This window comes from Enterobacter sp. 50588862, from assembly GCF_001462935.1.
GTDB classification, from domain to species: Bacteria; Pseudomonadota; Gammaproteobacteria; order Enterobacterales; family Enterobacteriaceae; genus Enterobacter; species Enterobacter bugandensis.
In genome coordinates this window covers 922,747-1,007,323 of record NZ_LNHM01000007.1, presented here as the reverse complement: position 1 = coordinate 1,007,323, position 84,577 = coordinate 922,747, and the positions used below count along the sequence as shown (strand labels likewise).

Below are 84,577 nucleotides of genomic sequence, written 5' to 3'. Positions count from 1 at the left end.
CGCCACCTGAATACGATGAAGGGGTGAAGGTCAGGAAAGTGGATGTCAGCGGAAAGCTGAGCATACAGGGTGTCAGTCTGAGCGCAGGCAAGGCGTTCAGGGGAGAACGGGTCGGGCTGAGGGAGACACAGGATGACGGCTGCTATGAAGTGTGGTGGTACAGCACGAAAGTGGGGGTGATCGACCTGAAGAAAAAGTCGATCACCATGGGTAAAGGATGTTAAAAAGTGTTCACCATGTCCCCGAACACCTGTCTACCATGTCCCCGGACTGTACAATTGGGGAGAGGGTTAGGGTGCGGGGAAAATCACAGCGCCGCAAACTTATCCAGCGTCCGCACCAGCTGCGTCACAAACCCATACTCGTTGTCATACCAGGCAACGGCTTTCACCAGCTGCAGGTCTCCCGCTTCTGACACCTCCGTCTGCGTGGCGTCAAACACCGAACCATAGTGCGAGCCAATCACATCTGAAGAAACAATCTCGTCATCGGTATACCCGAACGATTTATTCCCCTGGGTCGCCTTTTTCAACGCGGCGTTGATCTCCTCGACCGTCACCTTTTTACCCAGAATCGCTACCAGCTCGGTTACCGATCCGGTTTTCACCGGCACGCGCTGGGCGTGACCCTTTAGTTTGCCGCTGAGCGCGGGGATCACCAGGCCGATGGCTTTCGCCGCCCCGGTGGTATGAGGAATAATATTTTCTGCCGCCGCCCGCGAGGCGCGCAGATCTTTCCCGCGCGGGCCATCCACCAGCGCCTGGGTGCCGGTATAGGCATGAATGGTGGTCATGGTGCCCACTTTAATTTCAAACGCGTCGTTCAGGGCTTTTGCCAGCGGGGCGAGGCAGTTGGTGGTGCAGGACGCGACGGAAATAATGGTATCACTGGCGTCAATGGTATCGTCATTCACGCTATAGACGATGGTCTTCATCTCACCCGCGGGCGCCGAAATCAGCACTTTCTTCGCACCGGCGTCCAGGTGCGCCCGCGATTTTTCTTCTGAGGTATAAAAGCCGGTGCACTCCACGACGATATCCACGCCCGCGGCTTTCCACGGAATGTGCTTTGCCTCTTTTTCGGCGTACACCGCGATGGTTTTACCGTCGACAATCAGCGCATCCTCGGTGAAGTCCACGCTCCAGGGGAAGCCACCGTAGTTGGAATCATGCCTGAGCAGGTAGGCCAGGACTTTCGGGGAGGTGAGGTCGTTGATGGCGACGACGGTATTGCTGTCCTGGGTTTCAAGAAGGCGGCGCAGCACAAGGCGTCCAATGCGTCCAAATCCGTTAATGCCAATTTTACTCATGGTGTTCTCCTGTGAACGTGTCAATACGACAGTTTGAACTCATCCAGGCTTAGACCATCACGGGCAGGGCAGCAATTGAAGATGCTTCATGCGAGGGGAAGTATTTGAAAAACCATACAGAAAAGTTAATGAATTTTTAAGGAAAGGAGATTATGTTGGCGCGGTGACTGTTTATTTCAGGAAATCCCATGCGCACTAAATATACAAGCCTGCAAATCACGATTCACTGGCTGGTGTTTTTGTTAATCGTCGTCGCCTACTGCGCGATGGAATTCAGGGGCTTTTTCCCGCGTTCCGACCGACCGCTTATTAACATGATCCACGTCTCCTGCGGCATCTCGGTTCTGGTGCTGATGGTGGCGAGATTGCTGATCCGCCTGAAGTTTCCCGCACCGCCCATTCAACCTAAACCCAAAGCGATGATTACCGGGATGTCCCACCTTGGGCATCTGATCGTCTATCTGCTGTTTATTGCGCTGCCGCTGATTGGCATTGTAATGATGTATAACCGTGGAAACGACTGGTTCGCCTTTGGTCTGGCGATGCCTCACGCGGCGGAGGGGAATTTTGACCTGGTGGATGTGCTGAAGGAGTGGCACGTTACGCTGGCAAACCTGGGCTATTTCGTGATTGGTCTGCACGCCTTTGCGGCGCTGATGCACCACTATTTCTGGAAAGATAATACTCTTTTGCGCATGATGCCGAATAAGCGTCAGTAGTCTTTAACTCGTGCCGGGCGGCGCAGCGCCACCCGGCTTGTTTTTTAACCCAGAAGAGCACGCTCTTCATCAGTTAACGCCAGCGTCTGCGTTGACCCCGTCTCTGACGATTTCACCGCCGCTTCCAGAACAGCCATAACCGCTAACGCCTCGACAGGATGAACGGGATTGGCGATCTTCCCGAGCATCGCATCCCGCACGTTGATGTAGTACTGCCGCTGATCGCCCTTTGGCGTGGCAATCGTTTGGGGTTCACCATCAGCTCCGAAGAACACCATGCTGTCGTCGTCTTCGCCCCAGGCGTCGCTGCCGGGGATTACGCCAGCCAGCAGCTGCGCTTCCTGCTGATCGATTCTGGCTTTCACCACGCTGCCTTTGTCCCCGTGAACGGTAAAGCGCGCCGTACCGCCAGCCACCAGCATGCTGGCGTGCAGAACCACCTTATGATCCGGGTAATTGAGGACCACGTGAGCCCAGTCGTTAACCTCTGCGCCGTCGCGCAGCGTGGCGATATTTCCCTGAACAGACTCTGGCAGGCCAAACAGCTGAAGCGTCTGGTCGATCAGGTGAGGGCCCAGGTCAAACCACAGACCGCTGCCGGGGACGTTCTGCTCGCGCCAGCGCACGCGCACTTCCGGGCGGAAGCGGTCAATATGCGACTCCAGATGTTTAACCTTGCCAACCGTGCCTTGCTCAATAATCTGCTTAATGCCGAGGAAATCACTGTCCCAGCGGCGGTTGTGGAAAACGGAGAGCAGAAGCTGCTTTTCATCCGCCAGGGCTATCAGGTCCCGGGCTTCCTGCATATCCAGGGTGAAAGGCTTATCCACGACCACGTGTTTTCCCGAGTTCAGGGCCAGCGTCGCCAGCGGCGCGTGGGTGGCGTTAGGGGAGGCAATGACCACCAGGTCGACATCAGGATGTTGAATGGCTTCTTCGGGCGTGGCTACCACCAGCACATCCGGAAGATCGCGCTTCACTTTCTCTTCATCACGGGAAGAGACCACCGCCAGCTTGAGCCCGTCCACGGACTGGATCAGCGGGGCATGGAAGGTTTTACCGACAAAACCATACCCGATCAGCGCAATGTTGATTGTTTGAACTTTACTCATGACCTTCTCCACGTTATTGCGCGCACACCGTGACCCGTAATGCGCCAGGGTCCCCAAGCTCAGGCCAGGGACGATCTAAAAAGAGTTGATGAATATCGGTGAGCCCGGAGACCAGATACGGCTCGCAGCGGTTAACTTTCAGGTGATCGGCAACAATCCAGTGTGCATGGCTTGCGGCGAGCATCGCGCGTTTCACCTCGGCATCCGCTTCTTTACCGGCACTCAAACCGAGTTCGGCATGAAGGGCGCACGCACCGAGAATGGCGATATCGGCCCGATAGCGTGACAGCAGGGACAACGTGGCGCTGCCGGCAAACAGGCGCTGCTTCGGGTCCCATTTTCCACCGAGCAGAATAAGCTCAATGTCTTCCCGGTCGCTAAAATGCTGGGCGATATCCAGCGAGGTAGTGATCACGGTGTGAGGGCCCTGCAGATAAGTGGCGACGGCCATCACCGTACTGCCGGCATCCAGAAACAGGGTGGAACCCGGCGGAACCGCCTGCGCAACCTGTTTCCCCAGACGCTGCTTGGTTTCCGGCAGCAGGGTATTGCGGCCCTGACGATTCATGGCCGAAAGATTCAGAGCAATAGCCCCGCCGTGATTCTTCTGGGCAAGCCCCTGATTTTCCAGATCGGTCAGATCCCGACGAACGGTGTCCGCCGAAACCTGCAGCTTTTCTGCCAGCTCGGTGATGCTGGCCTGACCTTGTTCACTGAGAATATCAAGGACATAGCGTTGACGTGCGGTTTTGTGCATGGGCAGCAATCCTGCAAAATGTCGCAATAAATTGCATAATACAGCATTTTGACGCAGAAGGAAGGAGTATCGTAAACCAGGTTGATGTTTAATTATTGGAATTATATTAAGCGGATATCATTAAGCCGTTCTGAATGTTAACCACAGTGTTAATGTTATGTTTTAATCAACGATTTGGGTTATGTAACCAATGTATTGTGATTAACTGGTGGAATATTCTGATATTTAATCAAAATAAAGCATTTAATGTCTGATTTATGTTTTTTATTAGAATTATTTTTCAACAAATTGATGGCTCTTACTTAAGTTGACACTTCTTTGAAAATCTTTGTGTCTGACCCGCTCAGAAATTAACGCAAAAATGTGCGCAGAGGAGATTAAGAATTTTCCTTAAATTACAGTGTGTTTTGATGTTTCATCTGAAAGGCTACTTTCGGAGTTTTGTCCAGAAACCCCATGTTTTTTCTTATATGTAACACCGCATTAACATTGTGGGTGTAGTGGCCTATACCACATTTTGTTATGCTGCAAATCAACTTATGAAATAAGTAATTTCTTAAATTTAATAAGACAAAGGCGGATCTCATCTCCATCGGAAATGGGTATGGGGAGCTTTACCTGAAATTTAGCGAGGAAGTTAAATAAGATATTTGTCTAATTATCTGTACCTCTTTTTGGGTAATTGCTTGAGTATCACTCAGAGTCAGGGAGATAAAATGACGATATTACGCAAGCCTGTTTCACGCCAATTTATAGCTACGCTGGCGTTAATTTCATTAGCCCTAAATACGGCTTATGCCAATAGTGGCGCGGTAGGTATTGCCCCGATGGCAACGACGACCTTAAAGGAAAGTATTCTTTTCGCTATCGATCGCGATCCGTCAATTAGCCAGCAGGCCGCGCAGTTAGGTATTGGTCAGGCGCAAATAGACGAGGCGCGCAGCGGCTGGATGCCGCAAATAGCGTTGAACGGGAGTACGGGGCATAGCCAGACCACCGATTCCAGCGGTTCGCTGAAGAACTCTGCGGCCTGGGGAGTGAGCCTGACCCAGCTGATATACGATTTTGGCAAGACTAACAATAGCATCAGCCAGTCTTCCGCCCAGCGCGATAGCTACCGCTACCAGCTGATGAGCACGCTTTCTGACGTGGCGGAAAAAACGGCGCTCGGCTACGTGGAGGTCAAACGTTATTCCGACCTATTACAGGCGGCAAAAGAGAACGTTCAGGCACTGAAAAACGTGGAGCAGCTGGCCAAGCTGCGCGCCGATGCGGGCGTGAGTTCCACCTCCGATGAACTCCAGACCCGCACGCGTATTGCCGGCATGCAGGCGACGGTGGCGCAGTATAACGCCGCGTTGAACAGCGCCCGCGCAAGGCTCGCGGTATTAACCGGAATGCAGGCAGATCATTATTCGCCGGTACCCGCAAACCTCGCCGTTGAGCCGGATTCGCTTAACCGCATTGATTATTCGTTAATACCGGCGGTAATGGCCGCGCAGAATATGGAACGTTCGGCCCAGTATGGCGTTGAAACAGCGAAGTCCCAGCACTGGCCAACCCTGAGCCTGAAAGGGGGACGCACGCGTTACGAGTCGGACAACCGCTCATACTGGGACGACCAGATCCAGCTCAATATTGACGCACCGCTTTATCAGGGCGGCGCGGTATCTGCACGCGTGCGTCAGGCTGAGGGCGCCCGGGCGATGGCGTCCTCTCAGGTCGATCAGGCGCGTTTCGACGTGCTGCAAAAGGCCTCCGTCGCGCAAGCTGACTGGACCGGCGCACGGGGAAGAATGGAGGCCGGGAAGCGGCAGCTGGAAAATGCGCTGCGGGCCCGCGAGGTTTATAAAAATGAATACACCCTGAGCAAGCGGAGCATTAATGATTTGCTCAGCGTTGAGCAGGATGTCTGGCAGGCCACGTCGGCGAAAATAATCGCCGAGTATGATGGCTGGAGTTCGGCAATTAATTATGCTTCCGCGGTTGATAATTTAATGCCGCTTATTGGAATAGAGAAAAACGCTGCCGCAAAATTACCCGATTTGAGTTAACAAAAGCCACGCATAGCTGCACGAAATAAGTCTGAAAATAATGGGTGTTTTTTCCCAGGGATAGCTACATCCGTCTGGTGGATATATCCACAGGGATCCGTACACCTGCAAGGAGAGGAATATGAGTAACGTAAAGGTTGTTGATGTCATCATTCGCAAAACGGCGGAGAAAACGAAATTAACCGGCGAAGGAAATCTGTCGGTCTCTATTTCATCGCCGAGCGTGATTGAAATTCAGGGCTCTGCTCAGGACGTGGTGCGTTATGTCCGCCAGGGTAAAGACCTTCTCATTTATATGAAGGACGGCAGTGTTATTCGCTGCAATAACTATTTTGTTGAAGATCCTGAAACCCAACATCAGTCAGAGCTGGTGTTCAACGACGGGCAGGAACTGACTCATCTCTCTTTTGCCGATGCCGGGGAAGCGTCAGGCGTTGCCGCTACTGAATTAACCGCGCAGGCCACACCCATTAGCAGCATTGAACCCTTCCTGGAGCAGGGAAGCGCCCTGAGCGATGCCCCGTGGGGCTGGATTGCAGGGGCGGCGTTAGGCGGCGGTGCTATCGGCGCACTGCTGGCCCACGGCGGTGATGGCGAAACCAAAACGAAAGTCATTGATAACACCAAAGAAGTGGAAAGCGCCACGCCGACCTTCCTGCTGTCGGACAAGGTGGGCGACAAGCAGGGAGTGCTGAGCGCAAACGCCCTCACGGACGATAACGCGCCGACCTTCAGCGGTACCGGTCAGCCGGGCGCGACCATCCAGATTAAAGACGGCAGCGGTAGCACCATCGCCAGCGCGATGGTCGGTAAAGACGGCACCTGGACGGTAAAACTCCCGACCCAGGCCGACGGAGAGCATACCTGGTCGGTGGTGCAGATCGACGGCAGTAAAACCACGTCAGCGGGCAACATCACCGTGACCGTTTCTACGTCCGAGGCCACGCTTACGCTGGCGACAACGGCGGGTGACAACGTGATTAACGCCAGCGAACAGTCCGCAGGCTTTACGCTGTCCGGCAGCAGTCAGCATCTGGCGCAGGGAACCGACGTTTCCGTAACGCTGAACGGCAAAACCTACACCGCTCAGGTGGGAGCAGACGGCGCGTGGAGCGTTAACGTGCCTGCGGCAGACGCGCAGGCGCTCAGCGACGGTACCTGGACCGTCAGCGTCAGCGGCAAAGACGCGGCGGGTAACACCGTGAGCGGAAGCCAGACGATTGGCGTGGATACCGCTGCGCCAACGCTCTCCGTCGATACGCTCGCGCAGGACAACATCATTAATGCCGCTGAGCACAACCAGCCGCTAACGCTGAGTGGTAAAACCAACGCGGAAGCCGGGCAGATTGTGACCGTGACGCTGAACGGCAAAAATTATAACGCCACGGTGGGCAGCGACGGCACCTGGTCCGTCACGCTGGCGGCCAGCGAGGTGCAGGCCCTTAATGAGGGTCACCACACCCTGACGGTGAACGTCAGCGACAAAGCAGGCAACGGCTCGTCCGTGACCGCGGATTTCACGGTAGATACCAACGCGCCGGTCGTCACCATCAACACCGTCGCGGGCGACGATATCCTCAACACCAGCGAGCAGGGCCAGGCGCAGATTATTTCCGGACAGGCGAGCGGCGCGGCGGCAGGCGATGTCGTCACCGTGACCGTTGGCGGCCAGACCTTCACCGGCGTCGTACAGGCAGACGGCAGCTGGAGCGTGGGCGTTCCTGCCTCCGTCGTCGGCGCGCTGGGTGAGGGCAACCACACCCTTGCCGTCTCCGTCACCGACGCAGCGGGGAACACTGGTAGCGCCACGCACGGCATTGTGCTGAGCGGCAACCCACCGGAATTTACGATTGACGCCATCAGCCAGGACAACGTGTTGAATGCTCAGGAGGCAATGCAACCGCTGAGCCTGACCGGCACCAGCAACCTGCCTGACGGCAGCGCCATCACCGTGACGCTGAACAACGTCAGCTATCAGGCCACTGTTGAAAACGGCATCTGGGCGGTCCAGGTGCCGGTGTCCGACGTCCTGAATCTGGCGAACACGCTTTACACCGTCAGCGTCAGCGGCACCGACAGCGTGGGTAACAGCGGCTCCGCAGAGGCGAATCTGCTGGTCGATACCGTGCTGCCGAAGGTGATCATTAACACCTTTGCGGGGGATAACCTGGTTAATAACGCCGAAGCGGGCGTGGACCAAACCCTCAGTGGCCGCGTTACCGGCGCGGCGGCGGGCGATACGGTGTCTGTTACCGTTGGCGGTAAGAGTTACAGCGCCACGGTGGGCAGCGATCTGACCTGGAACGTCACGATCCCTTCAGCGGATCTTCAGGCGTTCGGCGACGGGGATTTGACCTTTACCGCCTCCGTGACCAACGGGCACGGTAATACTGGCACCGGCGAGCGCGATATCAATATCAACGCGGAACTGCCGGGTCTGCGCGTAAACACCATTTCCGGCGATGATGTGATCAACGCCATCGAGCAGCAGCAGGATCTGACCGTCACCGGCGCCAGCACCCATCTGGCCGCAGGTACGCCGATTGTCGTCACCATCAACAATGTCGACTATCACGCCGTGGTGACCGCCAGCGGCGGCTGGAGCATTGGCGTTCCTGCTGCGGATCTGCAGGCCTGGACGGCCGGAGGTATGACGGTCAGCGTCAGCGCGGAAGATGCCTGGGGCAACACCGTTGCGGCTGAACACCCGATTGAACTCGATCTCAACGCCGTGGCGGTCACCATTGATACCGTCTCCGGCGATGACCTGCTTAACGCGGCAGAAAAAGGGAGCGACTTAACCCTTTCCGGCCAGACGCAGGGCGTGGAGGCGGGGCAAACCGTGGTGGTGAAATTTGCCGACCAGACTTTTACCGCGCAGGTGCAGCAGGATGGCTCCTGGAGCCTGACCGTCCCGGCGAACGCCATGGAAACGCTGATTGACGGGCGGGCGCAGGTAAGCGTCAGCGTGACTAACGTCAGCGGCAACAGCGCGGACGCCTCACGCGTGGTGACTGTCGATACGCAGCCGCCGACCATAACGCTCGATAATCTGACCGACGACAACATCATCAATGCGGCAGAAGCGCAGCAGGATCTGGTCCTCAGCGGCAGCACAACCGCTGAAGCGGGCCAGACGGTCACCGTGACGCTGAACGGCAAAAACTATCAAACTACCGTACAAGCTGACGGCACCTGGACGCTGAACGTGCCTGCCGCCGACGTTGGCGCGCTGGCAGACGGCACTGTCACCGTGACGGCCTCCGTCAGCGACGTGGCAGGTAACAGCAGCAGTGCGGACCGCGTTGGGCTGGTGGATGCCACCGTGCCGCAGGTGACCATTAATGACTTTGTCACCGACACCAACACCGTTAACCAGCTGGCCCATTCTCAGGCGCAGATCCTGAGCGGCTCCGTCACTGGTGCTGCGGCGGGCGATTTGGTCACCATCACTATTAATAACGTGGACTACACCACCGCGGTGGACGCGGCGGGCAACTGGAGCCTCGGCCTGCCTGCATCCGTCGTTCAGGGGCTGACGGACGGCACCTGGACCATTAACGTCTCCGTGACCGATCGCTCCGGCAACACCGGCAGCAGTTCTCTGGATGTGGTGGTGAATACCGTGACGCCTGTTATCGGTATTAACACGCTGGCCGTAGATGACGTGATCAATGCGGCAGAGAAGGGTGAAGATCTGCTGCTTTCCGGTACCAGCAACCAGCCGGAAGGGACCATCATCACCGTAAACCTGAACGGTATCAACTACACCACCACCACTAACGCCAGCGGCAGCTGGAGCGTCACCGTGCCCGCCTCTGCGGTGAGCGCGCTGGGCGAAGCCAATTACACCGTGACGGCGAGCGTTACCGATAATGTGGGCAACAGCGCCTCAACTTCGCACGATGTGCTGGTGGACAGCGCGTTGCCGGTCGTCACTATCAACACTTTCGCGACCGACAATATCGTCAACGCGGCGGAAGTCACCGCAGGGCAAACCCTGACCGGGAAGGTCTCTAACGCGGCATCGGGCGATACCGTCACGATTATCCTCGGCGGGCAGACATACACCGCTACCGTGCTGGACGATCTCTCATGGAGCCTGCCGTTAACCGAGAGCCAGTTAACCGCGCTCGGCAACGGCGAACTGACCGTATCGGCCAGCGTCACCAACGCGCACGGCAACACCGGTTCGTCTTCGCTGGACTTTACCATCGACGCCCAACTGCCGGGCCTGCGTATTGATACCGTGGCGGGTGATGATGTCATTAACGTCATCGAGCACGCTCAGAACCTGATTGTTTCCGGTTCAAGCACCGATCTGGCAGCGGGCAGCACCGTCACGGTGACCATTAACGGCAAGATTTATTCCGCAACCGTACTGGCGGACGGTACCTGGCAGGCGGCGGTTCCGGCAGTGGACGTGTCCCAGTGGGCGGACGGTTCGCTGGATATCAAGGCAAGCGCGCAGGATCCTTCCGGCAACCCGGTGACTATCGGCACCATCGTGGACGTCGATCTCGCGCCGGTCGCCGTCAGCATCAACAGCGTGACCGCGGACAACGTGCTCAACGCGGCAGAAAAAGGTCAGGATCTGGTGCTTTCCGGCTCCTCCACGAACGTAGAAGCGGGCCAGACCGTCACCATCACCTTTGCGGGTAAAACCTACACCACGACGGTGAACGCCAACGGCGACTGGACGTACACCGTACCGGCAGCCGATTTGAGCGGACTGAAGGACGGTGACGCCAGCGTGCAGGTCAGCGTGAGCAACGTGAACGGCAACGCGGCGTCGTCTGCGCAGGAGTTCAGCGTCGATACCGCCGCGCCAACGGTGACCATCAATACCATCAGCGGCGACAACATGCTGAATGCGGCTGAGGCAGCGCAGGATCTGACCCTGAGCGGGACGTCCACTGCCGAAGCAGGCCAGACGGTCAGCGTAACCTTCAACGGCAACCAGTACACCGCGCAGGTGCAGGCTGACGGTAGCTGGACGCTGGTCGTGCCGGCAGCCGATCTGGCGGGCATCACCGACGGTAACGCCACGGTCACGGCGACCGTGTCCGACAAAGCCGGCAACCCGGCCAGCGCGGATGCCTCCGTGCTCGTGGATACCACCGTGCCGCAGATTAGTTTTAACATCGTCGCGGGCGACGACATCGTGAATATTGCCGAGCACGGCCAGGCGCTGATCGTCTCCGGCAAGGTCACGGGCGCGCAGGCGGGTGACGTCATTACCGTCACCCTGAACGGCAAAGACTACACCGCGATGCTGGACGGTGCCGGAAGCTGGAGCGTGGGCGTTCCGGCGGCAGACGTGGGCGCGCTGGCTAACGGCGAGCAGACGATTTCCGCGACCCTCACCGACAAAGCGGGTAACAGCACCACCGCCACGCATGAATTTGACGTCTCCCTGGCCGCGCCGGAGATTGCCATCAATACCCTGGCGCTTGACGACGTGATTAACGCGGTCGAGAAAGGCCAGGATCTGCAGATTTCGGGCACCAGCAACCAGCCGGAAGGTACAGCCATTACGGTGACCCTGAACGGCATCAGCTACGCCGCGACCACCAACGCCAGCGGCGGCTGGAGCGTGACCGTTCCGGCGGCGAACGTCTCTGCGCTGGGCGAAGCGAGCTATACCGTCACGGCAAGCGTGACCGATAGCGCAGGCAACGGCGCGAACGCCAGCCACAGCGTGCTGGTCGACAGCGCGCTGCCGCAGGTTACCATTAACGCAATCGCCATCGATGACGTGATTAACGCGGCGGAAGTCGCTTCCGGACAAACCCTGAGCGGGAAGGTGAGCGGCGCGGCGAGCGGTGACACTGTCACCCTTTCAATCGGCGGCAATACGTATACCGCGACGGTTCAGGACGATCTGAGCTGGTCGGTCAACGTGCCGTCCGCGGTCTTAACCGCTATCGGTAACGGCGATCTGACGGTGTCAGCCAGCTTCACTAACGGCCACGGCAACACCGGCTTCGGCGAGCGCGAGATCACCATCGACGCCAATCTGCCTGGCCTGCGCGTCGATACCGTGGCGGGCGACGACGTGATTAACAGCATTGAGCATGCGCAGAACCTGATTATTACCGGCTCCAGCGACGGCCTGGCAGCGGGCGCGGCGCTGAGCGTGATCGTCAACGGCAAAACCTACGCGGCCACGGTGCTGGCAGACGGTACCTGGACGGCGGCCATTCCGGCGGCAGACGTCAGCGCGCTCGGCGCAGGCACGGTCACCGTGAAGGTCGAGGGAAATAGCGCGGCAGGCAACCCGGTCTCCATCAGCCACGACGTGAAGGTCGATCTGGCGACGGTTGCTATCAGCATTGACGCGATTGCTACCGACGACGTGATTAATGCGGCAGAAAAAGGCGCAGATCTGGTGCTTTCAGGTTCCACCAGCAACGTGGAAGAGAACCAGACGGTTTACATCACGTTCGGCGGCAAGTCCTACACGGCGAAAGTGGATGCCAGCGGCAACTGGACGGCGACCGTGCCGTCGGCAGATCTGGCTGGCCTGAAGGATGGCGATGCCAGCGTGCAGGTGAGCGTCACCAACGTGAACGGCAACAGCGCCTCTGCGGGACGCGAGTACGGCGTGGACGCCACCGCGCCGACGGTCTCCATCGAAATCGTCAGCGACAACAACATCATCAATGCCGCCGAAGCGCAGCAGGATCTGGTCGTCAACGGCGTCTCTAACGCCGAAGCGGGCCAGACCGTGACCGTCACGCTGAACGGCGTGGATTACACCACCACCGTGCAGGCAAACGGCAGCTGGAGCGTGACTGTGCCTTCTGCGGAACTGGGCGCGATTACCGACGGGAACTATACCGTCAGCGCCGCCGTGTCGGACAAAGCGGGCAACCCGGCCTCCGCGGCTCGCGATGTGCTGGTCGATACCACCGTGCCACAGCTGACCATTAACACCGTTTCCGATGACGACGTGATCAACAGCGCCGAGCACGGGCAGGCTCTGATCGTTACCGGCTCAGTGACCGGCGCGGCGGCGGGCGACGTGGTGACCGTCACCATCAATAACAAAGATTACACGGCGACGCTGGATGCTTCCGGTAACTGGAGCGTGGGCGTGCCTGCGGCGGACGTCGGTGCCCTGACCCCCGGGGATTACACCATCACCGCGGCGCTGACCGACAAAGCCGGAAACAGCAACAGCGCGACGCGCGAGGTGGAAGTTAACCTGAGCGCGCCGGTGCTGACCATCGACACCGTCTCCGGTGACGATGTGATCAACAGCAGCGAGAAAACGCAGGATCTGACCATCACCGGTACGGCTTCCGGACTGGCGGCGGGCGCGGTGGTGACCGTGTTGCTCAACGGCAAAGCCTACAGCGCCACGGTTGAGGCCAATGGCCAATGGTCCACGACGGTTCCGGCGAGCGAAGTGGGGCAGCTGGGTGAAGCGCTTTACACCGTCACTGCCTCGGCAACGGACAGCGTCGGCAACGGCACCAGCACCTCGCACACCGTGAACGTGGAGTCCGTTCTGCCGGGCGTCACGATCAACACCGTGGCAGGCGATGACGTCATCAACGCGGCAGAAGTGGCCGCAGGCCAGACTATTAGCGGCACCGTGGTGAATGCCGAGGCGGGCAACACCGTAACCGTAACGATTGGCGGCAACAGCTACACCGCAACGGTGCAGAGCGATCTGACCTGGTCCGTCGATTTACCGGAATCGGTCCTGACGGCGCTGGGCAACGGCGATCTGACTGTAACCGCCAGCGTGACGAACGGCGTGGGCAACAGCGGCAGCGGCGAGCGTGAGATCGCGATAGACGCCAGCCTGCCGGGCCTGCGCGTGGACACCGTGGCGGGCGACGACGTGATCAACAGCATCGAACACGGACAGAACCTGATTATCACCGGCTCCAGCGACGGGCTGGCGGCGGGTGCGGCGCTGACCGTTACCGTCAACGGCAAAACCTATCCCGCGACGGTACTGGAGGACGGTACATGGAGCGCGGCTCTCCCTTCTGCGGACGTAAGTGCCCTGGCAGCGGGCACGGTCACCGTGACCGTTGAAGGCCAGAGCAGCGCGGGCAATCCGGTTTCCATCAGCCACGATGTGACGGTGGATCTGGCGAACGTCGCTATCAGCATCGACGCCATTGCCACCGACGACGTGATTAACGCGGCGGAGAAAGGGGCGGATCTGGTGCTCTCCGGCACCACCTCAAACGTGGAGGAAAATCAAACCGTCACCATCACCTTCGGCGGCAAGAACTACACCGCCACGGTGGACGCGGCGGGTAAGTGGACCGCCACGGTGCCGGCTGCGGATCTGGCGGGCCTGAAGGACGGTGACGCCAGCGTGCAGGTGAGCGTTACCAACGTCAACGGCAACAGCGCCTCGGCGGGCCGCGAGTACAGCGTGGATGCCACCGCGCCATCCGTAACCATTAATACGATGGCGACCGACGACATTCTGAACGCCACGGAAGCGCAGTCTGACCTGGCGATTTCCGGCAGCAGCACCGCCGAAGCGGGCCAGACCGTGACCGTGTCGCTGAACGGCAAGGACTACACCACAACCGTCGGCGCGGACGGCAGCTGGACGCTGAACGTTCCGTCGGCGGATCTGGCCGCGCTTAATGACGGCAGCGTCACCGTTACCGCGAGCGTGAGCGACAAGGCGGGCAACCCGGCATCCGTAAACCATAACCTGACGGTGGACGTGACCGTACCAGCGGTCACCATCAACACCGTGGCGGGCGACGACGTGATTAACGTCGCCGAACACGGTCAGGCGCAGATCGTCAGCGGCACCGCCACCGGCGCGGCAGCGGGCGATAAGGTCACCGTCACCCTCGGCGGCCAGACTTACACCACCGTGCTGGACGCGGCGGGGAACTGGAGCGTGGGCGTCCCGGCCAGCGTGATTTCTGGCCTCAGCGACGGCACCGTGACCGTCACTGCGTCTGTTACCGACGCGGCGGGCAACACCGGCAGCGGCACCCATAACGTGACCGTCGATACCGGTCTGCCATCGGTCAACTTCAACGTCATCAGCGGCGATAACGTCCTGAATGCGGTGGAAAAAGGTCAGGATCTGAGCGTCAGCGGCACCAGCGCCAACCTGGCGGAAGGCACCGTGGTGACCGTGACCCTGAACGGTAAAAACTACACCGCGACGACGGCGGCGGACGGCACCTGGAGCCTGACGGTTCCGGCTGCGGATCTGGCCGGTCTCGGTCAGGCCAGTTACACCCTCAATGCTACCGCCACCAACGGGGTGGGCAACAGCGTGAGCAGCGCTGCGAACCTGCTGGTCGACACCGCGCTGCCGACCGTCACCATCAACACCGTGGCGGGCGATAACGTTATCAACGCGGCGGAAGTGGCGGCAGGCCAGACCCTGAGCGGTACCGTGGCGAATGCCGAAGCGGGCAACACCGTAACCGTGACCATTGGCGGCAACAGCTATACCGCAACGGTGCAGAACGATCTGAGCTGGTCCGTGAACGTGCCGTCTGATGTGCTGACCGCACTCGGCAACGGCAGCCTGAGCGTGACGGCAACCGTCACCAACGGCCACGGCAACACCGGCACCGGGGAGCGTGAGATTGCGATAGACGCTAACCTGCCGGGCCTGCGCGTGAACACCGTGGCGGGCGACGACGTGGTCAACAGCATTGAGCATGCGCAGAACCTGATCGTCACCGGCTCCAGCGACGGGCTGGCGGCGGGCACGGCGCTGACCGTTACCGTGAACGGCAAAGACTATGCGGCGACGGTGCTGGCGGACGGCACCTGGAGCGCGGCGGTTCCGTCTGCGGACGTGAGCGCGTGGCCGGAAGGCACCGTGAAAATCAGCGTCACTGGCGACAGTGCGGCGGGTAACCCGATTACCATCAGCCACGACGTGACCGTGGATCTGACTACCGTTGCCATCAGCATCAACGCCATTGCCACCGACGACGTGATCAACGCGGCGGAGAAAGGGGCGGATCTGGTGCTGTCCGGCGCGACCACCAACGTAGAAGCCGGGCAGACCGTCACCCTGAGCCTGAACGGTAAAATCTACACCACTACCGTAGAAGCAGACGGCAACTGGACCTATACCGTGCCGGCTGCGGATCTGGCGAGCCTCAAGGACGGCGACGCCAGCGTGCAGGTGAGCGTCACCAACGTGAACGGCAACAGCGCTTCGGCGGGCCGCGAGTACAGCGTGGATGCCACCGCGCCGTCCGTCACCATCAATACGATGGCGACTGACGACATCCTGAACGCCACGGAAGCGCAGTCTGACCTGACGGTTGCCGGCACCAGCACCGCCGAAGCGGGCCAGACCGTGACCGTGTCGCTGAACGGCAAGGACTACACCACAACCGTCAGCGCGAACGGCAGCTGGACGCTGGACGTTCCGGCAGCGGATCTGGCGTCGCTCAGCGACGGCAGCGTCACCGTGACCGCGAGCGTAAGCGACAAGGCGGGCAACCCGGCATCCGTAAACCATAACCTGACGGTGGACGTGACCGTGCCTGCGGTGACCATCAACACCGTGGCGGGCGATGACGTGATTAACCTCGCTGAGCACGCGCAGGCGCAAATCATCAGCGGCACCGCGACCGGCGCAGCAGCGGGCGATAAGGTCACCGTGACCATCGGCGGCCAGACTTACACCACCGTGCTAGACGCGGCGGGGAACTGGAGCGTGGGCGTTCCGGCCAGCGTGATTTCCGGTCTCAGCGACGGCACCGTGACCGTCACTGCGTCTGTTACCGACGCGGCGGGCAACACCGGCAGCGGCAGCCATAACGTCACCGTGGACACCGGGCTGCCGTCCGTGGGCTTTAACGCCATCAGCGGCGATAACGTCCTGAACGCGTTGGAAAAAGGTCAGGAATTAAGCGTCAGCGGCACCAGCGCCAACCTCGCGGAAGGCACCCTGGTGACCGTGACCCTCAACGGAAAAAACTACACTGCAACGACCGCCGCAGACGGCACCTGGAGCCTGACGGTTCCGGCTGCGGATCTGGCGGGTCTGGGCGAAGCGAATTACACCCTGAGCGCAGCCGCGACCAACGGCGTGGGCAATAGCGTCAGCAATACGGCGAACCTGCTGGTCGACACCGCGCTGCCGACCGTCACCATCAACACCGTGGCGGGTGATAACGTCATCAACGCGGCAGAAGTGGCGGCAGGCCAGACCATCACCGGTAAGGTGGCGAACGCGGAAGCCGGTAACACGGTGACGGTGAACATCGGCGGCAACAGCTACACCGCGACGGTGCAGAGCGATCTGACCTGGTCCGTGAGCGTGCCGGAATCCGTCCTGACGGCCTTGGGCAACGGCGATTTGACCGTGTCGGCGACCGTCACCAACGGCCACGGCAATACCGGCTCGGGCGAGCGAGAAATCGTTATAGACGCCAGCCTGCCGGGTCTGCGTATTAACACCGTGGCGGGCGATGATGTGATCAACAGCATCGAGCACGGACAGAACCTGATCGTCACTGGTTCCAGCGACGGGCTGGCGGCGGGCACCACGCTCACCGTGACCGTTAACGGCAAAACCTATGCGGCCTCCGTGCTGGCGAACGGTACCTGGAGCGCGGCGATCCCGGCCGCAGACGTGGGTGCCCTGGCAGCAGGCGCGGTGACCGTCACCGTGGCAGGCCAGAGCAGCGCGGGCAACCCGGTCTCCATCAGTCACGACGTCACCGTCGATCTGGCGGCCGTGGCGATCAGCATCGATGCGATCGCCACCGACGACGTGATTAACGCGGCGGAGAAAGGCGCGGATCTGGTGCTCTCGGGCAGCACCTCGAACGTGGAGGAAAACCAGACCGTCACAATCGCCTTCGGCGGCAAAACCTACACCGCGAAAGTGGATGCCGACGGCAACTGGACGGCCACCGTGCCTTCCGCGGATCTCACGGGCCTGAAGGACGGCGACGCCAGCGTGCAGGTGAGCGTCACCAACGTGCACGGCAACAGCGCGACGGCAGGCCGCGAGTACAGCGTGGATGCGACCGCGCCGACCGTGACGATTGATACGGTGGCAGGTGATAACGTGATTAACGGCAGCGAAGCGGCTGCGGGCGTGGCCATCTCCGGCACCACCACGGCGGAAGCCGGGCAGACGGTCACCGTGACGCTGGGCGGCAAGAGCTATACCGCTCAGGTGCAGCAGGGCGGTATCTGGAGCGTCAACGTGCCGGGCACCGACCTCTCCGCACTGGCCGATAACGGCTACACCGTGCAGGTCAGCGTGAGCGACGCCGCGGGTAACCCGGGCAGCGCGGGCAAAGCGATTACGCTTGATACCACACCGCCGTCCGTCAGCTTTAACGTCGTGGCGGGCGATGACGTCATCAACAGCGTGGAGCACGGGCAGGCGCAGATCGTGAGCGGCACGGCAACCGGCGCGAGCGTCGGCGATAAGCTGGTCATCACCATCGGTTCAAACCAGTACACCACCACCGTTGACGCCAGCGGCAACTGGAGCGTGGGCGTTCCGGCCAGCGTGATTTCTGCCCTGACCGACGGCACCGTGACCATTAGCGCGACCATTACCGACAGCGCGGGCAACAGCAGCACCCAGACTCACGATGTGGTAGTGAACACGGCTTCCGTGGCGCTGACGGTGAACACCCTCAGCGGTGACGACGTCATCAACGCGACAGAAGCGGGTAGTTCGCTGGTGATTAACGGCTCCAGCGCCCAGTTCGCCAGCGGGACGCAGGTCACCGTGACGCTGAACGGCAAGACCTATACGGCCACCATCCAGAACGACGGCAGCTGGACGACCACCGTTCCGGCCGCAGACGTGGGTGCCCTGGCCGATGGCGCGAGCTATCAGGTATCCGTGTCGGCGCAGGACAGCGCGGGCAATAGCGCCTCGGCGACGCACGGCATCAGCGTGGATACCACCGCGCCTGTCGTGAGCATTGCGACGCTGTCGGGTGACGACATGCTGAATGCGCTGGAAGCGCAGCAGCCGCTGACGGTACACGGGTCGACCAGCGCGGAGGCGGGCCAGACCGTCACCGTGACGCTGGGCGGCAAAACCTACACTGCGCTTGTGGGCAGCGACGGCACCTGGACGCTCGATGTGCCGGCGGCAGATCTGGCTATCCTGAGCCAGGGGGCGCTGACGGTCACCGCGTCGGTCAACGACAAAGCCGGTAACGGCGGCCAGACCACGCACACCTTAACGGTGGATACCGCTGCGCCGACCGTGACTATCACTACCGTGGCGGATGACGATATCGTCAACAACGCGGAGCAGCTGGCGGGTCAGACCATCCGCGGCACCACCACGGCAGAACAGGGCCAGACGGTGACCGTTTCCTTCAGCGGGCACAGCTATCAGGCGACCGTCGGGGCGGACGGATCGTGGTCGGTCTTCGTGCCGGGCCGTGATTTCCTCGGCCTGAGTGACGGGGAGTACACCATTACCGCGTCGGTAAGCGACAGGGCGGGCAACCCGGGTAGCGCAACGCATGACGTGACGCTGAACGGCGATGTCCCAACCATCACCATTAACACATTTGCGCAGGACGATATCGTCAACGCGGCCGAACACGGCACGCCGCTGGTCGTCAGCGGCACCACCGACGCGCCTGCGGGCCAGACGGTGACCATCACCCTGAACGGCAAAACCTACGCGGCGACCGTGCAGAATGACGGCACCTGGAGCTACACGGTGGGCAGCGCAGACGTCACCGCGCTGGCAGACGGCGGTTCGTACGTGATTAAGGCGCAGGTCAGCAACGCCATCGGCAACAGCGCCAGCGATAACCACACCGTCACCGTCGATCTCACCGCGCCGTCGATGGGCATCAGCATTGATTCGCTGCAAAACGACACCGGCCTGAGCGCGACGGATTTCATCACCAACGATAAGCAGGTAGTGGTCAACGGCTCCCTGACCGCGCAGCTCGGCAATAACGAGAAGGCGCAGATCAGCCTCGACGGCGGCACCACCTGGATTGACCTGACGGTGACCGGCACCACGTGGCGCTACACCGATGGCCGCACCCTGACGGACGGTACGTATCAGTACCAGGTGCGGGTGATCGATAGCGCGGGCAACGTGGGGGCAACGGACAGCCAGGACGTGGTGATTGACCTGACGAAGCCTGCGGCAACGACCATTACCGTGGATTCCGTCACCCAGGATACCGGCCTGTCCGGCAGCGACTTTATCACCAGCGACAACCAGATCAGCCTGAAAGGGACGCTCGGCGCGGCGCTGGGCAGCGGCGACCACGCGCAGATCAGCCTCGACGGCGGCGTCACCTGGACCGACGTCAGCGTGAGCGGCCTGACCTGGACCTACGTGGACGGTCGTACGCTGGCCGACGGGGATTACAACTACCAGCTGCGCGTGATTGACGACGCGGGCAACATCAGCGCCACCGCCAGCCAGGTCGTGACGATTGATACGGTTGCGCCGGACGCCAGTAAAACGATCGCTATCGACAGCATCAGCGACGATACCGGCCTGAGCAGCAGCGACTTTATCACCAACGATACGTCCCTGACGCTGCACGGCTCGCTCGGCGCGACGCTGGCCGACGGCGAGTATGCCCAGATCAGCATCGACGGCGGCGTCACCTGGCAGAACGTGATTGTCACCGGCAACAGCTGGTACTACGTGGACGGACGTACGCTGGGTAACCAGACCTATGACTACTACGTGCGCGTGGTGGATGCGGCGGGCAACGTGGGCGCCAGCGCCCATCAGCAGGTGACCGTCGATACGGTCGCCCCGGATGCGGCGATTACGGTGACGGTGGATAACATCACCGTGGATACTGGCTTCGACAATAACGACTTCCTGACCAGTTCGACCTCGTACACCCTGCATGGCACGCTTGGTGCAGAGTTAGGGGCGGGTGAGTACGTGCAGGTGAGCATGGACGGCGGCAGCACCTGGGTGTATGCCACGGTAAGCGGTACCCAGTGGCGCTATAACGACACGCGCACCCTGGCCGACGGGGATTACAGCTATCAGGTGCGGGTAGTCGATCAGGCGGGCAACGTCGGTGCCACTACCACCCAGACCGTGACGGTGGATACCCAGGCGCCGCAGTACGGCATCACCATCGACAGCATCAGCGAAGATACCGGGCAGTCCGGGAGTGATTTCATCACTATGGACACCACCCTGACCATCAACGGCTCGCTGGGCAGCGCGCTGGCGAGCGACGAACGGGTGCAGATCAGCCTCGACGGCGGAAACACCTGGGTTGATGCCACGGTCACCAACCAGCGCTGGAGCTACACCGATACCCGCGTTCTGCCTGACGGAGACTACACCTGGCAGGTGCGGATTATCGACCAGGCGGGCAACGTCGGCTCCACCGCCTCTCAGGTGGTGACGGTAGACACCACGCCGCCGACCACGGTTGGCACGGTAGTGAGCTATACCGACGGTGAAGGCGAGCGTCAGGGCACCTTTGGCAGCACGGTGGCCACGGACGATAACGCGCCGCTGATCAACGGTACGCTCAACCGCGCCCCTGAAGACGGCGAGATCGTCCAGCTATACCGCGACGGCGTTCTGCTCGGTCAGGTGACCATGAACGGCAGCGCAAGCTGGTCCTTCCAGGATAACGGCCTGAGCGATGGCAACCACACGTACATCGTGCGCGTGACCGACAAAGCCGGTAACTACACGGAATCGGACGGCTTCGTGCTGAACGTTGATACCAGTATCCCGACCACCACGGCGGCGATTACCGCGCAAACCACGTCGGATACCACGCCGATCGTCACCGGTACCGTCTCCGCTGACCTGGTGAACGGCGAATACCTGGTGGTGACGGTAAACGGCAAAACCTACACCTCCCAGACGGGTGGTGCCGTGGTAGTCGACCCGGATCACAATACCTGGTACCTGCAGATCCCGGACGGCGATGCCCTGAGCGTGGCGGGCTACAGCGTGACGGCGCAGGTGAAGAGCAGCGCGGGTAACGGCAATACCACCGGTACGGCGACCGGCAGCCTGGTGATTGATACCACCTCGGTGAATACCGACTGGGCAACCACGGCGGGGAACAGCAACAACTCCACCATGACCCTCGGCATGAACAGTAGCGGTCTGTGGAATATCATTGCGAACACTCAGGCTTACTCCAGCAGCGATAGCTCGACCTATGCCGGCAATACGCTGACCAACACCCGCGGCTACTACGTGGTGAGCCAGACCGCCGCCGACTTTGACCGTAACGGCACGCAGGATATCTTCGCGACGGAAAATACCTACGCCGGGTCAACGCAGGTGATGTGGACCTACGATGGCAGCACCTATAACGCCAGCCAGCTGGCGATGGGGACCACCATCTGGTACGGCGGCGTGATTGCGTACGATAAAACCGGCGATGGTTATCTGGATCTGGCGTACGGCGATGCCGGTATGGACTCACTGACCTACCTGGTGAACAACAATGGCGTTCTGTCGCCGGACGGCACCGGCGGGGAGGGCGGTTTCTACGGCCAGTTCGACTCCGGGCGTGAAATCTCCGGCGTCGACCTGAACAACGACGGTACGGTGGATATCGTTCAGCACACCAACCGCAGCGGCGCGTACTCGCTCACCGTGATCAACAACAACGGCAACGGCACGCTCTCCATCGGCCAGAACCTGACCAACGTGTTTGTGGTAAACGCCGCGAATACCACCACGGCGGCGTCCATGACGTGGGCGGATTTCAACGGCGATGGTTACATGGATCTGTACCTGGGCAGCAGCTACAACAACAACGGCGGGGTGATCTACTACAACGACGGTACCGGGAAGCTCTCAACCACCAAGAGCGCAGTGGAAGCCTCTAACGCCACTGCGGGGTATCTCTCGGTGGCGGTGGACTGGAACGGTGACGGGCAGATGGACATCATCAAGCTCAGCACCTACGGCGGTTCACAGACGGCGACGCTGTTCACCAACAACGGCTACGGTTCCAGCTGGACCGCCAGCCAGCTTAAAACTGGCCTGGCCTACGCCACCGGCGTGGCGGCAGTGGACTACAACTGGGACGGCGCGAAGGATCTGCTGGTGTCGCAGCAGAACGGCAAGGTGATGCTGTTGCAAAACAGCGCCAAAATTGCTGACGGTACCGCGATGCACCTGCACATTGTCGACAGCGAGGGCATCAACGCCTACTACGGCAACACGGTCAATCTGTACAACGCCGCGGGCGTGTTGGTGGCGTCGCAGATCATCAACGCCCAGTCTGGTATTGGTTCGAACGATACCTCTGCGCTGGTGAGCTTCTACGGGCTGGATCCGAATGAAACCTATTCGGCCGAGATCCTGAAGATTACCAACGGCGTGTCGGATAACGTCACCTGGAGCGGTCTGGAGGCGGGCAACGGCAAAGAGGGCTACGTCCTGACGGCTGAAGCAGCTACAGGCGGCCACAGCGGGACCCTCACCGGGACCGGGTATAACGACACCTTTATCGCAGAGGATGGCACCTATACCTACAACGGCTCCGGCGGCTGGAATACCCATTCCGACTACGACACCTGGAGCAACACCGGCGGGATGGACGTGGTGGATTACCGCAATGCGACCTCCGGCGTAACCGTTGATTTGCGTCTCTCTACCGCGCAGGACACCGGGTTCGGTACGTCACGACTGCTCAACATTGAGGGCATCAACGGCTCGAACTTCGACGACGTCATTACCGGCAACAGCGGTGATAACCAGTTCGAAGGCCGCGGCGGGAACGACACCTTCAACATCGGCAGCGGCGGTCACGATACGTTGCTCTACAAGCTGATCAACGCGTCGGACGCGACGGGCGGTAACGGTCACGACGTGGTGAACGGCTTCACCGTCGGCACCTGGGAAGGGACCGCGGACACGGATCGTATTGACCTGCGCGATCTGCTCTCTGGCAGCGGCTATACCGGCACGGGCTCGGCGAGCTATGTGGACGGCGTGGCCACGCTGGACAGCAGCGCGGGCAACATCACCGATTTCGTCCGCGTGGTGCAGAACGGCAGCAATACCGAAATCCAGGTGGATCTGGACGGTACCGGCGGCCAGTTCTCGCCAACCACCCTGGTGACGCTGAACGGCGTGCAGACGGACCTGGCGACGCTGCTGGCGAATCATCAGCTGTTAATTGCGTAAACCAACGCCGCGGGGAGCAATCCTCGCGGCCTTTTGGCGTTTCTTTACACGAATGGCGTTAACCCGGAGATTATGAAGACACATCCACAGTACGAACCCTGGCTGCAGGGCATGCTCATCATCGCGAAGCACTACCGGCTGGACTTTTCGGTGGAGCACGTTCGGGTCACGATTAACCATGAAAGTCAGTCTCCGCGCCAGCTGGTGCTGGAGGAGATGGCGCGCCAGCTAGGGCTGGGAATGCGCGTGGCGACGGATGCAACATCTCTCGATCCGTGGCGCCTGCCGCTGCTGGCGGAATTCACTGGCGGTCAAATCGCGGTCATTAACCGCATGGACAACGAAGGCAACGTCAGCCTGCAGTTCAGCGGCGACGGCGGGCTGGAGACGACGCTAACGCGGGACGCGCTCGGCTCACGGTTGAAAACGCTGCTGGTGCTGCGCCCGCTAGAGTCTACGCCTGATGCCCGCGTGGACGACTACATCAAACCGTATGAGAAAAACTGGTTCTGGCAGCTGGCGCTGAAGGACTGGCGCCGCTACAGCGACATCATGCTGGTGGCGCTGGTCGCTAACGTGCTGGCACTCTCCGGCATGGTCTTTTCCATGCAGGTGTATGACAGGGTGGTGCCGTCGCAGTCGGAGGCCACTCTGTGGGTGCTGTTTGGCGGCGTCATGCTCGCCATCGTGTTTGAATTCATCATGCGCATGCTGCGCGTGCATATTTCGGACGTGGTGGGGAAACGCGCCGACCTGCGCATTTCAGAACGCGTCTTTGCCCACGCGCTGCGGATTAAAAACGGGGCGCGCTCCAAATCAACCGGATCGTTTATCGCCCAGATCCGCGAGCTGGAGTCGGTGCGTGAGCTCATCACCTCGACCACCATTGCGGCGATCTCCGATCTGCCGTTCTTCCTGCTGTTCGTCTTTATTCTGTGGATGATTGGCGGCCCACTGGTGCTGGTGGTCCTGCTCGCCGTGCCGCTGCTGCTCATTCCGGGCCTGCTGGTGCAGCGCCCGCTGGGGAAACTCTCCAGCGAAGGGATGCGCGAATCCGCCATTCGTAACGCGACGCTGGTGGAGGCGGTGCAGGGTATTGAAGACATCAAGCTGATGCGCGCCGAGCAGCGTTTCCAGAACCAGTGGAACAACACCAACGACGTGGCCGCCAGCGTCGGCATGAAGCAGCGCTGGCTGACGGGGCTGCTGTTGACCTGGACCCAGGAGGTGCAGTCCATCGTCTATGCGGTAGTCCTGCTGGTGGGCTGTTACCTGGTCATCAGCGGCGACATGACCACCGGTGCGCTGGTGGGAACCTCGATTCTGGCGTCGCGGACCATAGCGCCGCTGTCGCAGATCTCTGGCGTGCTCTCGCGCTGGCAGTCGGCAAAAGTGGCCCGCAAGGGGCTGGACGACCTGATGCAGCGCCCGATTGACGATCCGCAGCACGGGAAGAAGGTGCATAAAGCCCACCTGCGCGGGGATTACCGGCTGGAAGACGTCGGCTTCTACTATGACGAAGAAGAGAAACTCACCGTGCTGAACATCGGCAAACTGCACATTCGCGCCGGTGAGCGCGTGGCGGTGCTCGGGCGTAACGGCTCCGGTAAAAGCACGCTGCTGCAGCTTCTGGCGGGCATGCAGGAGCCGCAGCAGGGGAGCATTCTGCTGGACGATATTGCTCTCAATCACCTTGACCCGGCTGACGTGCGCCGCGACATGCAACTGCTCAGCCAGCAGGCGCGGCTGTTCTTCGGCTCCTTGCGTGACAATATCCTGATGGGCAATCCGCTGGCGACAGACGAGGAAATCCATCAGGCGCTGGTCAACAGCGGCGCGCTGGAGTTTGTGCGCAAACAGAAAATGGGGCTGAACTATATCATCAACGAAGGGGGAGCTGGGCTTTCAGGCGGACAGCGTCAGGCGCTGCTGCTGGCCCGCGCGCTGATCACCTCGCCGAACATTCTGCTGCTGGATGAACCTACCGCCTGGCTGGACGAGATGAGCGAGAAGCAGTTTATTCAGCATCTTCACAAATGGCTGGGCAAGCGCCGGACGCTGGTGGTGGCAACCCATCGCCTGCCGATTCTGGATTTGGTCGACCGCATTATTGTGCTAGAAAACGGCAAGGTGGTGATGGACGGCCCGCGCGACGCGATCCTGCATCAGCACGGGCTGGCGCCGCAAAAGGCGGCACAGCGCACCGTGACCATGAAGCCGGCGGCTGTTGCAGAGGAGGGTGCGGCATGAACGATTTCTCCCGTTATAACAGCCGTCTGAAAGAGCCGCGCCTGCCGCGATCCTCGCTGGTGGCATGGTCGCTGTTCGCCCTGCTGGCGGTGTTTATCGCCTGGGCGAGCCTGTTCCAGCTGGACGAAGTCACGACCGGCAGCGGCAAGGTGATCCCGTCTTCCCATGAGCAGGTGATTCAGTCCCTGGAAGGGGGGATTATCCACAGCCTGCTGGTGCGCGAAGGCGATATCGTTGAGCGTGGTCAGCAGCTGGCACAGCTTGACCGGACTAAAACCGAGTCCAGCGTGCTGGAGAGCGAGTCTCGTCTGAACGCGGCGCTGGCAACGGCTGCGCGACTGAAGGCCGAAGTTAACGACACGGAACTCGCGTTTCCCGAGGAACTGGACGATGACGTTGAGCTGGTCAAACAGGAAACGGCGCTCTATCAGTCCCGTCGCGAGAGCCTTGAAAAAGGGCTGGCCGGCTTACGTCAGGGCGCCGAGCTGGTGCAGCGCGAGCTGTCGTTGACCCGTCCGCTGGTGACCCAGGGGGCGGCCAGCAAGGTTGAGGTGTTACGTCTTGAGCGTCAAAAAAATGAGCTTGAGAATAAAATCACCGAGATGAAAAATCAGTATTACGTCCGCGCCCGTGAAGAGCTGGCGAAAGCCAACGCGGAGATTGAAGCCCAGCGTTCGGTGATGAAAGGGCGTGAGGACTCCCTGACCCGGCTGACCTTCAACGCGCCGGTGCGTGGGATTGTGAAGGATATTGACGTGACGACCGTGGGCGGCGTTATTCCCCCGAACGGCAAGCTGATGAGTCTGGTCCCGCTGGACGACCAGATGGTGGTTGAGGCGAAAATCTCGCCGCGCGATGTCGCGTTTATCCACCCCGGCCAGAAAGCGCTGGTGAAAATTACGGCCTATGACTACTCCATCTATGGCGGGCTGGAGGGCGAGGTGACCATGATTTCGCCGGACACCCTGCAGGACGAGGTGAAAAGAGATGTCTACTACTACCGCGTCTATATCCGCACCGACAGTAACCACCTTACCAATAAGCAGGGCAAAGACTTTCCGGTCTTTCCAGGGATGATTGCAACGGTAGATATTAAAACCGGCAGCAAAACCATCCTGGATTATCTGTTGAAACCGCTGAACAAGGCAAAAGAGGCGCTGCGCGAGAGATAAAGATTGGCGTTCGGGATACCGAACGCCATTTGTATTATACCGTTGACGTTACGTTGTTTGGGTGGCGTCGCTCCTTCGGCACCACGTTAATGTAATGAGTAACATAGGCGAAATATAATCCGGCATAGTTTTCGACCAGTTCGAAAAACGCCGGATACACCGACAGGCGACCGTCACCGCGATCTTTAAGATAACCTGCCTCATGCGCCGATTTGATAATCCGGTTGACGTGGATCCGGGAGACAAAGAATTCTTTAGCGAGCGTACTGGCGGAATATTGAATAACCGCGCCGTGGGCGGATTTGTTTTTTATGGCCTGCAGGTAAAGATACAGCATAATCATGCGGCCTCCATCCTTATCAATAAATAATCCCACTTCCGGTAAAACTTTCCTGAACGTTAATCCCCGGAAAAGATATTCTGCCGCGCGGCGGAAGAAATTATTTCTCAATGTGTCATTATCCAGCAGATTTACATCAATATTAAACGTCGGGTAAAGAATGCTGACGGGTAAAAATGCACCGGACATATAGCGTTTGAGTTCATTCAATCCTTTTTCGGTTGGGGCAATTCTCGTTTTTCGCCGGTCTTCCGTACAGCGCCAGGTCCTGATGCGTCCCGTGGTTCTGAGTAACGTAATGATCGCAATAACGCTGTTGGGGCTGGCTATTTTATAGCGGGAACATAACTCTTTTATCTCTGAGACGGATTCGGCCTGATTGCCAAATATAAAACAACACATGGAAAGAATAATGTTAAACCGTGATTCCTGAAGCATTGTCTTGTAGAACAAGGGTTGTTTTTTGTAGATGGCGTCATTGATTGTGTAGTGCTCTAATATTGCCTCACTAAACCGCGGGTTGCTTTTTATAACATCCCTTCGATGTAGCAAGGCCCTGGATGAGATGTGATTATCCATAGCATTTTTCTCGTATTTGATGAGCCGATAGATGAAGTATCCAGCCTTCTTTTTCGGAATTTTCATTATACCTGAGAATAAGTGGCTTGCGGTCGGTATTTTAAAAGAAATATAGAGTTATATTTATGCGTGGAAAAGGGTGATTAACGCAAAGATGTTACAGTGCATGGCGTTGATAACAGTATCTTAACCTGATGGTGTATTGTAAAATTATTATACACACCGCTGTTGGTTTACATACTCATAATAATAATGGCGCTTTCGTGCCCAGGAGCAGGTTATGACCCACCAAATTTCTCTCAGGAATGTTGCGTGCAACGAGCAAAGATTTGTCATTTCAACCTGCGGCTTTACGTTTCAGGGATATCACCTGCTGCTCAAAAAGTACGGCATAGAGACTGCGCATATTCACTTTGATGGAGATGAATTATCTGATCCTGACAAGGAAAATATCCTTATTCATCAAAACGCTCACATCGTAGTGTTCCTGGGAAAAGGTACGGTAGCTCTCCTGGAGAGCCTGACGCGACTGGCATCCGTACTCAATGCACTTCCTGTTATTCGTCGTGTTACCCTGTATGGTGATATACCGGACAGCTGGCTGTATCGAACCCTGGGTAGTCTTCTAAATAACAGTCATCAATTATCATTGATTCGCATAGCCAGCGTATCTGATGTAATAACCTGTTTCCACACCCACAATAATGGCTTTAAAGACCGCTCGCGCTTATTACGCGATTACTATCTGGACTGTTCTTCGTCAGAAAAGCTCAAATGGCTGACAAGAAGAGAGGTTGATGTTTTATTGAACTTCTATCGCGGCATGTCTATAAAAGACCAGTGCGACAAACTGAGGCTTTCTAATAAAACGGTTTACACCCATCGTAAAGAAGGTCTGCAGAAATTACATTGTATCAAGCGATGGTTGAATGAACCGCGCAATGTAAAAGTGGAAAGGCGGATTAAAAGCCAAAATCAAAGAGTGGACTTCACGGATAAAGAAGCGGAAGTTTTTAATGCGCTGGTGAAAAGGGAGATATTTCCCGCCTACCAGATCATTACCGATCGTGACAAGAAAGGGGTGGGGTTTGAGATACTTATTCGCTGGAATAAGAACGGTAAAATAGTCAAGCCAGCCCGTTTTCTGAATGATATCGCTAATTATGAAGTATGGCTAAAGATTACGGCTATGGTGATCCACGCCGCCGTGTCCGGGATTAATAAATATAACGGTAAATTCTATTTTTCCGTTAATATTCCGCCTCGCCTGGCGTCCGGGAACGCGCTGCCAGAGATGGCCAGGAAAGCCATCGGCATGCTGCTTAACCCCCAGTGGGCAGAAAAGCTGGTCTTTGAATTCGCGGAAGATATTGATGTAACGAAAGATAAAAGCATCCCAGAAACCATGCGGCACCTGCGTAATACGGGGTGCAGACTGTTTCTTGACGATTGCTTCTCAAGCCATCATGCCATGTTCCCCGTGAGGCAGGTGCATTTTGATGGGCTGAAACTGGATCGGGACATCGTCGATCATTTTGTGGCGAACGACAACGATTATAATCTGATTAAAGCGATACAGATTTACAGCGACATGACCGGAACAGCTTGTATTGCAGAGGGCGTTGACAGTGAGGAGAAGTTTGAAAAATTAGTCGAGCTGGGTGTGAAAAACTTTCAGGGATATTATCTCTCGCGCGCCGTGAAAGAGGAGGAATTAGACCGCATGGTGAGATTGTTCAGCTAAAAAATAAAGCCCCGAAGGGCCTTGTTTATTTGCGTCCCAGCAACAGGCCAAGCACAATACCGACCGCACCCGCGGCGATAAGACCGGTGAGCGGGTTATTTCTGACCGCTTCAGTCACGTCAGAGACAGCATCGCTGGCCTGTGCGGCATATTTTTTCGCAGCGCCTTTTACCTGATGCTTCGGTGAATCAACGAATTCACCGAACTGCTGCTGGGCTGAACCTGAAAGTTCATCAAATTTATTTTTTGCTTTGTCTTCAGCAAACTGGGTGTTTTTATCAGTACCGAAATCAGACATTTTTGCCTCCTTTTGTTGATAGTTAAAGGATAGCCTCTCTTTGAAAAGATGAGAGGCGGAACGCTAAATTTCGGAGGGAATTGGCCGGTTTTCGGATATATCTACACCAGAAGAGGGCGTTATTTTTCGTTCTCATCCTGGCCGTAATACAGCTTGCCAATGCGGATAAGCGGGCGGCCCTGCGACTTGCGGTGCAGGTTGCTGTCCCGAAGGGAATACACGCAGCCGCAATATTCCTGCTGGTAAAACTGTTCACGCTTGCTGATCTCAATCATTCGTGATGAGCCGCCCTGTTTGCGCCAGTTGTAGTCCCAGTAGACCATTCCCGGATAGCGCGCTGCCGCACGCTGGCCGCAGTCATTGATCTGCTGCATATTCTTCCAGCGAGAGATCCCCAGTGAGCTGCTGATAACGCTGAAACCATTTTCCGCCGCGTAGAGCGCCGTACGCTCGAAGCGCATATCGAAGCACATGGTGCAGCGGACGCCGCGCTCGGGCTCCCACTCCATGCCTTTGGCACGCTCGAACCAGTTATCGGTATCGTAATCGGCATCAACAAACGGCACGCCGTGTTTTTCTGCAAAACGAATGTTTTCTTCCTTACGGATGAGGTATTCCTTTTGCGGATGGATGTTGGGGTTATAGAAGAAAATGGTGTAGTCAATGCCCGAGGCCTGAATAGCTTCCATGACTTCACCGGAGCAGGGGGCGCAGCAGGAGTGCAGCAGAAGTTTATCGGCGCCGTTTGGCAGGGTGAGCTGCGGGCGGATGAAGGGGGTTGTACTCATGTTGTTCTACAATATGTTAATGAAATTTATGGAATTGTAGCACAAGTTATTAATGTCTTCAGACGGTACTGGCGGGAACGGGGGTTAGCGCGCGGGCTTGACTTCGTACTGAGTGGCGCCGTTAATCAGTAAGTTGCTGTGCAGTAATAGCCCGATGGAACTGAGTGAATTCCACCGGGACGTTGCTGAGAAGCTAAGACTGTAAAACCTGTTTAATATCAGTATGCCGGTATATTCATTGCCACTTTAAACATCATTTTTCATCGCCTTCGAATAGTGCCATCGAATATACCCATGATGGCATCGCATTGATTTTTTCTTCATACGAATGACTTGTGTCAAAACATCGATTTTTAACGTTATATCTGAAGCTTGTTAGTCCGGAATTAATTAAATATTTATCAATAAGAGATGAAACGCAAAAATAGGGTTGATTATTCGCTTCCTGAGCAAGTTTTTCTAAGTTTTTATCATTGCCCGCAGCGACAAACACCGGGACATCGCCGTAATCTGTCGGTTTGATATCCCATTTAAATACAAAATCATTGTCATTTTCACCTGTTTTGCTGAAAAGATTGGATGGCAGAACATTCTTGTTCATGAAAAATTTATTCAGTGCAGGCTTATGATCGCCATAAACAACAACAACGGCATTCGGATCTATTTCTTTTACTTCCTTGTAGAAGTCAACAAAGCGGTCAACTGCTTGTTTCAATTCGAAGGTATAGATGTACTCGCCTGAGTCGTTCTCATGAGGGTACGGGCCATGTGTTGACATGGTAATTAAATTCATGAAAATGTTCTTTCCGTCAGCTTTTTTTAAATGTTCAATGGCTGACTTGTAAAGCAGGTAATCATCGGGTTGCCATTGCCATTTTTTTCTACCTGCCACAATTTGGTCAGGCAGGCTTATAGTCGACATTTCATAAAGGCCATCGAAGCGTTCAAAGCCAAATTTTTTATAAACAGTATCCCTGTGCCAAAACTCTTTCAAATAATTGTGTGCGGCATAGGTGATAAAGCCTTTATCGCCCAGAGCGCTGGCAATGGAATCGGTATGCGATTTGAACTGTGTCGCATATTCTTGATAAATTATGCCAGATAATACCCTTGAATTACTGGCGAAGCCGGTGAGCATTTCAAATTCAACATTCGCAGTACCTCCGCCATAAACGGGTGAAGTTGCTCGAAACGTAACAAAACCTTCATTTAATATTGGGGTGATAATTTCTTTGAAGTTGGCATTGTCATACCAGCATGATTCGCACAGGACGTAAATAACTGTTTTATGTTTTGGTAATTCCTTACTCCCTGCGCGCTTTTCAAGATTGTACGTATCTTTATTGTTTTTACTGGCTAAAGGTGCAGATTTTCGAGAACTGGTCATCACGACATGCATTGCCATTCCATTATCCTGCAGGTTTTCAGGCCAATTCCAGGATTTATAAGTGACATTCATTTCCTTAGCTAATAATATCATTTTACGGGAGAAAATGCTGTCTTCGCCAAAGAGAGAACTGAAGTGAGTATAAAAGGAAAATGGTAATATGGTGATAAAACTGATGGCAAGTACAATGGTGTTTTTCTTTGTTGTGTAAAATGTCCTACTGATAAAACATAAAATAACACACAATGAAATTGCGAGGAAAAGCAAGAGTACTGGCCAGGCTGTCAGGTAATGTTTTGCAATGGTTATGTTGGATTGAGAAAACAAATCATTCCAGGACAACACTTCACCCGTGAGTGATAGCTTGATGCCACTGATGTATTCAAGCAGTTTTAAGAGTAAAAAAACAACATAGGCTGAAACGAATGATGGAAGTTTTACCAATCGGAGAAAGATATAGGCTAAAGGCAGTGGACTGGCAAGCCATAGATAATGTAATAAAGAATATAAATAATTTGGTAATGGTGCGGGGTTTTTAATTTCAGCGATAGCTAATGTGAAAAAAACAATAATGAAAAAGAAATCGAGTAATGATGACGTGAATTTTTTGCGATAGTTATTTGAGATGAGAGACGTAGTTTTAAAGAGCACGTTCATGCTGGGGCCTTAAAATGAATAATTCTGATTATATCATGCAATTCTTGGATGTGTCATTACCTGGCGGGGGGGACCGTATGGGGAGTTAACGTCGCTTTATGTCCAACACAGCCTGTTGAACATGTTTATCACCCTTGTAAACATAATGTTTACAGATTAAGAATAAAAAAGTTACTATACCCCCCTACAGTATCAGGAGGGCATATGCCGCACTCACCCGAAGATAAAAAACGTATTCTTACCCGCGTCCGCCGCATTCGGGGTCAGGTTGATGCCCTTGAACGCGCGTTGGAGTCGGGCGACCCCTGTCTGGCCATCCTGCAGCAAATTGCCGCCGTGCGCGGCGCTTCCAATGGCCTGATGGGCGAAATGGTTGAAATACATCTCAAAGACGAGCTGGTGACGGGAGACACAACGCCGGATCAGCGAGCCGTACGCATGGCGGAAGTCGGCCATTTGCTGCGCTCTTATCTAAAATAAATCCACACACCTGACAAAAAGGGAAGACATGATGAAATCTCGCGCAGCTGTTGCATTTGGCCCCGGCCAGCCGCTGAAAATCGTCGACATCGACGTCGCACCGCCGAAAAAAGGCGAAGTGCTGATCAAAATCACCCATACCGGCGTGTGCCATACCGATGCATTTACCCTCTCCGGTGACGATCCGGAAGGCGTCTTCCCGGCGGTGCTGGGTCATGAAGGCGGCGGGATTGTGGTGGAAGTGGGCGAGGGCGTGACCAGCCTGAAGCCAGGCGATCACGTTATCCCGCTGTACACGGCGGAATGCGGCGAGTGTAAGTTCTGTAAATCCGGCAAAACTAACCTCTGCCAGGCCGTGCGCGCTACTCAGGGGAAAGGGCTGATGCCGGACGGCACCACCCGTTTCTCCTACAACGGTGAGCCAATTTATCACTACATGGGCACCAGCACCTTCAGCGAATACACCGTTTGCGCGGAGATCTCGCTGGCGAAGGTCAATCCGCAGGCGCCGCTGGATAAAGTCTGCCTGCTGGGCTGCGGCGTAACCACCGGCATTGGCGCGGTGCATAACACGGCAAAAGTCAAAGAGGGCGACACCGTGGCGGTGTTTGGTCTCGGCGGCATTGGTCTGGCAGTGATTCAGGGCGCGGTGCAGGCGAAGGCCGGGCGTATCATCGCGGTCGATACCAACCCGGAAAAATTCAAGCTGGCGGGGGAAATGGGCGCGACCGATTTCGTGAACCCGAAGGATCACGAGAAACCGATTCAGGATGTCATCGTTGAGATGACCGACGGCGGCGTGGACTTCAGCTTCGAGTGTATCGGCAACGTCAACGTAATGCGTTCTGCGCTGGAATGCTGCCACAAGGGCTGGGGTGAGAGCATCATCATCGGCGTGGCCGGGGCAGGCCAGGAGATCAAAACCCGTCCATTCCAGCTGGTGACCGGACGCGTCTGGCGCGGCTCCGCGTTTGGCGGCGTGAAGGGGCGTACCCAGCTTCCCGGCATGGTGGAAGACGCGATGGTCGGTAAAATACAGCTCGACCCGTTCATCACCCACCGTTTGCCGCTGGAGCAGATCAACGAGGCGTTCGATCTGATGCACGAAGGAAAATCCATCCGCACCGTCATTCATTTCGGCGACAAGTAACTCTTCTGCCAGCGGTTTTTAGCCGCTGGCAGTTCTTTAATAATCTTCTCTAAAGTGTGACCAGTGCGGCGTTTTTAGCCGTAATCTAAATCTCTGCCGTGCCGATGACTATCTAACAGGCGTGTTTTTGCGCATCTTACCTATAAGAGAGTCGACGGTCATGGACAACACTTCTTCGATGCAGGCGCAGCGCAAGCTGAGCTTCCTGCATCACATCAGGCTGGTTCCGCTGTTTTCCTCCATTCTCGGTGGCATTATTCTGCTGTTTGCCTTGAGTTCGGGTCTGGCGGGGTATTTCCTGCTACAGGCCGACAACGATCAGCAGGACGTTACGTCCGAAATTCAGGTGCGTATGGGGCTGTCGAACAGCTCAAACCATCTGCGCACCGCGCGTATCAATATGATCCACGCCGGCGCGGCAAGCCGTATCGCGGAGATGGAGGCCATGAAGCAGAACATCCGCGAGGCGGAAACGCGCATTAAGCAATCCCAGGATAGCTTTACCGCCTATATGCATCGTTCCGTCCGTAGCGCTGCGGACGAAGCGCTGGATGCAGACCTGAAGGCACGCTACGACGCCTATATTGCGGGCCTCCAGCCGATGGTCAAATTTGCCAAAAACGGCATGTTCGAGGCGATCATCAACCACGAAAATGAGACCGCGCGCCCGCTGGACGACGCTTACAACGCCGTTCTGCTGAAGGCGATTAAGATCCGCACCGACCGCGCCAATGCGCTGACGGCGCAGGCGCACAGCCGCACGCAGCTGGGTCTGATGTTTATGGTGGGCGCGTTTGCGCTGGCGCTGGTGCTGACCGCGATGACCTTCGTTGTGCTGCGCCGCACGGTCATTAATCCGCTGCAGCGTGCAGCGAAACGTATCGAGAATATCGCCAAAGGCGACCTGACGATGCCGGACGACGTGGCCGGACGCAGCGAAATTGGCCGCCTGACGCGCGATCTGCAAACCATGCAGCACTCCCTTGAAACAACGGTCGGCACCGTCCGTCAGGGAGCGGAGGAGATCTACCGGGGTACCAGCGAGATCTCTGCCGGTAACACCGATCTCTCATCACGCACCGAGCAGCAGGCCGCGGCGATTGAGCAGACTGCCGCCAGCATGGAGCAGCTGACCGCGACGGTGAAGCAGAACGCCGATAACGCCCATCATGCCAGCAAGCTGGCGGAAGATGCCTCCGGGAAAGCCAGCCGCGGCGGCCAGATGGTCTCCGGTGTGGTCAAAACTATGGGCAATATCTCAAGCAGTTCGAAGAAAATCTCTGAGATTACCGCGGTGATCAACAGCATCGCCTTCCAGACCAACATCCTGGCGCTTAACGCGGCGGTAGAAGCGGCGCGGGCGGGCGAGCAGGGACGCGGGTTCGCCGTGGTGGCCAGCGAAGTCCGTACCCTGGCAAGCCGCAGCGCCAACGCCGCAAAAGAGATCGAAAGCCTGATCAACGAATCGGTCTCGCTGATAGATCAGGGTTCCGGTGAGGTCGTTGCCGCAGGCAATACCATGAATGAGATCGTCGAGGCGGTGAAGCGCGTCACCGACATCATGCTGGAGATTGCCGCCGCGTCTGACGAGCAGAGCCGCGGTATCGTGCAGGTCAGTCAGGCTATTTCGGAGATGGATAAAGTGACCCAGCAGAACGCCTCGCTGGTGGAAGAGGCCTCCGCGGCGGCGGCGTCGCTGGAAGAACAGGGCGCGCGTCTGACCGAGGCGGTCGGGGCGTTTCGTCTGAGCGGCAAGGTTCAGGGGCGTACTCAACAGCAGAACTCTGCGGCAGTAAAACCTGCTGCATTACGTCCGGCGGTAGCGCATAACGGTGATAACTGGGAAACGTTCTGAGTCGCCGGCCGTGTCGGGTGGCGCTTCGCTTACCCGGCCGACAAAAAAGGGACCTTTCGGTCCCTTTTTTCATCTGTTACTGCTTATCGGGTAACGCGTACGCGATAACGTAATCACCGCGATCCGGCGACTGGCGAGCGCCACCGGCGTTAATGACGATGTACTGCTTACCGGTTTTCGGCGAGACGTAGGTCATCGGGCCGGACTGGCTGCCGACCGGCAGGCGGTCCTTCCAGATCTCTTTCCCGGTGGCGGTATCAAACGCGCGCAGGTAGAAATCCTGGGTGCCGGCGAAGAACAGCAGGCCGGACTGGGTTGACAGCGACGCGCCCAGCGTTGGCATCCCGATTGGGATTGGCATGTGCATGCGAATGCCCAGCGGGCCGGTATCTTCTACGGTACCAACCGGTACCTGCCACACCAGCTTGCCGGTTTTCAGGTCAACAGCCGACATGGTTCCGAACGGCGGCTTCTGGCACGGAATGCCCAGCGGCGACAGGAAGCGTTCGCGCATTGCGCCGAACGGCGTGCCGTCCATCGGGACAATCCCCATCTCAATGCCGCTGGCGTTTTTCGCCACGTTCGCGCGCGGCACCATGTAGTTTGCCAGCCCCAGACGCATATCGTTGACGAACATCAGGCTGTTGTTCGGGTCAATGGAGACGCTGCCCCAGTTCATCCCGCCGAGCGAGCCGGGGAACTGCAGGGAACGGTCGAGACCCGGCGGGGTGAAGACGCCCTGATGACGCATCTCTTTAAACTGAATGCGGCACAGAAGCAGGTCGACAGGCGTCGCCCCCCACATGTCGGACTCGGTCAACGTCTGGTTGCCAATCATCGGCATGCCCACGGAGTACGGCTGGGTCGGAGAGTAGCGTTCACCTTCAACGTTACCCGCCGGAACTGGACGTTCCTCCACCTTCGCCACCGGCTTGCCGGTTTCGCGGTTGAGCATAAAAATCATGCCCTGCTTGCTGGTCTGCACCAGTACAGGCGTGGTGCCGCCTTTGCCGTCCGGCAGGTCGTACAGCAGCGGCTGGGAAGGCAGGTCGAAGTCCCACAGGTCGTGGTGGGTGGTCTGGAAATGCCAGCGTACCTGTCCGGTGGCGGCGTCGACGGCGACGATGGAGGAGCTGTATTTATCGTCCAGTGGGGTGCGCTCGCCCGCCCAGAAGTCCGGGGTGGCGTTGCCGGTTGGCAGGTAGATCAGGTTCAGCTTAGCGTCGTAAGACATCGCAGACCAGACGTTCGGCGTGCCGCGCGTGTAGGTTTGACCTTCCGGCGGCAGGCCGGTCAGGTTCGGATTACCCGGATCCCACGCCCAGGCCAGTTTACCGGTGTGAACGTCGTAGGCGCGCACCACGCCCGGCGGTTCGCCGGTGGAGAAGTTATCCGCGACGCGACCGCCGACGACAACAACGTTTCCGGCCACCAGCGGCGTGGAGGTCTGCTGATAATAGCCCGGCTTGATCTCACCCATGCCGATGCTCAGGTCAACGGTGCCATGGTCGCCAAAGTCATCGCAAACCTTGCCGGTATCCGCGTTGATGGCAATCAGACGGGCGTCGGTGGTCGGCAGGAACAGGCGGCGAGGGCATGCCGCTGGCGATGTCCCGGTCTGTGACGCTGTCACGTTTGCATGATCTTCAAAGTAGCCCAGGCCACGACAACGCTGCCAGTTCGGGGCGGTGGCTTTCGAATCATAACGCCATTTTTCTTTACCTGAATCCACGTCCAGCGCCAGCACTTTACTGTACGGGGTACAGACATAGAGCGTGTCGCCAATCTGCAGCGGCGTGTTCTGATCTTCCGCACCGGAGCCGTTGCTCTGCGGAATATCCCCGGTGTGCGCCACCCAGGCGACTTTCAGATCACTGATGTTTTGCTTGTTAATCTGGTCCAGCGCGGCGAAGCGGTCGCCGTGGGTGGTGTTGCCCCAGTGTTCCCAGTTTTTCTGCTGTTCGCCGGGAGCAACGGGTTTCACCGGAACGGGCTCGTTCGCCGCCACGAGGGATTGCGGCTTAAACATCCAGCCGAGGCTGACCAGCATCGCCAGTGCGAGAACCGCCGCAACGCTATAAGCCGGGGCTTTATTCGCTGCGTCGCGGTTGGCCGCGCGCAGGAAAGGCCAGACGATGGCGCAGAGGAAGGCCAGTACGGAAAAGGTGAACAGGCGCGAGAAGAGCGGCCAGAAATCCCAGCCCGCATCGCTTACCGCCCAGAACAGCGAGGCAATAAACGCGATGCCGTAAAGCACGATCCCGCTGCTGCGATTGAGGAAAATCAGGAGCGCGGCAATGACCATCACCACGCCCATTATCACGAAGTAAAAACTTCCGCCTACGGCGGCGAGCTTGAAGCCCAACCCGCCGACCGCCAGACCGATGAGCAACATCAGTCCGGCAAGGAGCCACTGCAAAATACGAGGTATCCCGCGCGGCGCGCTGCCAAATGCCATTTCTGTCTCCTTTGAATCTCTCCGCATTGCTGGGTGTGTACCATCTGGATAATAAATGCGGGGAGAGTAGTGATTAAAACGAGTGAATTCTTGTTTATATAACGATTCGCGAACCAAATGGTGAATCCGCCGTTATGATAAAACTGTTAATTTGTTTTACGCAATTGTTAATGAATCATTCCGCATTATTTGATTAACGCACAGCCCAGTTCCCTCTCCCTGTGGGAGAGGGAACTGGGTGAGGGGTGAAGGGAATCAGACAGGCATTGATTTACGGATAGCGCTCAGCAGCGTTTGTGCGCCCGTGGAAAGGGGAGTATCCACCCGGGTCAAAATACCGATGGGTTCACCCGCACCCGGGGAGGCGATCGGCAGGGCGGTCAGCGTGCCCTGACGCAAATCATCTTTTACCGCACCGGAGGGGACGAACCAGACGTAGTCATAATCCAGGGTAAGCTGGCGCGAAAGAGAAGCCGAAAGCGTTTCGATGCACCCTGAGGGGAGCGTACACCCCTGCATCTGCAGCAAGGTTTCGGCGGCCTGGCGCGGGACGGTCCCTTTCGGGCAAACCACCACCGGCCACTCCATCACCCGGCTTAACGTCACCGTGTCCTGCAGCAGGGGATGATCGGGTCGAACCACCAGCTTCAGGGATTCCAGGAACAGCAGTTCATAATTGAGACCGCCCATCAGCTCGGGGTCGGACATTCGACCAATACCGAGATCAAGCTCACCCGATTTCAGCCCCGCGAGCAGCATGGTGTTATTCATGGTGGCAACCTGAATAGTGGTATTTCGCTGCTGCTTGTGGAACTGACCAATAACGGGCGGCAGGATCCCCAGCGCCGCGGTTGGCAGGGCGCCGACGCGCACCACCTCGCTGGTGTGCTCTTCTTTTCGGTGCAGGGACTGGCCTGCGGTGTTGAGCGCATCAAGAACTTTCACGGCGTGCGTCAGGAACTGTTCGCCCACCAGAGTCAGCTGTGCCCCCAGCCGACCGCGGTCAAATAGACGGGCGCCGGTCAGCTGTTCCAGCTCGTTAAGGGTTTTTGAGAGCGCGGGCTGGCTCAGGTTAAGAGTTTCAGCCGCGCGCCCCAGCGTTCCCTGTTGAGCGACGGCCACAAATGTATGCAAATGGCGCAAGCGTATGCGCTGACTGAACAGACCATTTTTTTCCATAGGCGATGTTAAAAACAGAGCGATGCGGGTGACAAGTTAAGTTGTTTAATTTTGATAACTTGATAGCAAAATATTTTTAACATTTGATCTGTTTGAGTTACAACATGTTTTTCAGGCGAGGTGGGTGATGAACGTCCTTGTTCATTTATTGCTCACTGCGGAGGGATATGCTGCAAAGCGGTTTAGATCACGCCGTCGCCGCCGTCAGAGCACCATACCTGACCGGAGGTAAAGGAACACTCATCCGAGGCCAGCGTGACGTACAGCGGGGCAATCTCGACGGGCTGTCCCGGACGACCCAGCGGGGTATCACCCCCGAACTCCTTCACTTTCTCCATCGGCTGGCCGCCGCTGGACTGGAGTACCGTCCAGTACGGGCCGGGGGCGACCGCGTTGACGCGAATGCCTTTCGGACCCAGCTGTTTGGCTAAGGATTTAGTAAACACCGCCAGACAGGCCTTCGTCTGGGCATAGTCCAGCAGTACGGGGCTGGGCTTCACCGCCTGAACGGAGGAAGTGTTAATGATCACGGACGACGCTTTCAGATGGCGCAGGGCGGCCTTGGTGATCCAGAAGGGGGCGTAAACGTTGGTTTTAAACGTCGCGTCAAAATCTTCGGTGGTAAGCTCTTCAAGGGATTCCCGGAATTGCTGACGGCCTGCGTTGTTGACCAGAATATCCAGCCCGCCCAGCTTCGAAACGGCTTCTTCGACCAGATTCTGGCAAAAGGTTTCGTCCCGGACGTCTCCTGGCAGCGCGATGGCCTTGCGGCCTTCCGCTTTGATCAGGTCGATGACCTCGGCGGCATCTTTCTCTTCTTCAGGCAGATAGTTGATGGCGACGTCTGCCCCTTCGCGGGCGTAGGCGATAGCCACTGCGCGTCCAATCCCGGAGTCACCACCGGTGATCAGCGCTTTTTTGCCGGCAAGGCGGCCATGCCCTTTATAGCTTGTTTCACCGTGGTCGGGTACAGGCTGCATTTCAGACGCCAGTCCCGGCGGCGTTTGCGGCTGTTCCGGGAACGGAGGTTTCGGGTAAGCGTTCGTACGTTGTGTAGTATCACTCATAGCTGACTCCTTAAGCCAAGGGGTGAGATTTGATGGATAGTTGCAGCGTTAACGCTTCGCTGAATTATTTCTGCAAACGATCAACACGAACGACGGCAGGCGATGATTTTTTATCAAGCGAACCGTTGATACTGATCATCTGATCGGGTTTTACCGTTCTGCCGTCGAAGACTGCCTGGGGAATAATAACGTCGATTTTTCCGGTTTTATCCTGGAATACAAACTTATCGCCGCTACCGTCAATAAGATTACCGCGCAATGAAATTGTCGCGCCATCGTGCAATTGTTTTGCCTGATCGATGGTCATAATACGCGCGTCGTCGGTTCCACGATATCCGCTGTCCAGCGCGTGGGGCGGTGGCGGTGCTTCACCTTTTTGTAACCCGCCGTTATTATCTGCCCATGCAACTGGAACCAGAAATATCAAAAAAGCGGAAATAAGTGATAATTTCATCTGATATCCTTCATTTTTGAGTGTCTTGACTTATTAAGTATTGTTGCTATTCCTTTATGTGGCAAATGTGATAAGTCTTAAAAACATTCTCCTTGGAAATCAAACCTATCATGAAATAAGCGAAACGGTGACAACGACCATGAAGCATGAAAATGAAAAGTTACCCGGGATAGATGAGAGTTATCGCTTGTTGAGGTTTGAATATTCATTTCGCCAGGTGGGTTTTGTGGTCCTTCTGGCTATTATCATCGCAGCGGTTGCTGGTCTGTTTTCCAGCGGGATGGTGAGCGATACGGCCAAAACCAATTCCGCTAACTCATTGAGCATAAACTATGAACGCTTCGGCCGGCGGGAGACGGAGTCAAGAATGCAGGTCACCTTCCCGGTGAAGACGGAGGGCAGCTATACCCTCAGCCTGACCACCGACAGCAGCGACGTATACGAGCCCGGCAGCGTCTGGCCGCAGCCAGACAAAATGTATAGCCACGGCAAAACCCTCTATTTGGTCTACGATGACCTGCAAAAATCAGACAACTTCTCTGTTTTATACTTCACGACACCTTCCAGAGCCGGTAAATGGAACACCGTCATCCGCGTCAACAACGAGCCGGAGATTAACCTCTGGCAATTTATTTACCCCTAGGAGGCTGATATGGATATGGTCTTTCGCGCGCTGGCGATTTATCTGTTTCTCGTGGTGGTATTTAAAGTGGCAGGGCGACGGGCGCTGCTGCAGATGACCAGCTTTGATCTCATCCTCCTCTTAATTATTAGTGAGGCGACGCAACAGGCGCTTTTGGGGCAGGATTTCTCCGTTACCGGCGCAATGATTACCATTACCACGCTGGTGGTCGTTGACATTATATTTGGCCTGATGAAGAAATATTTTTCTCCGGTGGAGAATATTCTTGATGGGACCCCTGTGATTCTGGTTGAGAATGGCGTTCCATTAGCGGATAAGCTAAAAAAAGTCGACGTATCTTGTGATGATATTCTGGTGTCAGCGCGTCAAAATAATGGCATTACAGAACTTAGCGAAATTAAATATGCCATACTTGAGCGCAATGGACATATTTCAATCATTCCTGTTGAAAAATAAGAGGCGGCAAGATGAGCAATCTTTTACACGACAGTCATTATACCGTGAGTGAACTCACCAAAAAGCTGGCGAGTAAATTAACCGATGCCGGGCTGCGCTTAACCACCGCGGAATCCTGCACGGGAGGAAAGCTCTCGGTGGCGCTGTGTGCAGAGGAAAACACGGCCGATTTTTATGACGTCGGGCTGGTTGTGTTCAGCGATGAGGCCAAATCGCGGATCCTCGGCGTGCGTCAGGAGACGCTGGCGCGCTATACCGCCGTCAGTGAACAGACGGTGACCGAGATGGCCGCCAGCATCCGCGACTTTGCCCAGGCGGATATCAGCATCGCCATCAGCGGCTACGCGGGTCCGGAAGGGGGCGATGACGGCACGGCGGCGGGAACGGTCTGCTTTGCCTGGAATATTTGCGGTGAGACGAAAACCCGCACCGTCCTTTTCTCCGGCGACTGCCAGGATGTGGTGGAAAAAGCGGTGCAATTTTCGCTCGCTGAACTGGTGACAACATTGTCGGACGGCAATAACGGCTAAATTCACGCGGAGGTTCTATGGCGGTCATAGTGATTACCGGCGGGACGGCGGGCGTAGGAAAAGCCACGGCGCTGAAATTTGCAAAGGCAGGTTACGATGTGGGGCTTATCGCCCGCGATGAAGCCAGCCTGCACTCTACCCAGGAAGAGCTGCGCCGCTTCGGCGTTAATGCCCACGCGGTGCAGGCGGACGTCGCCGACAGCCAGGCGGTGGTGGATGCGGCTAACGAGATCGAGTATCGCCTCGGGGCGATTGATGTCTGGGTCAACAATGCGATGGGGGCCGTACTGGCGCCGTTTCGTACCCTGACGCCGGATGAGTTTCGTCGCGTGACTGATGTTACCTATCTCGGATTTGTTAACGGCACCCGCGCCGCGCTGGAGTTGATGGTGCCCCGCGACAGGGGGGTAATTATTCAGGTGGGGTCCGCGCTGGCCTACCGTTCCATCCCTTTGCAGTCGGCTTACTGCGGGGCCAAAGCGGCGATCCGCGGATTCACCGATGCGGTGCGCACGGAGCTGATGCATGAGAACAGCCGGGTTCAGCTTTCCATGGTGCAGATGCCGGGGCTCAATACGCCGCAGTTCGAATGGGCAAGGAATAAGTTCGCCTGGGCGATGCGACCGGTGCCGCCGGTCTTTGAGCCTGAAGTGGCCGCCAGCGCCATCTTTAAGGTTGCGCAGAAACCGGTGCGCGAGCTGTGGGTGGGCAGCAGCACTATCCAGTCCATCGTCGGGCAATTCTTCTTTCCGGGCTACCTTGACCGTCTGATGGTAAAAAAAGCCTGGGAAGGCCAGATGACCGACGATCTAAACGCAGCGGATCGTCGGGACTATCTCGACCAGCCGATTGACGACCTGCACAAAATCCATGGTCGTTTTACCGACGAAGCGAAGAACCGCGCTACGTCCGTCACCTCCGGTATGCCTGGCAAGGTGGCGCTGGGGGCCCTCGCGGTGGCGGGGATTATGCTGACGCGTCTGATAACCCGCCGGAAACGCTAATCAGCGCAGCGCGCTGCGGTGCGTCCAGAACCAGCGGTAGCCGTAGGCGCCAATACTGAGTTCGACGGTTTTGCCGCAAACCAGCGCGTCGTCGTAGCGTTTGTCCGCGAGGCAGGCGGTCCAGGTGGCGTTGCGGATCCCTCTGGCGGTGAACTGCACCTGCTGGTCGCTGAAGTTTACGAAGGTCAGAATGCTGCGCTCGTCGGTCTCGTAATAGATCCCCAGCACCGCGTCATGATTGAGGGTGATGAGGCGAAAGGGCGCCACGGCAATTTCGGGGAACTCCGAGCGGGTATTGGCAATATCAATAATCCGGTGCAGGAGCGAGTTGCGGTGGAGCAGCGAATCGGCGACGTTGATTTTTTGATAGCGGTAGGGCCCGTGGTCGATTATCGGCGCAATAAATTTTTCAGGATCGGCTGCCGAAAACCCGCCGCCCTGTGAACCCGCCCACTGCATTGGGGTGCGGACGGCGTAGCGCTCTTCCAGTTCAAGGTCGTCACCCATGCCGATCTCATCCCCGTAGCGCATCACCGGGACGCCCGGCAGGGAAAAGAGCACCGCGTGGCAAAACGCCAGCCGCTTTGGATCGCCATTCAGCATCGGAGCCAGACGTCGGCGGATCCCACGCTGGTAGACGTTCATCTCCTCGTCAGGGGCGAAGGTGTCGAGCACGAACTGTTTATCTTTCTGGCTAATTCCTTCCAGATCCAGCTCGTCATGGTTGCGCAGCCAGTTGGCAAAACAGCATGAATCTGGCGGGACGATCATCTTCTTCACCGCGTTGCGCAGCGGGCGGGCGCTTTTTCTGGCCAGGCTGACGTAGAAATACTTGTTGAGCCAGAAGTTGAGCACCAGATGCAGGCGGTCGTTATTGCCGAAATAGTCTTTATAAACCTCAACGTCTACGTCCACTTCGCCGAGCAGGATCGCGTCCGGATTACGCTGTTCGATAAGACGGCGCATATGCTCGAGGATCCACAGGCCCTTTTTCTCGTCACCGCTGCCCGCCTGCTTCGTGAGGTGTGATGCGGCATCCAGCCGAAATCCCGACACCCCCAGCTTGAGCCAGAAGAGGATAATATTCTCAATCTCCTTAAGCACGGCGGGCGAGGTCAGGTTCAGGTCCGGCTCGTGGCGGTAGAACATGTGCCGGTAATACTGTCCCGCCTCGTCGTCCCAGCTCCAGACGCTCTTTTCCACGCCGGGGAACATGGGTGGCGTGTCGTCGTCGTCGTTATCCGACCAGATATAGTAATCACGATAGGGCGAGGCGGGGCTGCGGCGGGCCTGCTGGAACCAGGGATGGGCGTCCGAGGTGTGCTGGATCAGCAGCTCAATAATGACCTGCATGCCCAGCTCCCGGGCCTGTTCGATAAAGGCGATGATATCGGCCAGTTTTCCGAAGCGGGGGTCCACCTGCAGATGGTCGCTGACGTCGTAGCCCTCATCGAGAAAGGGCGTGAGGTAAAACGGGGTGATCCAGATAACCGTCGCCCCCATGCGGCGAATATAGCGCAGCTTGGCCGCGATCCCGGCGATGTCCCCGCAGCCATCGCCGTTCATATCGTAAAAAAGCGCGGTATCAATCTGGTAGATAATGGCCCGTGTATGCCAGTCCGTCATAGCGTTCCTCAGTGATAGCCTTCAGTATCCGAAACTTTGCCCCGGAAGACGTAGTAGCTCCAGGCGGTGTACACCAGAATCACAGGAATTATCAGCAGGGTCCCGACCAGCATAAACAGCTGGCTGGCGGGGGGCGCCGCGGCTTCCCACAGGGTGATGCGCGGCGGAATAATGTTTGGCCACAGGCTGATACCCAGGCCGCTAAATCCGAGGAAGATCAGCCCCAGCGTCAGCAGGAAGGGGCGCGAGTGGCTGGCCGGGTTGCGGGTCAGCCGCCAGATCAGCACGCTAAACAGGCCTACCAGCAGGGGAACCGGCAGGAACCAGAAGAAGTTGGGCAGGGTAAACCAACGGTCGGCCACGTACTGCCAGCCGAGCGGCGTCCAGACGCTGACAACCGCGATCACCACCATCAGGGCCAGCAGCACGCGGCGGGTCAGCTCGCGCATGCGATGTTGCAGGGCGCCTTCACTTTTCATGATAAGCCAGGTGGTGCCCAGCAGCGTGTAGGCGACCACCAGGCCGATACCGCAGAAAAGGTTAAAGGGCGTCAGCCAGTCAAGCGGCGAGCCCACAAAGCGTCTGCCCTCTACCTCAAAGCCGTTGATCACCGCCCCCACGACGATCCCCTGGCTGAAGGTGGCGAGCAAAGAGCCACCGGCGAAGGAGTAGTCCCAGAACTTGCGGTGCGAAGGCGTCGCTTTAAAACGAAACTCAAAGGCGACGCCGCGAAAGATGAGGCCGATCAGCATCGCGGTGAGGGGGATAGTAAGCGCATCAATGATCACCGCGTAAGCCAGCGGGAACGCGCCGAACAGCCCCGCGCCGCCAAGCACCAGCCAGGTCTCGTTGCCGTCCCATACGGGCGCTACGCTGTTGACCATCACATCGCGCTCTTTCGCATCGCCCACGAAGTTAAACAGCAGGCCGATGCCCAAATCAAAGCCATCCATAATGATGTACATCAGCGTGGCAAAGACGATGATGGCAAACCAGATAACAGAGATATCGACGCCCATCAGTTTCTCTCCTGTTCCGGAACAGACTCCGCGGCAGACAGTGGACGGGCGGGGGTGCCCGACGTGTTTGACGTCAGTGTATCGACGGGCTGCGGGCCTTTCTTAATCAGCCGGATGAGGTACACATAGCCCACGCCAAACACCGACGAGTAGACAACGAAGAACGCCAGCAGGCTGATGCTCATCTGCAGGGTGCTGTGCAGGGAGACCGCGTCAATCGTGCGCAGATAACCGTAAACCACCCACGGCTGGCGGCCCACTTCGGTGGTCACCCAGCCGGCGAGCAGCGCCACCAGACCCGCGGGCCCCATGCAAAGGGCAAACCACTGGAACGGACGCGAGTGGTAGAGCCGGTGGCGATAGCGTAGCCAGAGGCTGACCAGACCGAGGGTAATCATCAGCAGGCCCATTCCGACCATGATGCGAAACGACCAGAAGACGATGGTCGAGTTTGGGCGATCCTCTTTCGGGAAGTCCTTCAGCGCCGGGACCTGCTTATCGAGGCTGTGCGTCAGGATAAGGCTGCCGAGCGCGGGGATTTCAAGACCGTATTTGGTGCGCTCCTCGTCCATATCGGGCAGGCCAAACAGCAGCAGCGGCGTGGCCTCGCCGGGCGGATTTTCCCAGTGCCCCTCTATGGCGGCAATTTTGGCTGGCTGATGCTCAAGCGTGTTCAGGCCGTGCATATCGCCCACGACGGCCTGAATGGGGGCAACCAGCAGCGCCATCCACATCGCCATGGAGAACATGGTGCGTATGGCAGGGGTATCGTTACCGCGCAGCAGGTGCCATGCGCCCGACGCGCCGACAAACAGCGCGCTGCTCAGAAATGCGGCGATGGCCATATGAATCAGGCGGTAAGGGAAGGAGGGGTTAAAGATAATCGCCAGCCAGTCCTGCGGAATGACCTGCCCGTTCTCGATAGTAAAACCCTGCGGGGTGTGCATCCAGCTGTTTGAGGCGAGGATCCAGAAGGTCGACATCAGCGTGCCGAGCGCCACCATGCAGGTTGAAAAGAAGTGCAGCCCAGGGCCGACCTTGTTCCAGCCGAACATCATTACGCCAAGAAAGCCGGCTTCCAGGAAGAAGGCGGTTAACACCTCGTAGGTCAGCAGGGGACCGGTAATACTGCCTGCGAACTGGGAGAACCCGCTCCAGTTGGTGCCGAACTGATACGCCATGACCAGCCCGGAAACGACACCCATCCCGAAGTTAACGGCAAATATCTTGAGCCAGAAGTGGTACAGCGAGCGCCAGACGTCGTTTTTGGTGCGCAGCCACATGCCTTCTAGCACGACCAGATAGCTGGCAAGACCGATGGTGATCGCCGGGAAAAGAATGTGAAACGAGACGGTAAAAGCGAACTGAATTCTGGCGAGATGAAATGCATCGAGTTCGAACATGGTCCGTACCTCTGAAGCGATGGGGCACGAGAATTGCCGGGCAGGTCAGGATGCCCGGCAAAACCGATTACGGTTTACTCTTTCCGGCACCCAGCTCGGCACCGGTCAGCGGGTCGGAATGGGGATCGGACTTGGTGCGGGCAGACATCGCCTTAACCAGGGTTGCCTGTTCAGCTGTGAGCGTCACGCTGGCGCTACCGTCTCCGCCATCAACCGCAGGCTGTGGGGACTCAACGTAATCAAAGTGCTTATCGCTGTTCCAGCTTCCGCGAACCTCTCCACCTTCAGACATATTGTAGTACTTGTTGGTGAATTCCTCGATTGGCGGCAGTTTTCCCGGCGGGAAATTATTACGAATGGACTGCAGCGCCTTCTCAAAGGAGAGCTGATGCGCCGCCTCACGCGTCATCAGAAACGCCAGCGCATCCTTCACTCCGGGATCGTCAGTGACGTTAATCAGCCGTTCATAAATGATTTTCGCCCTGGCCTCTGCCGCCACGTTCGAGCGCAGATCCGCCGTCGGCTCGCCGATGGTATCGACGTAGGCTGCCGTCCAGGGCACGCCCGCCGAGTTAGTGAGCGGGGTACCGCCGCCGTAGAGGAGGGAGGTGATGTGACTGTCGTTACCGTTTTCGGTCATGGACCGATACAGTTCAGCCTCATTTTCCACCCCTTCCGCCAGCGCGCCTTTGGCACCTTTGTTCAGCATACCAACCAGCGTACCGATGATTTCGAGGTGGCTTAGCTCCTCGGTGGCGATATCCATCAGCATATCCTTGCGGCCCGGATCGTCATCGCTCAGGCCCTGAGTGAAGTAACGGCAGGCGGCAGCCAGTTCGCCCTGCGGCCCACCAAACTGTTCCAGTAAAAGGTTAGCGAGACCGGGGTTGGGTTCGGCGACGCGAACCGTATATTGCAGCTGTTTGACGTGTCGAAACATAGGCACTCTCCTGTGGATTATTTTTTCGCTTCGACACCGTCTGCGTCTGAACGCAGCAGGAACTGTTCCGTCGTTTGCGGGATATGGCGAATCAGCCAGTCGGCCATTTCGCGCTCTTCTGCGAGGATCGTCTCAATGGCAGGCACAGAGGCGGTATCGCCCGCTTTTTTCGCCGCAGCGAGCAGGGAGGTGTAGCAGGCGATTTCAAACTGTTCGAAGACATAGCCGCTGATCGAGCCCTTAACGATCTCATCGGACGGGAACATACCGCCGATGGATTGACCCAGGGCCGCCATTTTGCTCATCGAGTCTTTTAAGACCGAACGAGAAATATCATTACGGTCGAGAATTTCCTCCAGCAATGTAATTTGCCGTTTTGTCTCATGAATATGTTGCTCAATTCTGGCGCGAACATCAGGATAATTATCAATACGGCTGGCCATGGATTCCAGCATTGATTCGGCTTGCTTTTCCATCGCATGGGCATCGCGTAGCCAGTCATGGTAGTGTTCTACGTGATTCATCATTGTATCCTCATTAAGGGTTCGCTTATTTGGTCTCACTTTCAGCTGCCTGATCGGCACGTGCGGCACTATAGCCAGATAAGTGGCCGACAATATTGGCGTAAATGCTGATGATAATGACCCATAGTACGCTATTCTTCCACCATATTACGGAAGGGATAGCGAGAATGAACCATATTATTGCTGCCGCTAAATGGCACCGTTTAATTGTCCTGGGACTGATGCTCATTTTATTTAACCTGTCTTATCGCGTCATTTCTGCGCTTTTTGGTTAATATTGCCAACGGCCAGGTCGGTGAGTTTAAGGTCGGTCTCTTTCTCTTCTTCCAGCGTTTCGGCAAGAAGTTTAACGGCTTTTTTGTAGCCCAGTTGTTCTGCGAGGGTCGCAAGAGTACCGTAGCTGGCTATTTCGTAATGCTCCACTTTTTGCGCAGCGGCAATTAATGCAGCATCACGCACTTCATTTTTTTCCGTACTTTCGATAACTTCGTTGGCTTCTTCAATTAAGCCCTCCATTGCCACGCACTTCATGCGCTTGAGCTTAATACCGTCTTCCTGTTCGACGATCTGGTCAATACGTTCAATCTGGCCCTGCGTCTCCTCCAGGTGCGCGGTGAAGGCGGCGCTCAGCTTCTCGCTGGAGGCGGCGCGAGCGAGTTTGCTTAACGCTCGGGTAAGTTGTTTTTCAGCGCTGTAGGTATCGGACAGAAGATGAATAAATACATCCTCAACACTTTTCATATTCATATTAATTACGCTCCGGTAAAATAAGGAAAGGGTACTGCGAGCTTTTCAGCCCGCAGCATGCTCTCAGGTTTTATTAAAAGAGTACTAAATAAGATCAGGAATTATCAGATTTACGGCCTCCGCCGTGACTGTTCTGTCCCCCTTTCTTACCCGCTTCAGATGCGCGTTGCGGATCGTTTTTGAAATTACCACCGCTGTGCTGGCCGCCTTTACGTCCAGCTTCTGATGCTTTTTCACGGTCTTCAGCGAAATTACCGGAACCACCACGATGCTCTGCCATATTAAACCTCATAGTCATATATTGGTTATGTCAGTACGATACGAAAATATTCCGTATCACTCGTCGTTCGAGTAATAACTCTAGTCGCTGTGAGGCATACGTCAAATTCGTTTCGCCATTAGCGGTTGCGTTATATTTAATTATTGCTGCGTTTGCGCTTCGCTTGGTTTGGAAATATGGAAGTGTGGGAAGGACTTGTAAACAAATGTTCAGATTAGTCCTAAGTTTCATTTAAAAATCGGAAGGTTGAGGCCAATAATAATGGCGTAGCAAAAACGAATAATTTGCAAGCGGTGATTTGGGGAAAATTACCCCTTTGGGGCTAGAAAAAATAGCCGCTACGAATCATAAGGAAAATCCTGGAAAAAGATGACGAGGCGCCTGACAGGGGGCGGTAGCACACGGTTTAACCACTGGCGTCTTAAGATCACAAATCGGAAATTCTTCTCCCCGGAAGGAACGGCCTTCTCTACACTCCAGGTAATATTCACTGGAGGCATGACATCATGGCGAACACCATCACGGCTGATGATATTCGGGAACATTTTTCGCAGGCTATGTCGGCGATGTACCAGCAGGAAGTTCCGCAGTACGGCACCTTGCTTGAGCTGGTCGCGGACGTAAACCTGGCGGTTCTGGAAAATAATCCACTATTACATGAACAACTGGCGAACGCCGACGAGCTGGCGCGCCTGAACGTGGAGCGTCACGGGGCGATCCGCGTCGGTACGGCACAAGAGCTTTCCACCCTGCGTCGTATGTTTGCCATCATGGGCATGTTCCCGGTCAGCTATTACGATCTTTCTCAGGCGGGGGTACCGGTCCACTCAACGGCGTTTCGTCCGGTTGACGATGCGGCGCTGTGCCGCAATCCGTTTCGTATCTTTACCTCACTGCTGCGCCTTGAGCTGATTGAAAACGTGGCGTTACGCGAGCGGGCGGCAGAAATTCTCTCTCAGCGGAACATCTTTACGCCGCGCTGTCTGGAACTTATTGACCTCCATGAGTCGGAAGGGCACTTTACCGAAGCGCAGGCGCACGAGTTTGTGCAGGAAGCGTTAGAAACCTTCCGCTGGCACCGTCATGCAACGGTCGACCAGGAGACCTACCTGGCGTTGAGTAACGAGCACCGCCTGATAGCTGACGTGGTCTGCTTCCCGGGGTGCCATATCAACCACCTCACGCCGCGCACGCTGGACATTGACCGGGTGCAGGAGCTAATGCCGAAGTACGGGATTGAGCCCAAAATTCTGATCGAAGGGCCGCCGCGTCGTGAAGTGCCGATCCTGCTGCGTCAGACCAGCTTTAAAGCCCTCGAAGAGCCGGTGCTTTTCGCCGGGGAACATAAAGGCACCCACACCGCGCGCTTCGGTGAAATTGAACAGCGCGGCGTGGCTCTGACCCCGAAAGGCCGTGAACTGTACGATAGCCTGCTGGCCCAGGCCGGAACCGGAAAAGATAACCTCACGCACCAGCTGCATTTGCGGGAGATTTTCAGCGCCTTCCCGGACAGCGAAATGTTCCTGCGCCGTCAGGAGCTGGCGTATTTTCGCTATCGCCTGACCCCGGCGGGAGAGGCCCATCGTCACGCGTTTCGTCCGGGGGATGACCCGCAGCCGCTGATTGAGCGCGGGTGGGTGGTGGCCCAGCCGATAATTTACGAAGATTTCCTTCCGGTCAGCGCGGCGGGGATTTTCCAGTCCAATCTCGGGAATGAAACCCAGGCGCGCAGCCACGGCAATGCCAGCCGCAATGCGTTTGAAGCCGCGCTCGGCTGCCCGGTGTATGACGAATTTACGCTCTACGAGGAGGCGGAAACGCGCAGCAAACAGCGTTGCGGTTTGCTCTGAAATCGTTACTCTTCAGGGGTGTGATGGAAAAAATAAGGTCGTTATGCAAAATCCTTCCGCCCCTGTGGTTGAAACGCGCCAGGGCGCACTGTCTGGTTTAACCGATGAAAACGTTCACCTCTGGCGCGGTATTCCTTATGCCGCACCGCCCGTTGGCGACTGGCGCTGGCGCTCACCCCGGCCGCCGGAACGCTGGGATGGCGTGCGTGCAGCTACCGACTTTTCGCCCTCAAGCTGGCAAAGCAGTGAATATTGTCAGGAGCTGGGCGGGGGCGATCCCGGCCAGTTTTCTGAAGACTGCCTCTATCTGAACGTCTGGTCCCCTATCGACCGTACCGGGCCGCTGCCGGTCATGGTCTGGCTGCACGGAGGCGGGTTTACGATCGGCGCCGGAAGCCTGCCGCCGTATAACGGCAAAGCCCTGGCATCCCGCGGGGTGGTTGTCGTCACGATTAACTACCGTCTCGGCCATCTCGGCTTCTTCGCCCATCCCGCTCTGGAAGGTGAAGAGGAGCGGGTGGTGCATAATTTTGCCCTGCTGGACCAGATCGCCGCGCTCGAATGGGTGCGGGATAATATTGCCGCGTTTGGTGGCGACCCGAGTAACGTGACCCTGTTTGGTGAATCCGCCGGCGCGCGCAGCGTGCTGTCTCTGCTGGCCTCGCCGCTGGCGAAAGGACTATTCCATAAGGCGATAGTGCAAAGCGGGTACACTTTGCCGGATACGCCACGCGCGCAGGCCCTGCACAAAGGGGAAGCGCTGGCCGCCCACTTAGGGCTGAAAAATGCGACGGCAGAGCAGCTGCGCGCGATCCCGCCCGAGGCGTTCTGGCCGCTGACCGCGCCGCTGAACGTCGCCCCGGCCCCTATCGTTGGGGATTGCGTTCTGCCGGAGGCGATGCTGGACGTCTTTTTAGCCGCCCGCCAGCATCCCGTGCCGGTGATGATTGGCTCCAACAGCGATGAAGCCAGCGTGATGGCGGTGTTTGGTGTCGATCTCGCCGGGCAGATCCAGAAGCTTCGCCGGGAGCGCCGCTTCGGGCTGGGGCTCATCAAGCTGCTTTATCCGGGCGTGAAGGGCGACGAGGAGCTCGGCAGGCAGGTGTGCCGCGACATGGCCTTCACCACCATGGGCTACGTGGTGATGCAGGCCCAGCAGCGCGTCGGCGGGCTTTGCTGGCGCTACTGGTTTGACTATGTGGCCGAAGCGGAACACGCCACCTATATCAACGGTGCCTGGCACGGCAATGAGGTGCCGTATGCGTTCGATACCCTCGGGCAGGTGGAGCCTTCGCGCCAGTACGTTAACGAACGGGATCTGGCGTTTGCCGCCCAGGTGGCTGATTACTGGGTGAGCTTTGCGCGCGATGCCGGAACGCATGACAGCCTTCACGGGCCGACGCGCTGGCCCGCCTGCCGCAAAGGGCGGGACGTGCTGTTACGTATTGGTGTGAATAAACATGCAGGTTTCAGGCTTGAAAACCGCTTTATGCGCGCCCGCATGAGCCTCTTCAAGCGCGTAATGAAGCACCACGTCAGCCTCGATTAAGCAAACAGGCGCGAAACGCCGCCAGACCATTCTCCTGACAAGGCGTTTCGCGCAGCACCAGCCGGTAGCTCGCGCCGGTTTTAATGCTGGTCTCATAGGGCCGCATTAGCCTTCCGGCGCGGACATCTTCTGCCACCAGCGTTTCGTCGGCAATGGCTACGCCCAGCCCCTGAATGGCGGCGGTGATGGCGAGATCCATCGTATCGAAGTGTTGATTTTTGTGCATAGCAAAGCCCGGACCTTCCTGATTCGCCAGCCACAGTGACCAGTCTGTCTTATCCCTTGTCGGATGAAGAAACGTCAGCGAAGCCAGCGCGGCACCCGCTCGCACGGGACTAAACACCGGCGTCAGCGCCTCTTCGAACAGCAGATCGCCTGCGCTCATGTGCGTGCCGAAGACGATGGCGGCATCGTAAGATTCGGTTTTGAAATTGACGTTATGATCGGTCGTGGTGGTGAGCGCGATCTGCAGATCCGGCTGCTCGCGCTCCACTTCCAGCAGGCGCGGCACCAGCCAGCGCATCGCGCAGGTGGGGGCCTTGAGGCGGATCACCGTGTGCTGGCTGCGGGCCTGGTCGGCCACGCTCAGCAGCTGTTCGAAGGAGGACTGCAGTTCGGGAAGCAGGGCGCTGCCCTGCGGGGAGAGGCGCAACCCGCGCGCGTGGCGCTCAAACAGCGGAAAGCCAAACCAGGCTTCAAGGGAGGCAATCTTACGGCTCACGGCCCCCTGCGTCAGGCAGAGTTCCGCGGCGGCGTGGGTAAGATTCAGGTGCCGCGCGGTGACTAAAAATGCGTCGATGGCATTGAGCGGGAGCGAACGGCGTGACATTGAAACACCTCAGCTATGCATTTTTCTCATGGCTATTATGACAACAATTCGATTGTCCCGGCAACGAAGTTGTTGTTTGAATAGTTATGCAATATCCATGAGAAGGGAAAGAGGATGACTTTACGAACGCCGGTGCAAACGCGCTCCAAGCTGCCAGACGTGGGGACCACCATTTTTACCGTTATCGGCCAGCTTTCGGCCCAGCATAACGCCATCAACCTTTCTCAGGGGGCACCGAATTTTTCCTGCGACCCGAAGCTGATCGCCGGCGTTACCCGCGCGATGGAGGCAGGGCATAACCAGTATGCATCGATGACCGGCCTGCAGCCGCTCAAAGAACGCATCGCCGATAAGATTGCCGCGCTCTACGGCACGCAGTATCACCCTGCCAGCGAGGTGCTGGTCACCGCCAGCGCCAGCGAAGGGCTCTATTCGGCGATAAGCGGGCTTGTGCACCCTGGCGATGAGGTGATCTACTTTGAGCCGTCGTTTGACAGCTACGCGCCGATTGTTCGTCTGCAGGGGGCAACGCCTGTCGCCATCAAGCTCACGGTGCCGGATTTTGCCGTCAACTGGGATGAGGTCCGTGCGGCAATCACCCCGCGCACGCGCATGATCATCATCAATACGCCGCACAACCCGAGCGGCCAGGTCTTCTCTGCTAATGACCTGCAGCAGCTGGCGGCGCTAACGCGCAATACCGACATCATTATTTTGTCTGACGAAGTGTACGAACACGTCGTGTTTGATGGGGAACCGCACCACGGGATGGCCACGCACCCGCAGCTGGCGGAGCGTAGCGTGATTATTTCTTCTTTCGGAAAAACCTATCACGTCACCGGCTGGCGCGTGGGTTATTGTGTGGCACCCGCAGAGGTGATGGACGAGATATGTAAAGTCCATCAATTTTTGATGTTCTCTGCCGATACGCCAATGCAATACGCGTTTGCAGAACACATGACCGATCCGCAAACCTGGCTGTCGCTGTCGGCGTTTTACCAGCGTAAGCGCGATCTGCTGCACGGCCTGCTGGCCGATTCGCCGTTTACCCTGCTGCCGAGCGCCGGGTCGTTCTTTATGCTGGCGGACTACAGCCAGTTCAGCGACGAGCGCGACAGCGAGCTGGTGAAGCGGCTGATTGTTGAGTACGGTGTTGCCACCATTCCGCTGTCGGCGTTTTATGCCGACGGCACGGATAATAAATTGATTCGCCTCTCTTTTGCGAAAGATGAGGCGACGTTACGGGCAGGTGCTCAAGCCCTGTGTCAGGTTAAACCACGCTGAGCCTATCCCATTAGGCTATTTTATTCGCCATTTTGGCACCGGGCAGTGCTCGAAATCCTCACGTACTACATGTACGTTCCGGTTTCTGTGCGCTGTCCGGTACCAAACTGTCTTCAACAATTACGCCTACTGGGATAGGCTCTGAGGAGTATGAGATGAAATTACGCGCGTTAGTTGTCGGCATGGGATTGCTGTGTACCTTTTCCTCCTTCGCGGCCACCGAGCTGCGCTACGGTCTGGAAGCGGAATACCCGCCGTTTGAGAGCCGCAACGCGGCAGGCGAACTGGAAGGGTTTGACGTTGAGCTGGGAAATGCCATCTGCAAAGCGGCAGCGCTGAAGTGCAGCTGGGTGGAAACCTCGTTTGACGCGCTGATCCCGGGGCTGGTGGCGAAGAAGTTTGACGCCATCAATTCGGCGATGAACATTACCGAGCAGCGCCGCAAGAGCATCGATTTTACCCAGCCGATCTACCGCATTCCGTCTCAGCTGGTCGGCAAGGCCGGTACGGCGGTCGAAGCAACGCCTGAAGGGCTGAAGGGGAAAACCATCGGCGTGCTGCAGGGGTCGATTCAGGAAACCTATGCCAAAGAGCACTGGGAAAAGCAGGGTGTCACCGTGGTGTCGTATAAAGATCAGAATATGGCCTGGGGCGACCTGCTGAATGGCCGCATTGATGCCTCGCTGGTCATGTCCGCGGCCGGGCAGGCGGGTTTCCTCAGCAAGCCGCAGGGAAAAGGGTTTGGCTTCATCGGCAAACCGGTGTCTGACGACACTATCCTCGGCAGTGGGATCGGCTTTGGGTTGCGCAAAGGTGACGAGGCCACCAAAAAGCAGCTTGATGCCGCCATTGATAAAGTACGTGCCGACGGCACGATCGCCAAACTCGCTGATAAGTACTTCCCGGGTATCGATGTCAGCGTAAAATAACCGCCTCATTGGCCCCGTCAGCTGATGTCCTGACGGGGCATTTTTCTACACATTTTCCAGGCTTTCTTTACACCACTTTCGGGCCGTTCTGGTCGACAGAAAATATTTCTCACTTTGTTCAGATAATCACCGGCCAACAATTGGATTCTTAACCATTTTTGTTTAGGCTGTGCGTTCTTTCTTGCCGTCATTTCGCCGAGCGCGAAACACATTCACACGACCATAAGGACGTTTTTCCAGGCATGAATCGCAGACGTTTTCTAAAAGGCTCGCTGGCTGTGGCAGCCCTGAGCGGCACCTCCGGCCTTGCTTCCCTGTTTTCCAAAGCGGCATATGCGGCTGACTCTGACATCGCTGACGGTCAGAGCCGTCGGTTTGACTTCTCCGTACTGCAATCCATGGCGCATGACCTGGCGAAAACCCCGTGGGGTGGCGCGCCGCGTCCGCTGCCGGAGACGCTGGCGACCATGACGCCGCAGGCGTATAACGCCATCCGTTACGATGAAAAACAGTCTCTGTGGAACAATATTGAAGGGCGTCAGCTGGACGTGCAGTTCTTCCATATGGGAATGGGGTTCCGCCGCCGTGTGCGGATGTTCTCGCTGGACCAGTCTACCTCTATGGCGCGCGAGATCCACTTCCGTCCTGAGCTGTTCAGCTACGGTGAAACGGGCGTGGATACCAAACAGCTGGAAGGGCAAAGCGATCTCGGCTTTGCGGGCTTCCGCGCGTTTAAGGCGCCGGAGCTGGCGCGTCGCGATATCGTCTCTTTCCTCGGGGCCAGCTATTTCCGCGCGGTGGACGACACCTACCAGTACGGCCTTTCCGCCCGCGGTCTGGCGGTAGACACCTTTACCGACACGCCGGAAGAGTTCCCGGACTTTACCGCCTTCTGGTTTGAAACCGTCAAGCCTGGTGATACCACCTTTACCGTCTATACGCTGCTGGACAGCCCGAGCGTCACCGGTGCCTATAAATTCGTGATCCACTGCGAGAAGAGCCAGGTGATCATGGAGGTGGAAAACCATCTCTACGCGCGTAAGGACATTAAGCAGCTGGGCATCGCGCCGATGACCAGCATGTTCAGCTGCGGCAACAACGAACGCCGCATGTGCGACACCATTCACCCGCAAATCCACGACTCCGACCGCCTGGCAATGTGGCGCGGCAACGGGGAGTGGATCTGCCGTCCGCTCAATAACCCGCAGAAGCTGCAGTTTAATGCCTATCTGGACAAAAACCCGAAAGGGTTCGGCCTGCTGCAGCTCGATCGCGATTTCTCCCACTATCAGGACGTGATGGGCTGGTATAACAAGCGCCCGAGCCTGTGGGTTGAGCCGCGCAACGACTGGGGGAAAGGATCTATCGCGCTGATGGAGATCCCAACCACCGGTGAAACGCTGGATAACGTGGTCTGCTTCTGGCAGCCGGAAAAACCGGTGAAAGCGGGCGACGAGCTGGACTTTAAATATCGTCTCTACTGGAGCGCGCAGCCGCCGGTGCGTTCCCCGCTGGCCAACGTTTACGCGACCCGTACCGGCATGGGCGGCTTCCCGGAGGGCTGGGCGCCGGGCGAACACTATCCGAAAGTGTGGGCCCGTCGCTTTGCTATCGACTTCGTCGGCGGCGACCTGAAGGCCGCTGCGCCAAAAGGCATTGAGCCGGTGATTACGCTCTCCAGCGGTGAAGCGAAGCAGGTTGAGATCCTTTACGTTGAGCCGTTTGACGGGTATCGCATTCTGTTTGACTGGTACCCAACGTCGGATTCGACGGAGCCGGTGGATATGCGCCTGTTCCTGCGCTGCCAGGGCGATGCCATCAGCGAAACCTGGCTGTATCAGTATTTCCCGCCAGCGCCGGATAAACGTCATTACGTTGATGACCGGGTAATGCGTTAACGATCGATTCCCTCTCCCACAGGGAGAGGGTTAGGGTGAGGGGCAATGACCGCAACACAATCCGAAACTATTCCCGTATCTGACGCGCTCGAGCTTCGCGCCGTCGAAGAGCGTTACACCGCCGAACTGCATAACCTCGTCGTCAAAAACAGAGCCTATCTGCAAACCGCCTTTGACTGGGCGCAGCACGTGGGAACTGAAGATGACACCCGACGCAACGTGCAGAGTAACCAGATGCTGCACCAGCGCGGCTACGCCAAAATGTTTTTGATCTTCAGGGAGGATGCGCTGGTCGGCGTACTGTCGTTTAATGCGATTGAGCCTTCCAACAAAGCCGCGTACATCGGCTACTGGCTGGATGAAGCACATCAGGGGCAGGGGATCCTCTCGCAGTCGCTGCAGGCGTTTATGCGCTACTACGCTGAGCGCGGTGAGATCCGCCGATTTGTGATCAAGTGTCGGGTGGCGAATCAGCACAGCAACAGCGTGGCCCTGCGCAACGGTTTTACGCTGGAAGGGTGCCTGCGGGAAGCGGAATACCTCAATGGCGCCTATGACGATGTGAACATCTACGGCAAAATTTATACCCTATAGCGCCCCCAGGAGCGGCGTGCGGGTGATGCGCTGGTCGCCGTTGATCACCTTTTCACCGCGCAGGTGAATGCTCTCCCCAGCAAAGGCCTCTATCACCGCATCGTCGGTGATTTCTACCCGATGCTCAATCAGCACGTCGCCGCTGATCCGCGCGCGTCCCTGAATCACCACTTTATCATCCAGCATGATCGGCCCGCCGCGCAGCCATGCCTGACCGCCGATCAGGACGTGGTGCTTGATGATGCAGTTTCCTTCCACCACGGCGTTCTCGGCAATCTGAGAGCTGTAGCGCACGGTAGGGATGGCGTCATCGTCGAAACCGGCTATCACGCGGGCGTTGCCGTACACTTTGGCACAGTCGCACACCCAGACGTTGTTGAGTTCGTTACCTTCAAGGATCGCGCAGTCGAACACTTCGGCGCGGTGCTCAACAAACGCGTTATTCACCATCGCCTCGCCGTATATTTGTGCCTGATGCACAATGCGCGATCGGCTTACCGTCGCCTTGCCGTAGATTTGCAGGATCTGGTCGTGGTCCGGCGTGAGGCCTTTAGCGGCAATGATGACGCTGTTGTGCAGGACGCGCGCGTCGCCGTAAAGATGGCACTCACCCCGCACGCAGGAGTGCTGAATTGTGACGTTGTCACTTATTCGCGCCCCGTGGCTGACCTCTGCGGCGTCAAGCCAGCAGTTATCGCCGATATGCGCGTCATGGCTGACGGTGCACGGCAGGGTCAGGCGCGCGTTGCCGGACACGGTTGCGCCAGCGAATACCACGCTGTTTTCATCGTAGATCCAGCAGTCTCCGTCCTGCGCAAGGGCGCGCTCATCGTCAATCCAGCCGCCTTTCGTGCCGGCCTTCACATCGTTAAAGTCCACCGTAGCGATAATCTGCCGCAGCGTCGTTGAGTGGGATGTTTCGCCATTTTTCCATTGCCAGAGCCGGGTTTCATCGCTGAGCCGATACTTATTCATCGTGGGGTCCCTGATATGCGTCTTCACTAAACGTAGCAAACTTTCGGCTTTCCGTTGTGCTGGCATCCGTTGCTGAAACCCCTTAAAATGGCATTTAAAATACATTTTAAAAATTCAAATTAATGGATAAATTAAACAAACCTGAACAGGCGCTTAACCTTCCCGCAGGCTATTTTGGCATGGTGCTGGGCATCATCGGCATGGGTTTCGCCTGGCGATACGCCAGCACCCTGTGGCCGGTGACGCGCTGGCCGGGTGAGATTCTGGTCGCTCTCGCAGTTGCCTGCTGGTTTTTACTGACGACGGCGTTTATTACCCGTGCGATCCGTTTCCCGCACAGCGTGCTGGCAGAGATGCGCCACCCGGTGATGAGCAGCTTCGTCAGCCTTTTTCCGGCCACCACCATGCTGGTCGCCATCGGTTTTGTGCCCTGGTTCCGCCCGGTATCGCTGGCGCTGTTCGGCGTGGGCGTGATGTTACAGCTTGCTTATTCCGCCTGGCAAAGCGCCGGGCTCTGGCGAGGCAGGCACCCGCAGGAGGCCACCACGCCCGGATTGTATCTGCCGACGGTGGCGAATAATTTCATCAGCGCGATGGCGTGCGGTGCTCTGGGGTTCAACGATGCAGGGCTCGTTTTTCTCGGCGCGGGCGTCTTTTCCTGGCTCAGCCTGGAGCCGGTGATCCTCCAGCGTCTTCGCAGCGCCGGGGAGCTTCCCACCGCGCAGCGCACCGCTTTAGGCATTCAGCTGGCGCCCGCGCTGGTGGCGTGCAGCGCCTGGTTTAGCGTCAACGGTGGGGAAGCCGACACCTTCGCCAAAATGCTGTTCGGCTACGGCCTGTTGCAGTTGCTCTTTATGCTGCGCCTGCTGCCGTGGTATGTGTCTCAGCCGTTTAACGCCTCCTTCTGGAGTTTCTCGTTTGGCGTGTCGGCTCTGGCTACCACCGGGCTGCATCTGGGTCACGGCAGTTCGTCTGGATTCTTCCACGCCATTGCCGTGCCGCTGTTTATCTTTACCAATCTCATCATTGGGATGCTGTTGGTCCGTACGTTTATTCTGCTGATTCAGGGCAAACTTCTGGTGCGCACTGATAAGGCACTGCTTATGCAATCTGAGGAAAAATAATGGCTGTCGATGAAAATTACTTCACAGAGAAATATGGCTTAACCCGTACGCATTCAGAGGTGCTGTACAGCGCGGGGATCGTAAAGCCCGGCAAGACATTGGATCTGGGCTGCGGAAATGGCCGCAACAGCCTTTACCTGGCGGCCAACGGCCACGAGGTGACCGCCTGGGATAAAAACCCGATGAGCGTTGATAACATTGAGCGCATCAAGGCGGCAGAAGGGATTGAGAATCTGCACACTGCCGTCAAAGATCTTAACAGCCTGAGCTTTGACGGCGAGTACGACTTTATTCTCTCCACCGTGGTGCTGATGTTCCTGGAGGCGAAAACCATTCCGGGCCTTATCGCCAACATGCAGCGCTGCACCAAACCCGGCGGCTACAACCTGATCGTTGCCGCGATGGACACGGCGGATTACCCGTGCACCGTCGGCTTCCCGTTTGCGTTCAAAAGCGGTGAGCTGAGCAGCTACTACGAAGGCTGGGAGCTGCTGAAATACAACGAAGAGGTTGGCGAACTGCACCGCACCGATGAAAACGGCAACCGCATCAAGCTGCGCTTTGCCACTATGCTGGCGCGCAAGCCCGCTTAACGGGCGGCCAGCAGGCAGATCTGCAGGGCAGTCTTGTAAGACGCCTCGAACGACGACAGCGGCAGGAACTCAAACTTCGAGTGGAAATTATGCGCGCCGGTGAAGAAGTTCGGGGTGAGTAGCCCTTTTGCCGACAGCGCCGCACCGTCCGTGCCGCCGCGCATAGGGATCGGCTTTGGGGTGATGCCGAGCGATTCCATCGCCTCAAACATCAGGTCGATGGCGCGCCGGTCTTCACCAATCGCATTGCTGATGTTGCTGTAGGTATCTTCAATGCGATAGTCGACCTTCGCCGTCGGGTGTTGGGCGGCAATCAGCGCGGCGACGTCCGCAATCTGCTGCTTGCGGGCGTCAAAGCTGGCTTTATCAAAATCGCGAATATTAGCCTTTAGCACGGCGTCGTTCTGTCCGGCCTGAATGCCGTTAAACCAGATATAGCCCTCGCGGCCCTCGGTGCACTCCGGGGTTTGCTGGCGGTCGAAATGGCTGATGAAGTCGGTCGCCATCAATAACGGGTTCACCAGTACCCCTTTGGCGGACATCGGGTGCGCCGTCACGCCGGTGAAGTGGATCTCTGCCGCTGCCGCGTTAAAATTCTCGTAAACAATTTCTCCCAGCTCACAGCAGTCGATGGTCCAGGCAAAGTCCACGTCGAAGCGTTTCAGATCCAACGCCTTGGCGCCGTTCAGGCCAATCTCTTCGTCGGGCACAAACGCGACCACAATGTCGCCATGCTGATGCTCAGCGGTGAGGTTTTCCAGTACGGTCATTACCACCGTCACCGCCGCTTTATTGTCTGCGCCCAATACGCTGGTACCGTCGCTGAAAATAATCTCCTCATTCGGATAAGCCAGAATTTCCGGGTGCTCGTTCACGCGCAGCCAGATGTCTTTTTCCTTATTCAGACAGAGATCTTCACCATTAAACGTTAATATTTGCGGATGAATATTCGGTGATAAACCGACGTCAACGGTATCAATGTGGGTAATAAAGCCGATGCGCGGCGCGCCGGGCACGTTGCCTTTTTTCACTGCCGTCACGGTCGCGAATTCGTCAATCACGATGTCGTCTAACCCCAGCTGCGCCAGCTCCTGCGCCAGCTCTCGCGCCATGTCGTGCTGGCCCGGCGTCGAGGGCAGAGTTTTCACTTTCGGATCGCTCTGGCTGGTAATCGCAAGATAGCGGAAAAAACGGTGCGTTAATTGTCTGGAAAGCGGCGAGCCCATAGTGTTTTCTTCCTTATTTATTTTTCGGGTGTTTGCCACTTCACTTTAATGTTATTTATGAAATGGCAAAAGAATTAATTAGCCGTCGAATTAAAAAGACAGGAATAAATGATGACAAGCAAACGCACAACGTTAACGCTGGCACTCGCTGCGCTCACGGTCAGTTCCACCGTAGCCGCGAAAACGCTGGTGTATTGCTCCGAAGGGTCACCGGAAAACTTTAATCCCCAGTTATACACCTCGGGCACCAGCGTGGATGCCAGCGCAGTGCCGGTCTACAACCGGCTGGTCGATTTCAAACCCGGCACCACGGAGCTGGTGCCGAGCCTGGCAGAGCGCTGGGAGGTGAGCGACGACGGTAAGGTTTATACCTTCCATCTGCGTAAAGGGGTGAAGTTTCAGAGCAATAAATTCTTCACGCCGACCCGCGATTTTAACGCCGATGACGTGATCTTCTCGTTTATGCGCCAGAAGGACGTTAACCATCCCTATCACAACGTCTCAAACGGCAGCTATTCCAACTTCGAAAGCCTGGAGTTTGGCAGCCTGATTACCGCTATTGATAAAGTCGATGACCACACGGTGCGCTTTACCCTGGCGCACCCTGAAGCGCCGTTTGTTGCGGATCTGGCATGGTATTTTGCCTCGATCCTCTCCGCGGAGTATGCCGATGCAATGTTGAAAGCGGGCACGCCGGAGAAGGTGGATATGCAGCCCATTGGCACCGGGCCGTTTAAGCTGGCGCAGTATCAGAAGGATTCCCGCATTCTGTTTACGGCGTTTGCCGACTACTGGCAGGGGAAATCAAAGCTGGACAGGCTGGTCTTTACCATCACCCCGGATCCTTCCGTGCGTTTTGCCAAAATTGAGAAAAACGAATGCCAGGTGATGCCGTTCCCGAACCCGGCGGATCTGCCGCGCATGAAGGCCAATAAAGATATTACGCTGATGAGCAAGGCCGGGCTGAACACGGGTTTCCTGGCGTTTAATACCCAAAAGCCGCCGCTGGATAACGTGAAGGTTCGCCAGGCGCTGGCGATGGCGATCAATAAGCCGGCCATTATCGACGCGGTGTTCCACGGCACCGGCACCGCGGCGAAAAACCTGCTGCCGCCGGGCGTCTGGAGCGCTGACAGCGAGCTGAAGGATTACGATTACGATCCTGAAAAAGCCAAAGCGTTGCTGAAAGAGGCCGGTTTAGCCGGCGGCATGAGTATTGACCTGTGGGCGATGCCCGTCCAGCGGCCCTATAACCCGAACGCCAGACGGATGGCGGAGATGATTCAGGCTGACTGGGCGAAGGTGGGGGTGCAGACCAAAATTGTCACCTACGAATGGGGCGAATATCTCAAGCGCGTGAAGGACGGTGAACATCAGGCTGCCCTGATGGGCTGGACGACCGCAACGGGCGACCCGGATAACTTCTTTGGCCCGCTGTTTACCTGCACCTCGGCCAACGGCGGTTCGAATTCGGCGAAGTGGTGCTATAAGCCGTTTGATAAAATTATCGCGGAAGCAAAATCAACTACCGATCGCGACAAGCGCGTAGCGCTGTATAAAGAGGCGCAGCAGATCATGCATGACCAGATGCCGGCGGTCATGATTGCGCATTCAACGATCTTCGAACCGGTGCGCAAAGAGGTGACAGGTTACGAAATCGATCCGTTTGGCAAACATTTGTTCTGGCAGGTGGATATTAATCAGTAATTTTCTATGCCCGGTACGCTGCCGGGCACTCTTTTCGCAATTTGTGCTCCCCACGTCATTTTTTGTCACAACAAACCCGCCGAACTTTTGCTATAACTTCAAATGCATACTTGCAGATTACATGGAAAACTATCATGCGTACTCAAACTTTTTTTAAAGTTGCAGTGCTTACGGGTTTATTGGCAGTGGCGGGCTGTTCTTCAAAAGTCGCGGCTCCAGAACAATATTCAGGCTTTTTAAAAGATTATTCCGGCTTGCAGCAGACGACGTCTGCAACGGGTAAACCAACGCTGCGTTGGGTTGACCCTTCTTATAACGAAGCCAACTATGACAGCATTATCTGGACGCCGATTACCTATTATCCAGCGCCAAAACCAACCACTCAGATTGGTAAAAGAACGCTTGATGAGCTGCTGGATTACACCAATAACAAAATGAAAACGGCTATTGGTACCCGTAAGCCGATTGTGACCACACCGGGTAAACACAGCCTGATTTTCCGCGGTGCTATTACCGGGGTGAGTTCGCAGAAAGAAGGCCTGCAGTTCTATGAAGTGGTGCCGGTCGCGCTGGTGGTAGCAGGTACGCAGATGGCTACCGGCCATCGCACCATGGATACCCATCTCTACTTTGAAGGTGAGCTGATCGACGCGGCCACCAATAAACCGGTGATGAAGGTGGTTCGTAAAGGTGAAGGTAAAGAGCTGAATAACGAAAGTACGCCGATGACCTTTGCGACGCTGAAGCAGGTTGTTGACGACATGGCGACGGACGCCACCATGTTTGACGTGCATAAAACAGCGAAATAACGTTAAGCGGCCTGCATTGCGCAGGCCGTTTTTTTTACGCCGTACGCAGGCGCCTGAACCAGGTCTCTGGTTTCGTGAACATCACCATATTCCCGCCCAGAATCAGCAGCAAACCGACGATACCGTTGATGTGCCAGACGTAGCCTTCATACACCGTTGAGATAGAGAGCGCCACCAGCGGGAAGAGCAGCGTACTGTAGGCCGCTTTCCCGGGGCCGATATGTCCCACCAGGGTGAAGTAGGCGCCAAAGGCAATCACCGAGCCGAATAGGGCCAGATAGAGCAGCGCGCCCATGTAGGTGACCGTCCATTCCGGGGTAAAACTGTCGCCTCTGAAGAGCGCAATAACCCCCATCACCAGCGTGCCGTAAAGCATAGCCCAGGCGTTGGTGGTCATGGTTTCCAGACCTCTGCGCTGATGGCGCATGCTGATCATATTGCCCAGTGAGAAGCCGTACGTGCCGAGGGCGGAAAGGCCAATGCCCGTCAGGAGCGATACGCTCCAGCCGCTGGCCAGCAGGTCGTCCCAGAAAAGGGTCACGATCCCCACAAGACCCAGCGCCGCCGCCGTCCAGAAACGCGCGGGCGGGCGCTGTCCAAAGAAAATAAAACAGTTAATGGCGTTGTAGAGCACCGCCATGGAGAAGATCACCGATTCCAGCCCGGTGTTGATGTGTGCCGCCGCGGTATAAAAACACCAGAAGTTAAAGCAGAAGACGCAGCATCCCTGAATCATGCAGAACAGATGATCCCGCAGCGCCAGCTTACGCAACCGGCGCAGGGCAAGTAACACCACCATCATCGTGGCGCTGGCCACCGCGAAACGCCAGAAAATGGAGACTGGGGCGGGTACGGGACCCTGCTGCAGGAAAATGGCAATCCAGGTGGTTCCCCAGATGATCACCACCAGTCCGTATAATAACGCGTTCATATTTTTTCTCTTCTCAAACCACGGAAGCCCGCAGTATGGCGCTGTCATCGCTCTGGGGCTTTCACCGGTTTGCGGTAGACTTGCAAAATCTTGCGCTTTTTTCTTTTCCGGGGGCTGGCAACGGGGGACAACAGTTCTTAGACTGACAGTTCACTCAATAACGCGCTAACGGTTATGTCTCACGCTTACGATACCTTTGAAACGCTTCGCCAGCAGAATGCGGTCCTGCGGGAAACGGTCGCGCTCAATTCCGGCATTCAGCTGGCGGCGTGGTACAACAAGCACGATACGATAACGGTTAAAAGCAATCATCATACCCTTAGCCTGTACGTTGCCGACGGTTACGAGAGCTATCAAAAGACGCCGGGCGGCTGGAAGAACGGCGGGGGACCGGACCGTTTCTGTCTGATGCCGAAAGAGAGCGAATCGACGTGGGATATCCGCGATGACCTGTCGTTTGTCCATCTCTACTGCACCGATGAGCACCTGCGCGATGTGGGCGAAAAAATCTGGGACAAGCGGCCCCTGTCGCTGACTCTGGACGAGCGCATTTTTGGCAGCGACCCGAAAATCACCGCGCTGTACCGCCAGTTTCTGCTCGGCTGCGACTGGCATCAGCAGGCCAACCAGCTCACCCTGAGCACGGCCTCAACGCTGCTGTTGACCCACCTGCTGCAAAACTACGCCAACGTTCAGTGGAAGCTCCCGGTCGTTACCGGCGGGCTATCGCCGTTTGTTCTGCGCAACGTGCTGGCTTTTATTGAAGAAAACCTCGGACAGCCCCTGACGCTGGCCGATCTGGCGGCGCAGGCCGCACTCAGCGAATATCATTTTGCCCGCATGTTCCGCCAGTCGACGGGGCTGGCGCCGCATCAGTACGTTATGCAACGGCGCATGGAAAAAGCGAAAAACCTGGTGCAGCATACCTCGACGCCGCTGACGGATATCGCGCTGGCCTGCGGGTTTAACTCCGCCAGCCACTTCAGTAACCGTTTTCGCAGCGTCATGGGCATCACGCCGTCACAGCTGCGCGCGGCGAGCGCGTGAAAACAGGGCATAGCTTAAGCCGCCCAGCACCAGCCCCCAGAATGCCGAGCCGATGCCCAGGATCGTGACGCCGCTTGCGGTCATCAGAAACGTGACGATAGCCGCGTCGCGCTCCGCTTCATGATTCAGCGCCTGATATAAACTCCCGCTGATGGTACCCAGCAGCGCCAGACCGGCCAGCGTCTGGATCCAACTGAGCGGCAGCGCAGCCATTATCCCGGTGATGGATCCGCCGAACACTCCCGCCAGCAGATAAAACCCGCCCGCGGCGATAGCCGCCAGCCAGCGTTTACCGGTATCGGGGTGGGCATCCGGGCTTTGACAGATAGCGGCGGTAATGGCGGCTATGCAGATGGAAAAGACGCCGAAGGGGGACAGCAGCAGCGCCAGCCCGCCCGTAAAAATAATGAGCGGTGAGACCGCCAGCGGATAGCCGGACGCTTTCATGGTCGCGAAACCGGGCGCATTTTGCGAGGCCATGGTCACCAGGAAGAAGGGCAAGCCGATGCTCACCAGGCTGGTGAAGGTGAACGTGGGCGCAATAAACTCAGGTGTGACGAAGGAAATGGTGATTTTATCCGTGACAACGTCACCTCCCGCCCACGCCACGATCCCGCCCACCAGCAGCGTGACGACGATCGCATAGCGCGGTGCCAGCGCTTTCGCCAGCAGCCACGCGGCAATCATGCTGCCGCACAGCAGAAAGCGCCCGTCCAGATGGGCAAACGCATGCAGCCCAAACTGCAGGAGTACGCCTGCCAGCATGGCCGCAGCCAGTGAGTGTGGGATCAGCTTCATCAGGCGGGCGAAAAGCCCGGTCATGCCGCAGAGTAAAATGAGCGCGTTGGCGAAGATAAACACGCCGATTGTCTCGGCAAGCGTCACGCCGTGCAGGCTGGTGGCGAGCAGCGCCGCGCCGGGCGTAGACCAGGCGGTCAGCACCGGAGCTTTATACCACCAGGAGAGCGCCAGCGTGCTGACGCCCATCCCAACCCCCAGCGCGGTCATCCAGCCCGCAATCTGCTGCGCGCTGGCGCCTGCCGCCGCGGCGGCCTGCCAGATGATGGCTGCCGAACTGGCGTAACCGACCAGAACGGCGACAAATCCAGCCAGTACGACTGGAACGAGATGAGAGGTAGGGCGCATAGAAACTCCGCTGTGCGTTATAACGTCCGCGATAAGGTAACACTGTGCGCTATAGCGTACAAGTGGTATGCTCAGGGCCATCAGGAGGGAGCATGGACATTACACAACATCTTGCAGCAACGCTGAAAACGCTGCGCCAGGCGCGCGGCTGGAGTTTGTCGAAGCTGGCGGACGAAACGGGCGTGTCGAAAGCGATGCTCGGGCAAATCGAGCGCAATGAGTCCAGCCCGACGGTGTCGACGCTGTGGAAAATCGCCACCGGGCTGAACGTCCCGTTTTCCGCTTTCATTACGCCAGAGGCGGACAGGCCAGCTGTGTTTGATTCACAGCAGCAGGCGATGGTGATCAAACCGCTCTTTCCCTGGGATGAGACGCTCCGGTTCGATCATTTCTCCATCACGCTGGCACCGGGTGCCCTGAGCGAGTCCACGCCGCATGAGGCAGGCGTGATTGAACATGTGGTGGTCATCAGCGGCGAGCTGGAGATGAACATCAACGACGAGTGGCAGACGGTTCATGCCGATTCTGGCGTCCGTTTTGCCGGCGATAAACCGCACGCCTACCGCAACAGCAGCGACCGGCCGGTGCATTTTCACTCTCTGATCCATTATCCCCGCTGAGGCTACGCAAAACTGTTTCGCTGACGCATACTTCTGACTACAATAGCCGCCATTTTGACCATAACGGATAACGACGAAGTATGCGCCTGCAATCCCATCATCTTGAACTTTTAAGCCCGGCCCGCGACGCCGCCATTGCCCGTGAAGCGATCCTTCATGGCGCTGACGCCGTCTACATCGGCGGCCCTGGCTTCGGTGCCCGCCATAACGCCAGCAACAGCCTGCGCGATATTGCCGATCTGGTGCCGTTCGCCCACCGTTTCGGGGCGAAAGTGTTCGTGACCCTGAACACCATTCTTCATGATGATGAGCTGGAGCCCGCGCAGCGTCTGATTACCGATCTCTACCAGACCGGCGTCGATGCCCTGATTGTTCAGGACATGGGCGTGCTTGAGCTGGATATTCCGCCTATCGAACTGCATGCCAGCACCCAGTGCGATATCCGCACGGTTGAGAAGGCGAAGTTTCTCTCCGACGTGGGCTTTTCGCAGATCGTTCTGGCCCGCGAGCTGAACCTCAATCAGATCCGCGATATTCACCAGGCAACCGACGCGACGATCGAATTCTTTATCCACGGCGCGCTGTGCGTGGCCTATTCCGGCCAGTGCAACATCTCCCACGCGCAGACGGGCCGCAGCGCCAACCGCGGCGACTGCTCGCAGGCCTGCCGTCTGCCGTATACCCTGAAAGACGACCAGGGTCGCGTGGTGGCGTTCGAAAAACACCTGCTTTCCATGAAGGATAACGATCAGACCGCCAACCTGGGCGCGCTGATCGACGCGGGCGTGCGTTCCTTCAAGATTGAAGGGCGCTACAAAGATATGAGCTACGTGAAGAACATCACCGCGCACTATCGCCAGATGCTGGACGCCATCATCGAAGATCGCGGTGACCTGGCGCGCGCCTCGGCCGGTCGTACCGAACATTTCTTTATTCCGTCAACGGACAAAACCTTCCACCGCGGCAGCACGGACTATTTCGTGAACGCCCGCAAAGGGGATATCGGCGCGTTTGACTCACCGAAGTTTATCGGTTTACCGGTCGGTGAAGTGTTGAAAGTGGCGAAAGATTACCTGGACGTTGAAGTGACCGAGCCGCTGGCGAACGGCGACGGCCTGAACGTGATGATTAAGCGTGAAGTGGTGGGCTTCCGCGCCAACACGGTCGAAAAAACCGGCGAGAACCGCTACCGCGTCTGGCCGAATGAAATGCCTGCCGATCTCTACAAGGCAAGGCCGAACGCGCCGCTCAACCGTAACCTGGATCATAACTGGCAGCAGGCGTTGCTGAAAACCTCCAGCGAGCGTCGCATCGCGGTGGACATTGAGCTGGGCGGCTGGGAAGAGCAGCTGATCCTGACCATGACCTGCGAAGACGGCATCAGCGTAACGCATACCCTTGATGGCCTGTTCGAGGTGGCAAACAACGCGGATAAAGCGCTTAACAGCCTGAAGGACGGCGTAGCGAAGCTGGGCCAGACGATTTACTACGCGCGCGCCATCGAGGTTAATCTGCCGGACGCGCTGTTCGTGCCGAACAGCCTGCTGAACCAGTTCCGCCGCGAAACGGCAGAGATGCTGGATGCCGCACGCCTGGCGCAGTATCCGCGCGGCAGCCGTAAGGCCGAATCCGTTCCTGCGCCTGTGTATCCGGACACCCATTTATCGTTCCTGGCCAACGTTTACAACCATAAAGCGCGTGAATTTTATCATCGCCACGGTGTGCAGCTTATCGACGCGGCCTATGAAGCGCACGAAGAGAAGGGCGATGTGCCGGTTATGATCACCAAGCACTGCCTGCGCTTTGCTTTTAACCTGTGCCCGAAACAGGCGAAAGGGAATATTAAAAGCTGGAAGGCCACCCCCATGCAGCTGGTCAACGGTGACGAAGTCCTGACCCTGAAGTTTGACTGCCGTCCTTGTGAAATGCATGTTATCGGCAAAATGAAAAACCACATTTTCAAAATGCCACCGCCGGGCAGCATCGTTGCGTCCGTGAGCCCGGACGATCTGATGAAAACCCTTCCGAAACGCAAGGGCAGTTAATTACCTTACGTGCGTGTCCGGTTTGCGCGATTTCTGCCACAGGTGGTGTTCGCGCAAACCCTCCGCTGACTCTTCCGCTGCACTGCGTAACTCGTCACTGTCGGCCTCATGCCGCAGCTGATGATCCACATTCTTTACCCAAACATATTCATGCCCTTTGTGCCCGGCCATCAGCTGGCCGGAAAACAGCGCACAAATAAGCATGACGAGAGATAACCCTTTTTTCACCATGGTTTCACCGCTGAATAACATTGCGGGAATAAGCATGCCGATTATTACTTCTCGTTATTATTCAATAATTCAAAGTACGGCAAAGAAAGTGTCAAATACTGTAGGATCGGAATTCTTCTTAAGAAATATCCTAAAAACGAATTACGCGTTGTAAACTACCTGTTCTGGTACGGAAACAGACATTTACTTTAAGGATAATCCTATATAATAGAGGTTCTCTGGCTAAGGAATGAGTCTAAATAAATGAAAAAAATAATCGCACTTGCGCTCCTCGTGGCTGCCGTTGGGGCTACCGCAGGATTTCGCTATATCGGTAATGACGAACCAGAATATATTCAGTCCGCTGAAATTCGCGTTGGTTCCTATTTAACCAGCGACTATGGACGCGTAGCCTGCACTAGTAAAAGAGTAAATGAACAGCGCTGGGAATTAGACTGCACCCATCCGGCACGGGGAAAAACATTCCAGTTTGCGGTATATCCCTCTGAAAAGGCTCCCTATGGCGTATCGCGATCGTTTTATCTCGAGGCCCTTAACGATGATGCCAGGCAGAGCGCTGAGCAGGGCCTGATGCGCTATTTACAAATCAACACCAGCGCGAGTTAATCATGCTGTTTAGCTTTCGTTGAGACAGCCAGTGTTAGTTTGTATGAGATCCGCTGCCCGACCATGGAGCGTCGGGGACGTAGAGACCAAAATACAAATCTATCCATGCAAGCATTTACCGCCAGATAATGGCGGTTTTTTTTGCGCTTTTGCCGCTAGCGGGCAGTATCAGAACGTGAAAATTGTTTGCGATACTGAGCCGGGGAAAGCGCGAACTGCTGACGAAAATGATGACGCAGCGTCGACGCCTGACCAAACCCGGTCTGTTCCGCGATGCTGTCGATGCTTAAACGGCTGCTCTCCAGATAATCTTTTGCTCTCAGCAGGCGCTCATTGAGCAGCCAGCGTGCGGGCGTCGTGCCCGTTGCCGCCTCGAAGCGACGAAGAAAGGTGCGCTGGCTCATGCCGACCCGACGCGCCAGCGAATCGACGCTGTGCGGCTCGATAAGGTGCGTGTGCAGAAAATCAAACAGCTGGCCCAGGCGCTGGCTCTCACGCAGCTGCGCCACCGGGCGGCTCAGCTGCTGCGGCTGTGAACCATCCCGGTGAGGGGGGATCACCAGCCGACGCGCCACGCTGTTGGCGGTTTCCATGCCATAGTCCCGCCGGACGACGTGCAGACAGAGATCGATCCCCGCCGCGCTGCCCGCGGAGGTCAGGATATCGCCCTCATCCTGGTAGAGCACATCCTCAACCACCTCGATGTCAGGGTAGCGGACCTTAAGCGCGTCAATGTAGCGCCAGTGCGTCGTGGCTTTACGTCCGTTCAGCAGCCCCGTAGCGGCCAGCACGAACACGCCCGAGCAGATGGACAGCAGCTGACATCCGCGCGCGCTGGCCTGGCGCAGCGCCTCGCAGAGCGCCGGAGGAACCGGTGGGTCCAGCCCCCGCCAGCCGGGAACCACGATCAGGTCCGCCGACGCAAGCAGGCTCAAGTCCCCATCGGTAACGATGCGGATCCCGCCGGTCGCCCGCAGTTCGCCGCTATCCACGCTCGCCACCGCAAAACGATACCAGTCGTCGCCCAGCTCCGGACGCGGCAGGCCAAAAATCTCAACCGCCACGCCAAACTCAAAGGTACATAGCCCGTCATATGCCAGCACCACCACCTGCGGGCGGGTAACCTGTCTTAAGTTTGTCATCTTTTTGCTGTTTTCTGGCATAAGCGAGCGCATTCACGGGCTGAATTTGTGGATAGAGTAGTGTTAACACAAACGCCAAAGATGAGGAAGGATCATGAGCTATGTTACTGAATTTCCGGCTGCCGAGCCGCAGGAAGCCGTTACCCATTTTCTGCGTCGCCTGAGCGTCGAAACCGACTGCGCCGACGTGCATCACGCCATCGCCAATAATGAGCAGGACTTCGTGCTGCTGCATGTGGTGGGGAGCCCGGAGCAGTTTGCCCGCCGCCATGTGCCGGGCGCTCTGCATATGCCGTGGAGCCAGATGACCGCTGAGCGCATGGCCCAATGGCCGGAAGGTACGCTGTTTGTCGTCTACTGTGCGGGGCCACACTGTAACGGCGCGGACAGGGCGGCGCTGAAGCTGGCGCGTCTCGGGCTGCCGGTCAAAATCATGCTCGGCGGCATCACCGGCTGGGAAGATGAACGCTACGCCTTTGCCAGCCAGGCGCACGCTGACGCGCTGTGAAGATGAATTTTTTTCAACACCCGTGAAATTTTCTCGTTTGCCGGAAACGGTAAGGTATGACATCTTTTTTGGACATTTAGACATCCAGAAGTCTAAAGATTCAAATGATGAATTATCACTGCGGGCAATCAATACCGGCAGACTGAGGAGATTTCCATGCAACGACAGCACGCCCCATACCGCGCCGACGTAGTCGGCAGCTTTTTACGCCCGGATGCCATCAAGCAGGCTCGCCTGAAGTTCGCCAGCGGCGAGATTGATGCCGGACAGCTTCGCGCGGTGGAGGACGAGGCTATTCGCCACGTCGTCGAGCAGCAGTGCGCGTGCGGCCTGCATGTGGTGACCGACGGTGAATTTCGCCGTGCCTGGTGGCACTTCGATTTCTTCGACGGTCTTCAGGGCGTTGAGCGTTACGATTCACAGCAGGGGATTCAGTTCAACGGAGTACAAACCAAAGCCCACGGCGTGCGCGTGACCGGCAAGCTGGGCTTTGGCGACCACCCGATGCTGGAAGACTTCCGCTATCTGAAAAGCATCAGCGGCAATGCCCAGCCGAAGATGACCATTCCCAGCCCAAGCGTGCTCCATTTCCGCGGCGGGCGCAAAGACATCGACGCGACGGTGTATCCTGATCTGAACGACTATTTCGACGATCTGGCAACCACCTGGCGCGACGCGATACGCGCATTCTACGACGCGGGCTGCCGTTATCTGCAGTTGGACGACACCGTCTGGGCCTACCTCTGCTCGGACGACCAGCGCCGTCAGATCCGCGAGCGCGGCGACGATGCCGATGAGCTGGCGCAAATCTATGCCCGCGTACTGAACAAGGCTCTGGAAGGCAAGCCGGAGGATCTGACCATCGGGCTGCACGTCTGCCGCGGTAACTTCCGTTCAACCTGGATTTCCGAAGGCGGCTACGAGCCGGTGGCGGAAGTGCTGTTCGGGACGGTCAACGTTGACGCATTCTTCCTGGAATACGATAACGACCGCAGCGGGGATTTCGCGCCGCTGCGCTTCGTTCGCCCGGGCAAGCAGCAGGTGGTGCTGGGCCTGATCACCACGAAAAACGGTGAGCTGGAGAACCCGGAAGGCGTGAAGGCCCGTCTGGAAGAGGCGGCGAAATACGTGGCGAAAGAGCAAATCTGCCTCAGCCCGCAGTGCGGTTTTGCCTCCACCGAAGAGGGCAACAGCCTGAGCGAGTCCCAGCAGTGGGATAAGGTCCGTCTGGTGACGCAGATCGCCAGCGAAGTCTGGTAAAACCGCTTCCTCAGCGCTGCATTATAAAAGTGCAGCGCTGTGCCATTCTGAGTCGTTCTCTTTACATCCTGCCGTCTGTCTCCTGCAATAGCGCATCCTCCATTCTGGCATCCTTTTTGCTCCTGCTTCGCTGACACCTTTATTTCCGCGTCCATGCCGTAACGGACGTTTTCGCACAGCGTTCTTTTTCAGGAGTGAAAATATGCAGCGTCGTACCTTATTAAAAGCCTTTGCGTTATCCGCGTCCGTCGTGGCGATGGGAATGAGTTTTGGCGTGCAGGCGGCCGACACCATCAAAGTGGGGATCATGCACTCTCTGTCCGGCACGATGGCCATCTCCGAAACCCCGCTAAAGGACGTCGCCCTGATGACCATCGACGAGATCAACGCCAAAGGCGGCGTGCTGGGTAAGAAACTGGAGCCTGTGGTGGTGGATCCAGCCTCAAACTGGCCGCTGTTTGCCGAGAAGGCACGCCAGCTACTGAGCCAGGATAAAGTGGCGGTGGTGTTCGGCTGCTGGACGTCGGTTTCGCGCAAATCCGTACTGCCGGTTTTCGAGGAGCTGAACGGCCTGCTGTTCTATCCGGTGCAGTATGAGGGCGAGGAAATGTCGCCAAACGTCTTCTATACCGGCGCGGCGCCGAACCAGCAGGCTATCCCGGCGGTGGAATACCTGATGAGCGAAGACGGCGGCGGGGCGAAGCGCTTCTTCCTGCTGGGGACCGACTACGTTTACCCGCGCACCACCAACAAAATCCTGCGCGCGTTCCTGCATTCGAAAGGGGTTGAGGATAAGGACATCGAAGAGGTTTACACCCCGTTTGGTCACAGCGACTACCAGACCATCGTCGCCAGCATCAAGAAATTCTCCGCCGGCGGCAAAACCGCCGTGGTGTCGACCATCAACGGCGACTCCAATGTGCCGTTCTACAAAGAGCTGGCTAACCAGGGGCTGAAGGCCACCGACGTGCCGGTCGTGGCGTTCTCTGTCGGCGAAGAAGAGCTACGCGGAATCGACACCAAACCGCTGGTGGGTAACCTGGCGGCGTGGAACTACTTTGAGTCCGTGGATAATCCAACCAACCAGGCGTTCGTCGCGGATTACAAAGCCTATGCGAAGGCGCACAAGCTGCCGAATGCCGATACCGTCGTGACAAACGACCCGATGGAAGCGACTTACGTGGGGATCCACATGTGGGCACAGGCGGTGGAAAAAGCGGGCACCACCGACGTGGATAAAGTGCGCGCGGCGATGGCCGGTCAGTCATTTAAGGCGCCGTCTGGCTTTACGCTCACCATGGATGCCACCAACCATCATCTGCATAAGCCGGTCATGATCGGTGAAATTGAAGGCAACGGCCAGTTCAACGTGGTCTGGCAGACGGAACAGCCAGTACGCGCCCAGCCGTGGAGTCCGTTCATCGCCGGGAATGACAAAAAGCCCGACCAGCCGATGAAAACCGCCAGCAACTAGGCCATTGCCTCAGGGAGAAACGTCATGAACGCCATGCGCATGTTCATCGCTCTTGTATGGCTTTCCGGAATGCTGCCAGGGATGGCGCAGGCATCGGATGCCGATCGTTTTGTTGCCGCCAGCCGCGGCCAGCAGGCGGAGCTCCTCACGCAGTGGGCCGCCGCGCCGGATGCCGCCAGGCTTCCGCTGCTTCAGTCCCTGCAAAAGGAAAACCTGTATACCGACAGCCAAAAGCACGCCTTTGCGAAGCGTAATGGCGAAATGGTTTCGCTCGGTGACGCCCGCGCGGCAGTAGGGCAAATCAAAGCCGTACGCCTGACAAACCGGCTGCGCGTGCTGGCTGCAACGGCCATTGCCACGCATCAGCTTGTTAGTGACAGTGTCACCGAAAGGCGGGCGGCAGCCCGTCAGCTCCAGCGTGATGCTCAGCCCGACATGCTCGCTTTTCTGGAAAAGCGCGCCGGGGATGAAGCGGACGCTGTGGCGCGTCAGGCGCTGCTGCTGGCGGTGGCAAACCTCCAGCTGGCGAGCCCGCAGCCGGAGGTGCGCCGCAGGGCCGTCGAACTGCTGGGCCAGTCAGACGATCCGGACGTACAGTCCAGACTCACTCCGTTTACCCAGGCGCAGACCGAGCCGGATGCCGGCGTGCGCGCGGCCGCAGAAGAGAGCCTTAGCCAGATTACGCATCGCCTGATGTGGGGCGATCTGCTGGGCCAGGCATTTATGGGGCTTTCTCTGGGGTCGGTGCTGCTGCTGGCCGCGCTGGGGCTCGCGATCACCTACGGCCTGCTGGGCGTCATTAACATGGCCCACGGCGAGATGCTGATGCTGGGGGCGTACGCTACGTGGATGGTGCAGCAGGCAATGGCCGGGCTTGCCCCTCAGTGGCTGGCGCTCTATCCCGTTATCGCCTTGCCGGTAGCGTTCTGCCTGACGGCGGGCATTGGAATGGTGCTGGAGCGCACCGTGATCCGTCACCTGTACGGTCGTCCGCTGGAAACGCTGTTGGCGACATGGGGGATCAGCCTGATGCTCATCCAGCTGGTGCGCATGACCTTTGGTGCCCAGAACCTCGAGGTGGCAAACCCGGCATGGCTTTCCGGCGGGGTACAGGTTTTTGCCAACCTGACCCTGCCGTGGAACCGCATTGTGGTGCTGGGCTTCGTGCTGCTGGTGCTGTTCTTCACCTGGCTGATTCTGAATAAAACCCGTCTTGGTCTGAACGTGCGCGCGGTGACGCAAAACCGCAGCATGGCCGCCTGCTGTGGGGTACCGACCGGGCGCGTCGATATGTTGGCGTTTGGGCTGGGTTCAGGGATCGCCGGGTTAGGCGGCGTGGCGTTATCCCAGCTTGGTAACGTCGGGCCGGAGCTTGGTCAGGGGTACATCATCGACTCGTTCCTCGTAGTCGTTCTCGGTGGCGTAGGCCAGCTGGCAGGCAGCGTGGCCGCCGCGTTCGGGCTGGGCATATTCAATAAAATCCTTGAGCCGCAGATGGGTGCGGTGCTGGGCAAGATCGTGATTCTGGTGGCGATCGTCCTGTTTATCCAGAAGCGCCCTCAGGGGCTGTTTGCACTGAAAGGGAGGGTGATTGACTGATGAGCCAGCCGCTGACCTTAACGCTGGCGCGTAAAGCGCCGCGCACGACACAGATTGCAGGCAGCCTGCTGGTGGCGTGTCTGCTGATTTTACCGTTTTTCGCCTTGCTGCCCGCCACGCATCCGCTGGCGCTGTCGACCTGGATGCTGACGCTCATCGGCAAGATCCTCTGCTATGCCATCGTTGCGGTGGCGCTGGATCTGGTGTGGGGCTACGCCGGCATGCTCTCTCTTGGACACGGCATCTTCTTCGCCCTGGGCGGCTATGCGATGGGCATGTACCTGATGCGCCAGGCGTCAGGCGACGGCCTGCCCGCGTTTATGTCGTTTCTCTCCTGGAGCGAGCTGCCGTGGTTCTGGTGGGGCACCCAGCACTTTGCCTGGGCGCTGGTGCTGATCGTGATGGTGCCGGGTTTGCTGGCGCTGGTGTTTGGCTGGTTTGCCTTCCGCTCGAAGATCAAAGGGGTTTACTTCTCGATTATGACCCAGGCGCTGACCTACGCGGGCATGCTGCTGTTCTTTCGCAACGAAACCGGCTTTGGCGGCAATAACGGCTTTACCAGTTTTACCACGCTGCTTGGGTTTTCGGTGACGGAAACGACCACCCGCATCGCGCTGTTCCTGGCGACGGTGCTGTTGCTGCTTCTGGCGTTGGGCACCGGATTTGCGCTGGCGAAGAGCAAGTTTGGCCGCATCCTGACCGCCGTGCGCGACGCGGAAAACCGCCTGACGTTCTGCGGGTACGATCCGCGCGGGTTCAAGCTGCTGGTATGGACGCTCTCTGCCGTGCTGTGCGGCCTGGCGGGGGCGCTGTACGTTCCGCAGGTGGGCATTATTAACCCCGGTGAAATGTCGCCGACCAACTCGATAGAAGCCGCCATCTGGGTGGCGCTGGGCGGGCGCGGCACCCTGGTGGGGCCGGTGATTGGCGCGGCGCTGGTGAACGGGGCGAAAAGCTTCTTTACCGTTGCCATGCCGGAGTACTGGCAGCTGTTTCTGGGGCTGATTTTTATCGCCGTCACGCTGTTCCTGCCGCGCGGCGTCTACGGTCTGTTGCGTAAGGGAGAGAAATAATGCAGCCAACGGAAGAGTTATTTACCCGCCAGTTGCCCGGCGATCGCTACCGGGACCAGACTGACCCGGTGCTTCAACTTGAGGCCATTAACGTCAGTTTCGACGGCTTCCAGGCGCTGACCGATCTCTCCCTGAATATCGGCGTGGGCGAGTTGCGCTGCGTGATTGGCCCCAACGGGGCGGGTAAAACCACGCTGATGGACGTGATCACCGGCAAAACCCGACCCAAAAGCGGGAGAGCGATTTACGACCAGTCCATCGACCTGACCGGGCTGGAGCCTGCGGCCATTGCTCGCCAGGGGATTGGCCGAAAATTCCAGAAACCCACGGTCTTTGAAGCGCTGACGGTGTGGGAGAACCTTGAGATCGCCATGAAAACCGATAAATCCGTCTGGGCGAGCCTGCGGGCAAAACTCAACGGCGAGCAGCGGGACCGCATTGACGAGATGCTGGTTCTTCTGCGCCTTGGCAGCGAGCGGGACCGTCGCGCCGGGCTGCTTTCGCACGGACAGAAACAGTTCCTGGAGATCGGCATGCTGCTGGTGCAGGACCCGCACCTGCTGCTGCTGGATGAACCCGCCGCCGGGATGACCGATGCGGAAACGGAATACACCGCCGAGCTGTTCAAAACCCTGGCGGGCAAGCATTCGCTGATGGTGGTGGAGCACGACATGGGCTTTGTTGAAACGATTGCCGACCACGTCACGGTGCTGCATCAGGGGCGCGTGCTGGCGGAAGGCTCGCTTCGCGAGGTGCAGGCCAACGAGCAGGTGATTGAGGTCTATCTGGGCCGCTAAGGAGCGATGATGTTACAGGTTAACGAACTGAATCAGTACTACGGCGGCAGCCATATCCTGCGCGGCGTGAGCTTCGAAGCCGCTCCCGGTGAAGTCACCTGTCTGCTGGGCCGCAACGGCGTCGGGAAAACCACGCTGCTGAAGTGCCTGATGGGGCTGATCCCGGCGAAAACCGGGGAGGTCATCTGGCAGGGTAAAACGATCACCCACAGCAGGCCGCACCAGCGGGTGCAGTCCGGCGTGGCGTATGTCCCGCAGGGCCGCGAGATTTTCCCGCGCCTGACCGTGGAAGAGAACCTTTTGCTTGGGCTTTCGCGTTTTTCCGCCCGCGAGGCAAAGCAGGTTCCTGACGAGATCTGGCAGCTGTTCCCGGTTCTCAAAGAGATGAAGCACCGCCGCGGGGGCGATCTCTCCGGCGGGCAGCAGCAGCAGCTGGCGATTGGTCGCGCGCTGGCGAGCCGTCCGCAGCTGCTGATTCTGGACGAACCGACGGAAGGCATACAGCCTTCCGTCATCAAAGAGATTGGCCAGGTGATCCGCACCCTGGCAAACAGAGGCGACATGGCAATCCTGCTCGTCGAGCAGTTTTACGACTTTGCCGCCGAGCTGGCCGACAGCTATCTCCTGATGTCCCGCGGCACTATCATTCAGCGCGGGAGGGGCGAAAATATGGAGCAGGAGGGCGTTCGCGGGCTGGTTGCGATCTGAAATGTTATAATATAACATCCTCATTCTTATAAAACGGAATGAGGGCGTTACTTTGGCTGCACATATTGGAAAATTTGCCATGACTCTGGGGGCGCTGCTGGTCAGTGGCCAGCTGTTTGCTCACTCGCACGGCCATCAGATGACCGAAGCGGAACAGAAGGCGGCAAACGGCGTGTTTGAGGATAAAGACGTAAAGGACAGAGCGCTGTCCGACTGGGACGGCACCTGGCAGTCGGTGTATCCGTTCCTGCTGGACGGTTCGCTGGATCCGGTCTTCAAACAGAAAGCGCAGAAGGATAAAAGCAAAACCTTTGACGAGGTGAAAGCGTATTACCGCAAGGGATATGCCACGGACGTGGATGCCATCGGCATTGAAAATAATGTAATGGAATTCCACAGAGGCAAGGCGGTCAGCAGCTGTCAGTATGACTACAGTGGCTACAAAATTCTGACCTACGCATCGGGCAAAAAAGGCGTTCGCTATCTGTTTGAGTGTAAGGATGCCGACAGCAAGGCACCGAAGTTCGTGCAGTTCAGCGACCACATCATCGGGCCGAAAGCCTCATCGCACTTCCATATTTTTATGGGCAATACCTCCCACGAGGCGCTGCTGAAAGAGATGGACAACTGGCCGACCTATTATCCAAACGAGATGTACAAAGAGCAGGTGGTGGAGGAGATGCTGCACCACTGATGCGTTATTGCCGGGGGGCGGCTTCGCCTTACCCGGCCACTATTTTTTACGCCGCTTTGGGGGATTCGTTCCACGCCTTCACGCTCATTCCCCGCAAAATCATCAGCCAGGCAACGACGATGGCTACCATCATGATTGCAAACAGCGACCAGTGAGGCAGGTTGGTCAGGATAATGCCGGTGATCATCGGGTTTGCCGCCGCGCCGAGCCAGCCCAGCGCCTGCGCGGAAAAATAGCTCGCCTTCATCCCCGGCGGGGCGATGTTGTCGATCAGCATGTATTCACCCGGTGCGTAGATAATCTCACCCAGCGTAAAGATGGCGGCGGCGATGCCCCAGTAAATCAGGTTCTCCCCGGAGAGCATAAAGCCTCCCAGCCCCAGGATAAAAAACAGCGTTGCGACGGTCATTAAAGGCCGAATATTGCTGGCGGAGATCTTCCGTCCCAGCGCGTACTGCAGCGTCACCACCACGGCAGCGTTAACGGGCAGCACCACGGCGACCACCTTCTGGGCAAAATCGCTGTCGGCATTGGCGGCCAGTACGTATTGCGAAATGCAGCTGGCGAACGATCCGCCCACGTAAGACGCGAGCAGGCCGGAGAGGGTGAACCAGAACAGGGCGCGATCTTTCAGCAGCACCGACGGCTGCCAGGGCATCTTCTCCTCGGCGGTATCCAGCGCGACGATTTTTTGCACGAAGAAATGTATAAACCCGAGCGGCAGCGCGGCGCAGAAGGCCGCCAGCCAGAACGGCAGCTGCAGGCTGTACATCACCAGCAGGGTGCCAATCGGCGGCCCGACCGTCCAGCCAATGTTCAGGAAGCTGTAGTTGAGCGAGAAGACGCGCGCTTTCTGGCTGGAGGTCAGCACGTCCGAGAACCAGGCTTTCAGCACCGTCGAAAAGACGGAATAGGCGCAGTTAATCAGGGAAAAGAACAGCACTACCAGGGTGACGTTATCCACCAGCGGGATCGCGACAAAACCGGCGATAAAAGCCACGATCGCGATCAGCATATAGCGTTTTTTATCAAACTTATCGGCCAGAATGCCAAATCCCAGGCTGAACACCACGCCAACGGTCAGCGCAATCGTCAGGGCATAACCAATATTCTCGACGCTCATATTAAACACGCGCGTGAGATAAATGGTCATGAACGGCAGCGTTGCCCCCCGACCGATGGTTAATAACAATGACGATGCCAGCAGCGCTGCGGTTGAGCGCCTGAGAGATGGTTTCATATTCCTTCCCGACGGTTGCTTATGCTTTTTTTAGACGAGTGTTAACAGGATTACCATGACATAAGGGGCTTGTATAGCACCCGATTTATCCCTAAGTGCTTCAGCTGCCTGCCAGAAATAATGATCTTCTCGCGGCACACTTTTTTCTGTTACCTTGAAGTGTTAACAAATTATTAATAATTCAGGGGCAGGGTATGACGCGTAAAGACGGACTGCTGGCGTTGCTGGTGGTCGTGGTATGGGGGCTCAATTTTGTGGTTATCAAGCTGGGATTGCACAACATGCCCCCGCTGATGCTGGCCGGTTTGCGTTTTATGCTGGTGGCGTTCCCGGCGCTCTTTTTCGTCGCCCGTCCGAAAATCCCGTTAAAACTGCTGCTGGGCTACGGTCTGACTATCAGCTTTGGCCAGTTCGCGTTTCTCTTCTGCGCCATCAAGTTCGGCATGCCGGCCGGTCTGGCCTCGCTGGTGTTACAGGCGCAGGCGTTCTTTACCATTATTCTCGGCGCATTTGTGTTTGGCGAACGCCTGCAGGGCAAGCAGCTGGCGGGGATAACGCTGGCGGTATTTGGCGTTCTGGTGCTGATTGAAGCCAGCCTGAACGGTCAGGATGTGGCGCTGCTCGGGTTTATGCTCACGTTGGCGGCGGGGCTGAGCTGGGCGTGCGGCAATATTTTCAACAAGCTGATTATGCAGCACGAGGCGAGGCCTCAGGTGATGTCCCTGGTGGTCTGGAGCGCATTGATTCCGATAATCCCGTTTCTGGTGGCGTCGTTTATTCTGGATGGCCCGGAGGTGATGCTGAACAGCCTGGTCGAGATCGATCTGACCACGATCCTTTCTCTTATCTATCTGGCGTTTGTCGCCACCATCGTGGGCTACGGGATCTGGGGTTCGCTGCTGGGACGCTATGAGACCTGGCGCGTCGCGCCGCTGTCTTTGCTGGTTCCGGTAGTGGGGCTTGCCAGTGCGGCGATACTGC

General features: G+C 57.4%; 63 protein-coding genes and 1 pseudogene (1 of these 64 cut by a window edge). 37 read left to right on the top strand and 27 right to left on the bottom strand.

Annotation, left to right across the window (positions count from 1 at the left end; translation table 11 throughout):
* A pseudogene (locus tag APT89_RS05080) lies at window positions 1–224 on the top strand (IS481 family transposase); the annotation flags it as partial.
* Between the two features lie 83 nt (window positions 225–307).
* Here the strand turns inward: APT89_RS05080 and gap are convergent.
* Window positions 308–1,309, bottom strand: a complete 1,002-nt coding sequence (gene gap / locus APT89_RS05075; protein ID WP_028013079.1) for a type I glyceraldehyde-3-phosphate dehydrogenase — start codon at window positions 1,307–1,309, stop codon at window positions 308–310.
* Window positions 1,310–1,497: 188 nt separating this feature from the next.
* Here gap and cybB point away from each other — a divergent pair, with 188 nt between their 5' ends.
* A complete protein-coding gene (gene cybB / locus APT89_RS05070; RefSeq protein WP_032644876.1) occupies window positions 1,498–2,028 on the top strand; it encodes a cytochrome b561 in 531 nt (176 codons plus the stop codon).
* A 44-nt stretch (window positions 2,029–2,072) separates the two neighbouring features.
* On the opposite strand, the gene APT89_RS05065 is transcribed toward cybB, so the two are convergent.
* Window positions 2,073–3,140: an oxidoreductase gene (locus APT89_RS05065; RefSeq protein ID WP_060571863.1), complete on the bottom strand. Its 1,068-nt coding sequence runs from the start codon at window positions 3,138–3,140 to the stop codon at window positions 2,073–2,075.
* Between the two features lie 13 nt (window positions 3,141–3,153).
* Window positions 3,154–3,897: a DeoR/GlpR family DNA-binding transcription regulator gene (locus APT89_RS05060; RefSeq protein WP_047368512.1), complete on the bottom strand. Its 744-nt coding sequence runs from the start codon at window positions 3,895–3,897 to the stop codon at window positions 3,154–3,156.
* Window positions 3,898–4,613: 716 nt separating this feature from the next.
* On the opposite strand from APT89_RS05060, the gene APT89_RS05055 reads away from it, so the two are divergent.
* The 4 genes from APT89_RS05055 to APT89_RS05040 all read left to right on the top strand — a co-directional run bounded on the left by APT89_RS05055 (window position 4,614) and on the right by APT89_RS05040 (window position 27,500).
* Window positions 4,614–5,951 (top strand): TolC family outer membrane protein, encoded by a 1,338-nt coding sequence (locus APT89_RS05055; RefSeq protein WP_041910078.1) that lies wholly within the window; start codon window positions 4,614–4,616, stop codon window positions 5,949–5,951.
* A gap of 121 nt (window positions 5,952–6,072) precedes the next feature.
* Window positions 6,073–24,078 (top strand): Ig-like domain-containing protein, encoded by an 18,006-nt coding sequence (locus tag APT89_RS05050; RefSeq protein ID WP_060571862.1) that lies wholly within the window; start codon window positions 6,073–6,075, stop codon window positions 24,076–24,078.
* Between the two features lie 72 nt (window positions 24,079–24,150).
* Entirely contained in the window at window positions 24,151–26,328 is a 2,178-nt protein-coding gene (locus tag APT89_RS05045; RefSeq protein WP_041910074.1) for a type I secretion system permease/ATPase, read from the top strand.
* Window positions 26,325–27,500, top strand: a complete 1,176-nt coding sequence (locus tag APT89_RS05040) for an HlyD family type I secretion periplasmic adaptor subunit (RefSeq protein WP_028013086.1) — start codon at window positions 26,325–26,327, stop codon at window positions 27,498–27,500. Before APT89_RS05045 ends, APT89_RS05040 begins: the two co-directional genes overlap by 4 nt.
* A 34-nt stretch (window positions 27,501–27,534) precedes the next feature.
* Here APT89_RS05040 and APT89_RS05035 read toward each other — a convergent pair whose 3' ends face one another.
* Window positions 27,535–28,419: a hypothetical protein gene (locus tag APT89_RS05035; protein WP_028013087.1), complete on the bottom strand. Its 885-nt coding sequence runs from the start codon at window positions 28,417–28,419 to the stop codon at window positions 27,535–27,537.
* 280 nt (window positions 28,420–28,699) lie between these two features.
* On the opposite strand from APT89_RS05035, the gene APT89_RS05030 reads away from it, so the two are divergent.
* A complete protein-coding gene (locus APT89_RS05030; protein ID WP_060571861.1) occupies window positions 28,700–30,163 on the top strand; it encodes an EAL domain-containing protein in 1,464 nt (487 codons plus the stop codon).
* 25 nt (window positions 30,164–30,188) lie between these two features.
* Here the strand turns inward: APT89_RS05030 and APT89_RS05025 are convergent, their stop codons facing one another.
* From APT89_RS05025 to APT89_RS05015, 3 genes are all read right to left on the bottom strand, one after another.
* Window positions 30,189–30,461 carry a DUF883 family protein gene (locus APT89_RS05025; protein WP_028013089.1) on the bottom strand — a complete coding sequence of 91 codons (273 nt, stop codon included), beginning with the start codon at window positions 30,459–30,461 and terminating at the stop codon, window positions 30,189–30,191.
* Window positions 30,462–30,580: 119 nt separating this feature from the next.
* Window positions 30,581–31,249: an epoxyqueuosine reductase QueH gene (locus APT89_RS05020; protein WP_028013090.1), complete on the bottom strand. Its 669-nt coding sequence runs from the start codon at window positions 31,247–31,249 to the stop codon at window positions 30,581–30,583.
* A 253-nt stretch (window positions 31,250–31,502) separates the two neighbouring features.
* Window positions 31,503–33,293, bottom strand: a complete 1,791-nt coding sequence (locus APT89_RS05015; RefSeq protein ID WP_060571860.1) for an LTA synthase family protein — start codon at window positions 33,291–33,293, stop codon at window positions 31,503–31,505.
* A gap of 204 nt (window positions 33,294–33,497) precedes the next feature.
* Here APT89_RS05015 and APT89_RS05010 point away from each other — a divergent pair, with 204 nt between their 5' ends.
* The 3 genes from APT89_RS05010 (at window position 33,498) to APT89_RS05000 (ending at window position 36,778) form a co-directional block, all read left to right on the top strand.
* A complete protein-coding gene (locus APT89_RS05010; RefSeq protein WP_060571859.1) occupies window positions 33,498–33,773 on the top strand; it encodes a metal/formaldehyde-sensitive transcriptional repressor in 276 nt (91 codons plus the stop codon).
* Between the two features lie 31 nt (window positions 33,774–33,804).
* Window positions 33,805–34,923: an S-(hydroxymethyl)glutathione dehydrogenase/class III alcohol dehydrogenase gene (locus APT89_RS05005; RefSeq protein ID WP_041910069.1), complete on the top strand. Its 1,119-nt coding sequence runs from the start codon at window positions 33,805–33,807 to the stop codon at window positions 34,921–34,923.
* 160 nt (window positions 34,924–35,083) lie between these two features.
* Window positions 35,084–36,778: a methyl-accepting chemotaxis protein gene (locus tag APT89_RS05000; RefSeq protein WP_048958161.1), complete on the top strand. Its 1,695-nt coding sequence runs from the start codon at window positions 35,084–35,086 to the stop codon at window positions 36,776–36,778.
* A gap of 76 nt (window positions 36,779–36,854) precedes the next feature.
* On the opposite strand, the gene APT89_RS04995 is transcribed toward APT89_RS05000, so the two are convergent.
* From APT89_RS04995 to APT89_RS04980, 4 genes are all read right to left on the bottom strand, one after another.
* Entirely contained in the window at window positions 36,855–39,236 is a 2,382-nt protein-coding gene (locus tag APT89_RS04995) for a glucose/quinate/shikimate family membrane-bound PQQ-dependent dehydrogenase (RefSeq protein ID WP_060571858.1), read from the bottom strand.
* A 255-nt stretch (window positions 39,237–39,491) separates the two neighbouring features.
* Complete coding sequence (locus APT89_RS04990) at window positions 39,492–40,415, bottom strand: LysR substrate-binding domain-containing protein (RefSeq protein ID WP_041910066.1); 924 nt, start codon at window positions 40,413–40,415, stop codon at window positions 39,492–39,494.
* Window positions 40,416–40,597: 182 nt separating this feature from the next.
* On the bottom strand, window positions 40,598–41,482 hold the full coding sequence (locus tag APT89_RS04985) for an SDR family oxidoreductase (protein WP_028013098.1): 885 nt from the start codon (window positions 41,480–41,482) through the stop codon (window positions 40,598–40,600).
* 64 nt (window positions 41,483–41,546) lie between these two features.
* Complete coding sequence (locus tag APT89_RS04980) at window positions 41,547–41,936, bottom strand: YdeI family stress tolerance OB fold protein (protein WP_045630393.1); 390 nt, start codon at window positions 41,934–41,936, stop codon at window positions 41,547–41,549.
* A gap of 139 nt (window positions 41,937–42,075) precedes the next feature.
* On the opposite strand from APT89_RS04980, the gene APT89_RS04975 reads away from it, so the two are divergent.
* Genes APT89_RS04975 through APT89_RS04960 form a run of 4 tightly spaced genes read left to right on the top strand, consistent with a single transcriptional unit; the run spans window position 42,076 to window position 44,569 of the window.
* The gene (locus APT89_RS04975) at window positions 42,076–42,579 is read left to right on the top strand and encodes a hypothetical protein (RefSeq protein ID WP_041912012.1); all 504 of its coding nucleotides are present in this window, start codon (window positions 42,076–42,078) and stop codon (window positions 42,577–42,579) included.
* A gap of 9 nt (window positions 42,580–42,588) precedes the next feature.
* On the top strand, window positions 42,589–43,035 hold the full coding sequence (locus tag APT89_RS04970) for a DUF421 domain-containing protein (RefSeq protein WP_028013100.1): 447 nt from the start codon (window positions 42,589–42,591) through the stop codon (window positions 43,033–43,035).
* An 11-nt stretch (window positions 43,036–43,046) separates the two neighbouring features.
* Window positions 43,047–43,565, top strand: a complete 519-nt coding sequence (locus APT89_RS04965) for a 2-oxo-tetronate isomerase (protein ID WP_060571857.1) — start codon at window positions 43,047–43,049, stop codon at window positions 43,563–43,565.
* Window positions 43,566–43,582: 17 nt separating this feature from the next.
* Window positions 43,583–44,569, top strand: coding sequence for an SDR family oxidoreductase (locus APT89_RS04960; protein WP_028013102.1), 987 nt, complete (start codon window positions 43,583–43,585; stop codon window positions 44,567–44,569).
* Here APT89_RS04960 and APT89_RS04955 read toward each other — a convergent pair whose 3' ends face one another.
* The 8 genes from APT89_RS04955 to APT89_RS04920 all read right to left on the bottom strand — a co-directional run bounded on the left by APT89_RS04955 (window position 44,570) and on the right by APT89_RS04920 (window position 51,108).
* Window positions 44,570–46,195 carry an alpha-amylase family protein gene (locus tag APT89_RS04955; protein ID WP_060571856.1) on the bottom strand — a complete coding sequence of 542 codons (1,626 nt, stop codon included), beginning with the start codon at window positions 46,193–46,195 and terminating at the stop codon, window positions 44,570–44,572. It lies immediately after the preceding gene.
* 8 nt (window positions 46,196–46,203) lie between these two features.
* Window positions 46,204–47,214, bottom strand: a complete 1,011-nt coding sequence (gene cydB, locus APT89_RS04950) for a cytochrome d ubiquinol oxidase subunit II (RefSeq protein WP_060571855.1) — start codon at window positions 47,212–47,214, stop codon at window positions 46,204–46,206.
* Window positions 47,214–48,617: a cytochrome ubiquinol oxidase subunit I gene (locus APT89_RS04945; RefSeq protein WP_028013105.1), complete on the bottom strand. Its 1,404-nt coding sequence runs from the start codon at window positions 48,615–48,617 to the stop codon at window positions 47,214–47,216. Before APT89_RS04945 ends, cydB begins: the two co-directional genes overlap by 1 nt.
* A gap of 67 nt (window positions 48,618–48,684) precedes the next feature.
* Window positions 48,685–49,557, bottom strand: a complete 873-nt coding sequence (locus APT89_RS04940; protein WP_028013106.1) for a manganese catalase family protein — start codon at window positions 49,555–49,557, stop codon at window positions 48,685–48,687.
* A gap of 17 nt (window positions 49,558–49,574) precedes the next feature.
* Complete coding sequence (locus APT89_RS04935) at window positions 49,575–50,081, bottom strand: ferritin-like domain-containing protein (RefSeq protein WP_041910054.1); 507 nt, start codon at window positions 50,079–50,081, stop codon at window positions 49,575–49,577.
* A gap of 25 nt (window positions 50,082–50,106) precedes the next feature.
* Entirely contained in the window at window positions 50,107–50,310 is a 204-nt protein-coding gene (locus APT89_RS04930) for a hypothetical protein (protein WP_008502273.1), read from the bottom strand.
* Between the two features lie 23 nt (window positions 50,311–50,333).
* Window positions 50,334–50,828 carry a YciE/YciF ferroxidase family protein gene (locus APT89_RS04925; protein ID WP_008502272.1) on the bottom strand — a complete coding sequence of 165 codons (495 nt, stop codon included), beginning with the start codon at window positions 50,826–50,828 and terminating at the stop codon, window positions 50,334–50,336.
* Window positions 50,829–50,922: 94 nt separating this feature from the next.
* Window positions 50,923–51,108: a general stress protein gene (locus APT89_RS04920; RefSeq protein ID WP_004150795.1), complete on the bottom strand. Its 186-nt coding sequence runs from the start codon at window positions 51,106–51,108 to the stop codon at window positions 50,923–50,925.
* A 506-nt stretch (window positions 51,109–51,614) separates the two neighbouring features.
* Here APT89_RS04920 and hglS point away from each other — a divergent pair.
* Both hglS and APT89_RS04910 read left to right on the top strand, forming a co-directional pair.
* On the top strand, window positions 51,615–52,958 hold the full coding sequence (gene hglS / locus APT89_RS04915; RefSeq protein ID WP_028013108.1) for a 2-oxoadipate dioxygenase/decarboxylase HglS: 1,344 nt from the start codon (window positions 51,615–51,617) through the stop codon (window positions 52,956–52,958).
* 43 nt (window positions 52,959–53,001) lie between these two features.
* A complete protein-coding gene (locus APT89_RS04910) occupies window positions 53,002–54,507 on the top strand; it encodes a carboxylesterase/lipase family protein (protein WP_060571854.1) in 1,506 nt (501 codons plus the stop codon).
* On the opposite strand, the gene APT89_RS04905 is transcribed toward APT89_RS04910, so the two are convergent.
* Window positions 54,494–55,336 carry a LysR family transcriptional regulator gene (locus APT89_RS04905; protein WP_045630396.1) on the bottom strand — a complete coding sequence of 281 codons (843 nt, stop codon included), beginning with the start codon at window positions 55,334–55,336 and terminating at the stop codon, window positions 54,494–54,496. The genes APT89_RS04910 and APT89_RS04905 overlap by 14 nt on opposite strands.
* 114 nt (window positions 55,337–55,450) lie before the next feature.
* On the opposite strand from APT89_RS04905, the gene APT89_RS04900 reads away from it, so the two are divergent.
* From APT89_RS04900 to rimL, 4 genes are all read left to right on the top strand, one after another.
* A complete protein-coding gene (locus tag APT89_RS04900) occupies window positions 55,451–56,620 on the top strand; it encodes a pyridoxal phosphate-dependent aminotransferase (RefSeq protein ID WP_060571853.1) in 1,170 nt (389 codons plus the stop codon).
* A 155-nt stretch (window positions 56,621–56,775) separates the two neighbouring features.
* The gene (locus tag APT89_RS04895) at window positions 56,776–57,549 is read left to right on the top strand and encodes a transporter substrate-binding domain-containing protein (RefSeq protein WP_025756391.1); all 774 of its coding nucleotides are present in this window, start codon (window positions 56,776–56,778) and stop codon (window positions 57,547–57,549) included.
* Between the two features lie 242 nt (window positions 57,550–57,791).
* Window positions 57,792–59,447: a glucan biosynthesis protein D gene (locus tag APT89_RS04890; RefSeq protein WP_041910042.1), complete on the top strand. Its 1,656-nt coding sequence runs from the start codon at window positions 57,792–57,794 to the stop codon at window positions 59,445–59,447.
* A 45-nt stretch (window positions 59,448–59,492) separates the two neighbouring features.
* Window positions 59,493–60,041, top strand: coding sequence for a 50S ribosomal protein L7/L12-serine acetyltransferase (gene rimL / locus APT89_RS04885; RefSeq protein WP_041910040.1), 549 nt, complete (start codon window positions 59,493–59,495; stop codon window positions 60,039–60,041).
* Here the strand turns inward: rimL and ydcK are convergent.
* Entirely contained in the window at window positions 60,036–61,016 is a 981-nt protein-coding gene (ydcK, locus tag APT89_RS04880; RefSeq protein WP_041910038.1) for a YdcK family protein, read from the bottom strand. The two genes, rimL and ydcK, sit on opposite strands and share 6 nt — an antisense overlap.
* A gap of 122 nt (window positions 61,017–61,138) precedes the next feature.
* Between ydcK and tehA the strand changes: the two genes are divergently transcribed.
* A complete protein-coding gene (gene tehA / locus APT89_RS04875) occupies window positions 61,139–62,140 on the top strand; it encodes a dicarboxylate transporter/tellurite-resistance protein TehA (protein WP_060571852.1) in 1,002 nt (333 codons plus the stop codon).
* On the top strand, window positions 62,140–62,733 hold the full coding sequence (gene tehB, locus APT89_RS04870) for a tellurite resistance methyltransferase TehB (RefSeq protein ID WP_028013116.1): 594 nt from the start codon (window positions 62,140–62,142) through the stop codon (window positions 62,731–62,733). The genes tehA and tehB overlap by 1 nt, the downstream gene beginning before the upstream one ends.
* On the opposite strand, the gene pepT is transcribed toward tehB, so the two are convergent.
* On the bottom strand, window positions 62,730–63,959 hold the full coding sequence (gene pepT / locus APT89_RS04865; protein WP_047365200.1) for a peptidase T: 1,230 nt from the start codon (window positions 63,957–63,959) through the stop codon (window positions 62,730–62,732). The two genes, tehB and pepT, sit on opposite strands and share 4 nt — an antisense overlap.
* Before the next feature lie 111 nt (window positions 63,960–64,070).
* On the opposite strand from pepT, the gene APT89_RS04860 reads away from it, so the two are divergent.
* Both APT89_RS04860 and APT89_RS04855 read left to right on the top strand, forming a co-directional pair.
* Window positions 64,071–65,666, top strand: coding sequence for an ABC transporter substrate-binding protein (locus APT89_RS04860; RefSeq protein ID WP_047368531.1), 1,596 nt, complete (start codon window positions 64,071–64,073; stop codon window positions 65,664–65,666).
* Window positions 65,667–65,800: 134 nt separating this feature from the next.
* Entirely contained in the window at window positions 65,801–66,475 is a 675-nt protein-coding gene (locus APT89_RS04855) for a DUF3313 domain-containing protein (protein WP_041910029.1), read from the top strand.
* Between the two features lie 34 nt (window positions 66,476–66,509).
* On the opposite strand, the gene APT89_RS04850 is transcribed toward APT89_RS04855, so the two are convergent.
* Complete coding sequence (locus APT89_RS04850) at window positions 66,510–67,406, bottom strand: DMT family transporter (protein WP_060571851.1); 897 nt, start codon at window positions 67,404–67,406, stop codon at window positions 66,510–66,512.
* A gap of 174 nt (window positions 67,407–67,580) precedes the next feature.
* Here APT89_RS04850 and APT89_RS04845 point away from each other — a divergent pair, with 174 nt between their 5' ends.
* On the top strand, window positions 67,581–68,453 hold the full coding sequence (locus tag APT89_RS04845; protein WP_041910025.1) for a helix-turn-helix transcriptional regulator: 873 nt from the start codon (window positions 67,581–67,583) through the stop codon (window positions 68,451–68,453).
* Here the strand turns inward: APT89_RS04845 and APT89_RS04840 are convergent.
* Window positions 68,427–69,599 carry a benzoate/H(+) symporter BenE family transporter gene (locus tag APT89_RS04840; protein WP_060571850.1) on the bottom strand — a complete coding sequence of 391 codons (1,173 nt, stop codon included), beginning with the start codon at window positions 69,597–69,599 and terminating at the stop codon, window positions 68,427–68,429. The two genes, APT89_RS04845 and APT89_RS04840, sit on opposite strands and share 27 nt — an antisense overlap.
* A 92-nt stretch (window positions 69,600–69,691) precedes the next feature.
* Here APT89_RS04840 and APT89_RS04835 point away from each other — a divergent pair, with 92 nt between their 5' ends.
* Both APT89_RS04835 and APT89_RS04830 read left to right on the top strand, forming a co-directional pair.
* Window positions 69,692–70,219, top strand: coding sequence for a helix-turn-helix domain-containing protein (locus APT89_RS04835; protein ID WP_060571849.1), 528 nt, complete (start codon window positions 69,692–69,694; stop codon window positions 70,217–70,219).
* A gap of 80 nt (window positions 70,220–70,299) precedes the next feature.
* Entirely contained in the window at window positions 70,300–72,264 is a 1,965-nt protein-coding gene (locus tag APT89_RS04830; protein WP_060571848.1) for a peptidase U32 family protein, read from the top strand.
* Here the strand turns inward: APT89_RS04830 and APT89_RS04825 are convergent, their stop codons facing one another.
* Window positions 72,265–72,495 carry a DUF2554 family protein gene (locus tag APT89_RS04825; RefSeq protein WP_041912011.1) on the bottom strand — a complete coding sequence of 77 codons (231 nt, stop codon included), beginning with the start codon at window positions 72,493–72,495 and terminating at the stop codon, window positions 72,265–72,267.
* Between the two features lie 243 nt (window positions 72,496–72,738).
* Between APT89_RS04825 and APT89_RS04820 the strand changes: the two genes are divergently transcribed.
* The gene (locus tag APT89_RS04820) at window positions 72,739–73,101 is read left to right on the top strand and encodes a hypothetical protein (RefSeq protein WP_041910018.1); all 363 of its coding nucleotides are present in this window, start codon (window positions 72,739–72,741) and stop codon (window positions 73,099–73,101) included.
* A 155-nt stretch (window positions 73,102–73,256) separates the two neighbouring features.
* On the opposite strand, the gene ftrA is transcribed toward APT89_RS04820, so the two are convergent.
* The gene (gene ftrA / locus APT89_RS04815; RefSeq protein ID WP_041910016.1) at window positions 73,257–74,264 is read right to left on the bottom strand and encodes a transcriptional regulator FtrA; all 1,008 of its coding nucleotides are present in this window, start codon (window positions 74,262–74,264) and stop codon (window positions 73,257–73,259) included.
* 73 nt (window positions 74,265–74,337) lie between these two features.
* Here ftrA and APT89_RS04810 point away from each other — a divergent pair, with 73 nt between their 5' ends.
* The 8 genes from APT89_RS04810 to zinT all read left to right on the top strand — a co-directional run bounded on the left by APT89_RS04810 (window position 74,338) and on the right by zinT (window position 82,356).
* Window positions 74,338–74,751 (top strand): rhodanese-like domain-containing protein, encoded by a 414-nt coding sequence (locus APT89_RS04810; protein ID WP_041910013.1) that lies wholly within the window; start codon window positions 74,338–74,340, stop codon window positions 74,749–74,751.
* 156 nt (window positions 74,752–74,907) lie between these two features.
* Window positions 74,908–76,011, top strand: coding sequence for a cobalamin-independent methionine synthase II family protein (locus APT89_RS04805; RefSeq protein ID WP_041910011.1), 1,104 nt, complete (start codon window positions 74,908–74,910; stop codon window positions 76,009–76,011).
* A gap of 202 nt (window positions 76,012–76,213) precedes the next feature.
* Complete coding sequence (gene urtA / locus APT89_RS04800; RefSeq protein ID WP_028013130.1) at window positions 76,214–77,485, top strand: urea ABC transporter substrate-binding protein; 1,272 nt, start codon at window positions 76,214–76,216, stop codon at window positions 77,483–77,485.
* A 24-nt stretch (window positions 77,486–77,509) separates the two neighbouring features.
* Complete coding sequence (gene urtB / locus APT89_RS04795; protein ID WP_060571847.1) at window positions 77,510–79,084, top strand: urea ABC transporter permease subunit UrtB; 1,575 nt, start codon at window positions 77,510–77,512, stop codon at window positions 79,082–79,084.
* A complete protein-coding gene (gene urtC / locus APT89_RS04790) occupies window positions 79,084–80,157 on the top strand; it encodes an urea ABC transporter permease subunit UrtC (protein WP_060571846.1) in 1,074 nt (357 codons plus the stop codon). The genes urtB and urtC overlap by 1 nt, the downstream gene beginning before the upstream one ends.
* Window positions 80,157–80,954: an urea ABC transporter ATP-binding protein UrtD gene (gene urtD / locus APT89_RS04785; RefSeq protein WP_041910005.1), complete on the top strand. Its 798-nt coding sequence runs from the start codon at window positions 80,157–80,159 to the stop codon at window positions 80,952–80,954. Before urtC ends, urtD begins: the two co-directional genes overlap by 1 nt.
* A 9-nt stretch (window positions 80,955–80,963) precedes the next feature.
* Window positions 80,964–81,662, top strand: a complete 699-nt coding sequence (gene urtE, locus APT89_RS04780) for an urea ABC transporter ATP-binding subunit UrtE (protein ID WP_028013134.1) — start codon at window positions 80,964–80,966, stop codon at window positions 81,660–81,662.
* Between the two features lie 52 nt (window positions 81,663–81,714).
* The gene (gene zinT / locus APT89_RS04775; protein ID WP_041910003.1) at window positions 81,715–82,356 is read left to right on the top strand and encodes a metal-binding protein ZinT; all 642 of its coding nucleotides are present in this window, start codon (window positions 81,715–81,717) and stop codon (window positions 82,354–82,356) included.
* Between the two features lie 46 nt (window positions 82,357–82,402).
* Here the strand turns inward: zinT and ydeE are convergent, their stop codons facing one another.
* On the bottom strand, window positions 82,403–83,596 hold the full coding sequence (ydeE, locus tag APT89_RS04770) for an efflux MFS transporter YdeE (RefSeq protein WP_060571845.1): 1,194 nt from the start codon (window positions 83,594–83,596) through the stop codon (window positions 82,403–82,405).
* A 194-nt stretch (window positions 83,597–83,790) separates the two neighbouring features.
* On the opposite strand from ydeE, the gene eamA reads away from it, so the two are divergent.
* On the top strand, window positions 83,791–84,577 hold the 5' portion of the coding sequence (gene eamA / locus APT89_RS04765; RefSeq protein ID WP_028013137.1) for an O-acetylserine/cysteine exporter. Its footprint extends 113 nt past the window's final position; 787 of the gene's 900 nt are visible here — the first part of the coding sequence; the start codon lies at window positions 83,791–83,793; the stop codon falls past the right edge of the window.

Coding starts and splice junctions, on each gene's coding strand:
- ydeE (WP_060571845.1), bottom strand. CDS start 83,596: ATGAAACCATCTCTCAGGCGCTCAACCGCAGCGCTGCTGGCATCGTCA.
- APT89_RS04920 (WP_004150795.1), bottom strand. CDS start 51,108: ATGGCAGAGCATCGTGGTGGTTCCGGTAATTTCGCTGAAGACCGTGAA.
- tehA (WP_060571852.1), top strand. CDS start 61,139: ATGGATAAATTAAACAAACCTGAACAGGCGCTTAACCTTCCCGCAGGC.
- pepT (WP_047365200.1), bottom strand. CDS start 63,959: ATGGGCTCGCCGCTTTCCAGACAATTAACGCACCGTTTTTTCCGCTAT.
- urtD (WP_041910005.1), top strand. CDS start 80,157: ATGCAGCCAACGGAAGAGTTATTTACCCGCCAGTTGCCCGGCGATCGC.
- APT89_RS05040 (WP_028013086.1), top strand. CDS start 26,325: ATGAACGATTTCTCCCGTTATAACAGCCGTCTGAAAGAGCCGCGCCTG.
- APT89_RS05065 (WP_060571863.1), bottom strand. CDS start 3,140: ATGAGTAAAGTTCAAACAATCAACATTGCGCTGATCGGGTATGGTTTT.
- gap (WP_028013079.1), bottom strand. CDS start 1,309: ATGAGTAAAATTGGCATTAACGGATTTGGACGCATTGGACGCCTTGTG.
- APT89_RS05035 (WP_028013087.1), bottom strand. CDS start 28,419: ATGGATAATCACATCTCATCCAGGGCCTTGCTACATCGAAGGGATGTT.
- APT89_RS04960 (WP_028013102.1), top strand. CDS start 43,583: ATGGCGGTCATAGTGATTACCGGCGGGACGGCGGGCGTAGGAAAAGCC.
- ydcK (WP_041910038.1), bottom strand. CDS start 61,016: ATGAATAAGTATCGGCTCAGCGATGAAACCCGGCTCTGGCAATGGAAA.
- APT89_RS04940 (WP_028013106.1), bottom strand. CDS start 49,557: ATGTTTCGACACGTCAAACAGCTGCAATATACGGTTCGCGTCGCCGAA.
- APT89_RS05045 (WP_041910074.1), top strand. CDS start 24,151: ATGAAGACACATCCACAGTACGAACCCTGGCTGCAGGGCATGCTCATC.
- APT89_RS04930 (WP_008502273.1), bottom strand. CDS start 50,310: ATGAGCATCAGTCCCAGGACAATTAAACGGTGCCATTTAGCGGCAGCA.
- APT89_RS04890 (WP_041910042.1), top strand. CDS start 57,792: ATGAATCGCAGACGTTTTCTAAAAGGCTCGCTGGCTGTGGCAGCCCTG.
- APT89_RS04840 (WP_060571850.1), bottom strand. CDS start 69,599: ATGCGCCCTACCTCTCATCTCGTTCCAGTCGTACTGGCTGGATTTGTC.
- APT89_RS04955 (WP_060571856.1), bottom strand. CDS start 46,195: ATGACGGACTGGCATACACGGGCCATTATCTACCAGATTGATACCGCG.
- APT89_RS04860 (WP_047368531.1), top strand. CDS start 64,071: ATGACAAGCAAACGCACAACGTTAACGCTGGCACTCGCTGCGCTCACG.
- urtC (WP_060571846.1), top strand. CDS start 79,084: ATGAGCCAGCCGCTGACCTTAACGCTGGCGCGTAAAGCGCCGCGCACG.
- APT89_RS05025 (WP_028013089.1), bottom strand. CDS start 30,461: ATGTCTGATTTCGGTACTGATAAAAACACCCAGTTTGCTGAAGACAAA.
- APT89_RS04965 (WP_060571857.1), top strand. CDS start 43,047: ATGAGCAATCTTTTACACGACAGTCATTATACCGTGAGTGAACTCACC.
- cybB (WP_032644876.1), top strand. CDS start 1,498: ATGCGCACTAAATATACAAGCCTGCAAATCACGATTCACTGGCTGGTG.
- APT89_RS05030 (WP_060571861.1), top strand. CDS start 28,700: ATGACCCACCAAATTTCTCTCAGGAATGTTGCGTGCAACGAGCAAAGA.
- urtB (WP_060571847.1), top strand. CDS start 77,510: ATGAACGCCATGCGCATGTTCATCGCTCTTGTATGGCTTTCCGGAATG.
- APT89_RS04900 (WP_060571853.1), top strand. CDS start 55,451: ATGACTTTACGAACGCCGGTGCAAACGCGCTCCAAGCTGCCAGACGTG.
- APT89_RS04990 (WP_041910066.1), bottom strand. CDS start 40,415: ATGGAAAAAAATGGTCTGTTCAGTCAGCGCATACGCTTGCGCCATTTG.
- APT89_RS04855 (WP_041910029.1), top strand. CDS start 65,801: ATGCGTACTCAAACTTTTTTTAAAGTTGCAGTGCTTACGGGTTTATTG.
- APT89_RS04975 (WP_041912012.1), top strand. CDS start 42,076: ATGAAGCATGAAAATGAAAAGTTACCCGGGATAGATGAGAGTTATCGC.
- APT89_RS04905 (WP_045630396.1), bottom strand. CDS start 55,336: ATGTCACGCCGTTCGCTCCCGCTCAATGCCATCGACGCATTTTTAGTC.
- APT89_RS04945 (WP_028013105.1), bottom strand. CDS start 48,617: ATGTTCGAACTCGATGCATTTCATCTCGCCAGAATTCAGTTCGCTTTT.
- ftrA (WP_041910016.1), bottom strand. CDS start 74,264: ATGCCAGAAAACAGCAAAAAGATGACAAACTTAAGACAGGTTACCCGC.
- APT89_RS05000 (WP_048958161.1), top strand. CDS start 35,084: ATGGACAACACTTCTTCGATGCAGGCGCAGCGCAAGCTGAGCTTCCTG.
- cydB (WP_060571855.1), bottom strand. CDS start 47,214: ATGGGCGTCGATATCTCTGTTATCTGGTTTGCCATCATCGTCTTTGCC.
- APT89_RS04985 (WP_028013098.1), bottom strand. CDS start 41,482: ATGAGTGATACTACACAACGTACGAACGCTTACCCGAAACCTCCGTTC.
- APT89_RS04935 (WP_041910054.1), bottom strand. CDS start 50,081: ATGAATCACGTAGAACACTACCATGACTGGCTACGCGATGCCCATGCG.
- APT89_RS04805 (WP_041910011.1), top strand. CDS start 74,908: ATGCAACGACAGCACGCCCCATACCGCGCCGACGTAGTCGGCAGCTTT.
- APT89_RS04895 (WP_025756391.1), top strand. CDS start 56,776: ATGAAATTACGCGCGTTAGTTGTCGGCATGGGATTGCTGTGTACCTTT.
- urtA (WP_028013130.1), top strand. CDS start 76,214: ATGCAGCGTCGTACCTTATTAAAAGCCTTTGCGTTATCCGCGTCCGTC.
- APT89_RS04825 (WP_041912011.1), bottom strand. CDS start 72,495: ATGGTGAAAAAAGGGTTATCTCTCGTCATGCTTATTTGTGCGCTGTTT.
- APT89_RS04925 (WP_008502272.1), bottom strand. CDS start 50,828: ATGAATATGAAAAGTGTTGAGGATGTATTTATTCATCTTCTGTCCGAT.
- APT89_RS04995 (WP_060571858.1), bottom strand. CDS start 39,236: ATGGCATTTGGCAGCGCGCCGCGCGGGATACCTCGTATTTTGCAGTGG.
- APT89_RS05060 (WP_047368512.1), bottom strand. CDS start 3,897: ATGCACAAAACCGCACGTCAACGCTATGTCCTTGATATTCTCAGTGAA.
- APT89_RS04830 (WP_060571848.1), top strand. CDS start 70,300: ATGCGCCTGCAATCCCATCATCTTGAACTTTTAAGCCCGGCCCGCGAC.
- APT89_RS05020 (WP_028013090.1), bottom strand. CDS start 31,249: ATGAGTACAACCCCCTTCATCCGCCCGCAGCTCACCCTGCCAAACGGC.
- APT89_RS04820 (WP_041910018.1), top strand. CDS start 72,739: ATGAAAAAAATAATCGCACTTGCGCTCCTCGTGGCTGCCGTTGGGGCT.
- APT89_RS04810 (WP_041910013.1), top strand. CDS start 74,338: ATGAGCTATGTTACTGAATTTCCGGCTGCCGAGCCGCAGGAAGCCGTT.
- APT89_RS05055 (WP_041910078.1), top strand. CDS start 4,614: ATGACGATATTACGCAAGCCTGTTTCACGCCAATTTATAGCTACGCTG.
- APT89_RS04970 (WP_028013100.1), top strand. CDS start 42,589: ATGGATATGGTCTTTCGCGCGCTGGCGATTTATCTGTTTCTCGTGGTG.
- APT89_RS05005 (WP_041910069.1), top strand. CDS start 33,805: ATGAAATCTCGCGCAGCTGTTGCATTTGGCCCCGGCCAGCCGCTGAAA.
- APT89_RS05010 (WP_060571859.1), top strand. CDS start 33,498: ATGCCGCACTCACCCGAAGATAAAAAACGTATTCTTACCCGCGTCCGC.
- APT89_RS04980 (WP_045630393.1), bottom strand. CDS start 41,936: ATGAAATTATCACTTATTTCCGCTTTTTTGATATTTCTGGTTCCAGTT.
- urtE (WP_028013134.1), top strand. CDS start 80,964: ATGTTACAGGTTAACGAACTGAATCAGTACTACGGCGGCAGCCATATC.
- APT89_RS05050 (WP_060571862.1), top strand. CDS start 6,073: ATGAGTAACGTAAAGGTTGTTGATGTCATCATTCGCAAAACGGCGGAG.
- APT89_RS04845 (WP_041910025.1), top strand. CDS start 67,581: ATGTCTCACGCTTACGATACCTTTGAAACGCTTCGCCAGCAGAATGCG.
- APT89_RS04910 (WP_060571854.1), top strand. CDS start 53,002: ATGCAAAATCCTTCCGCCCCTGTGGTTGAAACGCGCCAGGGCGCACTG.
- rimL (WP_041910040.1), top strand. CDS start 59,493: ATGACCGCAACACAATCCGAAACTATTCCCGTATCTGACGCGCTCGAG.
- APT89_RS05015 (WP_060571860.1), bottom strand. CDS start 33,293: ATGAACGTGCTCTTTAAAACTACGTCTCTCATCTCAAATAACTATCGC.
- APT89_RS04835 (WP_060571849.1), top strand. CDS start 69,692: ATGGACATTACACAACATCTTGCAGCAACGCTGAAAACGCTGCGCCAG.
- tehB (WP_028013116.1), top strand. CDS start 62,140: ATGGCTGTCGATGAAAATTACTTCACAGAGAAATATGGCTTAACCCGT.
- APT89_RS04850 (WP_060571851.1), bottom strand. CDS start 67,406: ATGAACGCGTTATTATACGGACTGGTGGTGATCATCTGGGGAACCACC.
- hglS (WP_028013108.1), top strand. CDS start 51,615: ATGGCGAACACCATCACGGCTGATGATATTCGGGAACATTTTTCGCAG.